The sequence below is a fragment of the Helicobacter pylori genome, assembly GCF_001653455.1.
Lineage (GTDB): Bacteria > Campylobacterota > Campylobacteria > Campylobacterales > Helicobacteraceae > Helicobacter > Helicobacter pylori_A.
In genome coordinates this window covers 1,441,791-1,557,133 of record NZ_CP011486.1, presented here as the reverse complement: position 1 = coordinate 1,557,133, position 115,343 = coordinate 1,441,791, and the positions used below count along the sequence as shown (strand labels likewise).

General features: G+C 38.8%; 103 protein-coding genes, 1 rRNA gene and 9 pseudogenes (2 of these 113 cut by a window edge). 44 read left to right on the top strand and 69 right to left on the bottom strand.

The window, feature by feature from the left end; translation table 11 throughout:
- Positions 1-527: pseudogene (locus AA977_RS07435) on the bottom strand (porin family protein); its annotated part reaches 910 nt to the left of the window's first position; the annotation flags it as partial.
- Between the two features lie 18 nt (positions 528-545).
- Here AA977_RS07435 and AA977_RS07430 point away from each other — a divergent pair.
- From AA977_RS07430 to AA977_RS07910, 6 genes and pseudogenes are all read left to right on the top strand, one after another.
- Positions 546-1,265: a Fic family protein gene (locus tag AA977_RS07430; RefSeq protein ID WP_253764828.1), complete on the top strand. Its 720-nt coding sequence runs from the start codon at positions 546-548 to the stop codon at positions 1,263-1,265.
- A gap of 566 nt (positions 1,266-1,831) precedes the next feature.
- Positions 1,832-3,334 (top strand): 16S ribosomal RNA (locus tag AA977_RS07425).
- A 183-nt stretch (positions 3,335-3,517) separates the two neighbouring features.
- Positions 3,518-4,096 (top strand): annotated as a pseudogene (locus AA977_RS08150) (flagellar biosynthesis protein FlgG).
- A gap of 193 nt (positions 4,097-4,289) precedes the next feature.
- The gene (locus tag AA977_RS07415) at positions 4,290-5,051 is read left to right on the top strand and encodes a YaaW family protein (RefSeq protein ID WP_064435158.1); all 762 of its coding nucleotides are present in this window, start codon (positions 4,290-4,292) and stop codon (positions 5,049-5,051) included.
- An 85-nt stretch (positions 5,052-5,136) separates the two neighbouring features.
- Complete coding sequence (locus AA977_RS07995) at positions 5,137-5,277, top strand: hypothetical protein (protein WP_000071328.1); 141 nt, start codon at positions 5,137-5,139, stop codon at positions 5,275-5,277.
- 336 nt (positions 5,278-5,613) lie between these two features.
- Positions 5,614-6,570, top strand: a pseudogene (locus AA977_RS07910) (YaaW family protein).
- Between the two features lie 22 nt (positions 6,571-6,592).
- On the opposite strand, the gene flgG reads toward AA977_RS07910, so the two are convergent.
- The 4 genes from flgG to pdxJ form a co-directional block, all read right to left on the bottom strand.
- Positions 6,593-7,381 (bottom strand): flagellar basal-body rod protein FlgG, encoded by a 789-nt coding sequence (flgG, locus tag AA977_RS07400; RefSeq protein WP_064435156.1) that lies wholly within the window; start codon positions 7,379-7,381, stop codon positions 6,593-6,595.
- 980 nt (positions 7,382-8,361) lie between these two features.
- On the bottom strand, positions 8,362-9,387 hold the full coding sequence (gene tsaD / locus AA977_RS07395; protein WP_064435155.1) for a tRNA (adenosine(37)-N6)-threonylcarbamoyltransferase complex transferase subunit TsaD: 1,026 nt from the start codon (positions 9,385-9,387) through the stop codon (positions 8,362-8,364).
- 161 nt (positions 9,388-9,548) lie between these two features.
- Positions 9,549-10,472 carry a 4-hydroxythreonine-4-phosphate dehydrogenase gene (gene pdxA / locus AA977_RS07390; protein ID WP_064435154.1) on the bottom strand — a complete coding sequence of 308 codons (924 nt, stop codon included), beginning with the start codon at positions 10,470-10,472 and terminating at the stop codon, positions 9,549-9,551.
- Position 10,473: 1 nt separating this feature from the next.
- Positions 10,474-11,262 carry a pyridoxine 5'-phosphate synthase gene (gene pdxJ, locus AA977_RS07385; protein ID WP_033614234.1) on the bottom strand — a complete coding sequence of 263 codons (789 nt, stop codon included), beginning with the start codon at positions 11,260-11,262 and terminating at the stop codon, positions 10,474-10,476.
- A 134-nt stretch (positions 11,263-11,396) separates the two neighbouring features.
- On the opposite strand from pdxJ, the gene wecA reads away from it, so the two are divergent.
- The 3 genes from wecA to AA977_RS07370 are packed head-to-tail and all read left to right on the top strand — an operon-like array spanning position 11,397 to position 13,444.
- Complete coding sequence (gene wecA / locus AA977_RS07380) at positions 11,397-12,407, top strand: undecaprenylphosphate N-acetylglucosaminyl transferase WecA (RefSeq protein WP_064435153.1); 1,011 nt, start codon at positions 11,397-11,399, stop codon at positions 12,405-12,407.
- Positions 12,404-13,000, top strand: coding sequence for a lipid A 4'-phosphatase (gene lpxF / locus AA977_RS07375; RefSeq protein WP_000734124.1), 597 nt, complete (start codon positions 12,404-12,406; stop codon positions 12,998-13,000). The genes wecA and lpxF overlap by 4 nt, the downstream gene beginning before the upstream one ends.
- Before the next feature lie 9 nt (positions 13,001-13,009).
- Positions 13,010-13,444, top strand: coding sequence for a hypothetical protein (locus AA977_RS07370; RefSeq protein WP_064435152.1), 435 nt, complete (start codon positions 13,010-13,012; stop codon positions 13,442-13,444).
- Positions 13,445-13,624: 180 nt separating this feature from the next.
- Here AA977_RS07370 and AA977_RS07365 read toward each other — a convergent pair whose 3' ends face one another.
- The 4 genes from AA977_RS07365 to ribE are packed head-to-tail and all read right to left on the bottom strand — an operon-like array spanning position 13,625 to position 16,165.
- Positions 13,625-14,272: a methionine ABC transporter permease gene (locus AA977_RS07365; protein WP_064435151.1), complete on the bottom strand. Its 648-nt coding sequence runs from the start codon at positions 14,270-14,272 to the stop codon at positions 13,625-13,627.
- Between the two features lies 1 nt (position 14,273).
- Positions 14,274-15,257, bottom strand: coding sequence for a methionine ABC transporter ATP-binding protein (locus tag AA977_RS07360; protein ID WP_064435150.1), 984 nt, complete (start codon positions 15,255-15,257; stop codon positions 14,274-14,276).
- Between the two features lie 14 nt (positions 15,258-15,271).
- Positions 15,272-15,544: a FlhB-like flagellar biosynthesis protein gene (locus AA977_RS07355; protein WP_064435149.1), complete on the bottom strand. Its 273-nt coding sequence runs from the start codon at positions 15,542-15,544 to the stop codon at positions 15,272-15,274.
- A complete protein-coding gene (gene ribE / locus AA977_RS07350; protein ID WP_064435148.1) occupies positions 15,545-16,165 on the bottom strand; it encodes a riboflavin synthase in 621 nt (206 codons plus the stop codon).
- A 72-nt stretch (positions 16,166-16,237) separates the two neighbouring features.
- Between ribE and AA977_RS07345 the strand changes: the two genes are divergently transcribed.
- From AA977_RS07345 to mrdA, 9 genes are all read left to right on the top strand, one after another.
- Positions 16,238-17,002, top strand: a complete 765-nt coding sequence (locus AA977_RS07345; protein WP_064435147.1) for a TatD family hydrolase — start codon at positions 16,238-16,240, stop codon at positions 17,000-17,002.
- Positions 17,003-17,090: 88 nt separating this feature from the next.
- Positions 17,091-18,212 (top strand): lytic transglycosylase domain-containing protein, encoded by a 1,122-nt coding sequence (locus AA977_RS07340; RefSeq protein ID WP_064435146.1) that lies wholly within the window; start codon positions 17,091-17,093, stop codon positions 18,210-18,212.
- Positions 18,212-19,159, top strand: a complete 948-nt coding sequence (locus AA977_RS07335; protein WP_064435145.1) for a septal ring lytic transglycosylase RlpA family protein — start codon at positions 18,212-18,214, stop codon at positions 19,157-19,159. The genes AA977_RS07340 and AA977_RS07335 overlap by 1 nt, the downstream gene beginning before the upstream one ends.
- Positions 19,156-19,650, top strand: a complete 495-nt coding sequence (locus AA977_RS07330; protein ID WP_064435144.1) for a KdsC family phosphatase — start codon at positions 19,156-19,158, stop codon at positions 19,648-19,650. Before AA977_RS07335 ends, AA977_RS07330 begins: the two co-directional genes overlap by 4 nt.
- Positions 19,625-20,218: a hypothetical protein gene (locus AA977_RS07325; RefSeq protein ID WP_064435143.1), complete on the top strand. Its 594-nt coding sequence runs from the start codon at positions 19,625-19,627 to the stop codon at positions 20,216-20,218. The genes AA977_RS07330 and AA977_RS07325 overlap by 26 nt, the downstream gene beginning before the upstream one ends.
- Entirely contained in the window at positions 20,218-20,775 is a 558-nt protein-coding gene (gene lptA / locus AA977_RS07320; RefSeq protein WP_021435176.1) for a lipopolysaccharide transport periplasmic protein LptA, read from the top strand. Before AA977_RS07325 ends, lptA begins: the two co-directional genes overlap by 1 nt.
- Entirely contained in the window at positions 20,772-21,398 is a 627-nt protein-coding gene (yihA, locus tag AA977_RS07315) for a ribosome biogenesis GTP-binding protein YihA/YsxC (RefSeq protein ID WP_064435142.1), read from the top strand. Before lptA ends, yihA begins: the two co-directional genes overlap by 4 nt.
- A 5-nt stretch (positions 21,399-21,403) precedes the next feature.
- Positions 21,404-21,847 carry a hypothetical protein gene (locus AA977_RS07310; RefSeq protein WP_064435141.1) on the top strand — a complete coding sequence of 148 codons (444 nt, stop codon included), beginning with the start codon at positions 21,404-21,406 and terminating at the stop codon, positions 21,845-21,847.
- Complete coding sequence (gene mrdA / locus AA977_RS07305; protein WP_064435140.1) at positions 21,828-23,594, top strand: penicillin-binding protein 2; 1,767 nt, start codon at positions 21,828-21,830, stop codon at positions 23,592-23,594. Before AA977_RS07310 ends, mrdA begins: the two co-directional genes overlap by 20 nt.
- Before the next feature lie 656 nt (positions 23,595-24,250).
- On the opposite strand, the gene AA977_RS07300 is transcribed toward mrdA, so the two are convergent.
- Positions 24,251-25,066 carry a MetQ/NlpA family ABC transporter substrate-binding protein gene (locus tag AA977_RS07300; RefSeq protein WP_064435139.1) on the bottom strand — a complete coding sequence of 272 codons (816 nt, stop codon included), beginning with the start codon at positions 25,064-25,066 and terminating at the stop codon, positions 24,251-24,253.
- A gap of 145 nt (positions 25,067-25,211) precedes the next feature.
- On the bottom strand, positions 25,212-25,808 hold the full coding sequence (locus tag AA977_RS07295) for a peroxiredoxin (protein ID WP_000961662.1): 597 nt from the start codon (positions 25,806-25,808) through the stop codon (positions 25,212-25,214).
- Between the two features lie 245 nt (positions 25,809-26,053).
- On the opposite strand from AA977_RS07295, the pseudogene AA977_RS07290 reads away from it, so the two are divergent.
- Both AA977_RS07290 and AA977_RS07285 read left to right on the top strand, forming a co-directional pair.
- A pseudogene (locus AA977_RS07290) lies at positions 26,054-26,638 on the top strand (TroA family protein); the annotation flags it as partial.
- 200 nt (positions 26,639-26,838) lie between these two features.
- Positions 26,839-27,432 (top strand): annotated as a pseudogene (locus AA977_RS07285) (TroA family protein); the annotation flags it as partial.
- An 11-nt stretch (positions 27,433-27,443) separates the two neighbouring features.
- Here the strand turns inward: AA977_RS07285 and AA977_RS07280 are convergent.
- A complete protein-coding gene (locus AA977_RS07280) occupies positions 27,444-28,610 on the bottom strand; it encodes an FtsW/RodA/SpoVE family cell cycle protein (RefSeq protein ID WP_064435138.1) in 1,167 nt (388 codons plus the stop codon).
- Positions 28,611-28,734: 124 nt separating this feature from the next.
- Here AA977_RS07280 and flgB point away from each other — a divergent pair, with 124 nt between their 5' ends.
- The 7 genes and pseudogenes from flgB to AA977_RS07250 all read left to right on the top strand — a co-directional run bounded on the left by flgB (position 28,735) and on the right by AA977_RS07250 (position 34,038).
- The gene (flgB, locus tag AA977_RS07275; protein WP_436405044.1) at positions 28,735-29,220 is read left to right on the top strand and encodes a flagellar basal body rod protein FlgB; all 486 of its coding nucleotides are present in this window, start codon (positions 28,735-28,737) and stop codon (positions 29,218-29,220) included.
- Between the two features lie 14 nt (positions 29,221-29,234).
- Positions 29,235-29,720: a flagellar basal body rod protein FlgC gene (gene flgC / locus AA977_RS07270; protein WP_064435136.1), complete on the top strand. Its 486-nt coding sequence runs from the start codon at positions 29,235-29,237 to the stop codon at positions 29,718-29,720.
- A 127-nt stretch (positions 29,721-29,847) separates the two neighbouring features.
- Positions 29,848-30,177: a flagellar hook-basal body complex protein FliE gene (gene fliE / locus AA977_RS07265; RefSeq protein ID WP_001147926.1), complete on the top strand. Its 330-nt coding sequence runs from the start codon at positions 29,848-29,850 to the stop codon at positions 30,175-30,177.
- A gap of 22 nt (positions 30,178-30,199) precedes the next feature.
- Positions 30,200-30,322: a transcriptional regulator gene (locus tag AA977_RS08145; protein WP_080472384.1), complete on the top strand. Its 123-nt coding sequence runs from the start codon at positions 30,200-30,202 to the stop codon at positions 30,320-30,322.
- A 6-nt stretch (positions 30,323-30,328) separates the two neighbouring features.
- Positions 30,329-32,176: a peptidoglycan D,D-transpeptidase FtsI family protein gene (locus AA977_RS07260; protein ID WP_064435135.1), complete on the top strand. Its 1,848-nt coding sequence runs from the start codon at positions 30,329-30,331 to the stop codon at positions 32,174-32,176.
- An 86-nt stretch (positions 32,177-32,262) separates the two neighbouring features.
- Positions 32,263-33,362, top strand: a pseudogene (locus tag AA977_RS07255) (AAA family ATPase).
- Positions 33,362-34,038 (top strand): annotated as a pseudogene (locus AA977_RS07250) (DUF3226 domain-containing protein). The pseudogenes AA977_RS07255 and AA977_RS07250 overlap by 1 nt, the downstream one beginning before the upstream one ends.
- A 7-nt stretch (positions 34,039-34,045) precedes the next feature.
- Here AA977_RS07250 and AA977_RS07245 read toward each other — a convergent pair.
- The 18 genes from AA977_RS07245 to AA977_RS07160 form a co-directional block, all read right to left on the bottom strand.
- On the bottom strand, positions 34,046-34,582 hold the full coding sequence (locus AA977_RS07245; RefSeq protein ID WP_064435134.1) for a sulfatase-like hydrolase/transferase: 537 nt from the start codon (positions 34,580-34,582) through the stop codon (positions 34,046-34,048).
- Positions 34,579-35,712, bottom strand: coding sequence for a sulfatase-like hydrolase/transferase (locus AA977_RS07240; RefSeq protein ID WP_064435133.1), 1,134 nt, complete (start codon positions 35,710-35,712; stop codon positions 34,579-34,581). The genes AA977_RS07245 and AA977_RS07240 overlap by 4 nt, the downstream gene beginning before the upstream one ends.
- Before the next feature lie 215 nt (positions 35,713-35,927).
- Positions 35,928-36,785, bottom strand: a complete 858-nt coding sequence (locus AA977_RS07235) for a cytochrome c1 (protein WP_064435132.1) — start codon at positions 36,783-36,785, stop codon at positions 35,928-35,930.
- The gene (locus AA977_RS07230) at positions 36,782-38,020 is read right to left on the bottom strand and encodes a cytochrome b (protein ID WP_064435131.1); all 1,239 of its coding nucleotides are present in this window, start codon (positions 38,018-38,020) and stop codon (positions 36,782-36,784) included. Before AA977_RS07230 ends, AA977_RS07235 begins: the two co-directional genes overlap by 4 nt.
- An 11-nt stretch (positions 38,021-38,031) precedes the next feature.
- A complete protein-coding gene (gene petA, locus AA977_RS07225; RefSeq protein WP_000763632.1) occupies positions 38,032-38,535 on the bottom strand; it encodes a ubiquinol-cytochrome c reductase iron-sulfur subunit in 504 nt (167 codons plus the stop codon).
- A 126-nt stretch (positions 38,536-38,661) separates the two neighbouring features.
- Positions 38,662-41,661 (bottom strand): transcription-repair coupling factor, encoded by a 3,000-nt coding sequence (gene mfd / locus AA977_RS07220; protein WP_064435130.1) that lies wholly within the window; start codon positions 41,659-41,661, stop codon positions 38,662-38,664.
- A gap of 3 nt (positions 41,662-41,664) precedes the next feature.
- On the bottom strand, positions 41,665-41,967 hold the full coding sequence (locus AA977_RS07215) for a polymer-forming cytoskeletal protein (RefSeq protein ID WP_229307267.1): 303 nt from the start codon (positions 41,965-41,967) through the stop codon (positions 41,665-41,667).
- A gap of 26 nt (positions 41,968-41,993) precedes the next feature.
- Entirely contained in the window at positions 41,994-42,929 is a 936-nt protein-coding gene (gene csd1, locus AA977_RS07210; protein ID WP_064435129.1) for a peptidoglycan DD-metalloendopeptidase Csd1, read from the bottom strand.
- An 8-nt stretch (positions 42,930-42,937) separates the two neighbouring features.
- Positions 42,938-43,864, bottom strand: a complete 927-nt coding sequence (gene csd2, locus AA977_RS07205; protein ID WP_064435128.1) for a M23B family cell shape-determining DD-metalloendopeptidase Csd2 — start codon at positions 43,862-43,864, stop codon at positions 42,938-42,940.
- On the bottom strand, positions 43,864-45,039 hold the full coding sequence (locus AA977_RS07200; protein WP_064435127.1) for a bifunctional folylpolyglutamate synthase/dihydrofolate synthase: 1,176 nt from the start codon (positions 45,037-45,039) through the stop codon (positions 43,864-43,866). Before AA977_RS07200 ends, csd2 begins: the two co-directional genes overlap by 1 nt.
- Positions 45,029-45,547: an LPS assembly lipoprotein LptE gene (gene lptE, locus AA977_RS07195; RefSeq protein WP_064435126.1), complete on the bottom strand. Its 519-nt coding sequence runs from the start codon at positions 45,545-45,547 to the stop codon at positions 45,029-45,031. Before lptE ends, AA977_RS07200 begins: the two co-directional genes overlap by 11 nt.
- A complete protein-coding gene (leuS, locus tag AA977_RS07190; RefSeq protein ID WP_064435125.1) occupies positions 45,544-47,964 on the bottom strand; it encodes a leucine--tRNA ligase in 2,421 nt (806 codons plus the stop codon). Before leuS ends, lptE begins: the two co-directional genes overlap by 4 nt.
- A gap of 9 nt (positions 47,965-47,973) precedes the next feature.
- Complete coding sequence (locus AA977_RS07185) at positions 47,974-48,312, bottom strand: DUF6394 family protein (protein WP_000383761.1); 339 nt, start codon at positions 48,310-48,312, stop codon at positions 47,974-47,976.
- Positions 48,313-48,321: 9 nt separating this feature from the next.
- Positions 48,322-49,293: a protein translocase subunit SecF gene (gene secF, locus AA977_RS07180; protein WP_064435124.1), complete on the bottom strand. Its 972-nt coding sequence runs from the start codon at positions 49,291-49,293 to the stop codon at positions 48,322-48,324.
- A gap of 8 nt (positions 49,294-49,301) precedes the next feature.
- The gene (gene secD, locus AA977_RS07175) at positions 49,302-50,882 is read right to left on the bottom strand and encodes a protein translocase subunit SecD (RefSeq protein WP_064435123.1); all 1,581 of its coding nucleotides are present in this window, start codon (positions 50,880-50,882) and stop codon (positions 49,302-49,304) included.
- Positions 50,883-51,176, bottom strand: a complete 294-nt coding sequence (yajC, locus tag AA977_RS07170; RefSeq protein WP_033745212.1) for a preprotein translocase subunit YajC — start codon at positions 51,174-51,176, stop codon at positions 50,883-50,885.
- Positions 51,177-51,223: 47 nt separating this feature from the next.
- Entirely contained in the window at positions 51,224-52,540 is a 1,317-nt protein-coding gene (gene nhaA, locus AA977_RS07165) for a sodium/proton antiporter NhaA (protein ID WP_064435224.1), read from the bottom strand.
- 23 nt (positions 52,541-52,563) lie between these two features.
- Positions 52,564-55,434 (bottom strand): RecB-like helicase, encoded by a 2,871-nt coding sequence (locus tag AA977_RS07160; RefSeq protein WP_064435122.1) that lies wholly within the window; start codon positions 55,432-55,434, stop codon positions 52,564-52,566.
- A 242-nt stretch (positions 55,435-55,676) separates the two neighbouring features.
- Between AA977_RS07160 and rpsB the strand changes: the two genes are divergently transcribed.
- The 4 genes and pseudogenes from rpsB (at position 55,677) to AA977_RS07140 (ending at position 59,954) form a co-directional block, all read left to right on the top strand.
- On the top strand, positions 55,677-56,471 hold the full coding sequence (gene rpsB, locus AA977_RS07155; RefSeq protein WP_000258276.1) for a 30S ribosomal protein S2: 795 nt from the start codon (positions 55,677-55,679) through the stop codon (positions 56,469-56,471).
- Entirely contained in the window at positions 56,471-57,538 is a 1,068-nt protein-coding gene (tsf, locus tag AA977_RS07150; RefSeq protein ID WP_064435121.1) for a translation elongation factor Ts, read from the top strand. The genes rpsB and tsf overlap by 1 nt, the downstream gene beginning before the upstream one ends.
- Positions 57,539-57,596: 58 nt before the next feature.
- Positions 57,597-58,696: pseudogene (locus tag AA977_RS07145) on the top strand (hypothetical protein).
- A complete protein-coding gene (locus AA977_RS07140) occupies positions 58,686-59,954 on the top strand; it encodes a DNA cytosine methyltransferase (RefSeq protein ID WP_064435120.1) in 1,269 nt (422 codons plus the stop codon). The pseudogene AA977_RS07145 and the gene AA977_RS07140 overlap by 11 nt, the downstream one beginning before the upstream one ends.
- Before the next feature lie 425 nt (positions 59,955-60,379).
- Here AA977_RS07140 and AA977_RS07900 read toward each other — a convergent pair whose 3' ends face one another.
- Together AA977_RS07900 and queF are read right to left on the bottom strand one after the other, a co-directional pair.
- Positions 60,380-60,568, bottom strand: coding sequence for a hypothetical protein (locus AA977_RS07900; RefSeq protein WP_064435119.1), 189 nt, complete (start codon positions 60,566-60,568; stop codon positions 60,380-60,382).
- 216 nt (positions 60,569-60,784) lie between these two features.
- Positions 60,785-61,231, bottom strand: coding sequence for a preQ(1) synthase (gene queF / locus AA977_RS07130; protein ID WP_064435118.1), 447 nt, complete (start codon positions 61,229-61,231; stop codon positions 60,785-60,787).
- Positions 61,232-61,289: 58 nt separating this feature from the next.
- On the opposite strand from queF, the gene rsfS reads away from it, so the two are divergent.
- The 5 genes from rsfS to AA977_RS07985 all read left to right on the top strand — a co-directional run bounded on the left by rsfS (position 61,290) and on the right by AA977_RS07985 (position 65,327).
- Complete coding sequence (rsfS, locus tag AA977_RS07125) at positions 61,290-61,631, top strand: ribosome silencing factor (protein ID WP_020972947.1); 342 nt, start codon at positions 61,290-61,292, stop codon at positions 61,629-61,631.
- Positions 61,632-61,683: 52 nt separating this feature from the next.
- Positions 61,684-62,544, top strand: coding sequence for a tRNA (adenosine(37)-N6)-dimethylallyltransferase MiaA (miaA, locus tag AA977_RS07120; protein WP_253764849.1), 861 nt, complete (start codon positions 61,684-61,686; stop codon positions 62,542-62,544).
- Positions 62,541-63,644: a glycosyltransferase family 8 protein gene (locus AA977_RS07115; RefSeq protein ID WP_064435116.1), complete on the top strand. Its 1,104-nt coding sequence runs from the start codon at positions 62,541-62,543 to the stop codon at positions 63,642-63,644. Before miaA ends, AA977_RS07115 begins: the two co-directional genes overlap by 4 nt.
- Before the next feature lie 11 nt (positions 63,645-63,655).
- Entirely contained in the window at positions 63,656-64,465 is an 810-nt protein-coding gene (locus tag AA977_RS07990) for a sulfatase-like hydrolase/transferase (protein ID WP_064435115.1), read from the top strand.
- Positions 64,466-64,526: 61 nt separating this feature from the next.
- Complete coding sequence (locus AA977_RS07985) at positions 64,527-65,327, top strand: phosphoethanolamine transferase (protein WP_366648805.1); 801 nt, start codon at positions 64,527-64,529, stop codon at positions 65,325-65,327.
- A gap of 123 nt (positions 65,328-65,450) precedes the next feature.
- On the opposite strand, the gene AA977_RS07890 is transcribed toward AA977_RS07985, so the two are convergent.
- The 7 genes from AA977_RS07890 to AA977_RS07075 form a co-directional block, all read right to left on the bottom strand.
- Positions 65,451-65,591, bottom strand: a complete 141-nt coding sequence (locus AA977_RS07890; RefSeq protein WP_154811961.1) for a hypothetical protein — start codon at positions 65,589-65,591, stop codon at positions 65,451-65,453.
- Positions 65,592-65,716: 125 nt separating this feature from the next.
- The gene (locus AA977_RS07100) at positions 65,717-66,496 is read right to left on the bottom strand and encodes a UDP-N-acetylmuramate dehydrogenase (RefSeq protein ID WP_064435113.1); all 780 of its coding nucleotides are present in this window, start codon (positions 66,494-66,496) and stop codon (positions 65,717-65,719) included.
- A 3-nt stretch (positions 66,497-66,499) separates the two neighbouring features.
- The gene (gene fliQ / locus AA977_RS07095) at positions 66,500-66,766 is read right to left on the bottom strand and encodes a flagellar biosynthesis protein FliQ (protein ID WP_000445744.1); all 267 of its coding nucleotides are present in this window, start codon (positions 66,764-66,766) and stop codon (positions 66,500-66,502) included.
- A gap of 10 nt (positions 66,767-66,776) precedes the next feature.
- A complete protein-coding gene (gene fliI, locus AA977_RS07090; protein ID WP_064435112.1) occupies positions 66,777-68,081 on the bottom strand; it encodes a flagellar protein export ATPase FliI in 1,305 nt (434 codons plus the stop codon).
- A complete protein-coding gene (locus AA977_RS07085) occupies positions 68,082-68,996 on the bottom strand; it encodes a CpaF/VirB11 family protein (RefSeq protein WP_064435111.1) in 915 nt (304 codons plus the stop codon).
- Between the two features lie 16 nt (positions 68,997-69,012).
- Positions 69,013-71,778 carry an isoleucine--tRNA ligase gene (ileS, locus tag AA977_RS07080; protein WP_064435110.1) on the bottom strand — a complete coding sequence of 922 codons (2,766 nt, stop codon included), beginning with the start codon at positions 71,776-71,778 and terminating at the stop codon, positions 69,013-69,015.
- Between the two features lie 43 nt (positions 71,779-71,821).
- Positions 71,822-72,079 carry an RNA-binding S4 domain-containing protein gene (locus tag AA977_RS07075; protein ID WP_033604402.1) on the bottom strand — a complete coding sequence of 86 codons (258 nt, stop codon included), beginning with the start codon at positions 72,077-72,079 and terminating at the stop codon, positions 71,822-71,824.
- Between the two features lie 101 nt (positions 72,080-72,180).
- Here AA977_RS07075 and AA977_RS07070 point away from each other — a divergent pair, with 101 nt between their 5' ends.
- Positions 72,181-72,801, top strand: coding sequence for a hypothetical protein (locus AA977_RS07070; protein ID WP_064435109.1), 621 nt, complete (start codon positions 72,181-72,183; stop codon positions 72,799-72,801).
- 665 nt (positions 72,802-73,466) lie between these two features.
- On the opposite strand, the gene AA977_RS07065 is transcribed toward AA977_RS07070, so the two are convergent.
- From AA977_RS07065 to AA977_RS06950, 23 genes and pseudogenes are all read right to left on the bottom strand, one after another.
- The gene (locus AA977_RS07065; protein ID WP_064435108.1) at positions 73,467-74,198 is read right to left on the bottom strand and encodes a TerC family protein; all 732 of its coding nucleotides are present in this window, start codon (positions 74,196-74,198) and stop codon (positions 73,467-73,469) included.
- A gap of 6 nt (positions 74,199-74,204) precedes the next feature.
- On the bottom strand, positions 74,205-75,161 hold the full coding sequence (gene corA, locus AA977_RS07060) for a magnesium/cobalt transporter CorA (RefSeq protein WP_000248507.1): 957 nt from the start codon (positions 75,159-75,161) through the stop codon (positions 74,205-74,207).
- Between the two features lie 15 nt (positions 75,162-75,176).
- Entirely contained in the window at positions 75,177-76,385 is a 1,209-nt protein-coding gene (locus AA977_RS07055; protein ID WP_064435107.1) for a phosphoglycerate kinase, read from the bottom strand.
- 15 nt (positions 76,386-76,400) lie between these two features.
- Positions 76,401-77,393 (bottom strand): type I glyceraldehyde-3-phosphate dehydrogenase, encoded by a 993-nt coding sequence (gene gap, locus AA977_RS07050; protein ID WP_064435106.1) that lies wholly within the window; start codon positions 77,391-77,393, stop codon positions 76,401-76,403.
- A gap of 85 nt (positions 77,394-77,478) precedes the next feature.
- Positions 77,479-78,180 carry a uracil-DNA glycosylase gene (gene ung, locus AA977_RS07045; RefSeq protein WP_064435105.1) on the bottom strand — a complete coding sequence of 234 codons (702 nt, stop codon included), beginning with the start codon at positions 78,178-78,180 and terminating at the stop codon, positions 77,479-77,481.
- Complete coding sequence (locus tag AA977_RS07040; RefSeq protein ID WP_064435104.1) at positions 78,177-78,890, bottom strand: 1-acyl-sn-glycerol-3-phosphate acyltransferase; 714 nt, start codon at positions 78,888-78,890, stop codon at positions 78,177-78,179. The genes ung and AA977_RS07040 overlap by 4 nt, the downstream gene beginning before the upstream one ends.
- Positions 78,877-80,043, bottom strand: a complete 1,167-nt coding sequence (locus AA977_RS07035; RefSeq protein ID WP_064435103.1) for an SH3 domain-containing protein — start codon at positions 80,041-80,043, stop codon at positions 78,877-78,879. Before AA977_RS07035 ends, AA977_RS07040 begins: the two co-directional genes overlap by 14 nt.
- Positions 80,044-80,049: 6 nt before the next feature.
- Positions 80,050-81,429, bottom strand: coding sequence for a S41 family peptidase (locus AA977_RS07030; protein ID WP_064435102.1), 1,380 nt, complete (start codon positions 81,427-81,429; stop codon positions 80,050-80,052).
- Positions 81,430-81,670: 241 nt separating this feature from the next.
- Positions 81,671-85,156 carry a type ISP restriction/modification enzyme gene (locus AA977_RS07025; RefSeq protein ID WP_064435101.1) on the bottom strand — a complete coding sequence of 1,162 codons (3,486 nt, stop codon included), beginning with the start codon at positions 85,154-85,156 and terminating at the stop codon, positions 81,671-81,673.
- Positions 85,157-85,179: 23 nt separating this feature from the next.
- The gene (gene nadC / locus AA977_RS07020) at positions 85,180-86,001 is read right to left on the bottom strand and encodes a carboxylating nicotinate-nucleotide diphosphorylase (RefSeq protein ID WP_064435100.1); all 822 of its coding nucleotides are present in this window, start codon (positions 85,999-86,001) and stop codon (positions 85,180-85,182) included.
- Positions 86,001-87,011: a quinolinate synthase NadA gene (nadA, locus tag AA977_RS07015; RefSeq protein WP_064435099.1), complete on the bottom strand. Its 1,011-nt coding sequence runs from the start codon at positions 87,009-87,011 to the stop codon at positions 86,001-86,003. The genes nadC and nadA overlap by 1 nt, the downstream gene beginning before the upstream one ends.
- Positions 87,001-87,804, bottom strand: coding sequence for a phosphatidylserine decarboxylase (locus tag AA977_RS07010; RefSeq protein ID WP_064435098.1), 804 nt, complete (start codon positions 87,802-87,804; stop codon positions 87,001-87,003). The genes nadA and AA977_RS07010 overlap by 11 nt, the downstream gene beginning before the upstream one ends.
- Positions 87,798-88,304 carry a DUF6115 domain-containing protein gene (locus AA977_RS07005; RefSeq protein WP_064435097.1) on the bottom strand — a complete coding sequence of 169 codons (507 nt, stop codon included), beginning with the start codon at positions 88,302-88,304 and terminating at the stop codon, positions 87,798-87,800. Before AA977_RS07005 ends, AA977_RS07010 begins: the two co-directional genes overlap by 7 nt.
- Before the next feature lie 12 nt (positions 88,305-88,316).
- The gene (locus AA977_RS07000; protein ID WP_064435096.1) at positions 88,317-88,811 is read right to left on the bottom strand and encodes a hypothetical protein; all 495 of its coding nucleotides are present in this window, start codon (positions 88,809-88,811) and stop codon (positions 88,317-88,319) included.
- Positions 88,804-89,646, bottom strand: coding sequence for a menaquinone biosynthesis prenyltransferase MqnP (gene mqnP / locus AA977_RS06995; protein ID WP_253764826.1), 843 nt, complete (start codon positions 89,644-89,646; stop codon positions 88,804-88,806). The genes AA977_RS07000 and mqnP overlap by 8 nt, the downstream gene beginning before the upstream one ends.
- A gap of 111 nt (positions 89,647-89,757) precedes the next feature.
- On the bottom strand, positions 89,758-91,074 hold the full coding sequence (locus AA977_RS06990; RefSeq protein ID WP_064435094.1) for a ComEC/Rec2 family competence protein: 1,317 nt from the start codon (positions 91,072-91,074) through the stop codon (positions 89,758-89,760).
- Complete coding sequence (locus tag AA977_RS06985; RefSeq protein WP_064435093.1) at positions 91,071-92,531, bottom strand: replicative DNA helicase; 1,461 nt, start codon at positions 92,529-92,531, stop codon at positions 91,071-91,073. The genes AA977_RS06990 and AA977_RS06985 overlap by 4 nt, the downstream gene beginning before the upstream one ends.
- An 11-nt stretch (positions 92,532-92,542) precedes the next feature.
- Positions 92,543-93,937 (bottom strand): bifunctional ADP-dependent NAD(P)H-hydrate dehydratase/NAD(P)H-hydrate epimerase, encoded by a 1,395-nt coding sequence (locus tag AA977_RS06980; RefSeq protein WP_064435092.1) that lies wholly within the window; start codon positions 93,935-93,937, stop codon positions 92,543-92,545.
- A gap of 2 nt (positions 93,938-93,939) precedes the next feature.
- On the bottom strand, positions 93,940-95,127 hold the full coding sequence (gene crdS / locus AA977_RS06975) for a copper-sensing histidine kinase CrdS (RefSeq protein ID WP_154811957.1): 1,188 nt from the start codon (positions 95,125-95,127) through the stop codon (positions 93,940-93,942).
- Complete coding sequence (crdR, locus tag AA977_RS06970; protein WP_064435090.1) at positions 95,108-95,749, bottom strand: copper response regulator transcription factor CrdR; 642 nt, start codon at positions 95,747-95,749, stop codon at positions 95,108-95,110. Before crdR ends, crdS begins: the two co-directional genes overlap by 20 nt.
- An 87-nt stretch (positions 95,750-95,836) precedes the next feature.
- Positions 95,837-97,107: pseudogene (locus AA977_RS06965) on the bottom strand (restriction endonuclease subunit R).
- 14 nt (positions 97,108-97,121) lie between these two features.
- Positions 97,122-97,904 (bottom strand): DNA methyltransferase, encoded by a 783-nt coding sequence (locus AA977_RS06955; RefSeq protein ID WP_064435089.1) that lies wholly within the window; start codon positions 97,902-97,904, stop codon positions 97,122-97,124.
- Positions 97,891-98,754, bottom strand: coding sequence for a DNA methyltransferase (locus AA977_RS06950; RefSeq protein ID WP_064435088.1), 864 nt, complete (start codon positions 98,752-98,754; stop codon positions 97,891-97,893). The genes AA977_RS06955 and AA977_RS06950 overlap by 14 nt, the downstream gene beginning before the upstream one ends.
- A 208-nt stretch (positions 98,755-98,962) precedes the next feature.
- Between AA977_RS06950 and AA977_RS06945 the strand changes: the two genes are divergently transcribed.
- Together AA977_RS06945 and AA977_RS06940 are read left to right on the top strand one after the other, a co-directional pair.
- Complete coding sequence (locus AA977_RS06945; RefSeq protein WP_064435087.1) at positions 98,963-101,215, top strand: site-specific DNA-methyltransferase; 2,253 nt, start codon at positions 98,963-98,965, stop codon at positions 101,213-101,215.
- A 9-nt stretch (positions 101,216-101,224) separates the two neighbouring features.
- Positions 101,225-104,146 (top strand): DEAD/DEAH box helicase family protein, encoded by a 2,922-nt coding sequence (locus AA977_RS06940; protein WP_064435086.1) that lies wholly within the window; start codon positions 101,225-101,227, stop codon positions 104,144-104,146.
- Between the two features lie 54 nt (positions 104,147-104,200).
- Here AA977_RS06940 and mreC read toward each other — a convergent pair whose 3' ends face one another.
- From mreC to fliW, 6 genes are all read right to left on the bottom strand, one after another.
- Positions 104,201-104,953: a rod shape-determining protein MreC gene (mreC, locus tag AA977_RS06935; RefSeq protein ID WP_064435085.1), complete on the bottom strand. Its 753-nt coding sequence runs from the start codon at positions 104,951-104,953 to the stop codon at positions 104,201-104,203.
- Positions 104,954-104,956: 3 nt separating this feature from the next.
- Entirely contained in the window at positions 104,957-106,000 is a 1,044-nt protein-coding gene (locus AA977_RS06930; RefSeq protein ID WP_064435084.1) for a rod shape-determining protein, read from the bottom strand.
- A gap of 42 nt (positions 106,001-106,042) precedes the next feature.
- Positions 106,043-107,389: an ATP-dependent protease ATP-binding subunit ClpX gene (gene clpX / locus AA977_RS06925; RefSeq protein WP_020973115.1), complete on the bottom strand. Its 1,347-nt coding sequence runs from the start codon at positions 107,387-107,389 to the stop codon at positions 106,043-106,045.
- A gap of 1 nt (position 107,390) precedes the next feature.
- Positions 107,391-108,203 carry an acyl-ACP--UDP-N-acetylglucosamine O-acyltransferase gene (gene lpxA / locus AA977_RS06920; RefSeq protein WP_064435083.1) on the bottom strand — a complete coding sequence of 271 codons (813 nt, stop codon included), beginning with the start codon at positions 108,201-108,203 and terminating at the stop codon, positions 107,391-107,393.
- 1 nt (position 108,204) lies between these two features.
- Entirely contained in the window at positions 108,205-108,684 is a 480-nt protein-coding gene (gene fabZ, locus AA977_RS06915; RefSeq protein WP_064435082.1) for a 3-hydroxyacyl-ACP dehydratase FabZ, read from the bottom strand.
- Positions 108,685-108,859: 175 nt separating this feature from the next.
- The gene (gene fliW / locus AA977_RS06910; protein WP_033738485.1) at positions 108,860-109,249 is read right to left on the bottom strand and encodes a flagellar assembly protein FliW; all 390 of its coding nucleotides are present in this window, start codon (positions 109,247-109,249) and stop codon (positions 108,860-108,862) included.
- Between the two features lie 217 nt (positions 109,250-109,466).
- Here fliW and AA977_RS07980 point away from each other — a divergent pair, with 217 nt between their 5' ends.
- The 5 genes from AA977_RS07980 (at position 109,467) to AA977_RS06890 (ending at position 114,717) form a co-directional block, all read left to right on the top strand.
- Entirely contained in the window at positions 109,467-109,613 is a 147-nt protein-coding gene (locus tag AA977_RS07980) for a hypothetical protein (RefSeq protein WP_172796008.1), read from the top strand.
- Between the two features lie 56 nt (positions 109,614-109,669).
- On the top strand, positions 109,670-110,332 hold the full coding sequence (locus AA977_RS06905; RefSeq protein WP_033618215.1) for an outer membrane protein assembly factor BamD: 663 nt from the start codon (positions 109,670-109,672) through the stop codon (positions 110,330-110,332).
- A 40-nt stretch (positions 110,333-110,372) separates the two neighbouring features.
- Positions 110,373-112,877, top strand: coding sequence for an endopeptidase La (gene lon, locus AA977_RS06900; protein ID WP_064435081.1), 2,505 nt, complete (start codon positions 110,373-110,375; stop codon positions 112,875-112,877).
- A gap of 8 nt (positions 112,878-112,885) precedes the next feature.
- Positions 112,886-113,713: a prephenate dehydrogenase gene (locus AA977_RS06895; RefSeq protein WP_064435080.1), complete on the top strand. Its 828-nt coding sequence runs from the start codon at positions 112,886-112,888 to the stop codon at positions 113,711-113,713.
- A 155-nt stretch (positions 113,714-113,868) separates the two neighbouring features.
- Positions 113,869-114,717, top strand: a complete 849-nt coding sequence (locus tag AA977_RS06890) for a DNA/RNA non-specific endonuclease (protein ID WP_064435079.1) — start codon at positions 113,869-113,871, stop codon at positions 114,715-114,717.
- A 4-nt stretch (positions 114,718-114,721) separates the two neighbouring features.
- Here the strand turns inward: AA977_RS06890 and AA977_RS06885 are convergent, their stop codons facing one another.
- Positions 114,722-115,343 carry the 3' end of a site-specific DNA-methyltransferase gene (locus AA977_RS06885; RefSeq protein ID WP_064435078.1) on the bottom strand. Its footprint extends 1,229 nt past the window's final position, so 622 of the gene's 1,851 nt are visible here — the last part of the coding sequence; its start codon lies off the right edge, out of view — the gene reads right to left on this strand; it ends in the stop codon at positions 114,722-114,724.

Here is a 115,343-nt window from a genome sequence, read left to right as displayed (position 1 = left end):
TAAGTCATATTCCCGTTATGCGTATAGCCTTTAGTGTGGCTAAATTCATGGATAATGTCTCTTAATTCCACAATATCAACTTTATTCAAAGTTTTACCAAACAATTTTTCAGGATTTAAGGCAGAAGCTTCTATCCCTAGATTGCCATCATTATCATCAAGTTCATACCCTAGCCCTACAAACCCTGATTTTAGGATATTCACTTCAAGATTGATCGCTCTTCTAAACGCATCTATAACGGATTGTGGGGTTAGCACGTATTTTTCATAGATGGGAGCGACACGCCCGTTATTGAAAGGATTCACGCATTTAGGAAAGTCAGAGCCGCACTCTGATGAGCTGTTAGAAAATTCAAAAGGAGCGTTTAAAACGGCCTCTTCCCACGATTTAGAATCAAACACCGCAATCATATCCAGCATTAAATTAGTCAATTCTTCTGCGGTTTGTGGGGTGAAATCTGACACGCAATCATTGCAATTACCCTTAAAATTGTTGGTATCGGCATTTTCATAACTCATCGTTACTCGGTGAAAAGACAGATGCATTTGACTAAACTCAATTTGACTAAACTCATAGAAAAACTGAATCACGAAAGAAAGAATGCTATCAAAAATGGCATTTACCACCTGATTCAAATCAAATTTTCTTACAACTCTAATCGCATTGAAGGAAGCGGTTTGACTTATGAACAAACCGCTCATATTTTTGACAAATCCGTTCTTATAACTGAAAAAAACGCCAATATCAAACTTGATGATATTTTTGAAACCATCAATCATTTTGAATGCGTGAATTACTTACTTGAAAGCTATCAAGAACCTTTGAGTTTAGAATACTTCAAGACTTTACACAAAATCTTGAAAAAGAATTGTTCTGATGAAGTTATTGGTGGTTTCAAAAAACGCCCTAATTTTGTAGGCAATAGCGCCACAACAAGACCCCAATTAGTTGAAAGCGAATTGACAAATCTTGTGAAAAATTACCAACGCAACCTTGAAGTGAGTTTGGAAAACATCATAGATTTTCATGTGGCTTTTGAAAAGATACACCCTTTTAGTGATGGCAATGGTAGGGTGGGGCGATTAGTGATGTTCAAAGAATGTTTGAAAAACAATATCATGCCTTTCATCATAGAAAACGAACACAAAGCCTTTTACTACAGGGGCATCAAAGAATATGACAACACAAAAGGCTACTTGAAAGACACTATTTTGCAAAGTCAAGACAATTTCAATGAAATGGTTAGCTATTTCTTTTCTAAATAGTCTGTTTCACTTCCAAATAGCCTAACGGCTATGCACTTACATCTCCGCCCTAAAGGACGGAGTTTTTCGTGCTGTTGAGTTTAAGCAAACCTTAAGCTTTCTATGACTATAATTTCATTTCCTTGTTTCAGCAAGGGCTTTTAAAAAGCCACTCTGTAATGGACAAGGATAGCTAATACAAGCAAACGATCTTTGAAAACTAAGCAAATTGAAGAAGTTCTTTTTAAAGGGATATTCTTAAATAATAAGCAATGACTTATAAAGTGGGAGTTTCAATAGCTTTCATTCTTTTATAAGAAATTCTTATCCAACTAATGCCAGTCAATATCATTAAATGATGGTGATTGTATCATTATGATTAATGACTGAATGGCATAAGAGTATTTTAAGGTTAGCGTTTGGCTAACCTTTTTAAAAAGTTTCTTTCTGTTTTGTTGTTGTAATACTTAAGAACACAACCCGTTTTATTCAATAAAGTATAAAACGAGTTCTTGTGATACGCTAAAGCTATTGTTAGAAATAACAATAGCCTATCAAAAAACAAAAGAGCTTTAAGGACAAACACTTTTATGGAGAGTTTGATCCTGGCTCAGAGTGAACGCTGGCGGCGTGCCTAATACATGCAAGTCGAACGATGAAATTTCTAGCTTGCTAGAAGTGGATTAGTGGCGCACGGGTGAGTAACGCATAGGTTATGTGCCTCTTAGTTTGGGATAGCCATTGGAAACGATGATTAATACCAGATACTCCCTACGGGGGAAAGATTTATCGCTAAGAGATCAGCCTATGTCCTATCAGCTTGTTGGTAAGGTAATGGCTTACCAAGGCTATGACGGGTATCCGGCCTGAGAGGGTGAACGGACACACTGGAACTGAGACACGGTCCAGACTCCTACGGGAGGCAGCAGTAGGGAATATTGCTCAATGGGGGAAACCCTGAAGCAGCAACGCCGCGTGGAGGATGAAGGTTTTAGGATTGTAAACTCCTTTTGTTAGAGAAGATAATGACGGTATCTGACGAATAAGCACCGGCTAACTCCGTGCCAGCAGCCGCGGTAATACGGAGGGTGCAAGCGTTACTCGGAATCACTGGGCGTAAAGAGCGCGTAGGCGGGATAGTCAGTCAGGTGTGAAATCCTATGGCTTAACCATAGAACTGCATTTGAAACTACTATTCTAGAGTGTGGGAGAGGTAGGTGGAATTCTTGGTGTAGGGGTAAAATCCGTAGAGATCAAGAGGAATACTCATTGCGAAGGCGACCTGCTGGAACATTACTGACGCTGATTGCGCGAAAGCGTGGGGAGCAAACAGGATTAGATACCCTGGTAGTCCACGCCCTAAACGATGGATGCTAGTTGTTGGAGGGCTTAGTCTCTCCAGTAATGCAGCTAACGCATTAAGCATCCCGCCTGGGGAGTACGGTCGCAAGATTAAAACTCAAAGGAATAGACGGGGACCCGCACAAGCGGTGGAGCATGTGGTTTAATTCGAAGATACACGAAGAACCTTACCTAGGCTTGACATTGAGAGAATCCGCTAGAAATAGTGGAGTGTCTAGCTTGCTAGACCTTGAAAACAGGTGCTGCACGGCTGTCGTCAGCTCGTGTCGTGAGATGTTGGGTTAAGTCCCGCAACGAGCGCAACCCCCTTTCTTAGTTGCTAACAGGTTATGCTGAGAACTCTAAGGATACTGCCTCCGTAAGGAGGAGGAAGGTGGGGACGACGTCAAGTCATCATGGCCCTTACGCCTAGGGCTACACACGTGCTACAATGGGGTGCACAAAGAGAAGCAATACTGCGAAGTGGAGTCAATCTTCAAAACACCTCTCAGTTCGGATTGTAGGCTGCAACTCGCCTGCATGAAGCTGGAATCGCTAGTAATCGCAAATCAGCCATGTTGCGGTGAATACGTTCCCGGGTCTTGTACTCACCGCCCGTCACACCATGGGAGTTGTGTTTGCCTTAAGTCAGGATGCTAAACTAGCTACTGCCCACGGCACACACAGCGACTGGGGTGAAGTCGTAACAAGGTAACCGTAGGTGAACCTGCGGTTGGATCACCTCCTTTCTAGAGAAAAGCTTTTAACATTCGCTTGTTAAAAGCCAAAGAGTATTACCTGACAAAAGAACTTCTTGTTGCTTAGTTTTGAAAGATTGAGCTTATTCTTTCTTTTATTTTTCTTTTTAATTCTTTTGCTTGTGGTTTGGTGGGATTTGAGCGAGCGGTAGGAATAAAATTAAGGAGTAAGTTGTGATTTATACACTAGCTGTATTTCTTCCATAGGGTAGCGTTTTTCTTGCATGGTAGAGTTTTTTCGGCTGTATTCAGCTTTATTCTTTGGGTCATTCTTTGTTTTCCATTTGTTCTTACAGGACTGGGTGATACTCCTTTAACAGGTTTAGTAGGATTTACACTGCAGATTGCTTGGTTTTGCGGTTCGTTTTTTTTTGTGGGTAATATTGACTACTTGGTGTTGTTTGGTCATACATGAGGATCAGAGACAAGAAGACATGGAACGACTTATTAATGTTATTAATGGAATTGTTAAAGCAAATCCTAGTAAATCTTTACACCCAGAAGCACAACAAGCAAGTGAAAATAAAATTTAATGATAGTATGAAACAATCTGTTAGTGAAACCGCTCAAGCAAATTCTAATGAAGCTAATGCAACCCGCATTTTTATTTGTGTAGCTATTTTCTTTTTAGCCATTATTTTATTGGTTGTTTTTTTTAGAAAAGGAATATACCAATCAAGCAATAACCAAAGCATTGATGCTAAAAACCCTAGCCACAAGCACTACAATAAGAATAGCAACCGCTCCAATTAATGTTTAAAAGAAGCGATGTTTTGAAACATGAAATCCATAAAGGGCGTTGGGTTTTGATGTTTAAGCCTTTTTAGAATATTAAGTGTAGTTTTAGACAAATGATATTAAAATCAGTAATCACTTTAGCGAAACAACGATGGAGTGCGAAAGCTATTGGTTTTCAATAAGTGATAAAACAATACAAAGGAATAATATGGCATACAAATATGATAGAGATTTGGAATTTTTAAAGCAATTGGAATCTAGTGATTTATTGGATTTGTTTGAGGTGCTTGTTTTTGGTAAAGACGGCGAAAAAAGACACAATGAAAAACTCACAAGCTCCATAGAATACAAAAGGCATGGCGATGATTACGCTAAATACGCAGAAAGAATCGCTGAAGAGTTGCAATACTATGGGAGCAATAGTTTTGCGAGCTTTATTAAAGGCGAAGGGGTCTTATACAAAGAGATTTTATGCGATGTGTGCGATAAATTAAAGGTCAATTACAGCAAAAAATCAGAGACAACTTTAATTGAACAAAACATGCTTTCTAAAATCTTAGAAAGAAGTTTAGAAGAAATGGACGATGAAGAAGTCAAAGAAATGTGCGATGAATTGTCCATAAAAAACACCGACAATTTAAACAGACAAGCCTTAAGCGCGGCGACTTTAACGCTGTTTAAAATGGGAGGCTTTAAATCTTATCAACTAGCGGTCATTGTTGCGAATGCGGTAGCAAAAACCATTCTAGGGCGCGGTTTATCGCTTGCAGGCGATCAAGTGCTTACAAGAACCCTGAACTTTTTAACAGGCCCTGTTGGCTGGATCATTACAGGCGTATGGACAGCGATTGATATTGCAGGACCAGCTTATAGAGTAACCATACCCGCATGCATTGTAGTTGCCACTTTACGCCTAAAAACGCAACAAGCCAATGAAGATAAGAAGTCATTGCAGATAGAATCCGTTTAAGCTTTTCTTTAGAAAAAAAGGCATATAATGGAAGCCTAGATGCGAGAATGCATCTAGTTTTTATTTTAATTTAAAGGGAGACAAAATGAGTAACAGTTGCAGTAATCAAAACCACAACCAAAAAGGTGATGCTAAAAATCAAAACAACGAAAGTTGTCAAAAAAATAGCCAAAACCAAGCCAATCAATGCAACGCTAACCACGAGCATAAAAACGACAAAAAGTAAGGGTTAGAGAGGGTTAAAAGGAGGGGGCTTCTTGTGTTAAAAGTTAAAGTAGCGGTTTGTTCAATTAGCCTTACTTAAAAAATCAATAGTTTCTTGCTTTCAAACCCCACTTTCAAATCAAATTTATCTTATCCAAAATGATAAAGCGTATCAAAATATTTTAATTATCATCATTCTCTGGTGGTATAATCCATAAAGATCATTCGCTTCTGTAGCACTATATTTTTATGTGCAGTTAGTGGGCGTGTGTGTGCGCTTAAGCCTTTTAGGGCGTTAAACATGAGGGTGGTTTGGTGGGATTTGAGCGAGTGGTAGGAATAAAATTAAAGGAATTGCGTGGCATACAGATACGATAGCGACCTGGAATTTTTAAAGCAACTAAGCTCTAATGATTTGAAAGATTTGTTTGATGCGCTTGTCTATAATGAACATGGCGAACTAAGAGCGAATACATTCTTAACAAGTTCAACAGAATACAAAAGGTATGGTCGTGATTACGCTAAATACCCCATGAGGATCGCTGAAGAATTGCAGCATTATGGGGGCAATAGTTTCATGAATTTTTTTAGAGACGAAGGGGTCTTGTATAAAGAAATTTTATGCGATGTGTGCGATCATTTAAAGGTTAGTTACAACGGAAGTCTGAAACTTCTTTGATTGAAAAAAACATGCTTTCTAAACTTTTAAAAAATGGTTTAGAGCAAATGAATGGAAGCGAAATTAAAGAACTCCTCCATGAATTGGGAACACCAAATATTGATAAAATGATTGGTGAAAACAAACAAGTCCTAATCGCATCTGTTTTAACGCAAATGGGCGGCTCTCATTCTTATTCGTTGGCTATAGCTGTTGCAGATGCAATGGTCAAACAAACTCTAGGGCATGGTTTATCGTCTGTGGTGGGTAAGGTAGCGCTCAAAAAAACTTTGGGCATTTTAGCCGGCCCTATTGGTTGGGTCATTACAGGCCGCATTAGTTGGCATCAATCTTGCAGGACCGGCTTATAGGGTAACCGTGCCGGCATGCGTTTTGGTTGCCACCTTACGCCTAAAATTGAAAGCAGAACGAGAGACGAAATTAAAAGCAGAACGAGCGGAACAAGCAAAACGATTAGCAAAACAGAAAGCAGAACGAGAAGCAAATAAAAAGAAAATGTGGTATATAGTTATTGCTTTTTGCATTCTTATTGGTCTAGCCATTTTAGCTGTTTTTTACATGAAAGGAAAACACCACTCAAGCAATAACCCAAAAAGCGGTGTTAAAGAACTTAAAAACCCTGGCCACAAGAATTAAAGAATGACAGCAACCGCTCCAATTAGCGTTTGAGGGAGTTGACCGTTTGGAGCATGGCATCAGCGGTTTGAATGCTTTTAGAATTGGCTTCATAAGCCCTTTGAGCGGTGATGAGATCCGTCATTTCTTCTACCAATCTCACATTACTAAGCTCCAAAAAGCCTTGCCTTAATTTGCCTAAACCTTGAGAATCCGGATTGCCCACAATCGCATCGCCGCTAGCGTTGGTGATTGAAAACAAATTGTCTCCCATAGAATGGAGTCCCGCCGGATTGACAAAATTAGCCAAAGTGATTTGCCCGATCACATTAGAGGTCGTTTGCAAGCCTTGAGTCACGCTCACCGTGCCATCCACACCGATGTTTACTTGCGTGGTGTCTTCAGGCAAAGTGATTTGAGGAATGAGAATATAGCCTTCGCTCGTTACAAGATTACCCTGTTCGTCTAGCTTGAAATTCCCACTCCTTGTATAAGCGGTGGTGCCATCAGGAAGCTGGACTTGAAAAAAGCCTTTACCTGTAATAGCGACATCTAAATTATTCTCCGTTTCTTTAGGGCTGCCTTGCGAAAACATTTTAGTAATCGCGCTAGGGCGCACGCCTAAGCCCACTTCCATGCCATCTGGCGATAAGGTCGTGTTGCTGGTGTTAGTGCCAGCGTATTGCATCGCTTGGTAGAACAAGTCGTTAAAATCCGCGCGAGATTTTTTGAACCCAGTGGTATTGACATTGGCGATATTGTTTGAAGTGGTGTCAATATGCGTTTGTTGGGCGAGCATCCCTGAAGTAGCGCTATAGAGAGAGCGAAGCATTTTTTCCCTTTAAACTAAAACTTAACAATCTAGGATTATAACGAAAATAAAATTAAATTTGACTAAACTCAAAAACGCTTTGTTTGACAAAAAGATTTGAACCCGTTCAAACAGAGATTCAAAAAACATCTTTAGCGTTTGGGGTAAATGCATTAATGCTGTTAAGCGCTATAAAAACTTGTTCGTAAAATTAGCTCTGATTGGGGTTTTTGCAACATGATGCTTTTTGTGAGCGGATACGAAAAAATTTAGCTTGAAATCAGCAACTCACAGAAGTTTCATTCTGTTTAATTAAATATCATTTTTTACATTGAAAAAATTTAGTATCTTATGTTTATGAATATTTGAACACAAACGCTTTTTTATAGTATAATAAGAACATGTGGCTGTGTTTATTGCAATCCATTTGAGAATGTCAGTTTTTAACGCTGATATTGAATAAAAAATGGCTTGCTGAGAGACACGCCATGAACAAATTGATTACAAAGGAGAACTATGAAATTACTAATTATAGTAATAGTTTTAATGGTGATCTTAACACCATTATACTAAACTACAGATCCTTATAGAGCCACCAACTCTTTAAGGATCTATCTTCCCTTCAAGTAATGTGATTGTAGTCTCATTTAGCTTAAATTTTACTTAATCAATAAAGATTTTTACTAAATTCTTTAATAAAATTTAACAATCCACTCCAAAAAATCCAATACATGATTTAATTACATTTAATGCCAAAACCTCAATAAATCCCCCAAATTTGCGTTATAACGCCCCCAAATTTTAGCCCTTGTGTGGCATTAAATCCAAAAAAGATTAAAACCAAAATAAGAAAGACACTAAACTGAAACTAGGACTATAGTTAAAAATAGCTTTCGTTACACTATGGCTTAGCTTCTTGCTTTCTTTGTTAATTTTATCAAACGCAAATCAAAATTGACAAATTTTAGAATTTTTACCATGCACTCCTTTTCTGCCTTTATTCACTCAAAGCCTTTTTTTAGTAGCGTTCTTGGCGAAATGTTGGCTTTTTCTAAAGGGACAAAGCGCTTTTTTTGATACGCTTCTAGGCTTGATCGCCCTATCATGGCGGCATTATCGCTGCAAAATTCCAGAGGGGCTAAAACAAGCTTGCAATCAAATTCATCGCACAAATTTTCAAACGCCTTTCTTAAGGCTAAATTTTGGCTCGCTCCCCCCACAATACCAAAAATTTTAGGGCGTTTGGTTTTAAAATAGCGTTTGGTTTGCTGGATTAAATGCTCAATGGCTGCGCTTTGAAAATGATAGCCAATCTTTTGTTTGGTGGTTTCATTCAAATGGTGGGCGTTTTTTTCAACCTCCAAACGCACCGCATTCTTTAAGCCTGAAAAACTAAAAGCCACATTCGGGCTGTTTTTTAAAGGGATAGGGAACATTAAAGGCTCGTTTTTATGCGCGTAATCAAGGGCTAATTTTTCTATCACGGGGCCTCCTGGATAGCCTAGATTTAGCATTTTGGAAACCTTATCAAAGCTCTCCCCAAAGCTATCGTCTAAACTCGTGGCCATGATTTTAATGTCTTCATAATTTCTAGCCTCTAAAATCAAAGAATGCCCCCCAGAAACTAACAACACGCTTAAAGGCATGCAAGTTTGTTTTTCATTGATGAAGAGCGAATACACATGCCCTCTCAAATGATCTTCCAAAATTAAGGGTAAATCCAAAAACAAGCTCAAGGCTTTTGCCATCATCAAGCCCTCTATTAGAGTAACGCTCAAACCTGGCTGGTTGGTGATAGCGATGGCTTTAAGTTTAGAAAAATCCTTATTCAAGCGCATTTTAATGCGTTCTAATAATAGCGGCAAATTCTCAGCATGCAAGCGCGATGCAAGCTCAGGCACAACGCCCCCATAAGAGCTGTGGTGCTTTTCTTGAGAGATTTTAAAATGAGCGATGAGTTTGGCGTCCTCTATTCTTGTAAGGGCTAAAGAGCTGTCATCGCAAGAGCTTTCAATGCTTAAAATCATGTTTTTATCTTTGGGTGGTGTTTTTGCTTGAATTATACCTTGTTAATAGAATGATAAAACCTTTAAACCAAAACCAAAAAGTGGTTTTACAAAAATACCAATCAACAGAAAGTTGGAATTAAATATTTAACATAAAGAATAAAAAATAAAATCTAAAGCCTTCAAGCCAAATATTTAATCGCATTCAAATAGCTTTTATGGTTCGCCTTGTTTTGATAAGCAATATCAAATGCAGTGCCATGGTCAGTGGAAGTGCGGATAATGGGGGCGTTCAAACTCACATTGATGCTTTCATCAAAATAGAGCGCCTTTAAAGGGGCTAACCCCACATCATGGCTCATGCTCACATAAAAGGGCGTTATTTGGCGCTTATTAGGGGCAAAAGCGCTATCAGCCGGCAGTGGCCCTAAAAAACATTCAAAGCCTAGCGTTTGGTTGCTCTCTTGAATGGCTTTTAAAATCTTTTCATCTTCTTCCCCAAACAAGCCCTCTTCGCCCGCATGAGGGTTAAAACCGCACACTTGAATGATTTTGGCTTGAGTGCTTTTTTGAAACGCCAATAAAAATGTGACTAACGCTTCCACTTGAATGAGTTGAGAAACCGCCCTTAAAGGCACATGGTCGCTAAATAGCCCCACAAAGAGTTTAGGGCACCCAAGCATCATGATGATTTGATGCTCTTTGTAGTGCTGCTTTAAAAAATCGGTATGCCCCACAAAAGGGATTTGAGCTTGTTGCCATGCGAGTTTATTAATGGGCATGGTGCAAATGCCATCCACTTCTTTACTATCCGCTAACTCGCAAGCTTTTCTAAAACTCTCAAAACTATACGCCCCACTTTGAGCACTGACTTTGCCTATCGTGTTAGAGTTGAGTAAGGGTAAGGGGGAATTGATAGCGATAGCATTGAGCGGCTTTACTTCATAAGCGTTAGCAAGCAATTGATTGGCTCGCTCTAAAAGTTCGCTATGAATGAGATACAACGGCTCACAAAGCGTGCTCACTTCCTTATGGCTTTTTAAAATCAATTCTAAGCCTATGCCTTGAATATCCCCGCAACTGATTGCAATTTTCTTTTTAGCCATTTTAGCGTTTAATGAGTTGCGCCATTTCTAAAATCGCTTTTTCTAAGCCCACTAAAACCGCTTTTGAAATCACGCTATGGCCGATATTAAGCTCCCTTAAAGAAGGAATTTTCAACAATTCTTTCACATTAGAGTAATTTAACCCATGCCCAGCGCATGCCACAATACCCATAAAAAACGCTTCTTTACTCATCTTCCTTAATTGCAAAAAAGCGTTGTGCAATTCTTCTTTCAACTCTTTAGGGCTTTTTTCTTTGAGCGCGCTAATGGCATGGATTTGATTGTTAGCGTTAGAATACAAAGCGTTGTGCAAATTCGCATACACGCCGGTGTGGAACTCCACTTGTTTGACTTGATGCTCTCTTGCAAAATGCAAAGCGTCTTTTAAAGGGTCAATAAACAAAGACACTTCAATGCCTTTATTGTGATACGCCTTAATGGTTTCCCCTAACCCCTTTAGAGAACAATCCAACCCCCCCTCTGTCGTAACCTCATCTCTGTTTTCAGGCACAATAGTAACCTTACTTGGCTTATTCTTTAAAGAGCATAAAAAATCAGTGATATGCGCATTAATTGAGCATTCAATATTAATGGGCAGAGGGCTAATCTCAAGCAATCTCAAAACATCTTCATTTTGAATGTGCCGTTTGTCTTCTCTTAAATGGATGGTGATTAAATCCACTTTATGGGTGTTTTTAGCGATAAACAGAGCCTCTAAAATCTCAGGCTCGTAAGTCTTCCTCACTTCTCTTAAAGTAACAATGTGATCAATATTCAATCCAAAACGCATGGCTATCCTTTAATTTTAATAATAATGATTTTTGAAATTGTAACACAAAACCCCTCCCTGTGTATAAGATTTTATCATCAAGCTATCTTTTGCTATAATACCCAAAACAAAATGCCAATTAAATCCAATAAAAAGTGTTGTGGGTGCTATATTTTTTAACCAGTCTCTTCATTTGCTCTTTGATTGTTTTGTGGTCTAAAAAATCCACGCTCTTTGTGGATAACGCCAACAAGATCCAAGGCTTCCATCACGCAAGAACCCCACGAGCCGGAGGGCTTGGGATCTTTCTTTCTTTTATGTTGGCTTGTTTTTTTGAGCCTTTAGAAGCGCCTTTTAAGGGGTTTTTTGTTTTTTTAGGGCTATTATTAGTGTTTTTGAGCGGCTTTTTAGAAGACATTAACCTTTCATTAAGCCCCAAAATACGCCTTATTTTGCAAGCCATAGGGGTTGTTTGCATCATTTCATCAACGCCTTTAGTGGTGAGCGACTTTTCGCCCCTTTTTAGCTTAGCTTACCCTATAGCTTTTTTATTCGCTGTTTTCATGTTAGTGGGTATCAGTAACGCTATCAATATTATTGACGGGTTTAACGGGCTTGCCTCCGGGATTTGTGCGATCGCGCTTTTAGTCATTCATTATATTGAGCCTAATAGTTTGTCTTGTTTGCTAGCTTACATGGTGCTTGGGTTTATGGTGTTGAATTTCCCTTTAGGAAAGATTTTTTTAGGCGATGGAGGGGCGTATTTTTTGGGTTTGGTGTGCGGGATTTCCCTTTTGCATTTGAGTTTAGAGCAAAAAATCAGCGCCTTTTTTGGGTTGAATTTAATGCTTTACCCGGTCATAGAGGTGCTTTTCAGTATCCTTAGGCGCAAAATAAAACGCCAAAAGGCCACCATGCCGGACAATTTGCATTTGCACACCCTTTTATTCAAATTCTTGCAACAACGCTCTTTCAATTACCCTAATCCCTTATGCGCATTTATCCTTATTCTATGCAACCTGCCTTTTATTCTTTCAAGCGTCTTGTTCCGCTTGGATCCTTATGCACTCATTATTATTGGCCTAGTCTTTATCGCATGCTATTTAACGGGTTATGTTTATTTGAACAGACAGGTTTATGCCTTAGAAAAGCGAGCGTTTGAATGAAAAAACTCAAAGGTCTTTTTTTGAGCTTGCTCTTATGGGTGTATCCTTTAGAGAGTGAGCCAATTAATGAGGGGGCATACATTTTAGAAGAAATTGGCGATGTGCTTAGGTTTTTGCCTATTTTTGTTGGCACGGTTAGTTTGGCGATGCGCGATTATAGGGGGCTAGGGGAATTAGCGGTAGGCACTTTAGTAACTCAAGGAGTGATTTATGGCCTTAAAGGAGCGTTTAATACAGCCCATAAAGATGGGGCTAGAGTGGAATTTGCTAAACGCCCATGTTGTAATTCTTGGAGAGGCATGCCAAGCGGGCATGCTGGGGGGGTGTTTAGCGCGGCTGGGTTTGTGTATTACCGCTATGGGTGGAAGCCGGCTCTTCCTGTGATCGCTCTTGCAATCCTTACTGACGCTAGTAGAGTGGTAGCAGGCAAGCACACGATCTTACAGGTTACGATTGGCAGCCTTATTGCATGGGGGTTTGCTTATTTATTCACTTCACGCTACAAACCCAAACAATGGATGCTCTATCCTGAAATTTCTAGCGACTTTAAAGGCAGTAGCCGCTATGGGGTGAGCTTTTCTTATCAATGGTAAAGGGATAAAATGCTAAAAAAGTTATTATTCGTTGCGCTGTTTTTAGGGTTTTTAAGAGCGGAGGGCGAACATTATGAAATCATCGTTGAGCTTTCAAAGGCTTTTTTGAAAGCTAAGGAGGCTTTTAGCGCGATCAATAAAACCTATAAAACTTGCATAGAAAGTGGGCATGATCGCACCCAAACACGCCTCCAAAGCGCTTTTTTAGAAAATTTATCTCAAACAGAACAACAATTTGATGACTATTTTGAGAAAGATTTTAAAAGTACAGAAGTTTTAAAAACCTTGCATAAAGACCTCCAATCATTAGAAAAATCTTCCAACAAGCTTGCATGCCTTACCCCCAAAAACGCTCAAAATTTTGAAATTTTAGACGGGGCGATAACCCAAATCATAGGCTTAGAGGGGCAAATGGATAAATTTATTAACAACAATCCAAAATAAAGCCCCTTTTTGCATAGCGATTTAATTGAATATTGATCGCAAAAAGCTTTAACCCGGTTTGAGCGATAGCCTTTTAAAAGCGTTCTTAGAGAATTGAAGCGCTAATCATAAACAAAGCGTAAAAATCCCCTTTAAAAAAGAGGATTAAAGTTGGCTTTAAATGTTAATAGAGCCAAAACCCTAATACTTATGCTTTCTCAAGCGTTTTACCACATAATCCCCCGCGCTTTGAATGATTTGCACTAAAACAATAATGACGACTACCGCATAAAAAAGCACATCACCCCTATAGCTTTGATAACCAATCCTAATGGCTAAATCCCCCAAGCCCCCAGCCCCTAAAGCTCCAGCCATAGCCGAATAGCCTATTAAAGAAATTAAAGTGATGGTGATATTATTCACTAAAGAAGGCAGGCTCTCTAAAAGCATCATTTTAATGACTTCTAAAGGAGACGCTCCCAAGCTTAAAGTGGTTTCAATCTTGCCATGCTCTACTTCCATTAAAGAGTTTTCAAAAAGCTTTGCGACAAAAGGAATGGCTGAAATGGCTAACGGGATAATGCTCGCGCTTGAGCCAATGCTTGTGCCAATCAAAAAGCGCGATAAAGGCAAGAGCAAAATGATCAAAATGATAAAAGGGAAAGAGCGAGTCATGTTGATAGAAGTGTCTAAAATTTTATGCAAAAGGGGCTTGTTTAACAAATGCCCTTTTTTACTCACTAACAACAAAACCCCCAAAGGCAAGCCAAAAACAACCGCCAAAAAACTCGCCACAAACACCATATAAAGCGTTTCTAGCGTGGCTTGAATGAGCATTTGAGAAATCATTTTAATCCTTTAATTTTTCCACTTGTAAACCTAAAACGTTTAAATACTCTAAAGCCCTTTGCGTTTCTGTAGCACTGCCCAAAAACCGCACCACTAAATACCCTACATCTTTGGTCGTAAGCTCTTCAATATTGCCCGAAATAATACTCACATCTATTTTAAAACGCTTGATCAAATTAGAAATGATCGGCTCATCCAAATGCTCCCCTAAAAACACGATACGATAAACATTTTGCGATTTCTTATCTGCATGCTCGTTTTTGATGCCAAGCAATTCTTTAGTAACGGCATGTTTAGGGTTAGCAAAAATTTCTTCCACCGAGCCTCTTTCCACAATTTCGCCGCTGCTGATCACACACATTTGATTGCACAATTCTTTAACCACTTCAATTTCGTGCGTGATGAAAACGATGCTCAAGTCAAGCTTTTTTTGAATGCCGCTTAAAAGCGTTAAAATAGAATGCGTGGTTTTAGAATCCAAAGCGGATGTGGCTTCATCGCAAAGCAATAAATTAGGGTAATTCGCCAAACTCCTAGCAATGGCGACGCGCTGTTTTTGCCCGCCGCTTAGCTGTTTAGGGTAAAAATGCATTTTATCTTCTAATCCCACCAATTCCAACAATTCATGCACCCTGGATTGGATCTTATTTTTTTCCCATCGGGCGATTTCTAGAGCGAAAGCGACGTTTTCAAACACGTTTTTAGCGCTCAATAAATTGAAATGCTGGAAAATCATGCCTATTTTTTGGCGCGCTTTTTGCAATTCTTTAGGCTTTAAGTTTAACAGATTGACCCCATTGACTAGCACTTCGCCAGAACTGGGGCGCTCTAAACAATTGATCAAGCGAATGAGCGTGGATTTTCCTGCCCCTGAATAGCCTATCACGCCTAAAATATCGCCTTTTTTTAATGCTAAATTCACGCCCTTTAGAGCATGAAACCCGTTTTCATAAATCTTTTCAATATTTTTTAATTCTACTACCATCGTTTGATTTTAACTCACTTAGACATTTGCGCATCATTTTCCACGCTATTGAGCCATAAAAACACTTGCACCACGCTTTCATACAATTCTTCAGGTATCGCGCAATCCAATTCCACCTTTAAAAGCGAATCCACCAGCATGGGGTTAGAAAAGAGCGCTATATCGTATTCTTTAGCTTTTTGAATGATCCTTTTGGCCACTTCGCCCACCCCGCTTGCGATCACTTTTGGGGCATGATCTTGCCCCATGTTATAAGCTAGAGCAGCGGCTTTTATGGTTTTATTCATCTAATACCCTAAAGTCAAGGCATCGGCTTCATTCCAAGAAACATTTTTTTCAAAACCTCTTGTTTTTTTTAAGATAGATGCAACGCTGCGGACTAACATGTCCGTTTCAATATTCACGCGCCTTTTGAGTGGGTAAGTCTTAAAAAGGGTGTTTTCTAAAGTGTAAGAAATGATCGTTAGCCAAAACCCTTTTTCTTCTACCTTGCTTAAAGTCAAACTCACCCCATCAATCGCAATAGAGCCTTGCTCAACACACAATAAAAGCGTTTCTTTAGAAGCGCTGATAAAAAAATCCACTTGGTTAGCGTTGTGAATGATTTTTTCAATGACCCCTATTGCATCAATATGCCCTTGCACGAAATGCCCGTCTAGTCTGGCGTCCGCTTTTAAGGCCGGCTCAATATGGACTAAATCCTTGTAATTTTCTAACGCCACGCTGTTTTGGGTTTTTTGGCTCAATTCCACGCTAAAATGCGTTTTTGAACTTTCTATGGTGGTCAAACACGCCCCGTTAATCGCAACGCTATCGCCAAGCTTGGGATTGAGATCGCTTTCTACGCTTAAAACATTGTTGTGAAAACTTTTCACTTTAGCTATTTTATGGATTAACCCGCTAAACATAATTGGTTGTTATTTTCCTTATGTTAAAATGCTTGATTATTGTAACATATTAAATAAAACCATAGGATAAGCATGTTTATTGATACGCATTGCCATTTGGACCACAAGGATTATGAAAACGATTTAGAAGAAGTGCTACAAGAAAGCTTACAAAAAGGCGTTTCTAAATGCGTGATCCCAGGCGCAGACATGAAGGATTTGAAAAAAGCCATAGAGATTAGCGAAAAATTTGAAGGCGTGTTTTTTGCCATAGGCGCTCACCCTTATGATGTGGATAGCTTTGATGAAAGCTTATTTGAAGAATTTGTTGGGCATGAAAAGTGCGTAGCGATAGGCGAATGCGGGCTGGATTACTACCGCTTGCCTGAATTGAGCGAAAGAGAACATTACAAAAACAAACAAAAAGAAATTTTTACTAAACAAATTGAATTTTCTATCCAACACAACAAGCCCTTGATTATCCACATTAGAGAAGCGAGTTTTGATAGTTTGAATCTTTTAAAAAATTATCCTGAAGCTTTTGGGGTGTTGCATTGCTTTAACGCTGATAATATGCTTTTAGAATTAAGCGATCGTTTTTATTACGGGATAGGGGGGGTTAGCACTTTTAAAAACGCTAAAAGACTGGTAGAAATCCTCCCTAAAATCCCTAAAAACAGGCTTCTTTTAGAAACGGATTCGCCTTATTTGACCCCACACCCTTTTAGAGGCACTAGGAATAGCCCTACTTATATCCCTTTAATCGCTCAAAAAATTGCCGAAATAATCAACATAGAGACTGAAGAGCTCGCTTCTTTAAGCACGCATAACGCTCAAACGCTTTTTAGTTTCCCCTAAAATTAGGGTCGTGTTAGAAAGCGTTATTCAAGTTTGGTTATAATCAAAGCTATTTAAAGGCTGAATAGCTGTAATTATTTAGGATATTATGTCAAAAAGAATGAAGTGTTTTAATGCAAAATGGTTGGTTTTTTTTGTTACTCATTGGCTCTTACTAGCTTCTTTAAGCCATGCAAAAATGGCTTTTGAACCTAAAATAGACACCAAAACGCTAGAGGCTTTTGGGGTTAGTGCGAGCTTTTTATCCCAAATGCCAGGCGTTTTAAAAAAAATGAACGAAGAAGAGGAATGGAAAAAGTTAGTCAAAAAATTTGATGTCAATGACCAGTTTATCCCCATCATTAAAAACATGCTCATAGAAGCGAGCGTCCCACAAGAATTTTTATTTTTAGCCATGGCGGAGTCTAAGTTCTCAACAAGGGCTTATAGCAGGAAAAAAGCGGTAGGGATTTGGCAGTTCATGCCAAGCACGGCGAAAGAATTGGGGCTTAAAGTCAATCATTACATTGACGAAAGAAGAGATCCCATTAAAAGCACTCAAGCGGCGATCACTTACTTGAAACGGCTCTACAAGCAAACCGGGGAGTGGTATTTGGTGGCTATGGCGTATAATTACGGCTTACGAAAGGTTCAAAACGCTATTAAAGCCGCCGGCACCTCAGACATTAAGATCTTGCTAGATGAAGATAAAAAATACCTCCCTAAAGAAACGAGGGATTATATCCGCTCCATTTTAAGCCTAGCGTTAAAATTCAACAGCCTAGACAACCTCAAAGACAAAGAATATCTGCTCAATCGTGGGGCGAGGGTGAGTTTGGTGGGCGTCCCTTTTAAAAGGCACACTTCTTTAGTCCAAGTCGCCAAGAATTTAAACTTGAGTTTAGAAACCCTAAAATCCTACAACCACCAATTCCGCTATAATATTTTGCCCTCTAAAGACCCCACTTACACCATCTACATCCCCTATGAAAAACTCGCCCTTTTCAAACAGCGCCAACTCAAACAAAATAAAAGCACTCAAACTAGCCCTAAAAGCCCTTTTATCACCCATGTTGTCTTGCCTAAAGAAACCCTATCTTCTATCGCTAAACGCTATCAAGTCAGCGTCTCAAGCATCCAATTAGCCAACAATCTCAAAGATTCTAATATCTTTATCCACCAACGCTTAATTATCCCCACCAACAAAAAGTTCGCTACAAGGGAATTTTAATGGGCTTAGCGTTAAAAAAAATTTATTTTTTAGGCGTTATTTTATTGGTTAGCGCTTGCGCAACTAAAAAAGATGGGATCAAGAATTTGTCTTACAAGCATGAAGGCTTGCGCGCTTATGAAAACGCCAAAGACTATGACCCTACAACCCAAAAAGCCACCTATAAACGCAATTTTTTTGAACGCCACTTCAAACACCACTCCAATGCACAAGATGGCCACACCAAAGATCAACCCCTAGATAACGGCATGCACGATTCTAGCGCAATCCAAAGGGCCACCATGCGCCCTTATCAAGTGGGAGGGAAGTGGTATTACCCTACTAAAGTGGATTTAGGCGAGAAATTTGATGGCATTGCAAGCTGGTATGGACCCAATTTCCACGCCAAAAAAACCAGTAATGGGGAAATTTATAACATGTATGCCCACACCGCCGCGCACAAGACCTTGCCCATGAACACCATTGTCAAAGTCATCAATGTTGAAAACAATTTAAGCACCATTGTGCGCATCAACGATAGAGGGCCTTTTGTGAGCGATCGCATCATTGATTTGTCCAATGCGGCCGCTAGGGATATTGACATGGTTAAAAAAGGCACGGCTAGCGTGCGCCTTATTGTTTTGGGTTTTGGGGGGGTTATTTCTAAACAATACGAGCAATCGTTTAACGCTAGCTCTTCCAAGATCTTACACAAGGAATTTAAAGTTGGCGAGAGCGAAAAAAGCGTGAGCGGAGGGAAATTTTCCTTACAAATGGGGGCTTTTAGAAACCAAACGGGAGCTCAAACTTTAGCGGATAAATTGCAAACAGAGAGCAAGAATTACAGCGTCAAGGTTGTTTTTAAAGACGATTTGTATAAAGTTTTAGTTCAAGGGTTTCAAAGCGAAGAAGAGGCTAGGGATTTTATGAAAAAATATAATCAGAGTGCGGTATTAACGAGAGAATGATTAAATTATTGCTTTTAGATGTGGATGGCACGCTCACGGACGGATCGTTGTATTTTGATGAAAATTTTCACGAAATCAAGGCTTTTAATGTCAAAGACGGGCTTGGCATGGCGTTGTGGCAAAAATTAGGCAAAAAAATCGCTATCATTACAGGAAGAACTTCAACAATGGTCAAAAAACGCATGGAGAGTTTGGGCGTTCAGCTCGTTTTTATGGGCGTTGAAAATAAAAGCGAGGTTATAGAGCGGCTCAAGAAAGACTTGCAATTGGATGCAAACCAAATCGCATGCGTGGGCGATGACTATAACGATTTGGGCATGTTTAAGGCATGCGCTTTGAGTTTCGCCCCTTTTGATGCGCACCCTATCATTAAAAGCAAGGCTTATAAAGTGTTGCAAAATTTGGGGGGTAAGGGGGCTGTTAGGGAAGCGATTGATTATCTTTTAGAACTAGAAGGCTTGCAAGATGAAGCTCTTAGGTTATACCTCTAATAGCGTTTTAAATTTCTTTGTGGTTTTATCTTTCATCACTGTGGGGTTAGTCTTTTTCTTTTTGCGTTCTCAGCCCACTAGCGTAGTTTCCAAAGAAAATATCCCTAAAATTGAATTAGAAAATTTTAAAGCGTTTCAAATCAACGATAAAATCCTTGATCTTTCCATAGAGGGCAAAAAAGCCTTGCAATACGATGATCATGAAATTTTTTTTGATTCTAAAATCAGCCACTATGATGAAGACACGATTGAAAGCGTTGAATCCCCTAAAGCCAAACGGCAGCAGGATTTGTATTTCTTCCCTAATGGGGTAACTTACACAAGAAGCGATGATTCTAGTTTTTGGAGTGAAACAGGGATTTATAACCATAAAGAGCAAAATTTTAAAGGCAAGGGCCGTTTCATTCTCACTTCAAAGGATAGTAAGATTGAAGGGCTTGACATTTCCTATTCGCATGCTTTAGCCGTTATTGAAGCGCAGAGCATTCAAGCTAACTTGTTTTTAGATGAAATCAAGCAAAGCCAAAAAGAAAAGAAAAAATTCCCCACTTTCAAAGGAGGGTTTTAATGCGTTGGTGGTGTTTTCTGGTGTGTTGTTTTGGGATTTTGAGCGTGATGGGCGCGCAAAAAACGGACAATAAAGGCTTGAAAAAAGAAAGAGAGCTTTTAGAAATTACCGGCAATCAATTTATAGCGAACGACAAAACAAAAACCGCCGTCATTCAAGGCAATGTGCAGATCAAAAAAGGTAAAGACCGGTTGTTTGCGGATAAGGTGAGCGTGTTTTTAAACGATAAACGAAAACCAGAACGCTATGAAGCCACAGGGAACACGCATTTTAACATTTTTACAGAGGATAATCGTGAAATCAGTGGGAGCGCTGACAAACTCATCTACAATGCATTGAATGGGGAATACAAATTATTGCAAAATGCGGTGGTTAGAGAAGTGGGAAAATCCAATGTCATCACCGGCGATGAAATCATTTTGAACAAAGCTAAAGGCTATGCTGATGTGTTGGGGAGCGCGAAACGGCCCGCTAAATTTGTGTTTGACATGGAAGATATTAATGAAGAAAATCGTAAGGCTAAATTGAAGAAGAAAAGCGCTAAGGAAAAGCCATGATTATTATTAAAGACGCTCACTTTCTCACTTCTTCAAGCCAACTTTCCCAATGCCCTGCGAGCCTGACTTCTGAAATGGTCATTTTAGGGCGCAGCAATGTGGGCAAAAGCACCTTTATTAATACCTTGTTAGGAAAAAATCTCGCCAAAAGCTCATCAACGCCTGGAAAAACCCGTTTAGCGAATTTTTTTTCCACCACTTGGGAAGATAAAGAAAACGCCCTAACGACCACTTTTAGCGTGATTGATTTGCCCGGGTTTGGCTACGCTAAAGTTTCTAAAAGCTTGAAAAAAGAATGGGAGGGGTTTTTATGGGAATTGTTGAGCGTTAGGACTTCAATCAAGCTTTTTATCCATTTGATAGATGCGCGCCATTGGGATTTAGAAATTGATAAAAACGCTAAAGAGAGCATTCAAGCCCTTTTAAAACCTGATCAAGCCTACCTTTCTCTTTTCACGAAATTTGACAAGTTGAGTAAAAATGAGCAACACCGCCTTTTTTTAAACGCCCCTAAACCCTTTTTAATCAACACCACCCACTTTAACGCCCTTTCTTCAAAATACCCAACCCTTGAAATAGTGCGCCAAACCCTTTTGAAATATTTGCTCACTAACCCTTTATAAGCGCTATGCTCTCTTTCAAACAAGATTCTTTTTTATTCTTATGTTTAGGGGTTTTTAGCTTTTATTTTTATAGCCTTTTAAGGGATTTGATGCCTTTTTTACCCCCCATGCTCGGGTTTTTATTCTTATTTTATGCGAAAAAATACGATCAATTTTTGCCCAGTTTGAGCGTGTTTGGCTGTTTGTTTTGGTTTGAAAGCATGCATTTAAAGACTTTAGGCGTTTTGGCTTTATTGTTTTTAATCTACCATCAAATCGTTTATAAAAACTCATTAAAGTTTTTTAATGACGGCTTTTTATTCAAATCTTTGCATGTTTTTTTGGTTTATGACCTCTATTTATCGCGCTTTTTTTCGGTGTCTTTGAGCGTAAAAACGCTAGGCTTTCTCGTTCTTTTTGCTCTAATAGAGAGTGCTTTGTGGGGTTTGCATGAAAAGTCTTCGCTATAAGCTTTTACTCTTTGTTTTCATAGGGGTTTGGGGGGTATTGGCCTTAAACTTGTTTATTCTAAGCATTAAAAATCAAGAATACTATGAAAAACTCGCCGAACGAAACATGACCAAAAAAGAATTTTTAATCCCCACAAGGGGTAATATCACGGACAGAAACCATGAGTTTTTAGCCACTAATGAATTGGTTTTTGGCGTGTTTTTACCTAGCAGATTGAGGCAAAAAGAGCTTTTAGAAAAAATTGAAACCATCCAAAAATTTTTCCCTAATTTTTCCAAAGAAACGCTTTTAAACAACTACCAAAAAGAAAATTCGCTCTACAACCACAACCTCATTAAAGTGGTTGGCTTCATTCCCTATGCCGCCATGCAACCTCTTTACACCAAACTCATTCAAACTCAAGGCATTTTTGTGCGCCCTTTAGACAAGCGCTACTACCCTAATAATGCTTTAGCTTCTCATGTTTTAGGCTATGTGGGGGTGGCGAGTTTGCAAGACTTGAAAGACGATGAAGAGAATCAATACAGCCAGATTGTGGGCAAAACCGGCATTGAAAAAGAATATAACAAACTTTTGCAAGGCAAAGTGGGTTATAAAATCATGCATGTCAATGCGCTCAATCAAGAATTAGCCACTTTAGAAGTAGTGCCGCCAAGCACCAATAACCACTTGCAACTGAGTTTAGACAAACGCTTGCAAGAAGAAGCGGACAAGCTCTTTGAAAACAAAAGGGGGGCTATTTTAGTGATGAACGCAGAAAATGGGGAATTGCTTGTCGCAGGGAGTTACCCTGAATACAATTTGAACGATTTTGTAGGGGGGATTAGCCAAGACAAATGGCAAAAACTTCAAGATGATATTTATAACCCCTTACTAAACCGCTTCGCTAACGCTTTGTATCCGCCAGGATCTGTGGTGAAAATGGGCGTGGGCTTGAGTTTTTTAGAAAATCTCAATATCACAGAAAACACCACCATACCCACCCCCCCTTTCATTGAAGTGGGTAAGCGCAAATTCAGGGATTGGAAAAAAACAGGGCATGGCAATTCTAATTTGTATAAGGCCATTAGAGAGTCTGTGGATGTGTATTTTTATAAGCTTGGGCTTGAAATCTCTATAGAAAAACTTTCTAAAACTTTAAGGGAAGTGGGCTTTGGGGAAAAAACAGGCGTGGATTTACCGAATGAATTCGTGGGGATTGTGCCGGATAATTTATGGAAAATCAAGCGCTTCAATCAAGACTGGCGCGTTGGGGACACGCTCATTACCGCTATTGGGCAAGGTTCTTTTTTAACCACGCCCTTGCAAGTGCTCGCCTACACGGGGCTTATTGCCACAGGCAAACTGGCAACGCCTCATTTTGCGATCAATCATAAAACGCCCCTTAAAGATCCCCTGAATAGCTTTCAAAAAAAGAAGCTCCAAGCCTTGCGCGTGGGCATGTATGAAGTGTGCAACCATAAAGACGGCACCGCTTATCATTCTACAAGAGGTTCTAAGGTTACTTTAGCGTGCAAGACCGGCACCGCGCAAGTCGTAGAGATCGCTCAAAACATCGTCAATCGCATGAAAGAAAAGGATATGGAATATTTCCATCGATCCCATGCGTGGATTACGGCGTTTTTGCCTTATGAAAAACCCAAATACGCTATCACTATCTTAGTAGAGCATGGGGAAGGAGGGTCAAAACTGGGGGGCTTGTTAGTGAAAATGAGCAACAAACTCTATGAGCTTGGCTATCTTTGATGAAAAATTAAATCTTTAAAACGCATGCCCTAAACGCTAAAACCATTAGCCAACTTGTTTCATCGCTCTATAACCCCCTCAATCTAATAGATTTAAAATAGCCTTGTTAAAAAATTCTAAAAGCGTAATTTTAGCTATGCTTTGGATTTGCGGTATTTTTAACTCTATTCTAATCCAATATTGATTTTAAAAATGAGATTTTGGTTATTTTGTTTCGTTGTTAGATTTTATGACAAAAATGATTTTCTTAAGGGGAAGGGGGTGTTTTGCGCCATTCCCTCCTTAAGAAATAACGCTTTTAGAAATGATCGCTTGATTAACGCAAGCCCTTTTAGTTTCATTTTAAAAAGACTTTTAGCGTTTTGAATTGATGTTCAGCGAGAGTGAAACCGCCCCTTTCTAAAGCAAGGGGCTTCCTAACTAAAGCGTCCCAACGGACACTAACACGAAAAAAGGCTTTGTTCTTTAAAGTTTGCATGTTCCTGCCACCAAAAGACTAAAGGTATTTTGCCATCTTTTAGTTTAAATGTAGTCTAACGGCTATGCACTTGCATCTTCTCGCCCTAAAGGACAGAGTTTTTCGTGCTGTTAGGATAAAACTTTTGATTAGCACTTAAAAAACCATTTTAAACGCTAAAGACGAGTTTTTGCTGTTTTTAAAAGGCCGGGATAATCGCCCCTTTATAGGTATCCAAAATAAATTTCCTAGTCTTTTCGCTTTGTAGGGCTTGAATCAACGCTTTTATCGCTTCATCTTGCGCGTTATCCTCACGAGAGGCTACAAGATTGGCATAAGGCGAGTCCTTATCTTCTGAAAATAAAGCCCCAGTAAGTTTTGCTTGCAAAGCGTAATTCCCTGTGATAATAGCCCCATCCACATCCCCTAAAACTTTAGGCAATAAGGCAGCTTCTAAAGGCTTGATTTTAATGTTGTAAGGATTTTTGACAATATCAAACTCCGTAGCGTATAAATTGCTTGGATCTTTGAGAGCGATAAGCCCTTGTTTATGCAATAAAATCAACGCTCTGCCTTGATTGCTTGGATCATTAGGCACAGCGATCACTGAGCCTTTTTTAAGGTTTTTAATGTCTGTGATTTTTTGAGAATAAAATCTCAAAGGCTCTACATGGATATTGGCTAAACCAACGAGATGCATTTTCCTGTCCAAATTAAACCGATCCAAATAGGGGCGGTGCTGGAAATAATTCGCGTCTAAAGAGCCGTCATTGAGCGCTAAATTAGGCAACACGTAATCCGTAAAAGACACGATCACTAAATTGATCCCTTTTTGTTTCAAATCCTCTACAACCGATTGCAAGATTTGCGCATGCGGCACAGGGTTAGCGCCCACTTTAAGCTCACGAGTGATTTTGTGGTTTTCTTGTTTTTCTTTGTGGTGTTTGGCGTCTAAGAGGTTAAAAAAACTTAAAACAATAGCCGTTACGCAAATAATACGCTTGAATGCATTCATAAAAAACCCTTTATTAAAAAAATTAATTCAAAAACGATAAAAAGATAAAACGATACGAAAATTTTAGAAACTGGCAAAGAATAAAAAGAAAAGGATTCAACCAAGAAAAACAAAGTTCCTCTTGATCGAACAGCGGATTAAACCATTAAAGATTAATGGAATTTTCTTTAAGATATTCTGCAACGCCTTTATGGGTAGCTTTCATACCTTTATCGCCTTTTCTCCAGCCTGCTGGGCACACTTCACCATGTTCTTCAAAGTGTAGGAGAGCATCTACCATGCGAAGCATTTCATCGGCATTCCTACCTAGTGGTAAGTCGTTGATTACCGCATGCCTTACTTTCATGTTTTTGTCAATCAAGAAAGCTCCTCTCAAAGCGATCGCTTCTTCAAACAGCACATCATAGTCTCTAGAAATGCTCTTAGTAATATCAGCCACCATGGGGAAAGTTACTTGACCAATACCGCCTTTTTCTACAGGGGTATTTTTCCATGCAAAATGCACTTGTTCGCTATCAATAGACACGCCAATCACATTAAAGCCTTTTTCTTGGAAGTCTTTCACTCTTTTATCAAACGCAATGATTTCTGTAGGACATACAAAAGTAAAATCTTTTGGCCAAAAGAAAAGAATCGCACCGCTCTTACCTAAATTTTTAGAAAGCTCAAAGTGTTCATCAACCTCATTGTTTCCTAAAACAGCAGGCGCTTTAAAATCGGGGGCAAGTTTTGTAACTAACATGTATAACTCCTTAGTGTTATTAAAATTTTGTGAATCAAAATTAAACCTAACTAGATTTAATTCAATATGTTTTCCACTTAATTAGCGGAAACATGGTGGAGTATATTCTTAAAAAGTTAATGAAGAGATATTTTCTTTTAAATTTTAGGATTTTGTGAAAAATAGTTTCATTTTTACTATTTTATTTTTTTATTTTCTTAAAGTTAATGTTATAATCGCTTTATAAATCATACAAAAGGATCGCTATGTTAGTCACTCGCTTTAAAAAGGCCTTCATTTCTTATTCTTTAGGCGTGCTTGTCGCTTCATTATTGTTGAATGTGTGTAACGCTTCAGCACAAGAAGTCAAGGTTAAAGATTACTTTGGGGAGCAAACCATAAAGCTTCCTGTTTCCAAAATAATCTACTTGGGTAGCTTTGCAGAAGTGCCTGCTATGTTCAATACTTGGGATAGGGTCGTAGGCATTTCAGATTACGCTTTTAAATCCGATATTGTTAAAGCCACCCTTAAAGATCCTGAACGCATTAAACCCATGAGCAGTGATCATGTGGCTGCACTGAATGTAGAGCTTTTAAAAAAACTTAGCCCTGATCTTGTGGTAACCTTTGTGGGTAACCCTAAAGCGGTAGAGCATGCGAAAAAATTTGGGATTTCATTCCTTTCTTTCCAAGAAAAAACCATTGCAGAAGTCATGGAAGATATTGACGCTCAAGCCAAAGCCTTAGAAGTTGATGCTTCTAAAAAGCTTGCCAAAATGCAAGAAACTTTGGATTTTATTGCTGATCGTTTGAAAAATGTCAAAAAGAAAAAGGGCGTGGAGCTTTGGCATTAATCTTTGGCATTGATTTTTTAAAAAGGGGCTAAACGCTCTTTAACTCTTGGTGGATTATGCTAGGTTTAGAACAAGCCTAGCAACTAAAACCCTCTCTTTATTCTTTTTAAAATTTTATGAAAAATAGTTTCATTTTTACTATTGTTATTTTCTTAATGGTGTTATAATCGCTTTATAAATCATACAAAAGGATCGCTATGTTAGTTACTCGTTTCAAAAAAGCCTTCATCTCTTATTCTTTAGGCGTGCTTGTCGCTTCATTATTGTTGAATGTGGCTAACGCTGCAGCTCAAGAAGTCAAAGTCAAAGATTACTTTGGGGAGCAAACCATAAAACTTCCCATCTCTAAAATAGCCTATATAGGCAGTTATGTAGAAGTGCCTGCCATGCTGAATGCTTGGAATCGGGTCGTAGGCGTTTCGGATTACGCTTTTAGAGATGATATTGTTAAAGCCACTCTCAAAGGCGAAGATCTCAAACGCATCAAACGCATGAGCACCGATCATACAGCCGCACTGAATGTAGAGCTTTTAAAAAAACTTAGCCCTGATCTTGTGGTAACCTTTGTGGGCAACCCTAAAGCGGTAGAGCATGCGAAAAAATTTGGCATTTCATTCCTTTCTTTCCAAGAGACAACGATTGCAGAGGCCATGCAAGCTATGCAAGCTCAAGCGAGAGTCTTAGAAATTGACGCTTCTAAAAAATTCGCCAAAATGCAAGAAACTTTGGATTTTATTGCTGAGCGTTTGAAGGGCGTCAAAAAGAAAAAGGGCGTGGAATTTTTAAAAAAGGGCTAATATTTTTAGCTCTTGGTGTATTGCACTAGGCTTAAAACCATCCCTATAGCGATACAATTCGCTAAAAGCGAACTCCCTCCATAGCTCAAAAACGGCACCGCAAGGCCTTTAACCGGAAAAATCCCACCCACCCCAAAAGCATTAATCACCAAAGAAAACCCTAAAAGCAACACCACACCCACGCAAAACAACGAGTATTTTGGCTCTTTCAGGCGATTGGCGATCCTAAAAATCAAAACAATCAAAATAGAAAACAAAATAAAACACACGCATAACCCCAAAAACCCCCATTCTTCGGCGATCCCGGCTAAGACCATATCCGTATGCACTTCGCTTAAAAACCCGAGCTTGATTTGCCCTAGCCCAAGCCCTTGACCCAGTAACCCCCCATTATGCATGGCGTTACTCGCATGAAAGACTTGATAGGATTCGGGCAAGTCGCTTATTTTAAGAGCGTTGGCTAATTTGTCCGGCAAAAGCGTGAAAAGCGAATTTTGCAAATTAGACCACCACAATTTTAGGCGTAAAATCCTATGAGCGCTCGTAACAATCGCTAAAACGCTAATCGCAAACGCCCCTGAAACAATCAAACCAACCAAATGCGTGCTACCCCCAGAAAAGACTAACAACACGACTAAAACCGCCCCTAAAAGAACAATCTGCCCCAAATCATTTTGCAAAACCCCCACCCCAAGCGCTAATGCCATAAACACAAACGAATAAGGCACAAAAGTGATGAGTTCTTCTTTGACATTGATCCTTTTTTTGGCTACAAAGGTGCGAGACAAACTCCATGCAAGAAAAAAGGTAAAACCAATTTTTAAAAACTCCAAAGGCGCTAGAGAGAAAAACCCCAAACGGATCCAGCGCTTCGCTCCCCCTGCGCTACTAGAAAGGCTTTCAGGCAAAACAGGCATGGCAATGATGAGTAATGGCGGGATAAAAAGGAGCGAAAACCCTAAAGGGCTGAACCATTTTTTAGGATCGACCCTAGACAACCCCCACATCACAACAATCCCTATGATCGCGCTCACAAGCTGGCGTATAAAAAAATGGAATTCCCCATAATGATACAACACTACTGTGGTGTAAGTGGAGAGCGAATAGCTCATCAACACCCCTAAAAAGATCAATAGCGAAGTGCAAAAAAACAGGTTTCTATCTGTAGTCATTAGGATTTCCTTACTTTAGGTTTTAAATGGGTGTTATCTTAAGGTGTTTTAGAGATATTTTACACTATAATAAGTGTGAATTGGCTTATGGCTACATTTTAATCAACTGCACTCTTTAGAGGCAATGAGCGGGTTTTGGAATAATTTTTGCATATTTAAGAGTCTAAAGGGTTTAAAAGGGGTTTTGATGGATTTTTCTAAAGCGTTTGGATTGGTGTATAAAGCGCTAGATTATAGGGCTTTAAGGCAAGATATGATCGCTTCTAACATCGCTAATGTGGATACCCCCTTTTACAGGGCAAAGGATTTGGATTTTGAAAGCGTTTTAGCGAAGAAAAAAGCAGAAATTTTTGAAAACCAATCTAGTAAAGTTTTGCCTTTAGCCCACACTAACCCTAGACATTTAGACTTTGAAAATAGTATAAATGATGGGGCGAGCCTTTTTTTTAGAGATGGGCATTTGGCTAAAAATGACGGCAACAGCGTGGATTTAGACATTGAAACGAGCGAAATGGGTAAAAACTCTACCATGTATTTAGCCTTGAGTTCAGCGTTAAAAAAGTATCGAGGCATCGTGAATTACGCCATTGATTCTAGTAAGAATTTATAAATTAAGGGAAAAACATGTTTTTATCTTCTTTTGATATTAGCGGTTATGGCTTGTCTGCCCAACGCCTAAGGGCTAATTTGATTTCTTCTAATATCGCTAACGCTAACACCACGCGCACGAGCGAAGGAGGCCCTTATAGGAGGCAAGAAGCGGTGTTTAAGGCTTTTGATTTCAATGAAATTTTGAATCAAAAAATCGTGCAAAACAACCAAATTATCCCCTATGAAGACCCTTTAGATGAAGGCGACGATAACCCCTTAATCCCTATCACAAGCGTGGTGGTGGATAAGATTGTGCGCGATGATAGCGAGCCTTTGATGAAATACGACCCAAGCCACCCAGACGCTAACGCGCAAGGCTATGTGGCTTACCCCAATGTGAATGCGGTGGTTGAAATGGCGGACTTGGTAGAAGCGACGAGAGCCTATCAGGCTAATGTTGCCGCCTTTCAAAGCGCTAAAAACATGGCGCAAAATGCAATCGGCATGCTACAAACATGAATAATTTAGAGCGATTTATGGTAGTATAAGGAAATTTAGGTAGTATTAGCCAAAGATTAGTAGAATACAAAAATGAATAAAATATTTGATAAAGTTAAATTTTTTAAAAAGAGCTTAAGGAGGTTCTATGCAAGCCATACACAATGATAAAAGCTTATTGAGTCCTTTCTCTGAGCTTAACACGGACAATAGGACTCAAAGAGAAGAATCAAGCAGTGCCTTTAAAGAACAAAAAGGTGGGGAGTTTTCTAAACTCTTAAAACAATCTATCAATGAGCTTAACAGCACTCAAGAGCAGTCTGATAAAGCCCTAGCGGACATGGCGACAGGGCAAATCAAAGATTTGCACCAAGCGGCCATCGCCATAGGGAAGGCTGAAACGAGCATGAAACTCATGCTTGAAGTGCGTAACAAAGCTATCAGTGCTTACAAAGAGCTTTTAAGAACGCAGATCTGATCTCTTAGTAGCGTTTTTTAAAATGATCGCTTGGCTTTTTTCTTTAAAAGAGCGATCTTTTTTTGCTACATCCGATTTTAATAGATTTTATCATCAAAAATTTACACTCCCATGCGTTCTCCAACGCTACGCCATTTCTAAGTGAGCGTTTATGGATAATAATAACCTTGACCCCCACTCCAACCCCGAGCAATTCCTAAAGATCCAAAGAGACAAGGGTTCGGTTACGGCATTAGTTTTTTTATTGCTTTTTTTTATTTTCTTAATGGTGGCTTTCAAAAAAGCTTTTTTTGCGCAAACCAACATGCCCGCTTTAGTGATGAGCAAACAAGATATTGCCACTAGAGGGACCATTTATAGCCAAGACAACTACAGCCTGGCCACTTCGCAAACCCTTTTCAAACTGGGCTTTGACACGAGATTTTTAAACCCGGATAAAGAAGATTTTTTCATTGATTTCCTTTCTATTTATAGCAATATCCCTAAAAACTCCCTAAAAGATGCGATCAGCACGAAAGGCTACACGATTTTAGCCTATGATCTCACGCCCAACACCGCCGCCAATCTTAGAGATTTGAACAAGAAATTTTTAGCCTTTGGGGTTTTTCAAAATTTCAAAGACGCGCACGATAAAGTGTGGCAAAAGCAAGGGCTAAATATTGAAGTGAGCGGCGTTTCTAGGCATTATCCTTATCAAAATAGCCTAGAGCCTATCATTGGCTATGTGCAAAAAAAAGAAGAAGACAAGCTCACTCTCACTACCGGTAAAAAAGGCGTTGAAAAATCTCAAAACCCCTTGCTTAAAGCCCAACAAAATGGCGTAAAAACAGGCAAAAGAGATGTGAGTTTTAATTTCATTCAAAACCACTCTTACACCGAATTAGAGCGCCTTGATGGCTATGAAGTGTATTTGAGCATTCCTTTAAAACTTCAAAGAGAAATTGAAACCCTACTAGATAAAACCAAAGACAAACTCAAGGCTAAAGAAATTTTAGTGGGCATTATCAATCCTAAAAGTGGGGAAATTTTATCTTTAGCTTCAAGCAATCGCTTCAATCCTAACACCATTAAAACCAGCGATTATGAAAACTTGAATTTGAGCGTTGCCGAAAAGGTTTTTGAGCCGGGCAGCACGATTAAACCCATTGTTTATTCCTTGCTTTTAGACAAAAATTTAATCAACCCCAAAGAGCGCATTGATTTAAATCGTGGCTATTACCAGCTAGGAAAATACACCATTAAAGACGATTTTATCCCTAATAAAAAAGCCCTTGTTGAAGATGTTTTGATCCAATCTAGCAATGTGGGCATGATAAAAATCAGCAAAAATCTCAACCCAGAAGATTTCTATAACGGGCTTTTAGGCTATGGATTTTCTCAAAAAACCGGCATTGATTTGTCTTTAGAAGCCACAGGAAAAATCCCTCCTTTGTCCGCTTTCAAGCGCGAAGTGCTAAAGGGCAGCGTCTCTTATGGCTATGGGTTGAATGCAACTTTTTTGCAGCTTTTAAGGGCTTATGCGGTGTTTTCTAATGAAGGCAAATTGACTACCCCCTATTTAGTGCAGCGAGAAACCGCCCCTAATGGCGATATTTACATCCCTAGCCCCAAACCAACCTTTCAAGTCATTAGCCCAAAAAACGCTAGAAAAATGAAAGAAACCTTAATTAAAGTGGTGCGTTATGGCACCGGCAAAAACGCTCAATTTGAAGGGCTATACATAGGGGGCAAAACAGGCACCGCTAGGGTGGCAAAAAACGGGAGTTATAGTGCGGAGTCTTACAACAGCTCTTTTTTTGGGTTCGCTGAAGATGAAAAGCAGGTTTTTACCATCGGCGTGGTTATTTTAGGCTCGCATGGCAAGGAAGAATATTACGCCAGCAAGATTGCAGCCCCTATTTTTAAAGAAATCACCGAAATTTTAGTGCGTTACAATTACCTCTCTCCCTCTATTGCGATTCAAAACGCTTTGGAAAAAAATCGCTTAAAAATTAAGTAAGAATAGTAGGGTAAAATTAGCGTAACTATACTAATGGTCTAGCTGATCTAGTGGTATCAATCAAGCTCATTAAAAGGCGGATTCAAATGATTAAAAGCGTAGAGATTGAAAATTACAAAAATTTCAAACACCTTAAAATGGAAAATTTTAAACTCATCAACTTTTTTACCGGTCAAAACGATACGGGCAAAACCAATCTTTTAGAAGCCCTTTATACCAACACAGGCCTTTGTGATCCTGCCATTCAAGTCAGTCTCCCCCTGAACATGCCGTGCTTGTTAGTGAATTCAGGAAAATTAAACTCAATGCCGACAATCTAAAAACTTTCTTTTACCAAGGGAACACCGCTAATCCCATTAGCATCCGCACTAAATTTGAGCATGCCACTATCCCTCTTACTATCCAATACCCCACACAAACCAGTTACAGCAAAGACATCAATTTAAATAGTGATGACACTCATATGACAAACCTTATAAATAAAACCATAACGAAGCCACAGCTCCAATTTTCCTACAATCCATCTTTTTCCCCCATGACAATGACTTATGAATTTGAAAGACAAAACTTAGGCTTAATCCATTCTGATCTAGACACAATCGCTCAAACCTATAAAGAAAAGGCGATGTTTATTCCTATGGAATTATCTATTGTTAATTCTCTTCAAGCATTAGAAAATTTACGATTAGCGAGTAAAGAAAAAGAATTGATTGAAATCTTAAAATATTTCAACCCTGATATTTTAAATGTTGATACCATAAGAAATGCTGTCTATATCCAAATCAAAGATGAAAACACACCGCTAGAAAAAAGCCCCAAAAGGCTTTTAAATTCGTTTGGTTGGGGGTTTATCAAATTCTTTATCATGGCGAGCGTTCTTATAGACAATCGCATTAAGTATCTTTTCATTGATGAAATTGGAAGCGGTTTGCACTATACAAAAATGCAAGTGTTTTTGAAAGCTCTGTTTGAGTTAGCTCAAAAACTACAGATTCAAATTTTTGCCACCACGCACAACAAGGAATTTTTATTGAACGCTATCAGCACCATGCCCAATAATGAAACGGAGGTTTTTAAAGACATAGCCTTGTTTGAGTTTGAAAAAGAAAGCGCTTCTGGCTTTATCAGACACAGCTATTCTATGCTAGAAAAAGCGCTTTATAGGGGCATGGAGGTTAGAGACTGATGCGAGAAAAAATCGTCTGTGTGGAGGGCGAATCAGACAAAATCTTTTTAATGCTTTTAAATGAGGTTAAAAATTTAGGCCTTAAAGATTCTAATATTATTAATTGTGGGAGCAAGGATAAGCTTTCTAAAGAGTCAGAGGGCATTAAAGAATACCTAAAGGCTAAGGACATTTACATTATTTTTGATTCAGACAACCAAGTAGAGAAAACCGAGCAAAATATCAAAAAACAACTCCAACAAAACCCAGAAAAAGAACACCGCTTAAGCGATAAAGAGTTTGAGCAAATTAAGATTTTTTTATTACCAGAAAATGATGAGACTAAACACCACTCTAAATACTGCGAATTAGAGCATTTGCTAGAAAAAATGGCAAAAGAAAGTGAAAATAAAGCGTTTTATAAAGGTTTTTGCGAGTCCTACGAAGAGTTTTTTAATAAAATCAAACAAATTAGATCTATCCAATCAGAACAAAAGAGGCGCGCTAAATGCTGGCTGCAACCCTATATCATGCTTTGTTTGGAGAGAGGTTTTGTTCCTTGCGGGTTAAACGATTTAGATCCCATTACCACAACCACCAAGATACTAGAAAAAACACAGAAATGCTTAAAAAACTTTTTCATTTTGATTTAGAGGAACTTCAAGCATTGATTGATTTTTTAAACGAACAATTATAAATACCACTCATTTATCCATAGGATAAACCTTGTTATCGCATGGCTTCCTTGGGCGTTTATCGTTGTAATTCTCATTAAATAAATCCCTCGTTTTTTCATAATCTTTGGTTATTATTCCTGCTAATGGCAATACGGTATGCAATAAATCATCGCTCATAAAAGGCTTGTGCAAAGCTTCTTCAAATCTTTTTACCATTTGGGGGTGTTTTTGTTTGAATGCATCGCTCATATAGATTAAAAATGGGATTTCCATGCTAGCATTTGAGCATTCATGGGTATTAAAAGCGCTTGATTCAAACATGTCATCGCCATGATCGCTTAGGTAGATAACGAGACTATCCTTGTCTTTAAACAATTCAATCAAAGAATGCAAAACATAATCATTATAATAAACGCTGTTAATATAATCGGCTACAACTTGCTTATCGGCATTGTTTTTAACTCTCAAAGACTTGTTTTTTGAAAAATAAGAAGTGTTATTGAGATTAAAGTAGGAAAATTCTTTAGGAAAGCGGTTTTTATATTCAAAATGATTGCCAATCAAGTGGAAAACAACAAAATTTTTACGCTTTTTACTCTCTCTCTCTCTCTCTCGTTGTCATAATACCGCTTGAAAAGAGCCACCAAGTTTTCATCATAAGGTTTATCGTTTTCTATATAAGTATCAAAATGCTTAGCCACTTGATAATAGCTATTGCCCCACATGAGCCCATAGCCTTGAGAAGTGATCCAAACGCTTTTATAATCGCTCAATTTAAGGATATGGGCTAGATTTTTATATTGATACCATGCTTTTTGGTTGAGATTATCCCTATTAGCGTAAGTTAAAAGCATTGTGAAACTTTTATCCGTATAAAAAGCTGGGCTAATCACATTATCAAACACTAAAAGCGAACCTTTTTCTTTTAAAGTGCTTAAATAAGGGGTTGTAGGGGCTTGATAACCATAAACACCCATAAAGTTTCTGTTCAAACTTTCGCCAAAAACCAACACCACATTTTCAATATTTCCTGTATTTTTGACTAAGTAATCTTTAGGGTAAGAAGCTTTTTCTAAAGCTTGATTGGAGTTGTGGCTTTCTCTCAAACTGCTAATATTCCTACCAAAATAATACGCTCCTTTAGCCAAAGCAATGTATTCCATCGTCCCATCAGCGTTCAACAGAGCTTCACGCTCCTTGTATTTTTTGATGGTTTTTATAGCGTGTGGCGCTTCTACAATCAAAAATAAAACGCTTAAAATACTAGCCATTTTTAAAGGAATGGGTTTATTAGGAATGAGACTGAATATTTTTAGAGAGCCTACAGCTATTAAAATAAGACCTATCACAAAATACCAATGCGGATAAACATAAGCATGGAGGAATTCCAAGCTCTCTTTATAATGCGTGGTGAATAAAATATTACCCAACTCATTAGACAAAGGCAAATGAAAATAATACGAACCAAAAATATCTATGCAACTAAACACGATCCCTAAAACCAATATAAAACTTTTTAGGATTTCTGCTACAAACCTGTTCTTAATAAAACTAATCGCCCAATAAACGATAAAAAGCCATATAAAACTATACAAGAACGCCTTAAGAATAAAATCCGCGCTCACTGAAGAGAGAAAACATGCTGAAAGTGCATTAAAAAGAATGAACACAAAAAATTTAGAATCTAAAATCATCAAACAACCACTCCATTAAAATATTAAGGGCAATCCAGCTTGAACAAGCTTCTCGCGCTAATTTCAACAAAACTTGATACAAGTTTTCTTTGTTATCATGCCTAGAAATGCAATTTCATTCACTTCTCTTGATTCAATGGTTTAGGTCAAAGGAAAATCTAAACAACCCACCACAAATCAAAAATCATCAAACCATGCCCTCCCCCTTTTTCAATTCAATGCACTTCGCCCCAAACCTTTCTTTTCCAAGCGTAAGCCAAGAACGATAACACCGCAAAGAAAATCATGATCTTGATTCCTAAAGTGTTCCTTTCATGTTTTTTGCGATCGCCTGCTTTTTCCAAATAAGAGATGACTTGTTTTTGAGCTTGTTCATTCAATCCCACTCTAGGCATAGCCGTGCCTGGTAAAAGCTTTTGCGGGTCATTGATGAAAATATTCAAGCCATGTTCGCCCTTAGCCCTAATCATCATGGACAAATCAGGTGCATGAGAGCCTAAATAATTGTCTAAATCTTTAGCATCGCTAAACGCCTTGTCTTTAGCATAATCTAGGCTATGGCATCTTTGACAGCTTTGGGCAAACACTTCCTTGTCGCTCAAACTTTTAGGCAAAATAGAAGTGAGATACGCCACAATATCGCTCAAATCCTTATCGCTAAATTGAGAAAACGCCGGCATGGGATAGGGCCTTTCATCGTTGAATTTATGACTCAACTTCGCTGTTTTCACAGGGTCTTTGATGAAATGGGCTAAGAAATTCGCATTCAAAACCCCCGCCACATGGCTTAAATCCGGTGGCACGACCCCAAAAGAATTGCTCGCGCTAAGGCTATCCATAGGGGCTGGAATGTTTTGAGATTTGATACCATGACAAGCGGTGCAATTTTCAGCTACAAGCTGTTTGCCCTTATTGGCGTCGCCATTTTTCAAATCCATCGGCTCTAAATCTTTGAAAGCAAAATCTGCCGGAGCGACTTTAGGGTGCATCACCGAATGCGCATAAGGCTCAACCCCATAATAAATCACGCCTATCACCACAATAAGGATAATGAGAATTTTAAATTCTTTCATCTAACACCCCCTTGCTTCTTCCTCTCAGCAATGGTGATAATGGGCAACACTATAAAGAAAAGGGCTAAGAAAGTGATCGAACCCGCTAAGCCAATGTATTTACCCATTCCAAGCGGAGGCAATTTACCATAGATCGTTAAAACAATCATGTCAATAATGACAAGCCAAAACCACACCATAAAAGCAGGCCGTTTGTGTGCAGGAGCGACCACAGGACTTCTGTCTAAAAAAAGCAGTAAGAAGAAAATCACTTGCGCCACGCCAAAGGCCATTAACCCCAAATCAGCGCTAAAGAAAAAGCCCCTTAAAACTTCATAGCTCCATAAGAAATACCACTCAGGGTAAATATGAGGCGGCGTTTTAAGGCTGTTAGCCCTTTCAAAGTTAATGGGATCCATCGCAAAATCATAGTGGTAACACACCAAGTAAAAGAAAAAGACCATGAACGCGCAAACCACAAAAATATCTTTAGACAAGAATACCGGCCAAAAAGGAATGACTTTAGATTCTTTTTTCTTGCCTTCCATGAATTTTTTCTCTTCCAATTCAAAATCAATTTCTTCGCCTTCTTGGTTATTGACATGCGGGATGCGTAAAGAGTAAAAATGCACCCCAATGAGCAAAATAATCGCAATGGGCAATAAAAACACATGGAGCATGAAAAAGCGCGTTAAAGTGGAATCCGCTACGACATAATTACCCCTGATCCACTCCACCACATCAGCCCCAATGAAAGGAATGCCTCCAAATAAATTGGTGATAACCGCTGCCGCCCAATAGCTCATCTGCCCCCAAGGCAGCATATACCCACTAAAGGCTTCGGCGCTAAAGACCACAAATAAAACCATCCCGCTAATCCAAATCATCTCACGACCCTTTTTATAAGAGCCATAATAAATGCCAACAAACATATGGATATAAATGATGACAAAAATCATGCTCGCTGCCGTGGCATGCATGTGGCGCCAAAGCCAGCCATAAGCCACTTCTTGCATGATCGTGAAATTCACGCTATCAAACGCCATTTTCGCATCAGGTTTGTAATACATGAGCAAGAAAATCCCTGAAACTACAAGCACGCCAAAAAGGGTTAATAAAATCACCCCCATAGCCCATAAGAAATTGATGTTTTTAGGGATCCAATATTCTGTCATCAGCACTTTAACAAGCTTGTTAGTGCCAAGACGCATGTCCAGCCATTCGCCTAGATTCTTCGCTTTTTTTATCTCTGCCATTGAAACTCTCCTTACGCTTTAGCCATCATTTTTTTGTATTCAGCCCCAGCTTCGCCAAAAGTGATCTTAGTGCCTTCAACTTTAAAAGGCGGAATATCAAAAGGGCGTGGGGGGGGAGTGCCGGCAATATTGACGCCATTAGAAGTGAAACGGCCTCCATGGCATGGGCATAAAAAGCCTTTTTCTTCATCTTGATAAGTGGGGATGCACCCTAAATGCGTGCAAATTTGAATGGCTGTGGTGAAAACGCTCTCGCCGATTTTAAAATCGCGCTTTTCGTTAAAGCCCTCTTTTTTAGAACGCTTGAGGATATAGACCGGTTTCCCGCGCCATTCCACGGTAGAAAACTGCCCTTCTTGCATGTTCGCTACATCTATGGTTGTGAAACCGGCTGAAACGACGCTTGGAAGCGGATCCCAAGTCTTTTTCATCGCCACTAGACTCGCTATAGCCCCTATAGCTGTAACACCAGCAAGGCTCATTCCTAAAAAATCACGCCTTTGAATATCTGCCATGATTAAAAAACTCCTTAATGACTTAATTACCTTTTAACGACTAAAGGCATAGCAAATCCCTATTTTACAACAAACTCTCTTAATAATCTTTTTAAAATAAAAAATTAAGGTTAAAATCAAACGCTTTTAACGCCGTTTTAAAGAAATTTGAGCGCGTAAATGTTTTAAAAGGGTTTCTAAAATATCGTTATCGTCTTTGCTTGGGGCTTTTAAGCTCTCTTTATTTTCATCGCTATAAGCAATGGTGATATTTTGATTGAAATTAGAAAGTTTAATGATGCCAAGCTCATTAGCCAAAATTTTAAGCGTAATGATTTGTAAAAATTGCTCACTCAAAGCGTCCATTTTGCCAAACCTGTCTTCTATTTCTTCATGGATTTGCCCCACCTCATCTACATTTTCACACAAACTCAAACGGCGGTATAGATCCAACCTCAAACTATCGCTTGCGATGAGTTCAGGGTTTAAAAAAGCGCTCACGCTCAATTGGATTTCTACGCTCTTTTCAAGCCTTTTTTTCCCCCCACTCAATTCATAAATCGCATCCTCAAGCATGCGCGTATAGAGCGCATAGCCGATATTTTTAATATGCCCGCTTTGATCTTGTCCCAGCAAATTCCCGCCCCCCCTGATTTCTAAATCATGATAAGCGATACTCTCCCCACTGCCCAAATACGAATTTTTTTCCAAAGCGAGCAAGCGCTTTAAAGCTTGTTCGTTCAAACTTTTTTGATCTTCTATGAGAAAATAGCAAAAACCTTCTTTTTTGCCTCTCCCCACACGCCCTCTTAATTGGTGCAAATCAGCCAGCCCAAAATTCTGCGCATTATCAATAATAATCGTGTTAGCGTTAGGCAAATGAATACCGGATTCCACAATAGAAGTGCATAATAAAACCTGATAATTCCCTTTAGCAAACTCCAACATGATTTCTTCGCTCTCATTAGCGTTAATTTGGGAATGCAAAATAGCGATTTTGAGTTTAGGGATTAAATTTTCTAGCTCTTTTTTGACTTTTGAAATGCTAGCGATATGGTTATGGATATAAAAAATTTGCCCGTTACGGCGCAATTCTCTATAGATAATCTCTTTTAAGAGTTCATCATTCTTTTCTTTCAAAAAAGTGCGGCTGGGTTTTCTGTCTGTGGGTGGGGTTTTTAAAGAGCTAATGCCTTTAATTTGAGAGAGCGCCATGTTTAAAGTGCGCGGGATAGGCGTAGCGGACATGCTTAAAAAATGCACGCTTTTGCTCAATTCTTTTAAGGCTTCTTTTTGTTTCACGCCAAATTTATGCTCTTCATCCACCACCATTAAACCCAAGTTTTTGAATTTCGCGCCTAAAATCACATGCGTGCCTACAAGCGCATCAACTAACCCTGATTCTACCGCTTTTAAAAGCTTGTTTTTTTCGCTCACATACCGATCCAAACGAGCCACTTTAACGCCAAAATTTTCAAAACGCGCCCTTAAAGTCTCAAAATGCTGGTGGGCTAGTAAGGTAGTCGGCACGACTAGCGCGCTTTGAAAGCCGTTTAAAAACGCGCAAAAAATCGCATGCATCGCCACTTCCGTTTTCCCAAAACCCACATCACCGCTTAATAGCCTGTCCATCACCCTATGAGAGCTCAAATCCTTTGAAATTTCGGCGATGGCTTTTTCTTGATCGCTCGTGTATTCAAAACCCGCATACGTTTTAAAGATTTCCAACTCCGCTAAATGCGTTTCCATCTTTTTACCCAAGATCAAATTGCGTTCAGCCGCCAATTCAATGATCTTGCTTGCAATCTCTAAAAGTTTGGTTCTTACTTTAGCTTTTAATTTGAGAAAACTCCCTTTCCCTAGCCGGTCTTTAGTCGGCACACTATCGCTTTGCGCCACATAACGAGCGATTAGATGCAAATTTTCTACCGGTAATAGCAGTTTGTCTTCGCCCAAATAAGCGATCTCTAAAAAATCCCTCTTGCTCCCTAAAACGCTATGCTGGACTAATTGAGAAAACACGCCCACCCCATAATCATCATGCACCACCCACTCGCCTGCATTCAATTCGTTCAAAGCGAGCTTGGATTTTTGGCGTTTTTTCTTCCTTTCAAAAGAATTGAGCGAGATAAAAATCTCATCAGGGGTTTTAAAATTCAACACAAAGGGGGCGATGACGCATTGAATGTGGCTTCTTTCAAGCGCGCCTAAGGCATTGTCTAAAATCGTTTTATTGGGAGCTAGGAGCGTGATTTTACGATTTGAATGCAAAGCGATAAAGCTTTCCATTGCACGCGTATGGATTTCTAAATCTTCATAGCCTTGATGGGTTTCTAAGATTTTTAAAGGTTTGAAACGCTCACAATCCAATTCGTTCAAGCTCGCTAATTCTTGAATTTCTTCTAAAGCTTTGGGGCTTATGATGCTTTTATAAACGCTTAACAAGTCTTGCGCTTTTTCGTCTAAAAACCACAAACCAAAACTGGCTAAATCTTTAGAAAAGCTATTTAAGGGGCTTTGTTTGACTTTTGTTTGCAAATCTTGATAGGATTGTTCGTCCAAACTAAAAAGCGTGGGAGGGATTTCAATTTCTAGTAATTCCTCTTTAAGGCTCATTTGAGTGATCGGATCAAATTCCTTAATGCTCTCGCATTCCGTGTCAAAAAAACTCAAGCGATACGCCTTAGAATTAGGTGCATAAATATCCACAATATCCCCCCTAAAGCTCGCCTCCCCTTCCACTTCCACTAAATCTAAAATCTCATAACCATGATAAAAAAGCCTGTCTTTTAACGCCTTAAGGTCGTATTTTTCTAAAAGAGTGATTTTAAAGCTTTCTAAAAGTTCTTTTTTAGGCAAAGGGTGCAATAACGCGCTAATAGGGGCAATAATGATAGCTTCTTGCTTGTTTTCTAACGCTTGATAAAACTCCCTCAAACCCCCTAAAAGGTGTAAAAATTCTTCAAAAAACGAACGCAAATCGTCATTTTTTTTAGCCCTAAATTCCGGAAAAAGAATGGCTTTGGCATGTGGCCTGACATAGCTTATGACTTCTTTAGCGAGTTGAGATTCTTTAAAATCCTTACAAGCGAGTATTTGATGATCAAAACCTTTATTTAAGGCTCTATAAAGGATAGATTGGATCATTTCCTATTTATTTTCAATTTTCTTTTCTTGCTCGTTGATTAACAACGCCCCCCCTTGCAGATTTTTAGGGCGAGTCTCTCCAATTAAAATCCCCTTTCTTTCCACCACAAGCTCTTGACTAGAGATTTTACCATCAAGGCGCCCTAAAGGCATGATTTCTACTATTTCCGCTTCCACCGTGCCAGTGAACTTGCCATTAACCACCAACTTATTAGCAAAAATCTCACCCACCACCGAGCCGGTTTGCCCGATCACCACCGTGCTTTTAGAATGCACCACCCCTTCTAATTCGCCATCTACATGCAAATGGTAATCTAAATGAAGCTCACCCTTTATTTTTGTGCCTTGAGCGACAATGGTCGCTGGTCCTGTTTTTGCATTAACCGATTTATTATTGTTATCAAAGATTGCCATCTGATGCTCCTTTCTTTATTGAAAACTTCTTCAAAATCTTTCATGTTCCATTTGGTGAAACTCATGGGGTTTATGGGTTGATCCAAAAAACGCACTTCATAATGCAAATGCGGTCCTGTACTCATTCCTGTATTACCACTATACCCAATCAACTGCCCTTTTTTGACAAATTCGCCTGTTTTTACGACAATTTTATTCAAATGGGCGTAGTAGGTTTTAAAACCAAAAGGGTGGAAAACTTTAATCAAATTCCCATACCCTCCATTCCAACCCTTACTCGCTAACCCCACTACCCCGCTCGCGCTCGCATACACGGGGGTGTTAATAGCGGTGCTTAGATCAAGGCCGGTATGGTTATGCAATACATGCAAAATAGGGTGGATTCTTTTATTGAAGGCGGCTGAAACACGCCGATACGACTCTAATGGGTAGTCGTTAGGGATAAGGCGCATGATAAAGCTTTTTTGAAGCCCAGTAATCCCAGCGACATCCAAGCGGCTTGATAAATCCCCCTCTTCTTTTTCTTCAGGCCTATTCACCCCCACCACTTCTTCTAAATCGTTGATGCGCTCCCCTGAGAGTTGCAAATCGTCTAAAAACTCATCCATTTGCAAAGAAAGCTTTTCATTAGTCTCTCTTTTTTTCTCAAATTCTTTAGTGATTAGGGCATGCTGATGGTCAATATTTCTAATTTCTTTATTCAAAACCAATAATGAAATACCCAAAAACAACAAAGAACCTATAACGCTCAAAAGTGCATACAAGCCAATTTGACGGAATAGGATATGCACATTAATGTAACGACTCCCTTTAGAGTCTGTAATCATTACAATCAAACGCCTGTCTAAAAACACCAAAATCCTTACTGGCTTATTAAAGCGTCTTTATCCACATGCTCTTGGAGCTGGACAATATCTTCTAAAACCCAAAACAAATTCTTCCATTCAATAAATTTATTTTCTTCTAAAGCGCTTTGGAAATGCTCCAAATCCCATGTCAGAAATTTCTCTGCGTCTAAAATTTTACCCAAAAACCGCACTTCATAATGCAATTTTTCGCCTCCGCTATTCCCGCTCTTCCCGCTATAGCCAATCAATTGCCCTTTTTGGATAAAGCTTTTAGGCTGCACATTGACATGATCTAAATGCGTGTAAATGGAGCTAAACCCAAACGCATGCTCAATGCGCACCAAGTTCCCATACCCCACATTAGAATTCGTCTTCACAAAATCCACAATCCCATCAGCGCTCGCATAAACGGGCGTGTTTAATGGTGCAATGAAATCAAGCCCGGATTCAATACCCTTGATCTTTTTAATGGGGTGGTTTCTTTCTTTAGTGGGTTTAATCGCGCTATAAGTTTTCAAGGGCATGCCATTAGGAATGAGCATGAGTGCTAAATGTTTTTGAGCCAGGCTCAAATTTTTTAAATCCACTTCATCATAAAGATGCACCCCCCCATTAGCCCCTCTTTTGACTTCAATTAAGGATTCTATTCCACGAATCTTTTGCCCCACAATAAAAAGCTCTTCTCGCTTGTTTTTAATCTCTTTTTCTAAGGCGTAATTTTTTTGATACAAATCCCTAAAATCCCTTAAAACCGCATTCCTCTCGCTTGTCATCGTGTCCATTTTAGCGATCAAAAATTTTAAAAAAAACACGCCAAGCCCCACGATCAATAAAAGAATAGCGGTAGCAATGATGAGGTTGCGTTTTAAATTTTTAGAAAATTTGAGCTGTTTAGATCCTGATTCATCAATGATGGTGATCATAAGTTGGTTTTGCGGCATCAATCCCTCTTCTTTTGATAGCGTTCATAAAAAGCATTGACGACCAAAAATGAGCCATACACCAAATAATTTTCGTTTTCTTTCACTTCTTCAAACAAAGCGTGTTCTAACCCTAAATTTTCTAAAATCCCTTGAAGCGTTTCTAATTTTATGACTCTTTCTTCATGCAATTTTAAAATCAAAACCTTTTTAATTACCGGTTTTAAAATTTCTAGCACCCCAAAAGCGTCTTTATCTTGATAGCAATTATAAATTAAAATGATTTTAGCGTTAAAAACGCGCTTGATTTCTTCTTTTAAGACCTTGGCGCTATGGGGGTTATGCCCCACATCTATTAAAATGTTAGGGCTTAAAAGCTCGCAACGGCCGATTAAATCCAAAGGCTTTAAGCGTTGCAAAACTTTTTGTCTATCGCATGGCAACAGCGTTTCAAACGCCTTCAGGGCCACTTCTAGATTCATCGCTAAAAAATGGGCTAAATGGTGGCGTTCAATGTAGGCTTTCACTTCTTGTGAAATTTTATTTTGAACCACAATCAATTGCGCATGTTTGTCTTTGGCGATTTTTTGAGCTATATTTAAAACCAATTCTTGTTGGGGGGCAATGATATTAAGAGGGCCCATCGCTCTTAATTTAGTGGTCGCAATGCTTTCTAAACTATCCCCTAAAAATTCCTTATGATCATAGTCAATGGGGGTGAAAACGCTCAGCGTTTTTTCTAAAGCGTTTGTGCTGTCAAACTCCCCCCCAAGCCCTGCTTCTAAGATGAGGTAATCGCAATCTTTAGCGAGCATGACAGCCAGTAAGGTAGCGTATTCAAAATACGAACAAGCACTACTGAAAGCGTGTGATTGCAATTGCTGGTGGGCGTTTTCTAAAGCGTTTTCACTAATGATAGAACCATTCAAAAAAAAGCGCTCCCTAAATTCAAAAACATGCGGTGAAGTGAAATGCAACACCTTAAAATTTTGATCGGCTAACAAAAGGGTTAAAAACCGCCCTGTGCTGCCCTTGCCATTCGTCCCTACAATGTGAATGACTTTCGCTTGAATCTCAAAAAAAGCGTTTTTAAAATCCTTGTAAATTTGAATGAAACGGCTAGGGTCAAATTTGTGGTATTCCTTAGGCTTTGTTTCTAAAAACGCTTTCAATCCTTTCAAAGGGCTATTTTTCATTATTGAATTTCCCTTCATAAGCGATTTGAGCGACAAATTTAGTCAAAGTTTGCTCCACAGCCTGATTGATCGCATAATAGCGGTTCTGGTAGGTGTTAAGAGGGTCTTGCAAATTCACGGCATAATTGTAATATCCGCTATTTTGAAAAGTCTTTTGCGTGCCTCTTTTATTATCATAGGTGTAGTTTACAAACACAGTCGCGCGATAGAAAGTCGTAAAGCCTTCTTTATTTTGCGTGATGCTCGTATCGGTTACATTCGTGATTTCTATGATAATAATAGAATCTGCATCCTTTTCACTCGCTAGGCGGTTTTGGAAGCGTTGCACCACCAAACGATTCATCAAGTCTTTAAATTCTACAGAGTTTTCAGGGTTAGGCAAATTCACAATGAGTTTCACATACACGCTATCGCCTAAAGCGTTTTGAGCGTAAGCAGCGATAGGTTTATACCCACAGCCCTTGAACAAAAACAACACAATAAAGAAAAAGAAAGCCCTAAAAATCATGCGACAACAAAATTAACAAGCTTATTAGGCACATAAATTTCTTTTTTAACGCTCGCATTTTCTAAATATTTCTCCAATTCTTTTTTAGCCAAAGCGAGGATTTCTTCTTTACTGGCGTTAATATCAACTTTCAATTCCGCGCGCCTTTTGCCATTAATGGTAAGCCCTAAAGTCATAAAGTCTTCTATTAAAGCGCTCTCATCTATCGCTATGGGCTTAAAATTCGCTCTTTTAAAAAGCCTTTCGCTCAATTCCCATGCGGTGTGCGGGATTATAGGCTCTAAAATTTGCAATAACACGAAATAGCCTTCGCATAAAATTTGCTCATTATTTTGTGCATTCAAAGCGTTCAAAGCCTCCATGCAACTTGCAATCAAAGTGTTAAACGCGTAAGCGCTTTCAGTCTTATTGAAGATTTCATGCGATTTTTTCAACGCTTCATAGACTTTTTTGCGGGCTAGTTTTTCTGCTTCATTCAAGCTCGCTTCTTTAAATTCAGGTTTAGAAGTGGTAGGATTAATGGCGTTTGATTTGTCGTATAAGCGCTTGATAAACCGATGCGCCCCCTCTAAAGCGCTGTCATTCCATTCCAATTCTTTAGCCGGTGGGGCAGCAAAAAGGATAAAAAGCCTTGCCGCATCCGCCCCGTATTTTTTGAGTATTTCTTTAGGGCTAACGACATTGCCTTTAGATTTGCTCATTTTAGCGCCATCTTTTAAGACCATGCCTTGAGTGATAAGCTGTTTGAAAGGCTCATCTAAATCAATATAACCCAAATCCCTTAAAGCTTTAGTGAAAAAGCGCGCGTATAATAAGTGCAAAATCGCATGTTCAATGCCGCCAATATAAGTATCCACAGGCATGAAATACTTCAAGTAGTTTTGATCAAATGCTTGATTTTCACGCTGATTTTTAGGGGTGGTGTAGCGCAAGAAATACCAACTAGATTGGATGAAAGTGTCCATCGTATCTGTTTCTCTTAAAGCGTCCTTGTGGCATTTAGGGCATTGGGTGAATTTCCAACTGGCATGCTTTTCTAAAGGATTGCCCTCCCCATCAATCACAATATCTTCGGGTAAAGTTACCGGTAGTTGGGTTTCAGGCACGATCCCGCAATGTTTGCAATGAATCATAGGAATGGGCGCTCCCCAATACCTTTGACGGCTCACCCCCCAATCTTGCAAGCGGTAGTTGATCACTCTTTTACCGAGGTTTTCTTTTTCAAAATAAGCGATGATTTGCTCTCTGGCCACTGAGCTAGAAAGGTTGCTCCACTCCCCACTATTTTTTAAAATTTCTTCTTTGGTGTGGGGCAAATTTTGAGAGCTTTGAGTGATCACTTTAATAGGGATATGATAAAGATTAGCGAATTCAAAATCCCTTTCATCGCAAGCAGGCACACCCATTAACGCCCCAGAGCCGTAATTGGCTAGGGCGAAATTGGCCACCCAAACAGGGATTTTTTGCTTCGTTAAAGGGTGGATAGCATAAATGCCTAAAAACGCCCCCTTTTTCTCCAAAGATCTTTCTCTTTGGGTCGTGTTTAAAATCGCTTTAATGGTTTTTAAATCCTCTTGGCTTACATGCTTGATGGCATGCTCTACTAAAGGGTGTTCTGGGGCGATTGCAATGTAGGTTACGCCATAAATGGTATCCGCTCTTGTGGTAAAGACTTCAATTTCTTGAATGTTATTGCAAACTTTCAAGCACTCATCAGCGATTTTAAAGCCAAATTGCAACCCGCTGGATTTCCCTATCCAATTTTTTTGCATGATTAGGACTTGAGAAGGCCAATGATTTTCTAAAGTCTCTAAATCTTTTAACAATTCTTCAGCGTAGTTTGTGATTTTCAAATAATATTGATAGAGTTCTTTTTGAATCACTTCTGTATCGCAACGCCAACACCTCCCCTCTATGACTTGTTCATTGGCCAAAACGGTTTTATCGTTAGGGCACCAATTGAGCATGGCTTTTTTGCGATAAATCAATCCTTTTTCCCACAAGTCAATGAAAAATTGTTGCTCAAATTCCGTGTAATTAGGATCTGAAGTGGCAAATTCCCTATTTTTAGCAAAAGAAAACCCTAAAGCTTCAAACTCTTTTTGCATGTTTTCAATGTTTTCATAAGTCCAGGTTTTAGGGTGGATACCATGCTTAATGGCGGCGTTTTCTGCAGGCATCCCAAAAGAATCAAACCCCATAGGGTGCAACACATTGTAATTATGCAAACGATAATAGCGCGCTAAAGCATCGCCAATGGTGTAATTGCGCACATGCCCCATGTGGATTTCCCCACTAGGATAAGGCAGCATGCTCAAAATGTATTTTTTAGGGAGATTAAAATCGTCTTTAGGCTCAAAACTCTTATTTTTCCACCAAAATTCTTGCCATTTTTTTTCTATATTGATAAAATCCATCGCTATCCCCTAGTCTGTTTCGCTCGTTACAACGCTTTCAATCAATAAAAAGATCAAACTAAAAGCGTTGCTAATCAACGCCCCAATCATCAGCATGTAAGCTGTAACCAAATTATTCAAAATCTGTAAAAACACAAATGCCGGTATGAGGTGCAACACGGTGGCTAGAGAGCTAGCCAATAATTCTGAAGCGAAACGCTTGCACACCCCAATTTTAAGCGTAACAGAAATCAGGTTTAAAGCGAGCGCTACAAACAACACTACCGTGTTAGGCTCATACAAAAACCCCGCAATGGTGGTTAAAGAAATAAGACTGAATAGCACATGAATGACCCGACCCCAATCCATAGAAACTCCTTAAACTTGACCGCCCTCATACAAACGGCGCATTTTTTCTTTCTCTTGAGCTTTTTTGACTTTTCTAGCCTCATTCTCATAATATTTATCCATATCAAAGCCTAACAACAACGCCACCTTAGGGGCAATGAAAATAGAGCTATAAGTCCCTACGATCGTGCCTATTAGCATGGGCAATGAAAAACCAATGATGATCTTACTCCCAAACACGCATAAAATCAACACCACAAAAAACACGGTTAAAGAAGTTAAAAGCGTGCGCGTGAGCGTGCTAGAAATGGCTTCATCAATGGCTTGAATGGCGTTTTTAGTTTTTTGAGACAACATTTCTTCTCTAATCCTGTCAAAGATAATGATCGTATCGTTAATAGAATACCCAATCAAAGTGAGTAAAGCCGCAATCACTTCTAAATTCATATCAATTTTAAAAAGGATTACTGAGCTTGCCACTAAAATCACATCATGCACAAGCGCGATAACGCTCGCCAAAGCGAAACGCCATTCATAGCGGAAACTCACATAAATCATGATCGCCATTAAGGCTAAAATCAGCGACAAAATGCCCTTTTCTTTCAACTCGCTCCCCACTCTAGGGCCTACGGTGTCAAATTTACGGATTTCAAAATCGCCACTGGGTTTTAGAATGTTAGCCACGATAGCGTTCAAATCTTCATTTTGGGCTGTTTCTACAAAAGGGAATTTGATTAAAATCTCTTCTTTAGAGCCAAACTCGCTCACTTGAACGCCCTTAAAACGATTTTCTTTTTCAAAAAGAGCGCGCACTTCTTTAATGGGAGCGTTTTGTGCATAACGCACCTGCACCAAACTCCCCCCGGCAAAATCAATCCCTAAAGAAAACCCCTTAAAAAACAAAAGCCCTAACGCCAAAAGCACTAAAATCGCTGAAAGAATCACCCCATAATTGGAATAACGCATGAAGCTTAAGATTCTCGTTTGCTTGAATAATTCCATAAAAACTCCTAAGCCCTTTTATTTTTCACGCCAAACCAAAAATAAAGGCTTTTTGTTTGGGTCAATTTAGGCAAAAGGGCTTGATAAATCCCTTGCGTGCCTATAATAGCGGTGATAATAGAGGCTAAAATCCCAATGCCTGTAGTGAGTGCAAAGCCTTTAATCGCTCCTGTGCCATAAGCGTATAGTAACACCGAAGCGATCAAGGAGGTGATATTGGAATCAAAAATCGCTCTACTCGCATTGATATAGCCTAAATGGATCGCTTTAGCGATGCCCTCGCCCTCTCTTAACACTTCTCTAATGCGCTCATTAATAATGATATTAGCATCCACGGCAATCCCCACGGTTAAAACAATCCCTGCCATTCCCGGTAAAGTCAGCGTCGCTCCAAAAATCGCCATCACCGCCACGATCAAAAAAAGATTCACCACTAACGCCATACAAGCGATCACCCCAGCCATAGAGTAATACAACACCATAAAGCCCATCACTAAAATAAAACCCCCTATGAGAGCGATAATGGAAGTTTTAATGCTGTCTTTCCCTAAACTCGGGCCTATAATCCTTTTTTCTAAAACCTGAATGGGCGCGCTCATCGCCCCACTCCTTAAAGCGATCGCTAAATCGCTCGCTTGAGCCACGCTAAAATTCCCGCTAATTTGCCCGCTCCCCCCACCAATGCGTTCTCTGATCACGGGGGCTGAATAGACCTTATTGTCCAAAACGATCGCCATGCGTTTGCCCACATTCGCGCCTGAAAAATCCCCAAAAATCTTAGCCCCTTGGGCGTCCAAAGTAAAGCTCACCACCGGCTGGTTGTTTTGATCATACACCACTTTAGCGTCCGTAAGCATTTCGCCATCTAAAATAGGGATCGCTTTGAGCAAGATCTTACCCCCCATTTCCACATCAGACAATAACACACTGCCCAATTTTTGAGCCTCTAAATCCGTCATTTTCATCGCATCTTTATTGTGCTCTTCATCCACTGCCATCATTTGCAAATGAGCGGATCTTGAAATCAAATCTTTAGCGCGCCGTTCTTCTTCTAAGGTCTTAATGCCGGGCAATTGCACTGAAATTTCTTCTCGGCCTTGTTGGATAACTATAGGCTCTGCCAAACCAAATTGATCCAAGCGGTTACGAATGATCCCTATGACTTGCAAAATCGTGTTTTTACGCAATTCTTCTTGCTCTAAAGGGGTGAGCTTCACGCTATAAAACTCCGCTTCTTTTTTGATTTCAAACTGGCTATGGTCTTGCAACTCCACTAAAAGCGCGTCTAACTTTTTCGCTTCATCTTCATCTAAAAGCTCAAAGCTAACCCCTTCTAAACTAGATTTAATGTCTTTAAGCAAGATGTTTTGCTTTTTAGCGTTGTATTCTAATGCAGACGCTAGGCTTAAATACTTGTTTTTTAAAGCCTCATCGGTTTGCACCCCTAAAAGCATGTTTAACCCCCCCCTTAAATCCAAACCTAAAGTGATTTTAGGGCCTTTAGTTTCTAGCAAAGAAGGCACAGAAAACCCTACGCCTAAAAGAAGCGCGAAAATAAAAACGATTAAACGAGCGTTAAAAAGTTTCATTTAGTTGTTGTTTGGCGCTACTTCTTCGTCTAATTTGAAGGCTATATAGTTTTTAGAAAGTTTAGCCGTAGTGTCATCATTGAGTTTCACGCTAAAAAAAGTCGCTTCCGCTTTAAGCACCTCAACAATCAGCCCTCCTTGAGTAACGATCTTATCGCCTTTAGTCAAGCCCTCTATCATTTCTCTGTGCTTTTTTTGTTGCTGGCGTTGCGGACGGATAATCAAAAAATAAAAAATAAGCAATAGCACCACTAGGGGTAAAAAAGTCGTTATAATGTCCTTGGTTTGTCCCATTCAATTTCCTTAAAAGATGTTTTAATCTCAAATTATAGCATTTTTAGCTATTTCTTTAAAGCCGCTTTTTGGTCTAGTAAAAATAAATACAAAGCCCCTATGATCCCAGAAATCAAAGATCCCAATAAAATCGCAATTTTTGCCACTTCTATAGCATCTTTATGCTCGCTAGTGAAAGCCAAATTAGAAATAAACATAGACATGGTAAAGCCAATCCCAGCTAAAAGCCCTGCCCCTAAAATATGCCACCAACTGATGCCTTTAGGGCGCGCGGTGATTTTAAATTTTTCGCCTATAAAAGTGATTAAGAAAATCCCTAAAGGCTTGCCCAAACAAAGCCCCAAAATGACCCCTAAAAGCACCTTATCCACTTCTAAATTAATGCTAGAATCAACGCTCACCCCTGCATTTGCAAACGCAAATAAGGGCATGATGAAATACCCGCTAACGGGCGCTAAAAAATGCTCCAATCTTTCTAAGGGGCTTTGCAAGGCGTTTGCTTTTTCTCCAATGGAGTGTAAGATTTCTTGCTGCTCTTTGGTTAAAAGGACTTCTGAATTTGTTTCTGCGTATCGTTTGCCCAATTCTAAAAGCTCTACATTTTTAGAATCTTTAGGGATTTTCACCGGTATCATAAAGGCTAGAACCACCGCAGCAATCGTCGCATGGATACCGCTTTGATGCACGCAAAACCAAAGCAACACCCCTAAAAGCAAGTAAGGAACAAGCGATCGGGCATTCAAGCGGTTCAATAGAGCTAAAACAAGAACCACCCCTAAAGCCCCTAAAAGCCATGCGAATTTTAAATTCGTGGTATAAAAAAGCGCAATCACTACAATAGCCCCCAAGTCATCAGCCACCGCTAGAGTGATTAAAAAAACCTTTAGAGCGGTAGGCACCCTCTTGCCTAAAAGCATGATCACGCCTAAAGCGAATGCAATATCCGTCGCCATAGGGATCCCAAAACCATGTTGAGAGGGCGTATCAGCGTTAAGGAAAAAATAAATCAACCCTGGAGCTATCATGCCCCCAAGAGCTGCAATCACAGGAAAAGAAGCTTTTTTAAAGCTGGATAATTCCCCAAACAACAACTCTCGCTTAATCTCTAAGCCTATCATTAAAAAGAATAACGCCATTAAAACATCATCAATCCAATTATGTAAACTAAAGCCGATAAAAAAATCCCCTATTTGAAACCCAAAAGGGGTGTGCCACAGAGCAAAATAACTTTCTTTTAAAAACGAATTAGCCACCACCATCGCTAAAACAGCGTTTAAAAAAAGGAAAATCCCCCCAAAAGACTCGCTTTTAATAAAGTTTTTAAGCGTCAAACTGAGCGCGTTTTCTGTTTTTTTGAAGTTCATAGACAACCTTAAAATGTTTAATTTCAAACCCATAATTTTTCAAGCAGTCTTTTATGAGCGTAAATAATGCCCACTTGTACCTTAAAATGGGGGGCTTGAGTTTGCAAAAACTCGGCGTAATGAGACACTTGCGCTTTGTGGCTTTGTTGGTAATTTTGAGAGCTTTTATAATCTAACACATGCACATTTTGCCCCCTATCCCACAACAAAACATCTATCCTAGACACAACCCCTTGGAATAAAAACGCCACTTCGCCTTTTAGGGCGTTGTTTTTAAAAAGCGTTTGGATTTCCTTATCGTTTTTAAAAAGCTCCAAACTCTCTTCTAGCGCTTGATTATCCAAACCATAAAAACCATAATGGTAGTTCAAATATTCTAAAACGCTTTCTTTAGGAATATGATAAGCGTATTGGTATTCTAATCCCTTGTGCAAGGCGATACCAAAATTGATCGCTTCTTGGTCGTTATTTTTCTCATAATCAATATCCGGCTCTTCTTCTATCTCTTGGACTTGCTCGCCATAGGCATTAGACCTGATGAGAGCGCTTGCGATTAAAGGCTCTTTTTTAGAAGAAGTAACCGGTGCGATTTTTCCCGCTTCTAAAGGTGCAAGATCCAATGTTTCACGCATTCCCTTATCTTTGTTTTCTTTTTTGTCTTTTTTTTGGTTTTTGTCTTTAGCCACGACAATCAATCCTAACTCAGCTCTAGTGAATGCGACATAATACATATTGATTTCTTCATGATCTTTAGCCGCTTCTTCTTTTTCTAAAGCCCTAGCGTAATCTTTATCCACGGCCTTACGATTTTTCATTCTATAATAAAGGCGCGTAAGTTCTGTGCCATGATATTCTTCAAGAAATTTGCTTGTGGGGCTTGAGTTAGGCCTACCCAAGCGTTCGCACACGATCACATAAGGGAATTGCATGCCTTTAGATTTATGAATGGTCATAATCTGTGCGCCTTTTGCATTGAAAGAAGCGATCTCTTTAGCCTCTAATTTTTCTAAAAATTCATTTGCATCTTCGCACCCAACCGCTAATTCCAAACAACTTTGCGCGCACTCTTCATAAAGCTCAAATTGCTCCATCACCCTCCACACAAAGTTTGCCACGCTCTCTTTTTTGGGGTTAAAACTAGGGAGCGCGATTGTGTCATCATGCAAATATCCAGCGAGTTTTAAAACGCTGTGTTTGTAAAAAGGCTTATAGGGTTCTTCAGCTAAAGCGTGTTCTAGGGCGTTTTTAATGATTTTAGATTCTACAAATTGAGACAATTTCGCGCTAGATTCCGTGCTGGGGCAAATTTCGCTTAAACGCTCTTGCAAATGGCGTTTAATCTCTAAAGCGTCCTTATTGGTGGTGCATAAAATGGTAATGTCTTTAGGATCAATATGATTTTTTAAAAGGTTTTTAGCTTCTTGCAAGACTTGATCTAATAACAACTCCCTTTCATTAGGCACTAACGAGATTTTAACATAGCCCTCTGTGGCATGTTTATTGTTGGAAGTTTTAGGGTATTTTTGCTCCAAATAAGCGGTGGGATAACTTTGATAAGCCTTTTTAAAGATGGTGTTCACATAATGGATGATTAAAGGCGCACTGCGGTGGTTGAATTCCAAATTATCGTGGTAAAAATCCTTAGAAACGCTTTCAAACAAGGAACTAAAACTCCCTCTAAAGCGATAAATGCTTTGCTTGACATCGCCCACAAAAAACACGCTCCTTTGCCATTTAGCCTGCCCTATCCCGGCTTTAATCTCATCAATGAAAGGGGCTAAAATCTTATAATCATTCAAGCTTGTGTCTTGAAATTCATCAATCAAAATGTGCGCGATCCTGCTGTCCAACCTGAAATAAAAAAACTCCGCCGGCATTTTTTCATAACCATTTTTATAGCTGTTTTCCTGATTATCCAACAACGCATAAACCTTATCTTTAATCGCGCTAAAATCTAGGGCTTGGATTTTAGAAGTGGCTTTATCATAGAGCTGGATGAATTTAGGGAATTTTTTAAATATTACGGCTTCTTTGGCGTCATAATAGCGTTTGAGATCGCTTTCAATTTCTTCGCATTCGCTCTCTAAAGTGGGGATTTTATCTTTGAATTTTTTGAAATATTGATACTCGCTCTTTTTTTCAAGCCAGGTTAAAGCGCTGTTTAAAAACTCTTTAAAACTCTCGCATTTAATGGCTTTTTTAGCTGTATCTGACGCTGTTTCTATGTTTTGGATTCGATGGTTTAAATCCCTTAATTTTTTTAAAAAAGCCTCTTCATCAAACGCAAGTTCTTGCTGATTGAAATCAAACAAATAAAGCTTGTTTTTTAAAAAATGCAACTGCCCCAAAACAGAATCGCTTGTGTAACTATCATAACTCAAGCATTGAGTGATAAAAACGCTCAATTCCTCAAGCTGCTTGCTATTTAAAGCGCTCAAAAAACTCTCATTAAGCTGTTGTTGGTACGCTTCTGTATCTTCATTGACTTCAAAATTCGCGCTCAACCCCACAAACCAGCAAAATTTCCTTAAAATGCTTTGGAAAAACGCATCAATGGTGCTGATTCTAACTTCGGCGTTTAAAAAGCGTTGGTAGATTTTTTTGGCGTTGTCTTGCACTAAACTAGGGTTTAAATTATATTTTTCTTCTAATTCTTTGAGGATATTTTGGGATTTTTCTTTTTCATTTTCAGAGTTTTCTTTTTGCAAAAATTTCAAATAATCTAAAATGCGCTCTTTCATTTCAGCGGTGGCTTTTTTAGTGAAAGTGAGCGTTAAAATCTCGCTAGGATTAGCCCCCTTAAACAATAGGGCTAAAAACCGCACGCTCAAAGCGAAAGTCTTCCCGCTTCCTGCTGAAGCTTTTAACGCCATGCATTGTCTTTTTGTATCCATCACTCATGCCCTAAAATCTGTTTTTGTTTTATTATAACCTAAAAGCCTTGCTTAAGCTAAAAAACCTTAATCTTTTGCTATAATCATAGGGTTTTGTCATTTTTCTATACTTTATTTAGAAATGGGCAAAGACAGCGTCAAATTCACACATGCTAATCCTTATATTTAGGTGTTCTTAAGAAATCTTAAGAATCAAACGAGCATGGAGGAAGAGAACCAAAATAACTTTAAGGAGAATTCTCATGGTAACCATGAAAGATTTATTAGAATGCGGTGTGCATTTTGGACACCAAACAAGGCGTTGGAACCCTAAAACCAAAAAATTCATTTTTGGCGTTAGGAAAAATATCCATATTATTGATTTGCAAAAAACCTTGCGCTATTTTAGATACACTTATAACATCGTGCGCGATGCGAGCGCTCAAGGCAAAAGCATCATGTTTGTAGGCACTAAAAAACAAGCCAATGAGACTTTGAAAGAATTTGCTGAAAGCATTCAAGTCCCTTATGTCAATTACCGCTGGCTTGGTGGCATGCTAACGAATTTTAGCACCATTAGAAAGTCCGTAAGAAAATTAGAAATCATTGAAGAAATGGAAAACAGCGGTCAAATTGACTTATTGACTAAAAAAGAAAAGCTCATGATTTTAAGGAAAAAAGAAAAGCTAGACAAGTATCTTGGTGGGGTGCGCCACATGAAAAAAATCCCTGATATGATTTTTGTGATTGATGTGGCTAAAGAAAAAATCGCCGTTGCAGAAGCGAGAAAGCTCCATATCCCTATCGTGGCCCCCTTAGACACTAACTGCGACCCTGATTTAGTGGATTACCCCATTCCTGGAAATGATGATGCGATCCGCTCCATCAGATTGTTCTGTAAAGAAATGAGCGAGGCGATTTTAGAGGGGCGAGAACTCATGCAAGAAGAAATCGTCCATGCAGATGAAAATAGCGAAGAAATAGAGTTCGTGAGCAATGAAGAAAAAGAAGAAATGCTCGCTGAAATCCAAAAAGAAATCACTCAAGGAGCCGAATAATGTCAGAAATTAGCGCTCAATTAGTCAAAAAACTAAGAGACTTAACCGATGCGGGCATGATGGATTGCAAAAAAGCCCTTGTGGAAGTGGCTGGGGATTTGCAAAAGGCTATTGATTTCTTGCGCGAAAAGGGCTTGAGCAAAGCCGCTAAAAAAGCCGATAGGATCGCTTCTGAGGGCGTGGTCGCTTTGGAAGTTGCACCTGATTTTAAAAGCGCGGTCATGGTAGAAATCAATAGTGAAACGGATTTTGTGGCTAAAAATGAGGGCTTTAAGGAATTGGTTAAAAAAACTTTAGAAACGATCAAAGCCCACAACACACACACCACAGAAGAATTGCTTAAAAGCCCGTTAGACAACAAGCCTTTTGAAGAATATTTGCACTCTCAAATCGCTGTGATTGGTGAAAACATTTTAGTGAGGAAAATCGCTAACTCTAAAGCCCCAAGCTCTCATATCATCAATGGTTATGCGCATTCTAACGCTAGAGTGGGCGTGTTAATCACCATGAAATACAATAATGAGGAAAACGCTCCAAAAGTGGTTGAACTGGCTAGAAATATCGCTATGCATGCCGCAGCGATGAAGCCTCAAGTATTAGATTGCAAAGACTTTAGCCTTGATTTTGTCAAAAAAGAAACTTTAGCCTTGATCGCTGAAATTGAAAAAGACAATGAAGAGGCCAAACGATTGGGCAAGCCTTTGAAAAACATTCCCGCTTTTGGGAGCCGCATTGAATTGAGCGATGAAGTTTTAGCCCATCAAAAGAAAGCCTTTGAAGACGAATTGAAAGAGCAGGGCAAACCTGAAAAAATCTGGGATAAAATCGTTCCTGGAAAAATGGAAAGGTTTATCGCTGATAACACTCTTATTGATCAACGCCTGACCCTTTTAGGGCAATTCTATGTCATGGACGATAAAAAAACGATCGCTCAAGTCATTGCTGATTATTCCAAAGAATTAAACGATGCGTTAGAGATCACTGAGTATGCGCGTTTTGAATTGGGCGAAGGCATTGAGAAAAAGGCAGAGAATTTCGCTGAAGAAGTGGCTTTGCAAATGAAGTGAGATTTTAAGTGCATTTTGCACTTAAAACTTTCATGATTTTTAAACCATCTAAACTAACATGCCTTATAAACTAGAAAGAGACTTCCAAGATCTAATCGCCAATAACACCAACATTCAAAAAGATATTTGTTCTATTTTAGAAATAGATCATAAAGATTTTAAACTTTTAAGAGAAGACACTTATATCAATGGCATTACAGCAGATTTCACGCTTTTTGAAAACAATAAAGTTAGAGCCATTATAGAGTGCAAGGGCGGATCTATTGGAGTGAGCGAGTATGTGCGTGGTATTGGTCAAATTTTTCAATACGAATATTTTTTTGAAAACACTCTGAGCCTTAAAAATTATGAATTTTGCCAAAATTTTAATAGTGTGTTGATTTTTCCTGAAAGCGTTTTAAAAAACAACGATTTTAATGTGGGGCTTTTTAAATACCCTAAAAGCAAGAAAATTTTAGAAATCAATTCGCATAATTTAGCTGTTAGATGCATTAATGATAGTGAATTAGAAAAATTAAGAGAAACAAAACATAAGGATTTTAAGGTCATTTCGCCTTATTATGTGCGCGATATTAGGTTTTTTGAAGTGTATTTTTTGCTCCAAGTTTTAGCCATTTTTAAATTTAAAAATCAATTAGCGCATCGTAAAAACATAGAAGAAACGATTTTAAAAAAGACCAATTCGCTTAATAACGGTAATTGGCGCAATGTTTTTATCACGCTATCTGTGCTAGGTTTTATTGATAGCAAAAATTATCCCACAAGCATAGGTTTAAACTTTGTCAATATGAGTTATAGCGAATTTCTTGTGATGATTTTTGAAAGTTATATCAAGCCTTACTACATTGAAATTTTTAAACTTGTAGAAAATAATACGCTTAATTTAAAAAATAATGAAATTGCAAAACGCATTAAGATGCATTTTAACAACCATGAAGTCTTGTTTTTGACTGAGTCAAATTCAAGATACATTTCATCATGGCTTAATATCGCAAAAGATGATTTTGCTTTTTTAGTTTTACTAAAAGATTAGCGCAAAGGCGATTAATCTTTAACCCTTTTACCAGCAATAAAGAAAATTTTATTAAGCATATTGAAAAATATTCACTTTACAATAAGTATAAAAAAAGATATAAGGAAATATTAAATGGCATATAATGTTTGTGAATTTTTTGTGGGGGCTGGTGGTTCGCATTTAGGCTTTATCCAACAAGGTTTTAAAACGCTCTATGTTAATGATATAGACAAAGATGCCCTAAAAACTTTACTCCATAACAATAAAGAATTAAAAGATGCCATCATAGATCAAACGAGCATTACAGAAATTGACCCTAAAAAATTACAAGCGCAAATAAAACAAGAGATTGATGTTATTTTTGCTGGTATTGTGTGCAAAAGTTTTTCCTTAGCTGGGGAGCGCTCGCCTAATGATAAACGCAATTATTTTTACCGCTATTATTTGGATATAATCAAAACCCTAAAGCCAAAAGTCAGCATTATAGAAAATGTAAAAGGCATGCTAAATGCTAAAATTTTGCCGCAAAATTCAGATCCTAAAATTTTACAAGAAGTGGATATTTTATACCAAGAGTTAGAAAATTATAAGGGCAAAAAAGCGGAGTTAAGAAAAAAGAATTCTATCACTAAAGAATTTGAAAATTACGGCTTAAATTTACGCCAAAAAAAACAAGACTTGCAAAAGAAACTCAACCATTTATTGCATGGTGTCATAGATGATATTTTAAAAATTTATGAAAACTTGGGCTATCGTGCAGAGTTTAAAGTCTTAAATAGTGCATGGTATGGGAGCGCGACCAAAAGAGAAAGATTGATTATAGTGGCTATTAGAAACGATCTGCCCTTTAATTTCATATTCCCTAAACCCACCCATTTAAGCGATGAAATCAACACCAAGTTAGATTTCAAAGATTTACCTACAAGCTTTAAAAAACCTTTTTTAATTAGAGACGCTTTTAATTTGATTGATTATTCCAATTTAGGTGATACAGACAATTTGCCCATGCAACACAGCCCTAAAACCATTGAACGCTTTAAATACATACAAGAAGGCAAAAATATTCAAGAATGCATTGAGAGTTTGCCTAAACATTTACAAATTTCTAAATTCTACTCTAGAGGCAATACCATGCGTTTAAAAATGGACGCCTTATCTCCCACTTTAGTGCCAGGGCATAGTAATTTCCCCTTACACCCAACAGAGCATAGAAGTATCACCATTAGAGAAGCAGCAAGCATTACCGGCTTCCCTACTTCTTACAAATTTTTTGGCTCACACACCAAGCGTTGCGAACAAGTGGGCAACGCTGTGCCTGTTGCTTTGTCAAGCGCGATCGCTAAGGAAGGTTTTGGGGATTTTGGGGAAATGGATAAAAATTATTTGAAGTTATTTGAATAAGGGGCTAAAAATAGGGTTTGGTGGGGCTGGAGAGAATGACAAGAATAGCGTTTATGGGGTTAGGGCGTTTTAAATAAAGCGTTTAATCCCACCATACCATTGACCGCCATCATTGCCACCACCATTGATTGGTAGCGGGCTTTTATGCACCCGCACCTTTGTCAATGTTGGCGTTTATTGTTCCCATTTCTTCTTATTCTCACCGCTCATTTTGACTCCCCATTAAGAATACAAGTTTCTTCCATAAGTTCCTCCACAATGCCAGTCATAGTCAGTAATGCTTCCCAAAGCATTGTTTAGTTCCTTTTCTGCTTGCAGATCTAGTGAATTTTGACTTTGCAGCACCTTAAAGGCTTGTTCGTTGAGCATTCTTAAATTTACTAATATACGATTCCTATCGATCTTGGCGGCAATAAACACTTTTACTAACCTCTGTTATCTCTATTAGCAATTTCTTCTTGCTTTTTGACTGAATCTTGCATGACTTGAACGATTTTTTCTTGCTGTTTGACTGAATCTTGCATCGCTTGCGCCATTACCTCTAACGCATCAGCGATTCTTTTTAAAGGTTCTTCTTTTATAGGTCCAGGTATATGTCCAGGATATCCAGACATTTTCGCTCCTTTTTAACTTTATTAACCCCACATGCAAAAAACGATATGGGGTTGAAAAAATTAAAAACATTAAATGATTTGAATATTAAGAACAAAAGATCGGAATCTTATAAGAGAGAAAGCAAATTTTTAAAAATGCATTTCATCATTGCACGCTCCTTAATTCCTTAACAAGTCATTTTAATGCAAAAAATTAATGCATAATTTAACGGCATATTATTTCGCATTCAAAAGGCGTTTTTCTTTAAAGTCTTGGTATTCTTTGATCGCATAGTTCACAAAGGGCTTGATCGCAATCCCGCCTCTAGAGGCAAAATCCCCATACACTTCCAAATACTTTGGCTCTAACAACTCCACTAAATCCAGTAAAATCGTATTGATACAGCTCTCATGAAAACTCCCATGGTTTCTGTAACTGAATAAATAGAGTTTTAAAGACTTGCTTTCTACCATTTTGTCTTTAGGGATGTAGCGGATATAAATAGCGCCAAAATCCGGTTGGGAAGTGATTGGGCAAAGGCTTGTAAATTCCTTGCATTCTAAGGTGATTAAGGGGTCTAAATTGGGGTTTGGGTTAGGGAAAGCTTCCAACAAATCTTTATTGTATTCAAAAATATAGGGCGTTTTAGCGCCTAATAATTTAAGGTTTAATTCAGAGCTCATGAATATTCCTTGATTTAAGTTATAATAAGGCTATTTTAACCCATTTTTTAGGAAATTCATGAACAAACGCATAGAGATGATTACGGCTTTATTAGACGAGAAAAAGGCTTTTGATATTACGCATATTGATTTGTCTAAAACCCCTTATTTGGTAGAAGATGTTATTATCGCCACCACTCTAGCGAGTAAGCATGCCCTTTCTTTACTAGATGCACTTAAAAACACCCTTAAGCCTTTAGGCGAAGTCTTTTACCAGATAGATGAGTCTAATGAAGAGTGGATCATTTTGGATTTGGGGGATTTGATGATCCATCTTTTCACAGAAGAATGCCGTAAAAAATTTGATTTAGAAGGGTTTTTGAACGCTTATAAAAGGGAGCTTACTTATCAAAACGCCTAAGAAACTCATCGCGCTTCTAGGGCCTAGCGGGAGCGGGAAAAGCGCTCTTTCTATTGAACTAGCCCAAACATTAGATGCAGAAATCTTTTCTTTGGATTCTTTGAGCATTTATAAAGAGATTAATATCGCTTCGGCTAAACCCAGCCTAAAAGAACGAAAAAACATCAAACATTACGCCCTAGACTGCCTTAACATTGATGAAAAAAATAACGCTCCCCTTTTTAAAACCCTTTTAGAAGACGCCATGAAAGTATCCCCAAAAGAGATTTTACTCATTGTGGGGGGGAGCAGTTTTTACCTCAAAGCCATTTTAGAAGGTTTGAGCCGCATGCCAAAACTCAGTAGCGATCAAATTTTAAAAATAGAGCGAGAAATTGCCACCCTTTCTAACCCTTATACTTTTTTAAAATCCATTGACCCTAACATGGCTTCTAAAATCCATCCAAACGACACTTACCGCATTCATAAGGCTTTAGAAATCTTTTATGCCACCCATACGCCCCCAAGCGAGTATTTTCAAAAAAACCCCAAAAAACCCTTTGAGCATGCTATCTCATTATTCGCTCTATCTATTGAAAAAAGCACGCTTCATAACAACATCAAACAGCGCACCAAAAACATGCTTGATTGCGGTCTTATTGAAGAAATCAAAGCCCTTTATGCCCAATACCCCAAAGATTCGCAGCCCTTTAAGGCCATAGGCGTTAAAGAGAGCATTCTTTATTTAGAAAAACAGCTCACTTTAAAGGAATTAGAAGAAGCGATTATCTCTAACACCATACAATTAGCCAAGCGCCAAAACACTTTCAATAAAACCCAATTCCATAACCTTTATATAGGGAGCGTTGAAGAAGTTAGGCATGCGATTTTAAGCGCTCAAAAAGCGCTAACAAACTCAAAGAATAACCAATGAACGCGCAAACCTCGCCCAATCAAGTTATCCCTATTTTCATGAGTTTTGATAAGAATTACGCGCTAGGGGCAGGCGTGAGCCTTTATTCTTTACTCTCACATGCAAGCAAGCACACAAGCACGATAGATTTTAGCCCCATCAACCAAAACAACAAACTTTCACCCGCTAACATCGTGTATAAAATCCATTGTTTGATTAAAGGGGTAACTTTAGAGCAGCAAAACAAACTTTTAAAAACCATTGAGCCTTTTAAGGAATTTGCTTCATTGGAGTTTATAGACATCAATTCATTGGATCATTCCATAGAAAGCTATCTTAATGAGTCTTGCTCCAAGCGTTATGGCGGGCTTCTCATTTTGTGCCGGCTCTTGCTCGCTTCGCTCTTCCCTAATTATTCCAAAATCATTTCCATAGATGTGGATACGGTGTTTTTAGGCGATATTGCAAGCGCTTATTTTGCACTGGATAACGACCCCACTAAATTGCTTGGCATGGTGAGAGACACTTTTTCTCACCTTTCTTTTGAAGCCTTTTGCCATTTTATCCAATGCGCTTGCAAGAATTTTAAAATTGATTTTTCGCGCTTTAGCGCTAGCGAATTGCAACGCATCCACCAAGGCTTTAACATGGGCTTTTTGGTGGCGAATTTAGATTTATGGCGCGAAAATGGGTTTGAAAAAATCGCTTTAGAATTTTTAAAAACTAGGGGGAAAGATCTTTTCTACCCTGAACAATGTTTGATCAATATGGTGTTTTGGAAGCGCGTTTTAGAACTGCCCATCCATTATAATTGCTATTCTGACTTTTTCAACCAACACCACTCTAAAAATATCGTCATGCTCCATTTCATCAAATACAAGCCCTGGCATTCTATCAGTTTTTTAAACGATCGCTTGATTTGCTATGAAGCCGCAGCGGGTTTTTGGCTTGCAAACCTGTTTTGCACCCCTTTTAAAAACGATTTTTTTAAAGAACGCCTTGAAATGGCCAAAGACCAACAAATGCAATCTTTTAAAACCCACATCCGATCGCAAACGATTAGGGATTATTTTTGTTATAGAATAAAAAATATTTTGAAAAAAGTTTTCAAATTTTCTTAAAAGACATTTTCATGGAAAAATTATTGAAGTTTTTAAAATTCTTTGTAAGGAGCGTGGCGTTAGATGAAAAATTTTTAATGTTTCTTTTATGCAACGCTCTAGCTAACGCTTATAGGAATAACGATTTGTTTTCTTTCTCTAAAGGCTTTTTAGGCGCTTTTTTAATCGGGTTTGTGGCGTATTATGGTTGCACTCTAATCCCTAAAAAGCGCTTGAGATATTCATTAGAATGGCTGTTTATAGGGGGCGGTATCGCTCTTAGCGTGGCAGAAATTTTTACGCTTTTTATGTTTAAAATGCCTTTTTCAAAAGGCTTGATTGACACGCTTTTAGCCACCAATGGCTCTGAAACGATGGCGTTTATAAAAAGCTATAAAAACTATTTGCTTTACTACGCTTTGATTTTGATCGCTTTGTTAGTGGCTATTAAAATGATTCGTTTTAGAGCGCTTGTGCCTAGCATGATAGCGAGCGTTTTAGGAGCTTCTGTCCTTACGATAGGGAGCGTTCGTAACATTAAACCCCTTGCAAATAACGACGCTATTTTAAAAAAATCATTGCGTTCTCTTTCCTTAGCTAGGGGATTTTATTCTACTTATTTGAGTTTGTTTGATCGCCAACGAGCCATAAAATTTTATAGCGCTTTAAAGAACCTCTATTTACCAAGCGGCTATCTTTCTGGCATGGGCGATGTTGAAAATGTTGTCTTAGTCATCGGCGAAAGTGCGAGCAGAAATTTCATGCAACTTTATGGTTATAGCGTTCCTAATAACCCCTTATTGAGCGAACTCGCTAACGAGAGAGAGAGAGAGAGAGAGTAGCCTGTTCGTATTTTCTAACACTATAAGCAAAGAAGCCCACACCTCTGATGTCTTTATAAGCTTGCTCAATTATAGCGACGCTGAAACGACTAAGCCTTGGTATGAATACCACAACATGATAGATATTTTCAAGCGATCCCATTATGAAACTTTTTGGCTAGAAAAACAAATCATTGATCAATGGGGGATCACGCAAAATCTAGTCTCTGATCGTTCTCAAAACCGCTACTATATCCTAGGAGACTACGGCCCATACGATGAAGAGCTGGTGAAATTTTATTCTAAAAATGTCCAATCCCAATTAAAAAGCAAGAATTTTATCGTGTTCCACTTGTTAGGATCACACAGTTGGTATGCCGATCGTTTCCCTCAAAGCTTTGCCAAATTCAAAACAAGCGATTTGCCTTTTTCTCATTTGCATGTGAGTAATGACAAAGACAAGCAAATCGTTACTGATTATGTCAATTCGCTTTATTACAACGACTTTGTTTTGAATGAAATTTTTAACCTCTTTAAAGATAAAGACGCTATTGTGTTTTATTTGAGCGACCATGCACAAGATATTTTTGAAAGCGGCCCTACTTATGGGCATAGATGTTCTAAAGCGGGCGTGGAAATCCCTTTCATGATTTATGTGAGCGGTATTTTTAAAGAAAAACACCCCAAGAAAGTGGAGTTGATTAAAAACGCGCTCAACAAGCCTTTCATGAGCGATGATTTAATCCACTCCCTTTTGCCTTTGGTGGGCATCCACACTAAAGATGCGATAGAGAGTAAAAACCTTTTTAGCCCCCAATTTGACACCCAAAGAAAAAGGATTGTTTGTCATGGTGGCATGGATTATGATAAAACTGAAAAATAAAGGCTTACTTTAGCCGGATTGTTGTATCAGTTTTAATAAAAAGCTCTCTTTTAATCCTTTAAACTCATTCAAGAAATCCCTTTAAAAAACCCAAAAACTTATCCCATTAAATGATTTTTTCTTTTACAAACTCATCGCTTGAATGTTGAACCCTATGATAAATATCACTCCATAATCCCCTAAGCCATCATAAGACTTCCCACTATCGCTATCAATAACACTCTCATCTATTCCGCTCCCAATATTGATGAGTGGTAGCTTCACATGCTCATTAAAGCTTTTGAATCGGTTTGACAACTTATTGGTAGTGGGGATATGAACGATTTAACTTAAAGCTCTTTTTTAAAGCTTAAGTTAGAATGATCTTAGTTTAAAAACGCTTTTCAACCCTACCTTAAAATTTTCACTTCTTCTTCTAAAAGAATGCCGTATTCTTGCAACACTCTAATTTTGGCTAACTCTATCAAATCCAGCGCTTCTTCAAATTCTGCGCCCCCCAAATTCACCAAAAAATTCGCATGCTCTTTAGCAAAGCCCACCCTTTTCAAACAATAACCCCTTAAGCCCACTCCCTCTAAAAGCCTGCCTGCATAATCATTAGGCGGGTTTTTAAAACAGCTCCCAAAATTAGGCAATTTGGGGTGGCTTTTGCGCATGCTTTGACACGCTTTTAAGACTTCTCCTCTAAAACCATGCGTTTTTTTAAACCTAGCCCTTAAAACAACGCCGTTGAATTTACTACTGCGATAATCTAAGCCTAACGCTTCATTTTCTAGCCATTCATTATTAATGCAAGCGCTTTCTAAAACATTTTTTATTTCAAATTCTTTCATGCCGGCATTCATTTTGACTAACGCCCCCAAAGTGCCAGGCAATTGCCCCAAAAACTCCAAACCCCCTAAACCATTCGCCCTAAAATAGCCAAAAATTTTAGAAGAATTCGTCGCCCCTCCTATTTCAATGCATTCGCCCCTATCGCAAATATAATCATAGTTGGGGCCTAAAAGGGCGAGATTTTTCGCACTAGGAGCGATTAAAAGGTTATTCGCTAGCCCTATGATCTGGTGTTCTTGAGAGGTTTCATTATCCTTTTCTAAAACGCTCACTTTTAAAGGCGTACCGATCTTCACGCTGCTATAACGAGAAAAATCAATAATAGTTTCTAGCATTTTCTAGCCTATGATTTTAGGAATGAGCTTGATTAAGGTTTTGGTGTAATCTAAAAGCATGTTAGTCATCCACGGCATGGTTAAAATCAGCACGCCAATCACCGCTAAAATCTTAGGCACAAAAGACAAAGTCATTTCATTGATTTGAGTGGTCGCTTGAAAAATACTCACCAACAACCCCACCACTAACCCCACCAATAAGACCGGTAAAGAAATCATCAAAGTGATTTTATAAGTTTCAATAGCGAGTTTCATGAGCTGTGATTCCATGATATTCCCTTTATTTTAAGATTTCTTCTAATTGTTTAGCGCTTTGTTCAAAAGGCTGCAAGGCGTTTTCATCTTGCGCTAAAAATTGCTCCATTAAAGCCTTTTTACTGATCGCTTCATCAAGCTCTTTATCATTCCCCATTTGATAAGATCCGATGCGAATGAGCATTTCATTTTCTTTCAATAACGCATACAAACGGCGGAATTTTCTCGCATAAAGGTTTTGAGACTCGCTGGTAATGTCTTTAGCCACCCTTGATGCGGAGTTTAAAATATTAATAGGCGGGTAGATCCCATAATCGGTTAATTCCCTGCTTAAGACAATATGCCCGTCTAAAATACTCCTAGCCTGATCGGCTATCGGGTCGCTCAAATCATCGCCCTCTACAAGCACGCTAAAAAAAGCGGTAATACTCCCCTTTCCCTCTTCCTTGCCCGCCCTCTCCATTAATTGAGGCAATAAAGAAAGCGCGGATGGAGGGTAGCCTTTGGAAGTGGGCGGTTCGCCTAAAGCCAAGCCGATTTCTCTTTGAGCCATAGCGAAACGAGTCACTGAATCCATGATAAACAACACGTCTAGCCCTTGATTTTTAAAATACTCCGCCACGCTCATCGCGCAAAACGCCCCGTATTTTCGCATTAAAGGGCTATCATCGCTTGTAGCGACCACCAACACGCAAGAGCTTAAATCCCCTTTTAGGTTTTTTTCTATAAATTCAGGGATTTCTCTGCCCCTTTCCCCGATCAAAGCGATCACTTTAATGGGCGCTAAACACCCCCTAGTGATCATGCCCATTAGCGTGGATTTACCCACCCCAGAGCCGGCAAAAATGCCCAGTTTTTGCCCCTTACCGCAAGTCAAAAGCCCATCAATGCTTTTCACTCCCACGCTAAAAACCTCATCAATCAAGCCTCTTTTTAAGGGGGCTATAGGCGTTGTAATGACCGGAGCCAATCGTTCATAATCCAACGCCCCCTTATTGTCAATCACTTGCCCTAAAGGGTTAAGCACCCGCCCTAAAAGACTATGCCCCACAGGGAAATTCAGCCCCTCTTTTAAAAACAGCACCTTATCGCCAGCCCTAGATCCCTCTATAAAATTAAAGGGCGTGAAACCAAATTGCTCTTTTTCTACCACCACCACCATGCCCACGCATTCGCTGCCATCGCTTTTCTCAATCTTCACCACATCGCCCACAGACGGGTTGAAACCATCCGCATAAACGATATTAGGCATGATTTTTTTCACGCTCCCATAGCGAGGCGATAGATCAAAATGTTGATTCAAGCGGTTTTTTAAGGATTTTAGGGGCATTTAAAGCTCTTTAGTCCATAAAACTTCAGCGATTTGGCGCTCATTCTTGATCCTATTGACATGCACGATCACATCAATTGCACTTTTAAAATACGCGCGCATCAAATCCTTGTCCAACACATGCGCATAACGCATGCTTAGATTCATTGAAAGGGCTTCTAAAGTGTTTTGAGCGCTGTTAGCGTGAATGGTTGAGAGCATGCCCTTATGCCCGGTGTTTCCTAAACGCAAGAATAACGCCGCATTCCTCGTGTCAATCTCGCCCACAATGAGCCTGTCTGGGTTTAGCCGCATGGCCATATTGAGAGCGTCTTCATAATTAAAACACCCGTTTTCTTGCTTGCCCACTAAAAGCCCCACGCAATTACTAAACGCTTTTAAATCCAATTCCTGGCTGTCTTCAACGCTCACCACCCTTTCATCTTTATTGACGCAATCTAAAAGAGCGTTTAATAAGCTTGTTTTACCGCTTGAAGTCTCCCCGCTGATTAAAATATTATGCCCTTTAAGCGCTAAATTTTTCAAACCCTTTGGATTGCTTGCTTTGAAAGTGAAATCCTCTAAACTTAAAGGCTTAAGCCTAGGCACACGGATATTGAGCGTGATTTGATTATTGGTAGTGATGCTAAAGTGATTCGCGCTCACTCTGTAGCGCGTGAAAGGGATAGAGCAGTTTAAAGTAGGGTGCTCTTCATCAAAAAACAACCCCCTAAAACCCGCTAATTGCTCGCAAAACCTCAGTAAAAACGCCTTATTAAAAAGCGCATGCTCTTTTTTTTCTCGTGTGTTGTTGGTTTTATAAAGCCAAAGCTCTTGCTCGGTGTTGATGATAAGCTCAGTGATCCCGCTTTCTAAAAAAGGGGTAAAATGGCCAATCAGGGCTTGTAAAACTCTATGGGTTTGTAAAGTTTCCAAAAGCCCTATTCCTTTATCATTGTCGTTCTTTTAAAACCTGTTCGCAACGCTTGCAAGGGGTGTTTTCTAGCTCGCTTTTAAAACGCCAACACCTGGGGCATTTGAAAAAGGGGGCTTTAAAGAGCGTGAATGTTAAAGTCTCGCTTATTTTTTCTTTCGCAGGCCCTACAAAGCTTACCATCAGCAATTCTTCTACTAGATTTTCACGCAACGCTTTTTCTTCCACTTCAATAGCGCATTCCAACGAATTTTTAACTACGCCTTCTTTTTTCAATTTATCCAACTCTTCATTAAAAGCAGAGCGCAAGGCTAAAAGGGCTTCAAAATTTTCTGGTTTTTTGCATTCTTTAAGGTGGAGTTTTTCTAAAATATTAATATCTTTCAAATCAAACACATCTTTGGCTTGTAAAAACGCGCGAAGCGTCTCGCTATGCTCTAAAACTTCTTCAATCGTGTGCGTTAAAATGGGGGCTAAAAAGTAGCACAATTTGCTAGCAACAGCGAGTAAGACCATTTGAATGGCCTGGCGTTTTTTGTTACTGAGGCTATCGCAATACAAGCTATCCTTACAAGCGTCCAAATAAATCCCGCTCAATTCATTGGTAACAAACGCCATTAAAATGTTCAAGCCTTTCACAAAATCATGCTCTTCAAACGTGCTATTGACTTCAGCGCTTATTGTTTCTAAAGCCTCTAGTAAAAAATGATCTAAAGGGCTAAAATCAAAGGAGTGTTCTAAATGTTTAAGATCCATATCGCTAAAATTAGCGAGCAAGAATTTCAAAGTGTTGCGGAATTTCTTGTAATGTTGTTCTGTTTGAGCGAAAAAGGTTTGAGAGACCCTCAAATCGTTTTGATAGTCGTTAAACGCCACCCACAAACGCACCACATCGCTCCCATGTTTTTTGAGCAAATTGTCTAAAGACACCACATTGCCTTTGGATTTACTCATTTTCTCGCCCTTTTCATCTACGATAAAGCCATGCGTAATGACCTTTTTGAAAGGGGCTTGGTTGTTTAAAATACAGCCCAGTAAAAGCGAGCTTTGAAACCACCCCCTGTGCTGATCACTTCCCTCTAAAACCACATCGCTAGGGCTTTTCCCTTTTTCCCCATGATAGTCTTCTAAAACCGCCTTAAAGGTGCTAGCGCTATCAAACCACACGTCTAAAATGTGCATGACTTTTTCGTAATGTTTGGCGTTATCCTGATAACTAGGGGGCAATAAATCTTTTGTATCATACTCCCACCACACATCACAGCCTTTTTCTTCAAAGAGATTGGCGACATGCTCTAAAACTTCGCTTTCAAAACAAGGCTTATTGGTGCGTTTGTCTATAAAAAAGGCTAGCGGCACGCCCCATTTTCTTTGCCGGCTCAAACACCAATCAGGGCGGTTTTCTATCATGGTTTTTAGGCGGTTTTTCCCGCTGCTTGGCACAAATTCCACCTTTTCAATCGCATTCAAAGCCACTTCTCTTAAAGTTTTTTGAGAGCCGTCATTTTGGGTAAAAGGCTCATCCATTAAAATAAACCATTGCGTCGTCGCTCTATAAATCACAGGCTTGTGCGTCCTCCAACAATGCGGGTAGGAATGCTCGATCTCTTGTTCTAACAATAAAGAATCGCCCAATTGCTCTATAATGCGTTTTTGAGCCTTAAAAATATGCTCGCCCAAATAGCTTTCATCTAATAATTTCTTATGGATAATGCTCTCATCATAGCAACCCTTTTCATCTACGGGCATTAACACTTCTAGGTTGTATTTTAAGCCTAAATGATAGTCGTCTTCACCATGCCCAGGCGCGGTATGCACGGCTCCTGTGCCATCTTCTAAACTCACATGCTCGCCTAAAATCACTAGCGAATCCCTTTGATTTAAAGGGTTTGTCGCACTCAAATACTCTAAATCATTAGCATTAAATTCATGCGTAATCTCGCTATCTATCACCCCTAAAGCGGCTAATTTTTCATGCAAGGCTTTAGCGACTAAATAGCCTTTTTGGGTGAGTGCATAAATAGCGTCTTTTTTCAAAGCGATCGCCACATTCGCGCACAAAGTCCAAGGCGTGGTCGTCCAAATCACTAGGCTCGCTTTTTTAACCTTTAACTTTTCTAAACCCTCTTTTTTTAACCCAAACGCCACGAAAATGGAGGGCGATTTTTTCATTTTGTATTCCACTTCAGCTTCCGCTAAAGCGCTCTCGCACGCATAACTCCAATAAATAGGCTTATGGCGCTCTTTCAAAAGCCCTTTTTTAGCCACTTCCACCAAAGCCCTATAAATGCTCGCTTCAAATTTAAAGTCCATGGTTTTATAAGGATCTTCAAAATCCCCCAAAACGCCTAGTTGCAAAAACTCATTTTTTTGGATTTCTAAAAACTTTTTTGCATGATCTCGGCATTTTTCTCTAAACAGCGTGGGGTTTTCTAGGCTTGTTTTTTCTTTTTCTAATTGCTCTAAAATTTGTTGCTCAATAGGCAAGCCATGGCAATCCCAACCGGGCGTGAAATAAACCTTCTTCCCCTTAAAATATTCTCTTTTAACGACAATATCTTTTAAAATTTTATTTAATGCATGCCCTAAATGCAAATGCCCGTTCGCATAAGGCGGTCCGTCATGCAGAGTGAAATCCCCATGGTTATCTTTCCTATTTAGCATGCGTTTAAACGCTTGTTGTTCTTGCCATTTGGCGTAAGTTTTAGGCTCGTTGACGCTCAAATTCCCTTTCATAGAAAAGGTGGTTGTGTTTAAGTTTAGGGTGTCTTTATATTCTTTCATGGATTGTTCCTTTATTAATGTTTTGCTTTATCGATCTTTTGTTTCATTGATCTTTTACTTTGGGAGCGATATAAAGGTGCGTGTCTTTTCGTGGCACATTTTTTAAAGTAGGGATTTGTAAAATCGTGTATTCTTCTATCCCCTTTAAATAGTGCAAGCTAATTGCATCGCCTACTTTCACTTCTTTACTGGGCTTAGCGCAACTCCCATTGATCCACACCGCCCCCACATTACACATATCTGTCGCTAAAACGCGCCGTTTCACTAAACCCACTGATTGTAAAAATTTGTCTATTCGCATGCGTTTATTTTACCCTATTCTTTAAGTTTTTATCCATAACTTATAAGGGTTTTAGTTTTAGCATGTTAGCATTCAACCACCATTCTTTTTAAGGAATTTGTTTGAAGTTTCATGTTGTGAGTTTGTTATTGGCTCTTTTATTGGCCTCTTGTTTGCCCCCTAAAGGCCATCATTCTGGTTTAGTGGGTATTTATATCGCGCATCAAGGCCAAAGCGTGCGCACTTATTGGCGTAAAGTGGATAGAGAAGCGATCACTAAACACAATGAATTACTTGAAAAAAACCCTAAAATAAAGCTCAAAGACCCTAGGGGACCTTTATTCATGCTAGGGAGTAATCGTTTCATGCTTTTATGGAAAAACAGCTACCCTTTAGCTAAAGTCCAATCCATCAAGCTAGAGCCTGGGTTTTATTACTTGGATTCTTTTAGCGTGGAAACTCAAAAAGGCATCTTGCAAAGCGCTCCTGGCTATTCATACACCAAAAACGGCTATGACTTTAAAAACAACCGCCCCTTTTTCCTAGCCTTTGAAGTCAAGCCTGACAGCAAAATAATCCTCCCTAGCGTGGAATTGAGCCTGATTAAAACCCCTAAAGGCTTTTTAGGGGTGTTTTTATTTGATAATAATGAAAAGGGGGCTAGCGCTCAATGGATTGAGGGGAGCTTGAATTTAAAGCTTAAAAACGCTTCTTTAAAAGATGCATGGGAGTTGGAGCAATGAGGTATTAAAAACACTCACAAACAGCAAGCGATAGTTTTTTAAGGCGATCTTATGGGTTAGGAGATTTTAGTTAGGGTTTTAAGGGGGATTATTGCCCCTACTCTATTAAAAATGAGCTTAAAGCAACCAAAACCCTATTTTTAAAATTCAAATAAGGCTTATTTTTAAAAAATTTTTAGATAGTTTAAAATCAAAGGCTATCTAAACGCTCCAAAAGACCCATTAAAATAACCCTTAAATCCATCTATCTTATAAAATCAAGTTTTTGATTGGTCTTTTTCTTTTGCGCTACCATTCTTTGATGCGGTTTGGGTTACTATTTCCCTGACTGTTGGTAGGGGCTACCCCATTAAATGGTTTTAATTCTTATAAAGCTCTTAGCCTTCCCCTACTTTTAGGGCTATGTTTTCGCTCTTTGTGTTTTTTTTTAGTCTTTTATTACTAATATTAGGTTTGTGTTTGGTGGGTTATGGCGTTTGTTTATGATTTTGTTTTATTAAGCGTTGGTTATAAAAGAGCTTGATTTTAATCAAACAATAATTTTTAAAGCACTTTAGAATATCGCAAAATACCCCCCTACTTATGAATTTCGCTAAAAATTTAGTTGCCCGCACTTAAAAAAACGCGAAAACCTTTTATAAATAATTCATTCAATCTTAAAAAACCTAGCTTTTTTTGATTTTCTTTTCTATGAAAATGTTTAAGCATTCTATGAGCAAGGCAAAACCAATACCCGCATATAAATAATTTTTATCCACATGCAAATGCAAGCCTTCTAAAAACAAGAACACGCCCACAACGAGCAAAAACACAAAGGCTAAAGTTTTGACACGATAGTGCTTTTCAATAAAATCGCCAACGATTTTGGAAAAAAACATCATCACGATTACAGACAAAACGATAGCAAACGCCATGACTTCTAAGTGTTTAGCGATCCCAATAGCCGTGATCACGGAGTCCAAAGAAAAGACAATGTCTAAAAATGTGATTTCTATTAAAGTGATGAAAAAGCCAAACGCTTTTTTTTGGTGCTTTTCTTCTTTAGGGCTAATCTGATCTTTTAATTCCACTAACGCCTTAAAAGCCAAAAACGCCCCCCCTGCAAGCAGCACCACATCACGCCATGAAAAATTCATGCCCGCTATAGTGAATAAAGGCTTTTGCAAATGGCTGATGAAAAACAAACCCCCCAAAAGCCCTATGCGCGTGAGCATCGCTAAACCCAAGCCTAAAATCATGGCCTTATTTTGCTGGTGTTTGGGGAGTTTATAGACCATCACCGTGATAAAAATGATGTTGTCAATCCCTAAAATGATCTCTAAAAGCGTGAGCGTAGCCAAGGAGACTATGCCATGCGTTGTAGAAAGAGCGTCTAAGAGTGAAGATAAAAACTCCATGAAGAGTTATAACCAGCCCTTCTTTTTGAAATAAATCACCGGTAAAATCGTAGAAATCGCCATGATAATCAGCGCGAAAAGATACCCGTATTGCCACTCCAATTCTGGCATGAATTTAAAATTCATGCCATAAATCGTGCCGATCAAAGTGGGGGGCATCATCGCCATGGTCGCCACAGTGAAAAGCTTGATGATTTTATTTTGTTCCACATTGACTTGAGAAGCGAAGAGGTTTTGGATGTTATCAAGCGAGTTGAGGTTGACCGTTGTAGACTCCACTAACGAGCTAAAGTCGGTTAAAATGATATTTAAGTTATTTTTCGTATCGCTATCCACTTTATTGCTCCTTAATAAAGCGGTGATAATGCGCCGTTTGTCAAAAAAAGAATCCCTTAAAGCCACATTAAATTCTTGCAAATTGGACAAACGCACTAAAATATCATCATGCGTAGAAGTTTCTTTGAAAATGATGTTTTTACGCAACAAGCTCGTTTGTTTGTTGATCCACTCCAAACATTCCACGCCTTTTTCAAAATACACTTCAAAGATTTTGGTTAAAATGTCAAACCCGTCTTCAAATTTTTTAGGGCTAGCCAAAACCTTTTTTTGGATAGAATCAAAGATTTCTAAAGTCCCATAATAGATCGTGAAAAGAATGTTGTTAGACAAGATAAAGGTCGCCATTTCCGTGTGGAAAGTCTCATTTTCATCTTGATTGGTAAAAAAGGCGTTGATCGTAACGCTGGAGCTGTCTTCCCAATATTTAGTTACTGATGAGACTCTTTGGGAATGATCCGTGTTGTAGTGGATAGCGTATTCTTGGCTTAGAGTGGCTAATTCATTAGGCGTGGGGTTGATTAATTCAAACCACAAAACCTCATTTTCTTCTATATCAAAACCATTGAAATCATTAAAGCGTTTTTTAATGACAAATTTTTGCTGTTTGAAAAACACATTCACCATAAGCGATCCTTAGAGTTAATGGCGTTTATCCAAAACCTCAAAACAAGGTAAAATTTTGCCCTCTAACAATTCCAAACTCGCCCCCCCACCGGTAGAAATAAAGCTCATGTTGTCCTTTTCGCCCGCGCGATTGATTGCATCAATGGTATCGCCCCCACCCACGAGCGAAAAAGCGTAGGTGTCAGCGATTTTGTGGGCTAAAAAGGTCGTGCCTCTAGCAAATTCTTGTTTTTCATGCACGCCTAAGGGGCCATTCCATAAAATGGTGGGCGCACTCTCTATGACTTCAGAAAATAATTTCATGCTCGCAGGCCCTATATCAGCGATCTTGTGTTTAGGCTCAATGTCTTGAACGGGCGAAATTTTAATGTGTTTGGGGTTAAGAATATCATCAGTGGTTACGGCGTCTATGGGCAAATAGACTTTGACTTTTTTTTCTTTTGCGCTTTGTAATAATTCTAGGGCGTCCTTTAATAAAGCGTCTTCTACAGAAGAATCTTGCACATCATAGCCTAAAGCTTTTAGGAAAGTGTTGCTCATCGCTCCGGCAATAATGAGCTTGTCAATGAGATCTAAAATGTTTTTCAATAAGGTGAGTTTGGAGCTGACCTTAGCCCCCCCTACAATCAACAATAAAGGGCGTAAAGGGTGGTTGAACGCTTGATAAAACGAATCAATTTCTTTTTTGAGTAAAAACCCGCTCACTTTGATAGGGGCGAATTGTGCCGTGCCGTAAGTGCTGGCATGCTTTCTGTGGCTCGTGCCAAAAGCGTCATTCACAAACACATCGCACAAGCTCGCTAAATCTTTAGCCAGGTTTTCATCATTTTCTTCTTCGCCTTTTAAAAAGCGGATATTTTCTAAAAGAAAGATCCTTGTGGGCGCGTTTTCGTTTAAAGCTTGTTTGAGTTGCGCAATATTTTGAGAAAAAATCACTTCATGATTTAAGAGTCTTTCAAGGCGTTTTAAAAAGGGCTTTAAGCTCAATTTTTCTTCAACCCCTTTAGGGCGGCCCAAGTGGCTCACTAAAATAATATCCTTAGCCTTATTGTCAATGCAATATTGAATGGTAGGCAAGCTCTCTCTAATGCGCGTGTCATCAGTAATATTCAAATTTTCATCTAAAGGCACATTAAAATCCACTCTAATAAGCACTTTTTTATGATTGACATCCACTTCTTGAATGTTTTTAACGTTTTGCATAAACGACATTTTAGCTAACATGAAAAATCCTTTCTTTTAATTTTGTGCTATATATTGCGCCATGTCTATCAAGCGCTCGCTATAACCCATTTCATTATCATACCATGCCAATACTTTAGCATTTTTTTCGCCTATTGTCATGATTTGATCATCAATGATAACCGCGCTAAAAGGCGAAGAAATAAAATCGCTTGAAACAAGCCTTTCTTCATCAACACTCACAATCCCTTTAAAGGCATGCTTGCAAGCTTCTTTAAACACATGCTGAAGGCTTGCTTTACTCACGGCTTTTTTAAAGCTCAAAGACAAATCCACCAAGCTCACATTAGGGGTAGGCACTCTAATCGCAAGACCTGTAATCTTAGGACCTAGGTGCGGTAAAACTAGCGAAATAGCCTTGCTCACACCGGTGCTTGTAGGGATGAGATTTAAGCCAGCCGCTCTAGCGCGCCGAATATCCTTGTGTTTGGTGTCTAGGAGGTTTTGATCGTTGGTGTAGCTGTGAATGGTCGTTAAAAGCGCGTTTTCTACTTTAAAGGCTTCATCTAGGATTTTTAATAAAGGAGCGGTAGCGTTAGTCGTGCAAGAGGCGTTAGAAATCACGCTTTCGTTATGGTAATGGGTGTGATTCACCCCATAGACAAAGGTGGACGCATTTTGTGCAGGAGCAGAAATAATGACTTTTTTCACGCTGTTTTTAAGATGGGCGCTTGAAGCTTCTAAGGAATTGAATTTGCCGGTGCATTCTATGACAATTTCTGCGTTAGCGACAGAAAAATCAAGTTTGTTAATATCTCGCTCGCTCAACACTGCAATCTTTTTACTATGCCCAACACTCAAAGTCCTATCAGCATTCAGCTTGGCTTCAAAATGCCCATGCACGCTATCATGGCGGAGCAAGTGCAAAAGAGTTTCTGTTTCAGCGGTAGAATTGATTGCAACGATTTCTATATCTTTTCTTTGGCTGGCAACTCTTATAGCGCACAAACCAATGCGCCCTGTCCCGTTGATAGCGATTTTAATTGGCATGTTTTCCCTTTATTTAAAAATTGGTATTTTATCACAAATGCTCTTAAATAAAAACATTCTTAAGGGGTTCTATCCTAAACATTAATCACAAACTAAAATCAAAATCCTTGCGATAAATTTCTCTATAAGCTTTTTGAATGTTTGTAAAAACCCCACTCCCTAAAAACCCTCTAGCCAGTGGGCTTGGGTGGGGGGCTGTGATGATGGTGTGTTTATTTTTAGGGATTAGCGCGATCTTTTTTTGGGCGACTTTCCCTAATAACACCACGATTAAAGGGGAAGTCGTTTCAAAAAGACGCGCTAATACCCTATCGCTAAAATTTTCCCAGCCAATATATTGGTGCGAAGCGGCTTGATTTTTTTCCACGCTTAAAATGGCGTTCAATAACAGCATGCCCCTTTTAGCCCATGCACTCAAATCCCCACAACAAGGCACAGGCACGCCTAAATTCGCATGCAATTCTTTAAAAATATTCCTTAAACTTGGAGGGATGGGGGCGTTTTTTCCCACGCTAAAACTCAACCCCATCGCCACAGGCAATTCTTGATTGTTTTCTAGGTAAGTGGAATGGTAGGGATCTTGCCCTAAAAGAATGATTTTCACCGCATAAGGGGGCGTTAGATTGAATGCATGAAACAAATGCGAGCTTTTAGGGAAAATGGTTTTAGGGCTTTTTAGGGCTTCTAGGTAGCGTTTTTCTATTTCTAAGAAATAAGGCTTTTTCAATTCGCTTTGCAAAAACTCCCGCCAAGCTAGGCTTAAAGGAGCGTAATCAAAAAGCTTCATGCGTTTAATTCATGGTAGTGCTTCAAATACTCTTTTTGCATGCGTTCTTCTAATTCTTCATACCAGGTGGGCGAGTTAAAATCAGGCGTATAACCCTCTAGCATGACCAAACGGGTGCGGGCCTTATAGGCTTCTAGGGGCTTGGAATTAAAGATTTTAATGGAATTGATTAACACCATCGGCTGGATTTTGAGCTGGAATTTTTCAGCGATGATTTTAGCCCCTTGCTTGAAAGGGAGGAATTTTTCTCCTCCTTTTCCCCTAGTGCCTTCAGGAAAAATCACTAACGGGCGGTTTTGGTTTAGTTTTTCTTGACACGCTTTTAAAAGGCTCACGATCCCCTTTTTATCTTCTCTGTCAATTAAAATCATTCCGGTATCCGTTAAAGCATGCCCATAAAAGGGGATTTCACCCAGCTCTTTTTTAGCGATCCAACAAATATTGCTAGGGTGGTAGGCTTCTAAATAAATAATGTCTAACAGGCTTTGGTGGTTTAAAACAATGAGTTTAGCGTCCGTATCAAAAGCGCCTATTTTTTCTAAAGTAACCCCTGTGAGAGGGAAAAAACATGCGCAAGTTTTACGGCTGGAGCGCGCGTTATTATTCTTACGATTAAAATAATTGAAAACAATGATAACAGCTAGCCCTATAGCGATCACTAAAGCCCTATAAATCGCTCTCAAACGATTGGACTTTTTATTTGATTTCATCTTTTTTGACCCATCCTATTTGTTCATGCGGTGTTAGAATTTTATAATAATCATCATGCGAGCCTAAGATTTTAATGGGCATTTCATTTTTAGAAAGCCCTAAAATGGTGGAATTTTGCGTGGGCAAAATGCGGATCTTTTTGTGAGCGAGCAAAACGGCTGATTTTTGTGCAAATAAAAGATGATACAAAACAAACCCCAAGCACAAAACCCCAAGCCCTAAAAAAATGAGTTTGCGCCCAAAAATAAAAAACAACACCAAGAAAAACACGCATAAAGCGAGCAATGCCACATTAGAAAAGACTAAAAAATTGTTTTTAGGGACGAGATCGCTTTGAATACCGGTAGTGTCTTGAGTGGGAATGACAGAAAAAGACAAAGTCTTAAACTGCCTGTTAGAAAGCGAAAAATAATCAAAAGAAAGGCTTTGAAGGGTTTTAGGCAACACGCAATAATAAAAAACGCTGCCTTCTTTAGCCTTGATTTGATTCAAAGAGGCGTTATCAAACCCCTGTTTGATCGCTTCTTTAATGTGAAAATCTTCCCAAGTGGCTTCTTTGAACGCTAATTCCATCACCAAAATATTGTTTTTATCGTCATAATCTTTGGTTTTGTATTGCAAGACTTGCAAATCTTTCGCCATGATTTTTGCATAACGAGGGTTTTGGGATAAATCCGTTACTTGCAAAGTAACCTTTGGGGCTATGGAATGATCTATGTATTTGTCTTTATTGGAAAACGCGCTCACTTCTAAAGGCGGAATGCTCGCTTTTACGCCCTTAATCTTGTAATAATAAGTCGCTCTAAAAAGCTCTTGTTCCACCTTTTTCCATTTAGGCATTTTATTTAAAAGCTCAATTTGGGTTTTATCCAACCCGTCTTTGATTTTGGCTTCCAAAAACTCTGCATCAAACAACAATAAATCGTAAGTTACGCCTATGGTTTGACCGATATAAACCGGGTTGTTTTCTAAATCTTCTAATTGGGGGATTTTCACATAAGCCACTTTAGCCTTGATTTCTTCTGGCTTGTTTGCATTTTGATTGGCATCATCAGCCGCCAAAAAGGTGGCTAGAAGGCTTAAAATCAAGCTAATGATTTTGATTGAATGGATACAAAAACCCATTAATGATTTTTCAAATAAAAACCCCATGAGTTTTTATTTCTTCTTAAGCGCTTTTTCATCCATTTTTTCATCAACGATAGACCAGGTTTTCAAGCTGTCAATAGCGGTTTTCAACTGAATGTCATCGTTGATCATTTTAGGAGTAACCTCTTTTTCTTCTTCGCTTTTTTCGCTTTTTTTGTTTTTATCCGTATTTTTAGAGGTAGAATCTTTATTGGTATCATCAAGTTTTTTAAGCTCTTGCTCTAAATGGTGTTTCAAATCCGCTTCTTTCAGACTGAATTTGTTTTCATTTTCTGGGGCTTTACCCGGATAAATCACAATATCAGGCGTGATGCCTTTAGCTTGAATGGTGCGCCCACTGGGTAAATAGTAACGCGCGGTCGTGATTTTAATGGCTTCATCTTTATTGACAGGGAGCAGCATTTGCACGCTTCCCTTACCAAAGGTTTTTTCACCGATAATCACGGCCCGTTTGTGATCTTGCAACGCCCCTGCGACAATCTCGCTCGCACTCGCTGAACCGCCATTGACTAACACCGCTATAGGCAAATTGGTATAAGGGGCTCTGCCATTGGCTTTGTATTCTAAATTTTCTTCTTTATTCTTGCCTCTTTGAGAAACTAAAACCCCCTCTTTAATGAAGAGGTTAGACAAGCCTACCGCTTGGTTGAGTAAGCCTCCAGGATTGCCCCTTAAATCCAACACAATCCCCTTAACCTTAGGGTTAGCTTTCAAGCCGTCTAAAACCGATTTGGTAACATTTTTATCAAAAGAATTGACTCTCACATACAAATAGGGGGTTTTTTCAATCTTTTTCACATAAACAGACGGGATTTTAATAATGTCTCTAACGATATTAAACACCAAAGGTTTTGGCTCGTTTTTTCTTACAATGGTGATTTGGATAGGAGTTTTTGGCTTGCCGCGCATGAGGTTGATTGCATCATCAATGCTCATGCTTAGCGTGCTTTCGTTGTTGATTTTTAAAATATTATCGCCTGATTTAACCCCAGCCTTGTAAGCGGGAGTGCCTTCTAAAGGGGCAATAACGGTCAAAACCCCATCGCGCATGCCCACCGTGATCCCAAGCCCCCCAAATTCGCCCTCGGTTTGGGCTTGAAATTCCTTAAACTTCTTTTCATTCAAATACGCTGAATGCGCGTCCAAATTAGAAAGCAAGCCTTCAATCGCTTTAGTCATGATCTCAGAAATGCTGATTTTATCCACATATTTTTTTTCAATTTCTGTAACCACATTCGTGAAACGATTGAACGCCTCCACCCTTTTAGCCGCTAATTCTTGCGGATCTTCTTTAGTCGGTTTGGCCGGCTTTTTTTCCTTAACTTCACCAGCATGCAAACTCACAGCAAGAGAAACCGCTAACAACCCTTTAAAAAGTCGTTTTGTCATCTTTAATAACACCACCCATTTTTGAGATTAGAAAGAATCACCTTTAAGGTTTTATTCAATTTTTTGCGTTTATTCTATCTAAAATTTAGATAATATGCCCACTCATTCACTCATTTTAAGCCTAAACAACAAAAACGCATAACTCCCTGATCCATTCAAATGCAAATCGCAAAGCATGTTCGTTACAAAAAGATTAGAAATAGGGCTTACTTTAGAGCCTCTATCGCAAATAAGAGCGAGATTAGATAATACAGAATAAGGGGAAAACCGATCCCCCACCTCTGCGGTAGATGTTGTTATCGCTTGCGTTTCTACTGATGAATGCGGCATCAAAGTCAGAGTCTCCGATGGCTTTGGCTTGGCGCGATAAGATAAGGGCGATATTGGCGTTAAATGGGGGGGGGGGTGGATTTTGCAAGATTTCTTGCGTTAATGCTTTATGATTATTCCCTTCTAAATGGGGTAGGTCGCTCGTTAAAATACCCAGCGTTTTTTGGATTTCAATCGTGCGTGCGATGACTTTAATGATGTTAGTTACATGATCAAAGTCGCAAGGCTCGTTTTGATGGCTTTTTAAATATTTGTCTAAAACGCCATACCCCCCTATCATGTAATCATTAATTTCTTTACTCACCCCCTTAAAATAAGCGCTGCTATTGATATAAAGGCGTTGTTCTGGCTCGTTATAAGAGGGCTTTTTGGAGATCATGGGGTTACGCTCGTGCACTTCTTTATAGTAGGATTCGCCTATGGTAGCGTCTTTTAATTTTTCAAAGCTGTAATTCAGGCTTTCTTGGTTTAAAACATGCAAGCCGATCAATTCAATCCCTAAAAGGCTTAAGGCTCTAAATAAGTCTTTATTGTTTGTGAAAAGGATTTTAGGGTAATCGGCTTTGAGAAAGTCTTCATAACGCTTGCGGTAGTTTGGGGAATACAATAACGCATAAATATAGCCTAAAACCTCTAGCGGCTCAAAAGCGTGGTTATAATGCTTGTCTATAAAGTTTCTAAACTCTGGCGTAAAATTTTCGGTGTAGTTGGGGTTGTTGAATTGATAAAGGGGGTAATTAACTCCTACCCCCATGCTTCCTGCCGAAGCTATTAGATTTATATCAACTAATTCTTTATGCACCATCACATAACGCCATTCGCCATGCATTTTGCTTTGTCGTGGGGTGTTGAGCACGACATTTTTGCGCGTTTGATTGGGTGTTTTAGAGCTTGTTGGGGGGGGGGGGGGTAACATGTGCTTAAAAACTTCGTCTCGTGGATAAGCGATAAAAGACTTTGATTTACCGGTATAATAAGTGTAGTAAAAATCAAAAGGGCGGTATTGGCACAAAACAATGTATTCTTCTAGGTTATTAGCATTTGCTTTAACATCTTTAATAGCATATTCTAATCGCCAATCTCTGCCATCTTTTTTGATTTCATATTTTCTGCGTAACTCGCTAGGCTCTAAGGTTGAAAAATCTTTTAAAAGCTTTAGCAAGCTTTCTTTTTCTTTATGGAAAACGACATGATCTCGTTGAGAACAAATACCGGTGCTTCCAACTTGAAACATCTCCTGAACGCTAAACCCTTGCTCGTATTCCTCTATCAAGAGCGTTTCTTGGGGTATGAGTAAGTAAAAAGGCTCTCTTGGGGTAAGCTCAAGCCATTCAATACTATTCAAATCGTTTTGGGCTAAAAAAGCGTATTTTTCAGCCCTTTCGCCATACACATCATAATAAAAGATTTTTGGCTTGGTTGCTTGCGGGCTTTTGACAAAGAGGTTAATGGAGACGCCTTGCATGATATTGAAAACGTTTTCATCTTTTGTGTTTTGTGGGGTTAGCTCCTTTTTCCTAGCGCCTCCATGCAAGTTTAAGATATAAAGCTCATCGTAGCATCCTAAAAGAGAACGCCTTAACCCCCTAAAAGTCGGGTTATCTAAAAAGCTGTTGTTAGAGATGAAGCCAAAAAGGCCATGCCCTAATGATTCGATCTTGTTTTGAGCGAAACGCATGAATTTCACGTAATCATCTAAAAGCCATTTAGGGTTTTTCTCCTTTTGCAGTTTGTATTTAGAATGGAGGTTTTTAAGTGTCTTTAGGGCTTTTTTGCTGTCGTCTTCGTGACCTTGTTTTTGGGCTTGAATGTTCTTTAAAAGCGTTTGGATTTCGTCGGTGAGTTTAACATTTTTCTTGGTTTCTATAGTTTGAAATTTAGGCTCTATGCCGTAAGTGGCTCTCACTTCCCATTCAAACAAGCCTTTATTGCTGCTCGCCCCGCTATAAGGGGGGTTACCGGTGATGATAAGGATCTTTTCATCTTTCTTAATTTCTTGAGCGCTTAAAAGTTCTTTTTCAAAAATCGGGTTTAGCCCCCGATAAGCGGCGATCTCACTAGGCTGTATGAGGGTGTTGGTCAAAACGATTTTGAGTGCATCGTTTTCTTTGAGAGGCCTTTTAAATTCCTCCTTAAAGGCTTGACTGAGATTCAAATGAGCGATCGCATAAGGAGCGATCAAGTATTCAAACCCATAAAATTGCTTTAAGAGGTTTTGGTATTTGTCTTCTTTAGTGGAGATGCCCCCATCGCTTGTTTTTCTCACTTCTAACGCTTTTTTGAACGCTTCCAATAAAAAAGTGCCTGTGCCGGTAGCAAAGTCTAAGAGCTTGATGTTCTCGTTATCTAAAGCGCTTTTTAAGCCTAAGGGAGCGTCTTTGAAATGCGTTTTGAGCAGGCTATCCAAAGCGTTAATGATGAATTTCACCACAGAATCTGGGGTGTAGTACACGCCCTTCTTCTCTCGCAATTTAGGGTCATAAGCGCTTAAAAAGGTTTCATAAAAGTGCAAATAAGGGTCTTTATCGTCATTCAAATCTTTAATAATAGAGCCCATATCAACATGATTGATTAAGATTAAAATTTCATCTAAAAGCCATTGGATTTCTCTGATCCCATCAAGCCTCTTTAAAAAATCCGCCATCTCTCTGATCACGGCGAAATTTTTAGGGATGGAGCTCCTCACGTTATCCCAATTGATTTTTTCAAAGGGGTGGTTGAGCTTGGCTAGAAAAAGGCTGTAAGTGAGCGTTTGAGCGAATGCATCGCTAAAATCTTCAAAGCTCAATTCTTCATAAAGATATTCTTTAAAATTGTTAAAAATGCTAGAAACTTGCGGTTTTTCTTGGTATTGGATTAAAGCGTTTTTTAAATGCTTGGTGGGCGCGCTTAAATGCGTTGCAAAATCTTTGGCGTTAGCGATAGGCGCTGCTTCATAGTTGAAAAAGCCTCTAAAAAATTCAATGAGATCGCGCTCGGTTTGTGGTGTGGGTTTTAAGGGTTTAGAGGGTTCATCAAGGCTAGCGATAGAGATTTCCTTTTTAATTAAAGGCTTATCCTCTTCATCTTTCCCTACCCACACGAAATTAAGGTAATCGGTGAGCATGAGGTTGGGATTCAATTCTAAATATTTAATGATTTGATCGCTTTTTAAGAGCTGGCTAAGATTAGTCCCTACCCTTTTATTTTCTATATAGCCGATGTTAAGCCCTTGATAAGAAACGCGAAAATCAGGCTGACCCCCTTGTTTGTCTCTGTTAGGCTCATGTTCAATCTTAAATTCTTTATTGAAATTGTCTTTTAAACTTATAAGTAAGTCTTCTAAAGGGCGACGGTGCATGAGTTCGTTCTCTTTAGGCGTGATGTTTTTAATGCCTTCTAAATATTTTTTTAGCATATCAATAACCCCTTTTAAAGTTTTTAAGCCATTTTCATGTGCATGTCAATAAAAGTGGCTTGATGGATTAAAGCCCCTACGCTAATGGCATCCACGCCGCTTTGAGCGTAAGCGTTGATGCTCTCTAGCGAGATATTCCCACTCGCTTCTAACAAGACAAAGGGGTAATGCGCCTCTCTGTAAGCGGCAATTTCTTTTGTCTCTCCAACGCTCATGTTATCGCACATCACAATATCCGCTCCCGCATTCATGGCGTTTTTAGCCTCTTCAAAGCTTTCGCATTCAATTTCAATTTTAGCCGTGAAAGGCAAATTCTTTCTGGCATGCGTTAAAAAGCTTTTTAAATCTTTCACATGCTTTAAATGCGTGTCTTTAAGCATTAAAGCGTCATCTAGCCCTAAGCGGTGGTTGCTCGCTCCCCCATTAAGCACGGAATATTTTTCAAAGATCCTTAAAAGGGGTCTGGTTTTTCGTGTGTCCAACAAACGCACCTTGTGAGAATTTAAAGCTTCTACAAAACGACTCGTTAAAGTGGCGATCCCGCTGCTGTGTTGCAGCAGATTTAAAAGGGTGCGCTCAATCTTTAAAAGCATGCTAAAATCCCCCCTAATCTCCATTAAGGTGTCTTTAGGCTTGAAACGCTCTTTATCTTTAATGTTTTTAACGCATTCAATGCCAGTCATTTCCAACAATTCTAAAGCGTATTTTTCGCCTGAAAACACGCCCTCTTGTTTAGCCCTAACAAAAGCCGTGGCTTTAAAATCCTTTTCTAACACCCTTTCAAACAAATCCCCATGCCCTAAATCTTCTTTTAAAGCGCATTCTAAAAAGGCTCTAATTTCCATTATGACAACTCCATCATTTTAGTTAAAGCGAGTTTGGCCAAGCGCGCTACCTCATCTTTTAATTCAATCGTATTATAAGCCCTATGGTTTTTATAGGCCTTTAAGACTTCAAACAAATCTTTTAAAGTCGTTTCATTCATGGTAGGACAGAGCGCTAGCGTGCTAGAAAGGATAAAAGTGTTTTGATGGTTTCGCTTGGCTTTCAAGCGGTTGACTAAATTGCTTTCAGTGCCTATGGCGACTTTTTGATGGGGGCTTAACTTTTCTACAAATTCTATGATTTGACTCGTTGATCCGCTAAAATCAGCATTTTGAACTACGCTAGGCTCGCACTCTGGATGGACAGCGATTAAAATATCCGGGTATTTTTGGCGGTAAAATTCAATGTCTTCTAATTTGAAGAGCTGATGCACCGAACAAAAGCCGTTGTAACAAACCACATCAGCGTTTTTAATTTCTTCTTGACTATTCACGCCTAAAATCGCGCTTTTTAAACCATTTTCTAGGGCTAGATTTTCCCCCAAACACCGATCGGGTAAAAAAAAGATTTTTTTATTTTGTTTTAGGGCGTGATCAAAGATTTTAGAAGCGTTCCTGCTGGTGCAAACCACGCCGTTATCTTTGGCGACTTTGGCTTTCACCTCAGCGTTAGAATTGATATAAGTGATAGGGTAAAATTCTTTAATCCCGTATTCTTTTAAAAGGCTAACGCTCTTATCATAATATTGGCTGTCTATCATTCTCGCCATAGAGCAGCATGAGAGTTTGGGCATGATCACTTGTTTGTTATAGGCTAGGGCTTTCACGCTCTCACCCATAAAATGCACCCCGCAAAACACGATGAGGTTTTTATCGCTTTGGCTTGCGATTTTAGCCAATTCCAAGCTATCGCCTGCATGGTGGGCTAATTTTACAATCTCATCTTTTTGATAAAAATGAGCCACTAAAAGCGCGTCCAAATCGTTTAACAATTCTAAAATAGAAGTTTTTAAATCGTTATCAGTTGGCATGAAATTCCCCTATACTTTCCCCAAACTTCACGCTTTTTTCCCTTAAATCTTTAAAAGCGGTGTTTTGAATGAATAAAACAATGGTAGATCCCATTTCAAAATTCCCTAAATTATCCCCCTTTTTCACCTTAATGGGAGGGCTGTAAGAATAGGTTTGCGTGAAACGGGCTTTAGCGTTAGTTTGGATATTTTTATCAAAATTAAACCGCATTTTACCCACATTCAACGCCCCTACCGCCACAAAATACAATTGATTGCCTTGAATGTCTCTTGCAACAAGCGCCACCCTTTCATTGCCCACGAACAAATTTTTGTTTTTATTTAATGAGGGCTTATTGACTGGTAATAATTTCCCCACAAAATAACGAGCCTCTAGAATTTCCAAATCGCAAGGGGCGTGGTAGTGGTGGTAATCTTTAGGCGAAAGGTAAAAATTCACATAGAAAAAAGAAGAATCTAAGGGGTTGATTTCGCCCACCAATTCATGCGCTTTATAGGGCATGCCTTTAATCTGTAAAGCAGTATCGTTGTCTAAAAAAGTGCATTCGGTGATCAAAGAATCGCATGGTGCAATGCAAATATTAGGGGCTTTGTCAAAGGGCCGTTCTTTTTTTAAAGAGCGTGTGAAAAGAGCGTTCAAACTCTTATAATTTCCCAAAGGCTCAAACTCGCTCAAATCAATTTTAAAAATCTTAACATAAAGGGCGTTGATGCATTTTTGGATAAAAGAAGGGAATTCATAGCCAGCCAAAAAGCCAAAAACCCTTGAAAGAGCGTTGCTTAAAGCTACCATTTTAACCCTGCCATGTTCAGTATAAATTCCACTTCGCCCTTACTCACTTTAAATTCTTTGGAAATAGAATCCACGCTATAACCTTCTTGATACATTTTCAAAACCTGTTTTTCATTGATTTCATCGCTAGCGGCATAATGCCCCATGTCTTTGAATTTGTTTTCTAAAATAATGATTTTTTCTTCTAAATAATCGCACTCTTTATCCATGGATTTTTGGATTTCTTGCAACTGGCTATAAAGGTGCGAAAGGGTCGTTTTTAATGAGCTATCCTCTTTAGCGCTTTTTTCTAAAGAAAGGCCTTCTAAACGCCCCTCTAATTCTTTCAAGCGTTTAGAATAAATGTAATTTTCTTGATAGGATTCGTCTAAGGTTTTTTCTAAACGCCTCATTTTATGGTAAAACTCTTTTTCTTTAAAATACAAATACCCCACCAAGCACACCAACACCAATAAAATCGCCCCTAAAACGACCATAAACACATCATTAGAAGATAACATGATTGCTCCCGTTCATAATTTTAACCCTTTTCTTTCGCTATGGACAATGAAAGAATCATAACGCTTAATGTCTAGGGCGTGCATGCGCGTGATTTCTAAAACGCTCTTATCCCTAGCCACGCCAAAAAAGGCTAGGATTTTCCCTTCTAACACGCAACGCCCGTAGTAAGTTTGAGGCGCTATCAAGCTTTGTTTTTTCACGCAAATTAATCCATGCCCTAACGCTATGATGCGGTTATCTTGCTCCAATCCAAGCAATTTTTCCTTTAAAAGCAAGCTTTCTAATTTTTCTAGTTTAAGATACATTGCTTTGAGCAATTCCAAAGTGTCGTTTTCCACTTTCAAGCGTGAAAAATCAAAGCCAGAATTTAACAAATCAAATTCTTCTAAGATCGCTAAAGAGCGTTTGCTTTTAGAAATAAACCTTTCATAAGAAAGCGATAGATCGCATTGGACTAAACGGGTTTCAAACCCTAAAGCTTGGGTTTTTAAAACCAACTCATGCATGTTTGAACCCCACATCAAGGACGATAAAAATAAAAAACACCACCCCCAAATAGCCATTACTCACAAAAAAAGCCTTAGGAATGTTTTTATAATCCCTAGCCACTAAGATCTGTTCATAGAGTAAAATCAAGGCTGAAACCCCCAAACCTAAATACGCAAAAAGCCCCCCATTATAGCACTTTACAAAAAAAAGCCAACATATCAGCGCTACAAGGTGCGAGAGCCTTGAGAGATTCAAGCACCATTTTTCCCCTAATTGACTAGGAATGGAAAACAAGCCCCTTTCTTTATCAAACTCCATATCTTGTAAAGAATAGAGCAAGTCAAACCCTGCCACCCATAGCATCACCCCTAAAGCCAAAAAAACATTCCATAAAGGGATCGCGCCTAAAACCGCCACACTCCCGGCAATGGGGGCTAGCCCTAGAGCCAAACCCACGATAAAATGCGCCAAAGAAGAAAAGCGTTTGAAATACGAATACCCCCCTAAAATGATTAAAAAAGGCCAAGAAAGCTTGAACGCTAAAGGGTTAATGAAATAGCTCACACCCACGAATAAAAGGGCGTTTAAAGCGCTAAAAACCACCATGCCCTTAACGCTAATCCGGCCATCTACGCTTGGGCGGTTTTTCGTCCTTGGGTTGTCCTTATCAATATCTCTATCCACTAAGCGGTTAAACCCCATAGCGAAATTTCTCGCCCCTAGTAAGGCTAAAAAACAAAGGATTAAGGTTTCTAGCCCAAAAAAGAGCGTTTGATTTTTTTGATAGGAGCTTATGACCATAGCCATGAGTAAAAACATGCTAGAAAATATCGTATGCTCCAAAGCGACCAATTCGCTTAAGGCTTTGATTTTGTGCGTGATTTTTTTAAGCAATTATTTGATCCCTAGTAAATGACTTCTATAAACCCTTAAGGCACGCTTGAATTTAACATGATATTGCCCTTAACCCCCTACCATTGAACTAGGCATTATAATATATTGATAGCAACAATACAAGAAAAAGCCCGCGCTTAAAACATGCATGCTTAAATAGACTTTAAAAAATCGCGCGCTTAGAATCGTTAAAAACAAATGCACCCCTAAAAGCCATAAGGGCGAAAAAATAGAGATTGTGGGGATTATTAAAGGCATGCTTAACATTTGATCCAATAAAGACCCCAAACCCACCGCATGCAAGAACAAACTCAAAGGGAAAAACACGATAAAAACCAACCCTAAAGGAATGCTAAAAAGTTGGTAGGGCGAAAACATAGGGAAAAAGGCATGCACAATAATGAGCATGTTTAAAAACACCAGCGCGCTCAAGCTTACAACTTGAAAAAATCGCATCCAAAAAGAGGGGGTTTTAAAAAAGGCTTGAGTGTGTTTTAAAAATAAAAAGATATACCACACCCCGCAAACAGAAAGCAAAAACCCCACGCTAAAGAGCAATTTAGGAAGCAGAGCGATAGCGATACAGCATGCTAAAATCAAAAGTTTAAAACTCAAAATCCTTACCCCAAAAAAGCATGCCAAAAACCCTAATAAGCCCATTAAAAACGCCCTGAAAAAAGAGGGTAAAAAATCTAACAGCAATAAATACCCTAGCAAAAAAACCCACACCAAAACCCCTATATCATAAAAAGCGTTCCTGTAAGGGAAATAGCGTTTTTGTAAGGGAGTATAAAAGAGAGAGAAAAGGAAATACACGCTCGCGCTCAAAATCCCTAAATGGAACCCACTAATGGCTAATAAGTGGTTGATCCCTAGCGCGTTGGCTTTGTCTCTTAAATCTTTATTCAAGCTATCCCCTATAAAAAGCGCTCGATACAAATTGCTAACCAAAGCGTTTTCATGGACGCTATCAATCAAGTGGCGCAAGTAAGATTTAAAATCATGTTTGCGTGTTAAAGAAAAAGAAAAGGTTTGAAAAAAGCATGATTTTAACGACTCCAAAAACGAGCAAGGCTTGATTTTGCCAAAAAAATGCGCATGGCGGTATTGGAGGTTTTTTAAAGGCTCTTTAATGGTGGTGTAAAAAATCATGCCTTTAGATTGGAGTTTTAAGACGAAATAGGATTTTTGGTTGTTCGTTTTAGGGTATTGCAACAAGATTTGAGCGTCCAAACTGGTAGGTTTTGAAAAATCAAGCTTTTGGTAATTCAAGTATTCTACATAGAGGTTAATGGCAAACAAAAGGCTTAAAACCACCCCACACCACAAGTATTCTTTGGGGGTTGAAAGAAGTTCAAACGCCCCTTGAAAGGTTTTGTCTTTCAAGTTATGGGCATTTCAAATTTAGTTTCTTGCCCTTCTTCTAAATGAGGATCTATAGGCATGTCTTCATAGCGCGTGAAAGGAGCGTTAAAGCGCGTATATACCGTTCCTGTAGCCCCATTCCTATTTTTAGCCACAATGATTTCAGCCTCTTCAATGCTGCCATTTTGCTTATGGACACGCCTTTCTTCATTAACCTTTAAACGCAACTCTTGCGCTTCTTCAATCTTGCCTTCTTTTTTAAGCTTGTCTATTTTGTTGTCTTCAGCCCTCACTTGATAAATATAGCCTCTATACAAAAATAAGACAATATCTGCATCTTGTTCAATCCCCCCGCTGTCTTTAATATCTGAAAGAATGGGGCGCTTATCGTCTCTGTTTTCTAGGCTGCGGTTGAGTTGGACTAACGCTATAATAGGGATTTCTAATTCTCTGGCTAAAGTTTTAAGCTCCCTTGAAATTTCAGCGATTTGCTCATGGCGTTCTTTAGTGGCTTTGCTCCCTGACATGAGTTGCAAATAGTCAATAAAAGCGATCCCTAATTCCTTGTGCTGGGATTTAAGCTTTCGTAGTTGCAAGCGGACTTGATTGATCCCTAAATAACTTTTATCATAGAAAAAAAGTTTTTTTTGAGAAATATCATCAAAACATTTGGCTAAATTTTCCCATTGATCATCATCAAGCCTCCCGCTTTCTAAATCATGCATGTTAATGGAAGTGAGGCTTGATAACGCCCTTAAAGCGAGTTGCTCCGCTGACATTTCCAGGCTAAAAACCGCTACCCCCCTATCGTCATTGAGCGCGGATAAGACCATGTTCATCATCAAACTAGTCTTACCCATAGACGGCCTTGCGCCTATAATGACTAAACTCCCTTGATTAAAACCGCTCGTGTAATTATCCAATTGAGCAAAGCCAGTCGGTATACCGGTAACTTCTAAACTCCCCCTTTTTTGGTTTTCTGTAATGAGATCCATCGCACTTGCAAGCACTTCTTTAATATCCCTAAAGCCCTCTATCGTGCTGCCATTTAAAAGCGTATAGACTTCTCGCTCTATGGCGTTTAAAATATCGCTGGATTTTTGCGAGCTTTCTAGGGATTGCTCTCTAAGGGTGTTGGCTAAAGTAAGAAGTTTTCGTTTAATGGAGGCGTTTTTAATCTCTTCTATATGAGCTTCAATATTGTCTATGGGGCTTGCCGCAAAAATAGCGACTAGATCTTCTTCTTTGATTTGCTTGTCTTTAGACATTTTTTGGCGGATAAAATTCTCATCGACCGGGTAATTTTCTTCATGGAGTTTTAAAGCGATTTCAAAAAACAATCTATGGGGCGGGTAGTAAAAATCGCTAGGCTCTAAAACGCTATGGATCTCTTCAATCTTATGGTTTGCAAACACAATGCCTGAAAGCACGATCCTTTCAATTTCTAGCAATCGTTGCGATTGTTCCACGCTATTCATTATCCATCCTTTTATAATAATTGAATCTTTTCTATCAAATCTAGGGGCGTTAAAGCGTAATCGTTTTTAAACTCTAAACTCGCTATAGCATGCGCTAAGCTTGCGTTAATAGCGGCGTCTAAAGGCGTGTGTTTTTGAGAAAGCAGGCTCAAAATAAGCCCTGCTAACACATCGCCACTCCCTGCTTTAGCCAAAGCCACGCTCCCTAAAGTGTTGATAAAAACCCGCCCTTGATGAGCGATTAGGGTGTTAGCCCCCTTTAAAAGCAAAACCACTTTGGGGTATTTTTGAGAAAAATCCCTTGCGATTTCTAGCTTGTTGTCCAGTAATTCTAGCATGCTTATGTTGATCCCCACTAATTTTAATAACGATAAAAACTCTTTAGGGTGAGGGGTCAAAACGGCTTCTTTTTCTAGGGCTTGCAACACTTCTTTGTGGTAAAAAACGCCCGCATCTAAGACGCATGGAGCCATCTCAAGCCATATTTTAAAATCCTTTGGGATATTTTCTAAACCCATGCCAAGAGCGAACGCGCTTGTTTGGTTAGGGAAATTTTCACAAAAAACCAATTCTAAAGGCTTGTTACTAGAAGTTATCTCGCATTCTAAAGCTTGGACACTCACCACTCCAGCCCCAAAACTTAACGCGCTCAATGCACTCAATAACCCCGCCCCGCTATGCTTGCCTAAAAGAACATGCGCATGCCCATAATCGCCCTTATGAGCGTTTTTTTTCCCTCTTAAAGGCAATTTGAGATCGCTTTTTTCCAATAAAAAAGTGTCTGTTGGGCTTTCATAAGTGCCATGAAAAACCCCCAAATCCCCCACTTTCAATTCCCCCACATAGTCTTTAGCCCTATCGCTTAATAAACATGATTTAATCGCGCCCATGCTGACAGTCGTATCCGCTTTAAACGCTCTTTTATCCACTCTGCCTTTAGAATCTATCCCGCTAGGAATATCGCAAGCGATTTTAAAGCGCGCGTTTTGAGAAAGGCTTTCAAAATTTAAAAACGGCTCTAATTCGCCCTTAAAAGCACTCCCTATCACGCAATCTATTAACGCATCGCATTCTAAATCGGTATGATTTTCTTCCCATGTTTTTATGATTACCCCTACTTTTTTGGCCCTTTCTTTTTGCAATTGGCACATGGGGCTTTTTGCCGGCTTCATTTCAAAAACTAGCACCTTAAAACGCCCCATTAAACGCCTAGAAAGCGCATAGCCATCGCCCCCGTTATCCCCACTCCCGCAAAGGATAATGACTTTAGAACCTAAAGCAGCGTTTTTTAAAACCGCCCTTTCTAAAGCCATCGCAGCGTTTTCCATTAAAACATCTTCGCTCAAAAGCAATTCTTCAAGCGCCCTTTTATCTAGGGCATTCACTTTTTCATACACTGAAAGCATTTTTATCCTTGAAAATAAATACAAAACGAATTTTCATGAAACGACCCTTTTAAAGAAGGCTCGCTGTGAATTTCTAAACGCATTTTATACTTTTCGCACACTTTTTTCACTAAATCTAGCCCTATACCATAACCCAACACGCTAGAATTGAAACGCGCATAACGGATGCTCAATTCAGTGATCTTGTCTTTAGGGATTTCATACCCTAAATTTTTCACTTTCAAAAACTCAGGCGTTAGCTCTATATGAATATACCCATGCACCACGCTGTATTTGATCGCATTCATTAATAGATTACTATAAAGCGAAAGGAAATCCTGCTCTTTAGCCTTAAACTCCACCCCCGCTAAATCGCTTTTAAATTCCAGCTTGTGGTAATCTATCATCTCGCTAAAAAGCGTGTTTTCTTTAATGATTAGGGCTTTTAAATCTAAAAGCATGGGGGATTCGTGCTCAATATCTTGCATCACTAAATACGAAAGCGAGCGGTATAAAAAACTCATGCGCTGGATAGCGATTTTAATGCGGCGGTGTTGTTGGCTGTCTTCTAAAGTTTTTAAGGATAGAACTAAAGCGCTCATGGGGGTGTTTAATTCATGCGTGGTGTTTTTTAAAAAATGATCAATGCGCGTGATTTCATTCCTGATGGGCTTTAAAAACAAACGCCCTAAAAACACAGAAACCCCTATCACGCATAAAAACGCTACGACAAACACTAAAATAATATTACGATACAAAGAAGAAAAATGAAGGGGTTTAGCGTTTTTAAAAAGCATTTTAGCCACGCCTAAATGAGCGAAAGTTTCATCAGTCATAAGGTAATACTCCCCCTTAAAACTAAAAAAGCCCACTTCTTTATGGTTTTTAATCAAATCCGCGCTTTCAGGGATATTGGAATACAAAACACGCCTTTGATTATCAAAAAGGGCTATGGAAGCGTCTTTATAGCGTGAAATGAGGGCGTTTAAAGCGTGGTGGTAATTTGCATGCGTTTGCATGTGCAATTGGATCACTTCGCTAGCGATTTTAGAAGCCATTTTGTCCATGTCCATGCGTATCATTTTGATTTTTTCGTTTTTTTCATAGTTGAACGCTAAGATACTAATCACCAGCATTAACACAAACGAAGAGCCTAAATAAGTCCCTAAAAAGAGTTTGAGGGATTTTTTTTCATAGTGGGTTAAAGCGATAGCCCACCCCCTTGTGCGTTTCTATGCAATTTTTCCCTAAAAGTTTGCGCAACACTTTAATGTAAGTGCGTAAGGTGGAGTCATCAATCGCTTGATCCCATAAGTTATTTTCTAACACTTGAGAGCTGATGATTTGCCCCTTATGCTCTAAAAAATACTCTAAAAGTTGAGCGGTTTTAGGCGCTAGGATTTCTTTTTTCCCCTTAATATTCAAAGAATGCTGGGAATAAAAAACATCAGGTGCAATTTCTATAGGATCATCATTGAAAAATCTTTTAATGCGCGCTTCTAATTCGTCCAAATCAAAAGGCTTTTTCAAATAATCGCTCGCCCCTAAATTAAAAGCGTTTTTTAAAGTGGTATTATCTTGCAAGGCGGTGATAAAAATCACAGGTGCAGAGATTAAAAAATCGTTTTTGATGCGTTTAAACAATTCCAAGCTATTCATTTCAGGCACTTGCACATCTAAAAGCAAGAGGTTAAAACGCTCCACCGAAAGCCTTTCATAAGCCTCTTTCCCGTTAAAAGCGCAAAACACTTCATAGCCCAAATGCTCTAAAAATTCCTTAACGCTCTCGCTCAAAAGGTAATCGTCTTCTAGTAAAAAAATCTTTTTTTGCATGGGGGTATTGTAGCGCTAATTCTATAGCCTTTATACCAAAAGCGATGATGAAAAACGCTCCCTTAAAAAAGACACCGCTTTATTTTATCAGCCGTTTTTAGAATGCAATAAATCTTTATTGTATTTCAGCATGGTATTTTGTAAATCAAGTTTATATGATACATTTTCAATGTAAGTCAAATAAAGGCTTTCTTGTTCTTCTTTGAAGCCTTTAGATAAAATCACATCGCAATTTTTAAAATACAAACAAATGTGTTTATTTTGCGTTTGAGATATTTTTGCATGGTTAAAAGCATCAATATAGATTAAATTTTCCCATTTATCCAAAAGATCAAATTCTTCTATAGAGCGAGCCAAACACAAAGGCACAATATGGTGCAACTCAAAGCCTTTTTCTTTTTTTACGCCATGTTTTTCAAAATACAGGGCTTTTTCTTTAATGGAGCGTTTGAGCTTTTTATCGTTTTGTTTGTATTCTCTATTAAGCGTTTTTAAAATAAGCCTCTCTTTATTGGTTTCAAAAAACACGCTTTGTTCTAGCAAGCTAAAAATTTGTTGGGCTTGATTTTTCCAATTATGATAATCTCTTTTATCTAACTTGTTCCCACCAAAACAATTAGGGTTGCAATAATTTTGCACTAACTCTTTTAATTTTTCTTTTTGGATACGGCTTAAACTCCTATATTCTTTAACATGCTCTATAATTTCATTTCTAGTAAAATTTTCAATATTTAAAAATGTAACAAAAAACATCATTTCTTCAATGTCTAAATAATGATGATCAAGCTCTATCATTACCTCTCTGCATTCTGCCCCAAAACCTTTTAAAAGATTTTCTAAAGCTTGCGTGTAACAAAAATTTTTTCTTAACAAATCTTGCGCGTTTAAAAACTCTATGGCTAAGGGAGTTAGATTAATATATTTGATATTGCTTTGAATATAGGGATCTATAAGTTTTTTATTTTTATTGTAGCGTTCAATCAACCCCATTCTATGCATATCTACGAAAAGATTTTTCCTCAAACTATCTTGGGTTACTTGATTCTTTTTTCCTAAATTATCTTGAGCTATTTCAGACTTGCAGATATTATCTACCACTTTTGCATAAACCTCTTCGCTTGCTATATTGCTAGGGCGTTTGCTCATGTCGGTAGTGCGAATTTGTAAAAAATCCTCTCCCACTTCATTAAAAATAGCTTGAATAATAATTTTAATTTTATTTTGATCGTAACGGTTGTGTTGGGATAAGTGCAAGCCCCTATAATCAGGGCTTTTATGCGATTAACTAAAAATTTCAAACACTCTTTACTAGGATCAAGCTGTGTGATTTCTTGCAAAATTTCTTCTATTTTTGGCATGTTAAATATCCTTTTTATTTGTATTCATTATGCCTAAACATTTCCAAATTCTCATGCACATATTCAGCATGGGTTTCACACCCTATAAAATTACGCCCCAAACTTTTAGCTACTAAGCTAGTCATGCCACTGCCGCTAAATAAGTCTAAAATCAAATCGTTTTCATTAGAGCTAGCCTTTATCATGCGTTCAATGAGAATTTTGGGCTTAATGCTAGGGTGTTTGGGCTTAAGGATTTTGCCATTCTCTTTTTCAACATGCCTTTGTGAAGTGATCTCCCACACATCAAGGCATAATTTGCCCTTAGGGTTAGGGAACCAGCGTTTGTTGTTCTTTAAAATCCCTTTGCTTTGAGCGTGTTTGATGCGTTCAGTGGATTCATAAGCAATGCGAACTTCATCGGCATTAAAAGTGTAATTTTTCTTATGCATGCTATAAAATAAAATGCTTTCTTGCGCGTGGTTATAACGCTTTTTGGCGTTAGCAAACCCATCTTTTTTGACCCAAGTGATAAAGTTTAAAAAATGCACTTTTTTTTGACATAAATACGCTAAAAATAAAGCGCAATTAAAGGGGGTATTAAAGAGATAAAAACTCCCTATGTCTTTGATTTTGGGCAGCATTTTATCAATCCAAGCGTAAGAAAATGTTAAAAATTCTTCGTCATTTTTAAAACTATCCCATGAAGCAATTTTGAGATTGTAAGGAGGGTCAATAATGGCTAAATCAACGCTTTTATCTTCCAGTTTGTCTAAAAATGTGAAAACATCTTCTATATAAATCTTATTCAAAATCAAACAAGTTTCCTAATTTTTGCTCAATCAAGGGCTTATAATTTTCATAGAGTTCATAACCTATAAAATTCCTTTTCAAAAGTTTTGCTTCTCTTAAGGTTGTCCCGCTCCCGCTAAATGGATCTAGCACCACATCGCCCACGCAACTATACAATCTAATCAAACGCCTTGCCAATTCAGCCGGCATTAAAGCCGCATGCTTACCAAAAGCAAGATCGTTTTTATTAGGGATTGGGATTTCCCAAATTTGTTTGGTAAATTCCAGCCACTCCTCTTGAGTCAATTGGCTTTGCTCTTTTTGCACTTCTGTGGGTTGTTTGGGCTTGCCGTCTTTGACAAACACGCCAATAAATTCTATAGTATTTTGTGCATAAAAATTTCTAGGATAAGGGTAGCTCCCAAACATCAATCTTTTAGTAGGATTTGTGCGTTTCCAAATATAGACATCTAATAAAAATATTTTAGGCTTGTTTTCTAGCATGTTGTTTAAATCATGCAAAATAGAGTGTTGGATATCAGCATGCAAATCAAAAATATGGCGGTTATAGTGCGTGTTTAAAACCTTTTTAAGCATAGGCATTAAAGGCACATTAATGCATAGCTTACCATTGGGTTTTAGCGCCCTATAACATTCATGCCAAACTTTTAAAAGACCTAAAAGGTAATCTTCATATTTTTCCAACGCCCCTAAATCTTCAACATGTTGGGTTGAATGCTGTAAATCTTGTGTGCCATTTTTCGTGTAATCTTTAATGTTGAAATAAGGCGGGCTTGTGATGATTAAATCCACGCTATTATCTAGCGCTTCATGCATGTTAGTGCTGCTATGATAAAACACTTTATTGATATTCAATCTTATTTTTACCTTTTATTAAAAACTTAATAAATTTCACATGAAAGAATTTTACAATGAAATGGGGGTATTTTAAAAAAATGAGTCAGTCAAGGTAATCTAAAATATTCAATAAGCCAATCTGATTAACGCTCTGCAACATGGATGCTAAACTTTTAATAAGATAATCATCGTTATAATACCCTTTCATATTTTAAGGAGCGTGATAATGAAAACAAACGAAGCTAAATTTTATGAAGTTTTAGAAAACCTTTTCATAGGCGTTAAGATTGAAGACCAGCCAGAAAGCCTTTTAGATTCTAGCCCTAGAGCAATGAAAAATGGCATGATCAACCTCATGAAGGCTAAAAGCCGGTATTACCACCATAAAAAACAAGAATTAAAAAAACTCATTGATTCAAAATGCCAAGACAACAACGATCTCAAAGAAGAATTGTTTGACAAACTCTATAGCTTTTTCAAGCGTTATTTCAGCGCTAATGGAGGGATTTATTTCAACGACACGCCCCTTTATGACAGCCTTTACACTAAAAGCGATTATGAAAAATGCTCCCTTAAAAAAGACACCGCTTTATTTTATAAAACTAAAGATCTCTATTACGTGAAAAGCGAAACGATTTATAAGGATTTTTGCTTTGAATTAGAGGGTATTCTTTTTAATTTTGACGCTTCTTCACTAGAAAGCAAAAAATATAATGAAAAAGTAGAGTTAGTCTTTGATTTAAAAGATACAGACACAAAAACTAACACCTTAAATTTTAGCGTTACGCTCAGCAGCAAGGGGACTCAAACAAAAACGAATGAAATCCTCAAAGAATGCTCCAATCAAGGCGTCAAACTTGATGAAGAAATTTTAAAAAAAGCGTTGGTGAAATTCAAAAAGCAAGGCAGCATGGATTATTTCATCCATAAAAACGCGCTAGGGTTTTTAAAAGAGCAATTGGATTTGTATCTGTTTGAATACCTTTTTAAAGAAATCAGCGTTTTTACTAAAGAACGCCTTGATGAAATCAACACCATTAAAGAAGTGGCTTTAGAAGTGATTGTGTTAGTGAGCGAATTTGAAAACGAACTCTGTAAGATCTGGAACAAACCCCGCTTTGTGTTAAACTCGCATTTCATCGTAAGCCTAGACAGACTCAAAGCTAAAAACTACGATTTGAATAAAATCACAAGCCACCCAAACTACCCCAAACAAGTTAAAGAATGGCAAGACTTGAATTTAGAGATCGCAGACAACCTTTTAGAAAACGAGTTTTTGCCCCTAGACACTCTCTATTTTAAAGATTTAGAAGAAGAGGTTAAAAGCTTATTCAATGAAAATGAAATCAATGGCACGCTCATTAAAAGCGAAAACTACCAAGCCCTAAACTCCCTTAAAAACCGCTATAAAGAAGCCATTGATTGCATTTATATTGATCCGCCCTTTAATACCGGTAGCGATTTTGCTTACATAGACAGGTTTCAAGATAGCACATGGCTAAGCCTTATGCATAACCGCTTGCAACTCGCTTATGATTTTTTAAGCCATCAAGGAAGCTTCTATTTACATTTGGATAACAATGCGAATTATTTGGGGCGTATGCTACTTAATGATATTTTTGGTAAAGAAAATTTTAGGAATGAAATTATATGGTATTACTCTAATAAAATGGCAAACAGTGGTAATAGTTTTGCTAAAAATACCGAAACAATTTTAAATTATTCTAAAGGTGAAGAATATATTTTCTATAGACAAAAAGAGCCAAGAAGCGAGCCAGTCCTTTTAAGCAAACGAGAAGGGCGGGATGGTAAAAATATGAGAGCAAGAGATGAAAATGGTAAGGTTATTTATGAATTATCTCATGAGCGTTATGTAGATACTTTATGGAATATAGCTATCATCGGTTCTACTTCAACCGAAAGGGTAAAAAGTGATGAAAATTTAACCCAAAAACCGGAAAAATTGCTAGAAAGGATAATCAAAGCGAGCAGTAACGAAAACTCTATCGTGTGCGATTTTTTCGCTGGGAGCGGGACGACTTGCGCGGTAGCACACAAGTTGAAGAGGAAGTATATCGGTATTGAAATGGGGGAGCATTTTGAGCGCGTGATTTTGCCTCGTCTTAAAAAGGTTATAGGCGGTTTTAAAAGCGGCGCGCTTAAAGGATTTAATGGAGGTGGGGCAATCAAAGTTTATGAATTGGAAAGCTATGAAGAGATTTTAAGAAAAATCAAGTATGAAGACAATGACAAACCCCTAGCGTATGATGAACAATACAGCGATTTAGTGGAGCGTAAGAACGAATCTTACACGCTCAATATAGAAGCACTAGAAAAAATGGGCGTGGATATTAAAGAAACTTTAGAAAATTTACACGGCGTTGGAGTGGAGTTTTTCAATGAAAAAGTGGTGAAATTTAAAGGGAATGATAAAGAAGTAGAGATTTTAAAAGCCTTAAAAGAAGCGCTCATTTGGTAAGGAAAAATAATGGCAAAGAAAAAACAAGAAGTAAGGAATAATGAAATTTTTGTCGCTCAAAAACTCGCTGAAGAGGAATTGAATATTAACGAGATTAACGATCCGTTAGAAATGCTGGACTTTAAAAGCTTTGATAGTAATAAAGAGCTTTTAGATTACCAACAACAAGCTTTGATCAACGCTTTTAGAATGCTTACCGCTTATTTTAAAGATTTTAAAGAAAATAAAAAAGAATTTTACGCTTTTTATCAAAGGCATTACTCGTTCGCTAACTGCGATTTCACTAAAAAGAAACTCAACGATTTGTTAAGAAACTCTTTTAAAGTGGAAAATGGTTGCGTGAAGTTTGAAAACTTTATCAACCGCTTAGCTTTTTACATGGCTACAGGGAGCGGTAAAACGATTGTCATTATCAAGCTTGTAGAGCTTTTAGGCGTGGCTATGGAAATGGGTTTGATCCCTAAGAAAAATATCATGTTTTTTAGCGCCAATGAGCATTTGATCAAACAATTTGAAAAAGAAATTGAAAAATACAACCGGGGTAAGGACTATTCCAAACAAATTGATTTCAAAAACCTTAAAAGCGTTGAGAATGAGGATTTTTATCACGCTTCAAACAATTGTTTTAAAGGAATGAAAAAAATCGCTCTTTTTTATTACCGCGCGGATTTAATGAGCGATGAAGAAAGCAAGGAAAACCTTTTAAACTATAAGGATCGTTGGGATAATGGGGAAAATTATGTGATTTTAGATGAAGCGCATAAGGGGAGTAAGGCTGAGAGCAAAAGGCAAGCCATTTTTAGTCTGCTGTCTCAAAGGGGGTTTTTATTCAATTTCAGTGCCACTTTCACCGAAGAGAGCGATCTCATCACTTCGGTGTATAATTTGAGCGTGGGCGAGTGGGTGAAGCTTGGCTATGGTAAAGAATCTATTTTATTGAAGAAAAACAACTTGAATTCTTTTAGGGAATTAAAAGATTTAAACGATAGGGAAAAAGAAATCGCACTTTTAAAGGGGTTATTGCTTTTAGGCATGCAAAAACGCTATAAAACAGAAGGCTATTTTCATGACCCTTTAATGCTCGTGTTCACGCATTCTGTGAATGTGGAAAACAGCGATGCGGAAATGTTTTTCAAAACTTTAGTGCGCGTGATTGAAAATGACGATGAGAGCGATTTTTTAAAGGCTAAAGACGATTTATTAGAGGAATTAGAGGATCCGGAATTTCTTTTTAGCGGTGACAAAGATAAAGACTATAAAATTAAGATTTTTAAAGAGGGTTTAAGCGATATGGATTTTAAAGGCCTAAAAGAAGAAATTTTTTATGCTAGTAATGGGCGTATTGAAGTCATCATTAACCCTAACAACAAGCAAGAAATCGCTTTCAAGCTCAACACTAGCGACAAAGTCTTTTGCTTGATTAAAATAGGCGATATTACAGAATGGATTCATGAGAAATTAAAGAGCGTGAAAGTGGTGAGTAAGAATTTGAGCTATAAAGAAGAGAGTTATTTCAGCCAGATTGATAAGAGCAGTATCAATATTTTAGTGGGGTCTCGCTCTTTTGATACCGGCTGGGATAGCACAAGGCCTAGCGTGATTTTATTTTTAAATATAGGGCTTGATGAGGCTAAAAAGTTGGTGCAACAATCTTTTGGTAGGGGCGTGAGGATTGAAAGCGTCAAAAACCAACGCCAAAGGTTAGCGTATTTAGACATAGATGAAGCCATTAAAAACGACTTGAAACCAAACGCTGCAATGTTAGAAACGCTTTTTATCATACCCACTAACCATGCAAGCCTTGAAACGATTTTAAAGATCCAAAAAGAGAATGACAATAGGAGCGAGAGAGGTTCTTGGCGTGAGATTAAATTAGACAAAACGCGCATAAACCACGCCTTATTCGTGCCTTGCTACCGGAAAGAACAAACCAACGCTCTTAAACTTGATAAAAGCACTTCGTTTAAAATGAGCGAAAAAAATTTTAAGGATTTAAAAGAGTATTTTAATCTTATGAGCGAAAAACATTTTATTTTAAAGCATGAATTTTATGACCCTAAAGATTACGCACTGTTAAAAGACATGATACAAAAAAAGCACTTTAAGATAGAATTAAACTGGCATTATAAGGATTTGGATTACATGATTTCTGAAATTAAAGGCAAGCTCTACCCTAATCAAAAAGTGCCTAAAGACGAATTTAACGCCCTAGATAATGAAAAAATCGTGCATTTTAAAAGGATTAAAGTTAAGGCGGATAAAAAGGAAGCGTTAGTTAAAACCATCCAAGAAGTGAAAGAGTATGCACCTTTGGACAAAGAAACTTTAAGAATAAAAATCGTGCAAGGCGAGATTGATCCTTATGATACAGACAAGCACAAACAAGATAAGGCTTTTAAACTTGATGGTGCAGAGCTGTTAAAATTCAAAGAGCATTACTACACCCCACTCATTAAAGCCAAAAACTGCGACTGGCTTAAGCATGTCGTTAAAGTAGAAAGCGAAATTGATTTTTTAAAAGAGTTGCAAGAAACTGAAACGATAGAAACGCTGCAAAAAAACTACGATTTTTGGGCGTTCAGTAAGATTGATGAACATTTAGACAATTTGTTTATCCCTTATATAGACAACTGCGCTACAGAAAGGAAATTTTTCCCTGATTTCATCTTTTGGTTGCAAAAAGGCGACACGCAGATCATTTGCTTCATTGACCCTAAAGGGATCGAATACACTGCTTACGAGGGTAAGGCAGATTGGTATAACAAACTTTTTAAAGATAAGATTTTTAACCCTAAAGATAATCCCCATTTCAAAATCAAAGTGGTTTTAAAATTTTATAACAATAGCAATAAAGTGCCACCGGAGGGTTATAGGGATTACTGGATCCAAAAAAGGGAATTAAAAGATTTTTTTCTAACCTTAAAAATTTAAATTAGCTTTAATTGAAAGGGGTTAAAAACGCGCTTATTTGCCCCTTTATCCGTGCTAGTTTTTCACATCGCTCAAAAACACATGCCTTAAAAGTTTAGCGTTGCTTAAAAAAGCGTTTTTCAACACCGCGCTTTTATAAGTGTAATGATCTTCAATACTTAAAACTTCGCCCACAAACACCCCCGCTCCAAAAATCCCATCCAGCCCGCTTGTTAGCACTTGATCGCCTATATTGATTTCAGCGCTTGGGACAATAAACTCCACGACTAACTCTTGCCTGAAATTCGTCCCTATAAAACCTAACGCTTGATTTTTACCTACCATCACGCTATAAGCGCACCGCTTGTGGGCGTTCAAAAACCCGTTCAAACGCCCTTTTTCTAGCACCGCAATGCCTATGGCTTGATTGTTAGAAACAAGGCCATAAATCTTATTTTCTTCTAAATTGATAATAGGGTTGAGAGAAACGCTGTGCGTGTCTTCCAAACTGATAAAGGAAGTCATAAAAGTGGGGGTATAAGTCATTTTTGGCTCTTTACTTTCTAAAGGATACACGCTATTTAAGCGCTCTTTCAAGTCGGCGTTTTCTAGTTTTAAAGCTTCTAAAACCAGGCGTTCTTTTTGAAATTCTTTAATGTTTTTGGCTTGAAAAAAATACGCTTGAATGTTATCTGATAAGCTGTTTTTCGCGCTCATCAAGGCGTTTTTAACTCTGTCGCTGATATAAGAAGAGCTGCCTTTAATGTCTAAAAAATAAAAAATAAGAAAAATCCCTAAAAGCCAAAGGAATTTGAAATAAAAGCGCATGCATTATTCACTAAAACCCACACGGCTGAGTAAATCCAAATCTTGTATAGCTTCGCCTGTGCCTTTGGCTACCGCCAATAAAGGCTCTTCGCCCACATACACAGGGAGTTTAACCATATCGCTTAAATACTTGTCTAATCCTTTAATCAAAGCCCCACCGCCGGTAAGCACCACGCCATTTTGCACAATATCTCTGGCTAAATCCGGCTTCACTTCTTCAAGCACGCTCCTTAAAGCGCTAGAGATTTCTCTTATCTGATCTTTAATGGCTTCAAACACATCATCAGAGCTCAATTCAATCGTGTGCAACAACCCGCTCACTTGATCCCTCCCTGACACTTCCATCGTTAGGGGTGGATCTAGTTTGACCGCGCAACCGATTTCAATCTTAATCTCTTCGCCGGTGCGCTCGCCTATCAATAAATTGAATTTTTTACGGATGTATTCCACGATGCTTTGATCCAATTTATCCCCGGCCACTCTAATGCTTTTAGAAAGCACCAACCCCCCCAAACTAATCACGCCAATTTCAGTCGTGCCTCCGCCTATATCTACAATCAAACTCCCTTGAGGCTCTTTGACCGGCAAGCCTGCCCCGATCGCGGCTGCCATAGGCTCTTCAATCAAAAAGACTTCTCTAGCCCCCGCGCTCAAAGCGCTCTCTTTAACCGCATTCCTTTCCACGCTTGTCAACCCATAAGGCACGCACACCATGATGCGCGGGCGAATCCATGTCTTTCGTTTGTGCGCTTTTTCAATGAAGTAGCGGATCATTTTAGCGGTAATGTCATAATCAGCGATCACGCCATCTTTCATGGGGCGGATCGCTCTGATGCTGTTAGGGGTTTTACCTAGCATTTCTTTAGCCTCGCTCCCCACTGCCAAAATATCATAAGCTTTAGAATCAAACAATCCCATGCGCACCGCTACAATAGAAGGCTCATTGATAATAATGCCATGCCCTTTAACCAACACGATCGTGTTAGCCGTGCCTAAATCTATGGCAATATCATGCGAAAACAGACCGATTAATTTGCTAAAAATCATGCTCTTTCTAATCCTTTATTATTAAATTTATAAGCGTATCCCTTAAGGAAGGATTTTAGAATGCGTTTTAGCGATGATCAAAGGTTCAGCCTGTTTTAAAACACAATCTTTAGTGATACGCACTTCCGATCCCTTAAGCTTGGGTAAATCAAACATAATATCCAAACAAAAATCTTCAATGATCGCCCTTAAGCCCCTAGCCCCGGTTTTTCTTTCTAATGCGAGTTGAGCGATTTCTTTAATGGCTTCTTCTTCAAAAATCAAATCCACTTCATCCATTTTGAAAAGTTGTTGGTATTGCTTGATGAGCGCGTTTTTAGGTTTTTGCAAAATATCCACCATCGCTTCTAAACTGATGCTATCTAGCGTGCTTAAAACGGGCAAGCGGCCAATAAGCTCAGGGATAAGCCCATAGGTTACTAAGTCATGGGTTTGGACTAAATGCAAGATCGCTTCTTGCTCTTTTTTGCTCATCTTTTCTTGGGTGAAGCCCAACACATTTTGCGTGGTGCGTTTTTTAATGATTTCAGCTAACCCGTCAAACGCTCCGGCACAAATGAATAAAATATCGCTCGTGTCAATTTGAATGAAATTGCCTTCAGGGTGCTTTCTGCCGCCTTTGGGAGGGATATTCACTAAAGAACCTTCAACGATTTTCAACAACGCTTGCTGCACGCCCTCGCCAGAAACGTCTCTAGTGATGGAGCGGTTTTCTGACAAGCGGCTGATTTTATCAATCTCATCAATAAACACAATGCCTTTTTGGGCTTTTTGGACATTCCAATCGCTCGCTTGCAACAACCTTGTAAGGATATTTTCCACATCTTCGCCCACATAACCCGCTTCAGTTAGGCTAGTCGCATCGCTAATGGCGATAGGAATATCCAAATGCTTGGCTAAAGTTTGCGCCATTAAAGTCTTTCCTGATCCTGTAGGCCCAATCAATAAGATATTAGACTTGCTCAACTCCACTTCTTCTAAATGCTCTAATTCCATATTGCTGTCTTGGTTGTCTTGTTTTTTGAGCTTTTCTTTAAAAGATAAGCGCTTGTAATGATTATACACGGCTACCGAGAAAACCTTTTTGGCCTGCTCTTGCCCTATCACATAATTATCCAAAACCGCCTTAAGCTCTTTAGGGGCTGGAATGCGGGAGAGCAAAAACTCTTCTTCATAAGCGCTGGATTCCATTCTCCTTAATCGGTCTCTTTTGAGCGCTAATAAAGAATCCGTTCTGTCGTATTTATGCAATTCCCCATGCATCACATCAATGCAATATTCGCACACGCACACGTCTTTATTCAAATTGCTCGCAAAGACAATGCGGCGTTTTTTGGGATCTCTGGATTCTGGTTTTTTGCAAAAACTGCAATAAAGCGTTTCGTTCATTTTAATCCTCTTGTTTTTCTTCGCTAGAATATTCGCTTGACTTATACGCCACGCCCCTAGAACTCGCTAAAATAAAAGAGCAAATTTCTTCTACAATAGGGTTATTGGCATGTTCTTCTAACTCTAATTTAGCGCTCTCTCTTAAAGAGGGGACGGGGCGAAACAGCCTTTTATAAAGTGCATGGATGAAATCAATATCCTTACTCTCTAATAATTGGCGCATCCTGTGGCGGTTCAACCCCCTAATAAAAGCGCGATTGCCCTCTACAGTGCAATAAGGAGGCACATCTTTGCCTAAAGCGCTTTTACCGGCTATCATGCACCCTTTAGCGATGCGCACAAATTGATGGATTGCGGTAAGACCGCCGATATTGACATAATCGCCTATTTCAATATGCCCTGCTAAAGTTACGCCGTTAGCCAAAATACAACGATTGCCAATCACGCAATCATGCGCGACATGCACATACGCCATGAGCAGGTTTTTATCCCCAATAATGGTTTTTTTAATCCCCCCTTCAGTGCCAGGGTTTATCATGCAAAATTCACGGATAAGATTGTCTTCTCCAATAATCAATTCGCTGTATTCGCCTTTGTATTTTAAATCTTGAGGTGGTGTGCCTAAAACCGCAAAAGGGAAAATTTCGGTGTTTTTCCCAATGAAAGTATGCCCTTGTAAGGTTACATTATTATGGAGTTTCACGCCTTCATCCAGTTTGACGCCATCCCCAATCACGCAAAATTCCCCAATTTCTACGCCCTTATTGATCTCAGCCTTAGGAGAAATGATGGCTGTTTTTGCAATCTTACTCATTTTATTCTCTCTCTGCGATCATGGCTTTCAATTCAGCTTCAGCGACCACCTTGCCATCCACTTGAGCCGTGCCGCCCACTTGCCAGATCATGCCCTTATGCTTTAAAACTTCCAAATGGTATTCTAATCTATCGCCCGGGGTTACCGGAATGCGGAATTTAACCTTATCAATGGTCATGAAATACACGATTTTTGTTTTGGCTATTTCAGGGTCAAACCCCCACAAGCTAGTGAAAGCCAAAAACCCTCCCGTTTGCGCCATGCCCTCTACGATTAAAACGCCTGGGAAAATGGGCTTATTAGGGAAATGCCCGTTAAACACGTCTTCATTGAAAGTGATATTCTTATAAGCGACAATTTTTTGATTGGCCTCTAACTCCACGACTCTATCTATTAAGAGCATGGGATAGCGGTGCGGTAGAATTTGTAAGATGTGTTCTATAAAAAATGGGGATTGTAAGTTTTGATGGTTTTGTTCCATAAAAATAAACTCCTTGTTTTGAATTAGACTAAAGCGCCATTTTTAGCGTTGGTTATTCTAAAAAATAACCGCTATTATACCATAAGAAACCGCTCGCTTGTCTTTTGCAAAAACCATCCATGCGTTAAAAATAAGTTTAAAATAGCTTTTTAAACATTATTTGTATTTTCATGCATCATTCATGCGTGTGGCTTAAAATATTTTCCCTTAAATGATAGTGTGGGTATTTGTTAGAATCCAAAACCACTTGCCCCATGAGCTGCTTGTCAAAATTGAAAATTAAAGGGGCTAGATAATTCACCGTAGAAAGCTCAATGGGGGTTTGAACGACCATGATATTAGCGACTAACACGCTCTTGGCTCCCTCTAATTCTAAAAGGATTTTTAAGGGGGTAGGCACTTCAAACTCGTATTTTCTTAGAGCGAAGGGATTGACCAGCGTGAAAGACACGACAGAATTTTCTTCTGCACTATTCAAGCGTAAAAAGATTTCATCAATCTTTTGCAAACGCATTTTATGAATGGTTTCAAACCCTAAAATAGGCGCTTTCACATCAAAAATCATAGGCGATTGCATTCCCTTTAAAAAAGCACAAAATCTTCTCCTTAAAGAATAGAGACCGCCTTAAAACCAGCGTTCAATGTTTTCTAAATTAAAACGCTGTATTATATCAAACAATTTTGGTAAAATCAATTTTTGCTAGTTTTGGGTATAATCTCAAAGACTTAACGATGATAAAAGTTTAACCAAACCATTATAAAATAAAACAAGGAGCGATGAGATGAGTAAAATAAAACCACAAATTAAGAAAAATAATTCTAGTAAGTCTAATTATAGCGATGGGTGGTGCATTTTTGGTGCGGTGTGTATGATTGGAGAAATGGTCTTTAAAATATACAACGGGATTAAGAAAGCGAAGAAAAAATAAATTTGAATACAATGAAAGTTATTTTTAAAAAATTTGATTTTTACAAGACAGGTGGCATGCATTTAAAACATTTTAAAACATTTTTCTTGATCACAATGGCAATTCTTGTTATCGGTACGGGTTGCGCGAACAAAAAGAAAAAAAAAGATGAATACAACAAACCGGCGATCTTTTGGTATCAAGGGATTTTGAGAGAAATCCTTTTTGCTAATTTAGAAACAGCGGACAATTACTATTCTTCCTTACAAAGCGAACACATCAACTCCCCCCTTGTCCCAGAAGCCATGCTAGCCTTAGGGCAAGCGCACATGAAAAAGAAAGAATATGTCTTAGCGTCTTTTTATTTTGATGAATACATCAAGCGTTTTGGGACGAAAGACAATGTGGATTATTTGACCTTTTTGAAACTGCAATCGCATTATTACGCTTTTAAAAACCATTCTAAAGACCAGGAATTTATCTCTAATTCCATTGTGAGTTTGGGCGAATTTATAGAAAAATACCCTAACAGCCGTTACCGCCCCTATGTGGAATACATGCAAATCAAATTCATTTTAGGGCAAAATGAGCTCAATCGCGCGATCGCGAATGTTTATAAAAAACGCCATAAACCTGAGGGCGTGAAACGCTATTTAGAAAGGATAGATGAAACTTTAGAAAAAGAGACTAAGCCTAAGCCATCGCACATGCCTTGGTATGTGTTAATTTTTGATTGGTAGGATATTTCAAACCATACAAATTATAACAGAGAGATGAAAAATGACTGAAGATTTTCCTAAAACTCTGCCTTTATTGGTAGAAGAAGACACTTTTTTATACCCCTTTATGATAGCCCCTATTTTCTTGCAAAATAACGCGAGCATCAAGGCGGTAACTTACGCTAAAAACAACAAATCGTTAGTCTTTATTGCATGCCAAAAAGACAAATTGAACGACAACGAAGCCCCTTATTATGATGTGGGGGTGATTGGCTCTGTCATGCGTGAAGCCAACATGCCTAACGGGCGCGTGAAATTGCTTTTTAATGGTATCGCTAAAGGGCGTATTTTAGAGCCTGCTAAGGAAAACGAACAAGGCTTTTTGGAAGCCCAAATAAGCCCTATTGAATATTTAGAATACGATAAAGAAAACATTCAAGCGATCGTGGAAGTGTTGAAAGAAAAAGTGATCACTCTAGCCAATGTCAGCTCGCTTTTCCCCCCGGATCTCATCAAAGCTTTAGAAGATAATGACGATCCTAACCGCATCGCTGATTTAATCGCAGCGGCTTTGCACTTGAAAAAAGATCAAGCCTATTCTCTTTTTGCCAACAACAACACCGAACAGCGCTTATTGGATTTGATTGATATTGTCATAGAAGAGACTAAAACCCAAAAACTCCAAAAAGAAATCAAATCCAAAGTCCATCAAAAAATGGAGCAAGTCAATAAGGAATATTTCTTAAAAGAGCAGCTCAAGCAAATCCAAAAAGAGCTTGGCACAGACAAACAACGAGATGAAGATTTAAACCAATACTACCAAAAATTAGAAAGCATCAAGCCTTTTTTAAAAGAAGAAGCGTTTAAAGAGATTAAAAAGCAAATTGACCGATTGAGCCGAACTCATGCGGACAGCTCTGATAGCGCGACTTTACAAAATTATATTGAAACCATGCTAGATGTGCCTTTTGGGCAATATGAAAAAAAAGCGCTTGACATTAAGCATGTCAAAGATCAACTAGACAACGATCATTATTCCTTAAAAAGGCCTAAAGAGCGCATTGTGGAATACTTTGCCACCATGCAGCTTTTAGAAATGCGCCACAAGAAAAAACCAGAAAAAAAGGACAAAGCTAAAGGCACGATTTTATGTTTTTATGGGCCTCCTGGCGTGGGTAAAACAAGCTTAGCCAATTCCATCGCTAAAGCGATAGAGCGCCCCTTGGTTCGGATCGCTTTAGGGGGTTTAGAAGATGTGAATGAATTGAGAGGCCACAGACGCACTTATATAGGCTCAATGCCTGGGCGCATTGTCCAAGGGCTTATTGAAGCTAAAAAAATGAACCCGGTCATGGTTTTAGATGAAATTGATAAAGTGGATAGGAGCGTTAGGGGTGATCCAGCGAGCGCTTTGTTAGAGATTTTAGATCCTGAACAAAATGTTGCCTTTAGGGATCATTATGCGAATTTCAGCATTGATTTGTCGCAAGTGATTTTTATCGCCACTGCTAACAATGTGGATAGGATTCCGGCCCCTTTAAGAGACAGAATGGAATTTATCAGCGTGTCCAGCTACACGCCTAGCGAAAAAGAAGAAATCGCTAAAAACTACCTCATCCCCCAAGAATTAGAAAAGCACGCCTTAAAACCTAGTGAAGTCAATATTAGCCATGAGTGTTTGAAACTCATTATTGAAAAATACACCAGAGAAGCGGGCGTTAGGGATTTACGAAGACAAATCGCAACGATTATGCGCAAGGTGGCTTTACAATACCTAGAAAGCAACGAACACAAAAAAGGGCGAACCAAAAGAAACGAGAATAAAAAAGACGAAGATCAAAAAGACGAAAGTAAGGGAAACGAAAAAAGAGATGAAAATAAAGATTTTTGCATCTCTATCACGCCCAATAACCTTAAAGAGTATTTAGAGCGCATGGTGTTTGAAATTGACCCCATAGATAAAGAAAATAAAATCGGTATTGTCAATGGCTTGGCATGGACGCCAGTAGGCGGTGATGTGCTTAAAATTGAAGCGCTTAAAATCAGGGGCAAGGGGGAATTGAAACTCACCGGGAGTTTAGGCGATGTGATGAAAGAATCCGCTCTCATCGCTTTTTCTGTCGTTAAAGTCTTGTTAGATGAAGAAAAATTAAAAGCCCCCAAAATCCCTAGCGAGCCCGACACAGAGGGCAAGAAAAAGAAAAAAGCGCTAAAGGTTTATAACGCTTACGATTTGCATTTGCATGTCCCTGAGGGGGCTACGCCTAAAGACGGGCCAAGCGCTGGGATCGCTATGGCGAGCGTGATTGCAAGCATTTTGTGCGACAAAGCCACAAGAAGCGATGTGGCAATGACGGGCGAATTGACTTTGAGCGGGGAAGTTTTACCCATAGGGGGTTTGAAAGAAAAATTGATCGCTGCTTTTAAAGCTGGCATTAAAACCGCCCTCATTCCTGTTAAAAATTACGAAAGGGATTTAGATGAGATCCCTACTGAAGTGCGAGAGAATTTAAACATCGTTGCGGTGAAAAACATCGCTGAAGTGTTGGAAAAAACCTTACTTTAGAATTTGGCATGAAAGCAGGCATTATTGGTTTAGGGCTTATGGGGGGCAGTTTAGGGCTAGCCTTACAAGAATGGGGGCGTTTTAAAAGCGTTATAGGCTATGATCATAACGCTTTGCATGCTAAATTGGCTTTGACTTTGGGGCTTGTAGATGAATGCGTGGAATTTGAAAAGATTTTAGAATGCGATGTGATTTTTTTGGCCATTCCGGTTGAGGGTATCATTGAATGTTTGAAAAAAATGACTCCTATCAAAAAAAGCGCAACAATCATTGATTTAGGGGGTGCTAAAGTGCAAATCATTCGCAATATCCCTAAAAGCATCCGTCAAAATTTCATCGCCGCGCACCCCATGTGCGGGACAGAGTTTTATGGCCCTAAAGCGAGCGTCAAAGGGCTGTATGAAAACGCTTTGGTGATATTGTGCGATTTAGAAGATTCAGGGATTGAGCAAGTAGAAATCGCTAAAGAAATCTTTTTAGGCATTAAAGCGCACTTGATTAAGATGAAATCCAACGAGCATGACACCCATGTGGCTTATATCAGCCATTTGCCCCATGTTTTGAGCTATGCGTTAGCCAATAGCGTTTTAAAGCAAAACGACCCAGAGATGATTCTATCTTTAGCGGGTGGGGGCTTTAGGGATATGAGCCGTTTGTCTAAAAGCTCGCCTTTAATGTGGAAGGATATTTTCAAACAAAACCGAGACAATGTCTTAGAAGCGATCCAAAAATGCGAAAAAGAAATCGCGCAAGCTAAGACTTGGATAGAAAATAACGACTATGAAAGCCTTGCAGAATGGATGGCGCAAGCGAATAAACTCCAGGAGTTCATGTAAAAGTTTAATTTTTTAACTTTGTTTCAATAAGGATAGCCGCTTCTTAATCGCAGTAGGCGTCCATTCTCAACAAACCGCCACAAAATAGAAAAAATCAAAAAATCAACTATTGAAAATATTGTTGTAATATTCACGCTATCAAAAAGGAGTGAAACATGAAAATCTTTAAAAACTTGCTCTATAGCCTGATCGCTATGAGTTGGCTCCAAGCGGGCATGCTGGATAATTTTTCTAAAGCTATCAACAGCTACACCACTAAAAAGCTTAATGAAATCAAAACGCAAGTCAATGGCGCTAATCCCACTAAAATCTATAACGCTAATGGCATGCTCACTGACATTGATTGCAAAGTCTTAAAAAATAATTTCTATTCGGTGTGTTATTCTAGCGAGTTAAAAAACCCTATTTATGGCGTGAGCGTGTTGTTTGGGGATTTGGTGGATAAAAACAATATTGAAAAACGCTACGAGTTTAAAACGGACACACGATTAGCCGAGTATCAGCAAGCCACGACAAAAGACTACACAAAAAGCGGTTTTGACAGAGGGCATTTTGTGGCGAACGACGCTTCTTTTGATTTTGCGTCTAACCCTTTAAGAGAGACTTACAGAATGACTAATATCACCCCTGAAGCCAAAAACACTAACAGGCATTCTGTTTTATTGGTGGAAAAAGAGGGGCGCAATTTGGCTAGAAAATACCATCAAGTTTTAGTTGAAGAACTCACCATCATCAAACAAGGTTATAAAACCTTTAGCTCTAAAAACATCGCTATCCCTAGCGGCTTTTGGTACCATTATGATACAAGCCTAACGGATAGCTACGATAACGCTAAAAGCGAATGTTTTTACATCCCTAACGACAATCAAAAGTATCCCTTAAACGAGATGAGAAAGGATTGCAAAGAATATGAGCGAATTGAAAAACAAGTGGTTTTTAAAAACAATAAAAACACTGAGCTAAACGAATTGCCCAAGTATCTTAACAACGCTAAGAAATATTAAAGGCTTAACTATAAAAAATTTCATTGTATTTTTTAGTGCTATCATCTATCTCCCATGTATCTTCGTCAATATCGCCCAGGTTTAAATAGTCTTCGTTAGAATCTAAAAGCTTGCAACAAATCTCTTGTTGCTCTTTTAAATCTAGATTTTGGAACTCTTCGCTATTAATGCGATCAGTCTCACAATCGGCGCGTTTTAAAATGCGCTTATTTAAATCGTTAAAGATTTTTAAGCATTCGCTCGCGCTTTTAGCGTTAAGGATTTGTTTTTTAATCTCTAAATTCACTTCTTTTAATTCAGCATAGACAAAACTCCCGCCCCCTTTAAAACCGCATTTTTTAGAAATGCCCCCTTGCTCTCCCTCTATGACTTTTTTCAACCTTTCTTTAGTGATAGTTTCTATATAGTCCATTTGCTCGATGCCAATGTAGCGGCGTTTCATTTTGTGCGCCACCGCGCAAGTCGTCCCGCTCCCGGCAAAAAAATCACACACGAGATCGTTTTCTTGGGTGGCTATTTCTAAAATTCTTGAAATTAGGGCTTCGGGTTTGGGGGTTGAAAATAAATCGGTATTTGAATTTGCAAAAAGGACTTTTATTTCACTTGTAGCTTTTATATTTGTGGTA

Bases quoted from the DNA above. Each gene is read 5' to 3' on its own strand.
- AA977_RS07325 (WP_064435143.1), top strand. From the start codon at position 19,625: ATGAAGCTCTTAGGTTATACCTCTAATAGCGTTTTAAATTTCTTTGTG.
- lptE (WP_064435126.1), bottom strand. From the start codon at position 45,547: ATGATTTTTAGGGCTTTCTTTTTCTTTATTGTGTTGTTTTTGTTCAAG.
- tsaD (WP_064435155.1), bottom strand. From the start codon at position 9,387: ATGATTTTAAGCATTGAAAGCTCTTGCGATGACAGCTCTTTAGCCCTT.
- AA977_RS06905 (WP_033618215.1), top strand. From the start codon at position 109,670: ATGCATTTAAAACATTTTAAAACATTTTTCTTGATCACAATGGCAATT.
- ileS (WP_064435110.1), bottom strand. From the start codon at position 71,778: ATGAAAGAATATAAAGACACCCTAAACTTAAACACAACCACCTTTTCT.
- fliE (WP_001147926.1), top strand. From the start codon at position 29,848: ATGCAAGCCATACACAATGATAAAAGCTTATTGAGTCCTTTCTCTGAG.
- mreC (WP_064435085.1), bottom strand. From the start codon at position 104,953: ATGCGCTTTTATTTCAAATTCCTTTGGCTTTTAGGGATTTTTCTTATT.
- AA977_RS07295 (WP_000961662.1), bottom strand. From the start codon at position 25,808: ATGTTAGTTACAAAACTTGCCCCCGATTTTAAAGCGCCTGCTGTTTTA.
- AA977_RS07000 (WP_064435096.1), bottom strand. From the start codon at position 88,811: ATGCATGAGTTGGTTTTAAAAACCCAAGCTTTAGGGTTTGAAACCCGT.
- fliW (WP_033738485.1), bottom strand. From the start codon at position 109,249: ATGATTTTTGATGTGAAAGCGCCTATTTTAGGGTTTGAAACCATTCAT.
- AA977_RS07365 (WP_064435151.1), bottom strand. From the start codon at position 14,272: ATGATTTCTCAAATGCTCATTCAAGCCACGCTAGAAACGCTTTATATG.
- ribE (WP_064435148.1), bottom strand. From the start codon at position 16,165: ATGTTTAGCGGGTTAATCCATAAAATAGCTAAAGTGAAAAGTTTTCAC.
- AA977_RS07415 (WP_064435158.1), top strand. From the start codon at position 4,290: ATGGCATACAAATATGATAGAGATTTGGAATTTTTAAAGCAATTGGAA.
- AA977_RS07990 (WP_064435115.1), top strand. From the start codon at position 63,656: ATGGAAAAATTATTGAAGTTTTTAAAATTCTTTGTAAGGAGCGTGGCG.
- AA977_RS06980 (WP_064435092.1), bottom strand. From the start codon at position 93,937: ATGCTTTCAGTGTATGAAAAAGTGAATGCCCTAGATAAAAGGGCGCTT.
- lpxA (WP_064435083.1), bottom strand. From the start codon at position 108,203: ATGAGTAAGATTGCAAAAACAGCCATCATTTCTCCTAAGGCTGAGATC.
- clpX (WP_020973115.1), bottom strand. From the start codon at position 107,389: ATGAACGAAACGCTTTATTGCAGTTTTTGCAAAAAACCAGAATCCAGA.
- fliI (WP_064435112.1), bottom strand. From the start codon at position 68,081: ATGCCCCTAAAATCCTTAAAAAACCGCTTGAATCAACATTTTGATCTA.
- AA977_RS07010 (WP_064435098.1), bottom strand. From the start codon at position 87,804: ATGGTAGCTTTAAGCAACGCTCTTTCAAGGGTTTTTGGCTTTTTGGCT.
- fabZ (WP_064435082.1), bottom strand. From the start codon at position 108,684: ATGGAACAAAACCATCAAAACTTACAATCCCCATTTTTTATAGAACAC.
- rpsB (WP_000258276.1), top strand. From the start codon at position 55,677: ATGGTAACCATGAAAGATTTATTAGAATGCGGTGTGCATTTTGGACAC.
- crdR (WP_064435090.1), bottom strand. From the start codon at position 95,749: ATGCAAAAAAAGATTTTTTTACTAGAAGACGATTACCTTTTGAGCGAG.
- AA977_RS07075 (WP_033604402.1), bottom strand. From the start codon at position 72,079: ATGCGAATAGACAAATTTTTACAATCAGTGGGTTTAGTGAAACGGCGC.
- AA977_RS06945 (WP_064435087.1), top strand. From the start codon at position 98,963: ATGAAAACAAACGAAGCTAAATTTTATGAAGTTTTAGAAAACCTTTTC.
- queF (WP_064435118.1), bottom strand. From the start codon at position 61,231: ATGAGCTCTGAATTAAACCTTAAATTATTAGGCGCTAAAACGCCCTAT.
- pdxA (WP_064435154.1), bottom strand. From the start codon at position 10,472: ATGGCTAAAAAGAAAATTGCAATCAGTTGCGGGGATATTCAAGGCATA.
- AA977_RS06940 (WP_064435086.1), top strand. From the start codon at position 101,225: ATGGCAAAGAAAAAACAAGAAGTAAGGAATAATGAAATTTTTGTCGCT.
- AA977_RS07005 (WP_064435097.1), bottom strand. From the start codon at position 88,304: ATGTTATCTTCTAATGATGTGTTTATGGTCGTTTTAGGGGCGATTTTA.
- AA977_RS07240 (WP_064435133.1), bottom strand. From the start codon at position 35,712: ATGATTTTAGATTCTAAATTTTTTGTGTTCATTCTTTTTAATGCACTT.
- AA977_RS07995 (WP_000071328.1), top strand. From the start codon at position 5,137: ATGAGTAACAGTTGCAGTAATCAAAACCACAACCAAAAAGGTGATGCT.
- lptA (WP_021435176.1), top strand. From the start codon at position 20,218: ATGCGTTGGTGGTGTTTTCTGGTGTGTTGTTTTGGGATTTTGAGCGTG.
- nadC (WP_064435100.1), bottom strand. From the start codon at position 86,001: ATGGAAATTAGAGCCTTTTTAGAATGCGCTTTAAAAGAAGATTTAGGG.
- AA977_RS07160 (WP_064435122.1), bottom strand. From the start codon at position 55,434: ATGGATACAAAAAGACAATGCATGGCGTTAAAAGCTTCAGCAGGAAGC.
- secD (WP_064435123.1), bottom strand. From the start codon at position 50,882: ATGAAACTTTTTAACGCTCGTTTAATCGTTTTTATTTTCGCGCTTCTT.
- secF (WP_064435124.1), bottom strand. From the start codon at position 49,293: ATGGAATTATTCAAGCAAACGAGAATCTTAAGCTTCATGCGTTATTCC.
- AA977_RS07235 (WP_064435132.1), bottom strand. From the start codon at position 36,785: ATGAAAGAATTTAAAATTCTCATTATCCTTATTGTGGTGATAGGCGTG.
- AA977_RS07140 (WP_064435120.1), top strand. From the start codon at position 58,686: ATGGCATATAATGTTTGTGAATTTTTTGTGGGGGCTGGTGGTTCGCAT.
- AA977_RS07900 (WP_064435119.1), bottom strand. From the start codon at position 60,568: ATGTCTGGATATCCTGGACATATACCTGGACCTATAAAAGAAGAACCT.
- rsfS (WP_020972947.1), top strand. From the start codon at position 61,290: ATGAACAAACGCATAGAGATGATTACGGCTTTATTAGACGAGAAAAAG.
- yihA (WP_064435142.1), top strand. From the start codon at position 20,772: ATGATTATTATTAAAGACGCTCACTTTCTCACTTCTTCAAGCCAACTT.
- yajC (WP_033745212.1), bottom strand. From the start codon at position 51,176: ATGGGACAAACCAAGGACATTATAACGACTTTTTTACCCCTAGTGGTG.
- fliQ (WP_000445744.1), bottom strand. From the start codon at position 66,766: ATGGAATCACAGCTCATGAAACTCGCTATTGAAACTTATAAAATCACT.
- AA977_RS07200 (WP_064435127.1), bottom strand. From the start codon at position 45,039: ATGAAAAATAGCCCTTTGAAAGGATTGAAAGCGTTTTTAGAAACAAAG.
- pdxJ (WP_033614234.1), bottom strand. From the start codon at position 11,262: ATGCGTTTTGGATTGAATATTGATCACATTGTTACTTTAAGAGAAGTG.
- tsf (WP_064435121.1), top strand. From the start codon at position 56,471: ATGTCAGAAATTAGCGCTCAATTAGTCAAAAAACTAAGAGACTTAACC.
- AA977_RS07030 (WP_064435102.1), bottom strand. From the start codon at position 81,429: ATGACAAAACGACTTTTTAAAGGGTTGTTAGCGGTTTCTCTTGCTGTG.
- AA977_RS07115 (WP_064435116.1), top strand. From the start codon at position 62,541: ATGAACGCGCAAACCTCGCCCAATCAAGTTATCCCTATTTTCATGAGT.
- AA977_RS06985 (WP_064435093.1), bottom strand. From the start codon at position 92,531: ATGAATAGCGTGGAACAATCGCAACGATTGCTAGAAATTGAAAGGATC.
- AA977_RS07100 (WP_064435113.1), bottom strand. From the start codon at position 66,496: ATGCTAGAAACTATTATTGATTTTTCTCGTTATAGCAGCGTGAAGATC.
- AA977_RS07360 (WP_064435150.1), bottom strand. From the start codon at position 15,257: ATGGTAGTAGAATTAAAAAATATTGAAAAGATTTATGAAAACGGGTTT.
- ung (WP_064435105.1), bottom strand. From the start codon at position 78,180: ATGAAGCTTTTTGATTACGCTCCTTTAAGCCTAGCTTGGCGGGAGTTT.
- corA (WP_000248507.1), bottom strand. From the start codon at position 75,161: ATGGTGAATGTGTTTTTCAAACAGCAAAAATTTGTCATTAAAAAACGC.
- lon (WP_064435081.1), top strand. From the start codon at position 110,373: ATGACTGAAGATTTTCCTAAAACTCTGCCTTTATTGGTAGAAGAAGAC.
- lpxF (WP_000734124.1), top strand. From the start codon at position 12,404: ATGAAAAAACTCAAAGGTCTTTTTTTGAGCTTGCTCTTATGGGTGTAT.
- AA977_RS07040 (WP_064435104.1), bottom strand. From the start codon at position 78,890: ATGAAATCAAATAAAAAGTCCAATCGTTTGAGAGCGATTTATAGGGCT.
- AA977_RS07370 (WP_064435152.1), top strand. From the start codon at position 13,010: ATGCTAAAAAAGTTATTATTCGTTGCGCTGTTTTTAGGGTTTTTAAGA.
- AA977_RS07345 (WP_064435147.1), top strand. From the start codon at position 16,238: ATGTTTATTGATACGCATTGCCATTTGGACCACAAGGATTATGAAAAC.
- AA977_RS07260 (WP_064435135.1), top strand. From the start codon at position 30,329: ATGGATAATAATAACCTTGACCCCCACTCCAACCCCGAGCAATTCCTA.
- csd2 (WP_064435128.1), bottom strand. From the start codon at position 43,864: ATGCCGCAAAACCAACTTATGATCACCATCATTGATGAATCAGGATCT.
- AA977_RS06930 (WP_064435084.1), bottom strand. From the start codon at position 106,000: ATGATTTTTAGCAAATTAATCGGTCTGTTTTCGCATGATATTGCCATA.
- AA977_RS08145 (WP_080472384.1), top strand. From the start codon at position 30,200: ATGATCGCTTGGCTTTTTTCTTTAAAAGAGCGATCTTTTTTTGCTACA.
- mfd (WP_064435130.1), bottom strand. From the start codon at position 41,661: ATGATCCAATCTATCCTTTATAGAGCCTTAAATAAAGGTTTTGATCAT.
- nadA (WP_064435099.1), bottom strand. From the start codon at position 87,011: ATGCCAACTGATAACGATTTAAAAACTTCTATTTTAGAATTGTTAAAC.
- AA977_RS07280 (WP_064435138.1), bottom strand. From the start codon at position 28,610: ATGACTACAGATAGAAACCTGTTTTTTTGCACTTCGCTATTGATCTTT.
- AA977_RS07310 (WP_064435141.1), top strand. From the start codon at position 21,404: ATGCTCTCTTTCAAACAAGATTCTTTTTTATTCTTATGTTTAGGGGTT.
- petA (WP_000763632.1), bottom strand. From the start codon at position 38,535: ATGGCAGATATTCAAAGGCGTGATTTTTTAGGAATGAGCCTTGCTGGT.
- AA977_RS06895 (WP_064435080.1), top strand. From the start codon at position 112,886: ATGAAAGCAGGCATTATTGGTTTAGGGCTTATGGGGGGCAGTTTAGGG.
- AA977_RS07025 (WP_064435101.1), bottom strand. From the start codon at position 85,156: ATGCTAAAAAAATATTTAGAAGGCATTAAAAACATCACGCCTAAAGAG.
- gap (WP_064435106.1), bottom strand. From the start codon at position 77,393: ATGCCAATTAAAATCGCTATCAACGGGACAGGGCGCATTGGTTTGTGC.
- AA977_RS07300 (WP_064435139.1), bottom strand. From the start codon at position 25,066: ATGAATGCATTCAAGCGTATTATTTGCGTAACGGCTATTGTTTTAAGT.
- leuS (WP_064435125.1), bottom strand. From the start codon at position 47,964: ATGGATTTTATCAATATAGAAAAAAAATGGCAAGAATTTTGGTGGAAA.
- mrdA (WP_064435140.1), top strand. From the start codon at position 21,828: ATGAAAAGTCTTCGCTATAAGCTTTTACTCTTTGTTTTCATAGGGGTT.
- AA977_RS07065 (WP_064435108.1), bottom strand. From the start codon at position 74,198: ATGGAGTTTTTATCTTCACTCTTAGACGCTCTTTCTACAACGCATGGC.
- flgC (WP_064435136.1), top strand. From the start codon at position 29,235: ATGTTTTTATCTTCTTTTGATATTAGCGGTTATGGCTTGTCTGCCCAA.
- AA977_RS07055 (WP_064435107.1), bottom strand. From the start codon at position 76,385: ATGTTAGCTAAAATGTCGTTTATGCAAAACGTTAAAAACATTCAAGAA.
- AA977_RS07035 (WP_064435103.1), bottom strand. From the start codon at position 80,043: ATGGGGTTTTTATTTGAAAAATCATTAATGGGTTTTTGTATCCATTCA.
- AA977_RS07230 (WP_064435131.1), bottom strand. From the start codon at position 38,020: ATGGCAGAGATAAAAAAAGCGAAGAATCTAGGCGAATGGCTGGACATG.
- AA977_RS07980 (WP_172796008.1), top strand. From the start codon at position 109,467: ATGAGTAAAATAAAACCACAAATTAAGAAAAATAATTCTAGTAAGTCT.
- AA977_RS07185 (WP_000383761.1), bottom strand. From the start codon at position 48,312: ATGGATTGGGGTCGGGTCATTCATGTGCTATTCAGTCTTATTTCTTTA.
- AA977_RS07330 (WP_064435144.1), top strand. From the start codon at position 19,156: ATGATTAAATTATTGCTTTTAGATGTGGATGGCACGCTCACGGACGGA.
- AA977_RS07340 (WP_064435146.1), top strand. From the start codon at position 17,091: ATGTCAAAAAGAATGAAGTGTTTTAATGCAAAATGGTTGGTTTTTTTT.
- flgB (WP_436405044.1), top strand. From the start codon at position 28,735: ATGAGCGGGTTTTGGAATAATTTTTGCATATTTAAGAGTCTAAAGGGT.
- flgG (WP_064435156.1), bottom strand. From the start codon at position 7,381: ATGCTTCGCTCTCTCTATAGCGCTACTTCAGGGATGCTCGCCCAACAA.
- nhaA (WP_064435224.1), bottom strand. From the start codon at position 52,540: ATGAACTTCAAAAAAACAGAAAACGCGCTCAGTTTGACGCTTAAAAAC.
- AA977_RS06890 (WP_064435079.1), top strand. From the start codon at position 113,869: ATGAAAATCTTTAAAAACTTGCTCTATAGCCTGATCGCTATGAGTTGG.
- AA977_RS07355 (WP_064435149.1), bottom strand. From the start codon at position 15,544: ATGAATAAAACCATAAAAGCCGCTGCTCTAGCTTATAACATGGGGCAA.
- AA977_RS07335 (WP_064435145.1), top strand. From the start codon at position 18,212: ATGGGCTTAGCGTTAAAAAAAATTTATTTTTTAGGCGTTATTTTATTG.